This window comes from Marinobacter halotolerans (assembly GCF_008795985.1).
GTDB lineage: Bacteria > Pseudomonadota > Gammaproteobacteria > Pseudomonadales > Oleiphilaceae > Marinobacter > Marinobacter halotolerans.
Genome location: NZ_VMHP01000002.1, coordinates 1 through 115,343 on the forward strand (window position 1 = coordinate 1; position 115,343 = coordinate 115,343).

At 55.7% G+C, this 115,343-nt stretch carries 104 protein-coding genes, 1 tRNA gene, 1 rRNA gene, 1 other RNA gene and 1 pseudogene (1 of these 108 running past the window's edge); 90 read left to right on the forward strand and 18 right to left on the reverse strand.

The features are described 5' to 3' along the window. From rrf to FPL19_RS10355, 13 genes are all read left to right on the forward strand, one after another. Nucleotides 1-105 (forward strand): 5S ribosomal RNA (gene rrf / locus FPL19_RS10295); the annotation flags it as partial. 128 nt (nt 106-233) lie between these two features. Further along, nucleotides 234-1,784 carry a 2-isopropylmalate synthase gene (locus FPL19_RS10300; RefSeq protein ID WP_150912487.1) on the forward strand — a complete coding sequence of 517 codons (1,551 nt, stop codon included), beginning with the start codon at nt 234-236 and terminating at the stop codon, nt 1,782-1,784. Nucleotides 1,785-1,819: 35 nt separating this feature from the next. Continuing rightward, the gene (locus tag FPL19_RS10305) at nt 1,820-2,599 is read left to right on the forward strand and encodes a hypothetical protein (RefSeq protein WP_150912488.1); all 780 of its coding nucleotides are present in this window, start codon (nt 1,820-1,822) and stop codon (nt 2,597-2,599) included. Nucleotides 2,600-2,605: 6 nt separating this feature from the next. Further along, nucleotides 2,606-3,094: a ribosomal protein S18-alanine N-acetyltransferase gene (rimI, locus tag FPL19_RS10310; RefSeq protein ID WP_225314392.1), complete on the forward strand. Its 489-nt coding sequence runs from the start codon at nt 2,606-2,608 to the stop codon at nt 3,092-3,094. A gap of 85 nt (nt 3,095-3,179) precedes the next feature. Next, the gene (prfC, locus tag FPL19_RS10315) at nt 3,180-4,760 is read left to right on the forward strand and encodes a peptide chain release factor 3 (protein WP_150912490.1); all 1,581 of its coding nucleotides are present in this window, start codon (nt 3,180-3,182) and stop codon (nt 4,758-4,760) included. A gap of 16 nt (nt 4,761-4,776) precedes the next feature. After that, entirely contained in the window at nt 4,777-5,565 is a 789-nt protein-coding gene (locus tag FPL19_RS10320) for a TatD family hydrolase (RefSeq protein ID WP_150912491.1), read from the forward strand. 226 nt (nt 5,566-5,791) lie between these two features. After that, the gene (rplM, locus tag FPL19_RS10325; protein WP_150912492.1) at nt 5,792-6,220 is read left to right on the forward strand and encodes a 50S ribosomal protein L13; all 429 of its coding nucleotides are present in this window, start codon (nt 5,792-5,794) and stop codon (nt 6,218-6,220) included. 12 nt (nt 6,221-6,232) lie between these two features. Beyond that, entirely contained in the window at nt 6,233-6,625 is a 393-nt protein-coding gene (gene rpsI / locus FPL19_RS10330; protein ID WP_150912493.1) for a 30S ribosomal protein S9, read from the forward strand. Nucleotides 6,626-6,860: 235 nt separating this feature from the next. Beyond that, the gene (gene petA, locus FPL19_RS10335) at nt 6,861-7,457 is read left to right on the forward strand and encodes a ubiquinol-cytochrome c reductase iron-sulfur subunit (protein WP_150912494.1); all 597 of its coding nucleotides are present in this window, start codon (nt 6,861-6,863) and stop codon (nt 7,455-7,457) included. Continuing rightward, nucleotides 7,457-8,689, forward strand: coding sequence for a cytochrome b (locus FPL19_RS10340; RefSeq protein ID WP_150912495.1), 1,233 nt, complete (start codon nt 7,457-7,459; stop codon nt 8,687-8,689). The genes petA and FPL19_RS10340 overlap by 1 nt, the downstream gene beginning before the upstream one ends. Beyond that, a complete protein-coding gene (locus FPL19_RS10345) occupies nt 8,689-9,444 on the forward strand; it encodes a cytochrome c1 (protein ID WP_150912496.1) in 756 nt (251 codons plus the stop codon). The genes FPL19_RS10340 and FPL19_RS10345 overlap by 1 nt, the downstream gene beginning before the upstream one ends. Before the next feature lie 109 nt (nt 9,445-9,553). After that, on the forward strand, nt 9,554-10,183 hold the full coding sequence (locus FPL19_RS10350) for a glutathione S-transferase N-terminal domain-containing protein (RefSeq protein ID WP_150912497.1): 630 nt from the start codon (nt 9,554-9,556) through the stop codon (nt 10,181-10,183). Between the two features lie 54 nt (nt 10,184-10,237). Then, nucleotides 10,238-10,657, forward strand: coding sequence for a ClpXP protease specificity-enhancing factor (locus FPL19_RS10355; protein WP_191965301.1), 420 nt, complete (start codon nt 10,238-10,240; stop codon nt 10,655-10,657). A 69-nt stretch (nt 10,658-10,726) separates the two neighbouring features. Here FPL19_RS10355 and FPL19_RS10360 read toward each other — a convergent pair whose 3' ends face one another. The 3 genes from FPL19_RS10360 to FPL19_RS10370 are packed head-to-tail and all read right to left on the reverse strand — an operon-like array spanning nt 10,727 to nt 13,600. Beyond that, a complete protein-coding gene (locus FPL19_RS10360) occupies nt 10,727-11,317 on the reverse strand; it encodes an SIS domain-containing protein (RefSeq protein WP_150912499.1) in 591 nt (196 codons plus the stop codon). A 2-nt stretch (nt 11,318-11,319) separates the two neighbouring features. Beyond that, nucleotides 11,320-11,694 carry a YraN family protein gene (locus tag FPL19_RS10365; RefSeq protein WP_150912500.1) on the reverse strand — a complete coding sequence of 125 codons (375 nt, stop codon included), beginning with the start codon at nt 11,692-11,694 and terminating at the stop codon, nt 11,320-11,322. 19 nt (nt 11,695-11,713) lie between these two features. Continuing rightward, the gene (locus FPL19_RS10370) at nt 11,714-13,600 is read right to left on the reverse strand and encodes a penicillin-binding protein activator (RefSeq protein ID WP_150912501.1); all 1,887 of its coding nucleotides are present in this window, start codon (nt 13,598-13,600) and stop codon (nt 11,714-11,716) included. A gap of 145 nt (nt 13,601-13,745) precedes the next feature. On the opposite strand from FPL19_RS10370, the gene rsmI reads away from it, so the two are divergent. From rsmI to lpxC, 18 genes are all read left to right on the forward strand, one after another. Continuing rightward, nucleotides 13,746-14,612, forward strand: a complete 867-nt coding sequence (rsmI, locus tag FPL19_RS10375) for a 16S rRNA (cytidine(1402)-2'-O)-methyltransferase (RefSeq protein ID WP_150912502.1) — start codon at nt 13,746-13,748, stop codon at nt 14,610-14,612. A 62-nt stretch (nt 14,613-14,674) separates the two neighbouring features. Beyond that, nucleotides 14,675-15,037: RNase P RNA component class A (gene rnpB, locus FPL19_RS10380), an RNA gene on the forward strand. Nucleotides 15,038-15,340: 303 nt separating this feature from the next. Beyond that, on the forward strand, nt 15,341-15,793 hold the full coding sequence (gene mraZ / locus FPL19_RS10385; RefSeq protein WP_150912503.1) for a division/cell wall cluster transcriptional repressor MraZ: 453 nt from the start codon (nt 15,341-15,343) through the stop codon (nt 15,791-15,793). Continuing rightward, the gene (rsmH, locus tag FPL19_RS10390) at nt 15,790-16,773 is read left to right on the forward strand and encodes a 16S rRNA (cytosine(1402)-N(4))-methyltransferase RsmH (protein WP_150912504.1); all 984 of its coding nucleotides are present in this window, start codon (nt 15,790-15,792) and stop codon (nt 16,771-16,773) included. Before mraZ ends, rsmH begins: the two co-directional genes overlap by 4 nt. 2 nt (nt 16,774-16,775) lie before the next feature. Further along, nucleotides 16,776-17,183, forward strand: a complete 408-nt coding sequence (gene ftsL, locus FPL19_RS10395; protein ID WP_150912505.1) for a cell division protein FtsL — start codon at nt 16,776-16,778, stop codon at nt 17,181-17,183. Nucleotides 17,184-17,212: 29 nt separating this feature from the next. After that, nucleotides 17,213-18,949, forward strand: coding sequence for a peptidoglycan D,D-transpeptidase FtsI family protein (locus FPL19_RS10400; RefSeq protein ID WP_150912506.1), 1,737 nt, complete (start codon nt 17,213-17,215; stop codon nt 18,947-18,949). A 4-nt stretch (nt 18,950-18,953) separates the two neighbouring features. Continuing rightward, nucleotides 18,954-20,438 carry a UDP-N-acetylmuramoyl-L-alanyl-D-glutamate--2,6-diaminopimelate ligase gene (locus FPL19_RS10405; RefSeq protein WP_150912507.1) on the forward strand — a complete coding sequence of 495 codons (1,485 nt, stop codon included), beginning with the start codon at nt 18,954-18,956 and terminating at the stop codon, nt 20,436-20,438. After that, nucleotides 20,435-21,826, forward strand: a complete 1,392-nt coding sequence (locus tag FPL19_RS10410) for a UDP-N-acetylmuramoyl-tripeptide--D-alanyl-D-alanine ligase (RefSeq protein ID WP_150912508.1) — start codon at nt 20,435-20,437, stop codon at nt 21,824-21,826. Before FPL19_RS10405 ends, FPL19_RS10410 begins: the two co-directional genes overlap by 4 nt. Further along, nucleotides 21,811-22,896, forward strand: coding sequence for a phospho-N-acetylmuramoyl-pentapeptide-transferase (mraY, locus tag FPL19_RS10415; RefSeq protein WP_150912509.1), 1,086 nt, complete (start codon nt 21,811-21,813; stop codon nt 22,894-22,896). Before FPL19_RS10410 ends, mraY begins: the two co-directional genes overlap by 16 nt. A 14-nt stretch (nt 22,897-22,910) precedes the next feature. Next, nucleotides 22,911-24,254 carry a UDP-N-acetylmuramoyl-L-alanine--D-glutamate ligase gene (murD, locus tag FPL19_RS10420; RefSeq protein WP_150912510.1) on the forward strand — a complete coding sequence of 448 codons (1,344 nt, stop codon included), beginning with the start codon at nt 22,911-22,913 and terminating at the stop codon, nt 24,252-24,254. Then, nucleotides 24,254-25,456, forward strand: coding sequence for a putative lipid II flippase FtsW (gene ftsW / locus FPL19_RS10425; protein ID WP_150912511.1), 1,203 nt, complete (start codon nt 24,254-24,256; stop codon nt 25,454-25,456). The genes murD and ftsW overlap by 1 nt, the downstream gene beginning before the upstream one ends. Further along, a complete protein-coding gene (murG, locus tag FPL19_RS10430) occupies nt 25,449-26,534 on the forward strand; it encodes an undecaprenyldiphospho-muramoylpentapeptide beta-N-acetylglucosaminyltransferase (RefSeq protein ID WP_150912512.1) in 1,086 nt (361 codons plus the stop codon). Before ftsW ends, murG begins: the two co-directional genes overlap by 8 nt. Further along, complete coding sequence (murC, locus tag FPL19_RS10435) at nt 26,527-27,972, forward strand: UDP-N-acetylmuramate--L-alanine ligase (RefSeq protein ID WP_150912513.1); 1,446 nt, start codon at nt 26,527-26,529, stop codon at nt 27,970-27,972. The genes murG and murC overlap by 8 nt, the downstream gene beginning before the upstream one ends. Beyond that, complete coding sequence (locus FPL19_RS10440) at nt 27,965-28,957, forward strand: D-alanine--D-alanine ligase (RefSeq protein WP_150912514.1); 993 nt, start codon at nt 27,965-27,967, stop codon at nt 28,955-28,957. The genes murC and FPL19_RS10440 overlap by 8 nt, the downstream gene beginning before the upstream one ends. Further along, nucleotides 28,950-29,792, forward strand: coding sequence for a cell division protein FtsQ/DivIB (locus tag FPL19_RS10445; protein WP_150912515.1), 843 nt, complete (start codon nt 28,950-28,952; stop codon nt 29,790-29,792). Before FPL19_RS10440 ends, FPL19_RS10445 begins: the two co-directional genes overlap by 8 nt. 36 nt (nt 29,793-29,828) lie before the next feature. Beyond that, nucleotides 29,829-31,064 (forward strand): cell division protein FtsA, encoded by a 1,236-nt coding sequence (ftsA, locus tag FPL19_RS10450; RefSeq protein WP_150912516.1) that lies wholly within the window; start codon nt 29,829-29,831, stop codon nt 31,062-31,064. 96 nt (nt 31,065-31,160) lie between these two features. Then, nucleotides 31,161-32,318 (forward strand): cell division protein FtsZ, encoded by a 1,158-nt coding sequence (ftsZ, locus tag FPL19_RS10455; RefSeq protein WP_150912517.1) that lies wholly within the window; start codon nt 31,161-31,163, stop codon nt 32,316-32,318. 195 nt (nt 32,319-32,513) lie between these two features. After that, nucleotides 32,514-33,428: a UDP-3-O-acyl-N-acetylglucosamine deacetylase gene (gene lpxC, locus FPL19_RS10460; protein WP_150912518.1), complete on the forward strand. Its 915-nt coding sequence runs from the start codon at nt 32,514-32,516 to the stop codon at nt 33,426-33,428. A gap of 11 nt (nt 33,429-33,439) precedes the next feature. Here the strand turns inward: lpxC and FPL19_RS10465 are convergent, their stop codons facing one another. Continuing rightward, nucleotides 33,440-33,886, reverse strand: coding sequence for a DUF721 domain-containing protein (locus tag FPL19_RS10465; protein WP_150912519.1), 447 nt, complete (start codon nt 33,884-33,886; stop codon nt 33,440-33,442). Nucleotides 33,887-34,152: 266 nt separating this feature from the next. Between FPL19_RS10465 and FPL19_RS10470 the strand changes: the two genes are divergently transcribed. From FPL19_RS10470 to ribA, 6 genes are all read left to right on the forward strand, one after another. Then, nucleotides 34,153-35,088 carry a M23 family metallopeptidase gene (locus tag FPL19_RS10470; RefSeq protein ID WP_404802817.1) on the forward strand — a complete coding sequence of 312 codons (936 nt, stop codon included), beginning with the start codon at nt 34,153-34,155 and terminating at the stop codon, nt 35,086-35,088. A gap of 158 nt (nt 35,089-35,246) precedes the next feature. Continuing rightward, nucleotides 35,247-37,997 carry a preprotein translocase subunit SecA gene (secA, locus tag FPL19_RS10475; RefSeq protein ID WP_150912521.1) on the forward strand — a complete coding sequence of 917 codons (2,751 nt, stop codon included), beginning with the start codon at nt 35,247-35,249 and terminating at the stop codon, nt 37,995-37,997. A gap of 121 nt (nt 37,998-38,118) precedes the next feature. Further along, nucleotides 38,119-39,336 carry a bifunctional glutamate N-acetyltransferase/amino-acid acetyltransferase ArgJ gene (gene argJ / locus FPL19_RS10480; protein ID WP_150912522.1) on the forward strand — a complete coding sequence of 406 codons (1,218 nt, stop codon included), beginning with the start codon at nt 38,119-38,121 and terminating at the stop codon, nt 39,334-39,336. Nucleotides 39,337-39,338: 2 nt separating this feature from the next. After that, the gene (locus FPL19_RS10485) at nt 39,339-40,325 is read left to right on the forward strand and encodes a Nudix family hydrolase (RefSeq protein ID WP_150912523.1); all 987 of its coding nucleotides are present in this window, start codon (nt 39,339-39,341) and stop codon (nt 40,323-40,325) included. A gap of 23 nt (nt 40,326-40,348) precedes the next feature. Next, complete coding sequence (gene moaC / locus FPL19_RS10490; RefSeq protein WP_150912524.1) at nt 40,349-40,846, forward strand: cyclic pyranopterin monophosphate synthase MoaC; 498 nt, start codon at nt 40,349-40,351, stop codon at nt 40,844-40,846. 137 nt (nt 40,847-40,983) lie between these two features. Beyond that, on the forward strand, nt 40,984-41,598 hold the full coding sequence (ribA, locus tag FPL19_RS10495) for a GTP cyclohydrolase II (protein ID WP_150914153.1): 615 nt from the start codon (nt 40,984-40,986) through the stop codon (nt 41,596-41,598). Nucleotides 41,599-41,603: 5 nt separating this feature from the next. Here ribA and dxs read toward each other — a convergent pair whose 3' ends face one another. The 4 genes from dxs to FPL19_RS10515 form a co-directional block, all read right to left on the reverse strand. Next, nucleotides 41,604-43,538, reverse strand: coding sequence for a 1-deoxy-D-xylulose-5-phosphate synthase (dxs, locus tag FPL19_RS10500; RefSeq protein WP_150912525.1), 1,935 nt, complete (start codon nt 43,536-43,538; stop codon nt 41,604-41,606). A gap of 126 nt (nt 43,539-43,664) precedes the next feature. Next, complete coding sequence (locus tag FPL19_RS10505) at nt 43,665-44,552, reverse strand: polyprenyl synthetase family protein (protein ID WP_150912526.1); 888 nt, start codon at nt 44,550-44,552, stop codon at nt 43,665-43,667. Then, nucleotides 44,552-44,806 carry an exodeoxyribonuclease VII small subunit gene (locus FPL19_RS10510; protein ID WP_150912527.1) on the reverse strand — a complete coding sequence of 85 codons (255 nt, stop codon included), beginning with the start codon at nt 44,804-44,806 and terminating at the stop codon, nt 44,552-44,554. Before FPL19_RS10510 ends, FPL19_RS10505 begins: the two co-directional genes overlap by 1 nt. Nucleotides 44,807-44,853: 47 nt before the next feature. After that, on the reverse strand, nt 44,854-45,639 hold the full coding sequence (locus FPL19_RS10515; protein ID WP_150912528.1) for an NRDE family protein: 786 nt from the start codon (nt 45,637-45,639) through the stop codon (nt 44,854-44,856). Nucleotides 45,640-45,758: 119 nt separating this feature from the next. Between FPL19_RS10515 and FPL19_RS10520 the strand changes: the two genes are divergently transcribed. The 25 genes and pseudogenes from FPL19_RS10520 (at nt 45,759) to FPL19_RS10645 (ending at nt 76,874) form a co-directional block, all read left to right on the forward strand. Further along, on the forward strand, nt 45,759-46,553 hold the full coding sequence (locus tag FPL19_RS10520) for a sulfite exporter TauE/SafE family protein (protein WP_150912529.1): 795 nt from the start codon (nt 45,759-45,761) through the stop codon (nt 46,551-46,553). Between the two features lie 34 nt (nt 46,554-46,587). After that, nucleotides 46,588-47,376, forward strand: a complete 789-nt coding sequence (gene lgt, locus FPL19_RS10525) for a prolipoprotein diacylglyceryl transferase (protein ID WP_150912530.1) — start codon at nt 46,588-46,590, stop codon at nt 47,374-47,376. Then, nucleotides 47,373-47,927 (forward strand): annotated as a pseudogene (gene thyA / locus FPL19_RS10530) (thymidylate synthase); the annotation flags it as partial. The gene lgt and the pseudogene thyA (FPL19_RS10530), both read left to right, overlap by 4 nt. Nucleotides 47,928-48,059: 132 nt before the next feature. Further along, a complete protein-coding gene (locus FPL19_RS10535) occupies nt 48,060-49,277 on the forward strand; it encodes a tyrosine-type recombinase/integrase (RefSeq protein WP_150912531.1) in 1,218 nt (405 codons plus the stop codon). Further along, nucleotides 49,277-51,703, forward strand: coding sequence for a tyrosine-type recombinase/integrase (locus FPL19_RS10540; protein WP_150912532.1), 2,427 nt, complete (start codon nt 49,277-49,279; stop codon nt 51,701-51,703). Before FPL19_RS10535 ends, FPL19_RS10540 begins: the two co-directional genes overlap by 1 nt. Next, nucleotides 51,700-53,772 (forward strand): site-specific integrase, encoded by a 2,073-nt coding sequence (locus FPL19_RS10545; RefSeq protein WP_150912533.1) that lies wholly within the window; start codon nt 51,700-51,702, stop codon nt 53,770-53,772. Before FPL19_RS10540 ends, FPL19_RS10545 begins: the two co-directional genes overlap by 4 nt. Then, on the forward strand, nt 53,769-54,257 hold the full coding sequence (locus FPL19_RS10550) for a hypothetical protein (RefSeq protein ID WP_150912534.1): 489 nt from the start codon (nt 53,769-53,771) through the stop codon (nt 54,255-54,257). The genes FPL19_RS10545 and FPL19_RS10550 overlap by 4 nt, the downstream gene beginning before the upstream one ends. Continuing rightward, complete coding sequence (locus tag FPL19_RS10555) at nt 54,257-55,108, forward strand: thymidylate synthase (protein ID WP_150912535.1); 852 nt, start codon at nt 54,257-54,259, stop codon at nt 55,106-55,108. The genes FPL19_RS10550 and FPL19_RS10555 overlap by 1 nt, the downstream gene beginning before the upstream one ends. Nucleotides 55,109-55,206: 98 nt before the next feature. Further along, a complete protein-coding gene (locus FPL19_RS10560; RefSeq protein ID WP_150912536.1) occupies nt 55,207-55,680 on the forward strand; it encodes a VPA1267 family protein in 474 nt (157 codons plus the stop codon). Beyond that, nucleotides 55,665-57,884 carry an AAA family ATPase gene (locus FPL19_RS10565; protein ID WP_150912537.1) on the forward strand — a complete coding sequence of 740 codons (2,220 nt, stop codon included), beginning with the start codon at nt 55,665-55,667 and terminating at the stop codon, nt 57,882-57,884. Before FPL19_RS10560 ends, FPL19_RS10565 begins: the two co-directional genes overlap by 16 nt. A 379-nt stretch (nt 57,885-58,263) precedes the next feature. Then, nucleotides 58,264-59,688, forward strand: coding sequence for a competence protein CoiA family protein (locus FPL19_RS10570; protein ID WP_449806434.1), 1,425 nt, complete (start codon nt 58,264-58,266; stop codon nt 59,686-59,688). 341 nt (nt 59,689-60,029) lie between these two features. Beyond that, nucleotides 60,030-60,572 (forward strand): DNA-binding protein, encoded by a 543-nt coding sequence (locus FPL19_RS10575; protein WP_150912539.1) that lies wholly within the window; start codon nt 60,030-60,032, stop codon nt 60,570-60,572. A gap of 386 nt (nt 60,573-60,958) precedes the next feature. Next, the gene (locus FPL19_RS10580; RefSeq protein WP_150912540.1) at nt 60,959-61,300 is read left to right on the forward strand and encodes a hypothetical protein; all 342 of its coding nucleotides are present in this window, start codon (nt 60,959-60,961) and stop codon (nt 61,298-61,300) included. 117 nt (nt 61,301-61,417) lie between these two features. Next, a complete protein-coding gene (locus FPL19_RS10585; protein WP_150912541.1) occupies nt 61,418-62,308 on the forward strand; it encodes a S1 family peptidase in 891 nt (296 codons plus the stop codon). A gap of 94 nt (nt 62,309-62,402) precedes the next feature. Further along, the gene (locus FPL19_RS10590) at nt 62,403-63,656 is read left to right on the forward strand and encodes a hypothetical protein (protein ID WP_150912542.1); all 1,254 of its coding nucleotides are present in this window, start codon (nt 62,403-62,405) and stop codon (nt 63,654-63,656) included. Between the two features lie 38 nt (nt 63,657-63,694). After that, complete coding sequence (locus FPL19_RS10595; protein ID WP_150912543.1) at nt 63,695-64,138, forward strand: GIY-YIG nuclease family protein; 444 nt, start codon at nt 63,695-63,697, stop codon at nt 64,136-64,138. Between the two features lie 124 nt (nt 64,139-64,262). Next, a complete protein-coding gene (locus tag FPL19_RS10600) occupies nt 64,263-64,676 on the forward strand; it encodes a hypothetical protein (RefSeq protein ID WP_150912544.1) in 414 nt (137 codons plus the stop codon). Nucleotides 64,677-65,115: 439 nt separating this feature from the next. Then, nucleotides 65,116-65,586 carry a hypothetical protein gene (locus FPL19_RS10605; protein WP_191965267.1) on the forward strand — a complete coding sequence of 157 codons (471 nt, stop codon included), beginning with the start codon at nt 65,116-65,118 and terminating at the stop codon, nt 65,584-65,586. Between the two features lie 1,665 nt (nt 65,587-67,251). After that, on the forward strand, nt 67,252-67,704 hold the full coding sequence (locus FPL19_RS10615; protein ID WP_150912547.1) for an NIF family HAD-type phosphatase: 453 nt from the start codon (nt 67,252-67,254) through the stop codon (nt 67,702-67,704). Next, a complete protein-coding gene (locus tag FPL19_RS10620; protein ID WP_150912548.1) occupies nt 67,704-68,360 on the forward strand; it encodes a metallophosphatase domain-containing protein in 657 nt (218 codons plus the stop codon). Before FPL19_RS10615 ends, FPL19_RS10620 begins: the two co-directional genes overlap by 1 nt. Nucleotides 68,361-68,403: 43 nt before the next feature. Next, entirely contained in the window at nt 68,404-70,251 is a 1,848-nt protein-coding gene (locus FPL19_RS10625; RefSeq protein ID WP_150912549.1) for an ATP-binding protein, read from the forward strand. Nucleotides 70,252-70,896: 645 nt separating this feature from the next. Further along, nucleotides 70,897-72,789: a DNA methyltransferase gene (locus FPL19_RS10630; RefSeq protein WP_150912550.1), complete on the forward strand. Its 1,893-nt coding sequence runs from the start codon at nt 70,897-70,899 to the stop codon at nt 72,787-72,789. Continuing rightward, nucleotides 72,786-75,425: a DEAD/DEAH box helicase family protein gene (locus tag FPL19_RS10635; protein WP_150912551.1), complete on the forward strand. Its 2,640-nt coding sequence runs from the start codon at nt 72,786-72,788 to the stop codon at nt 75,423-75,425. Before FPL19_RS10630 ends, FPL19_RS10635 begins: the two co-directional genes overlap by 4 nt. A gap of 364 nt (nt 75,426-75,789) precedes the next feature. After that, nucleotides 75,790-76,134: a thymidylate synthase gene (thyA, locus tag FPL19_RS10640; protein WP_404802819.1), complete on the forward strand. Its 345-nt coding sequence runs from the start codon at nt 75,790-75,792 to the stop codon at nt 76,132-76,134. 248 nt (nt 76,135-76,382) lie between these two features. Then, nucleotides 76,383-76,874 carry a dihydrofolate reductase gene (locus FPL19_RS10645; protein ID WP_404802831.1) on the forward strand — a complete coding sequence of 164 codons (492 nt, stop codon included), beginning with the start codon at nt 76,383-76,385 and terminating at the stop codon, nt 76,872-76,874. On the opposite strand, the gene FPL19_RS10650 is transcribed toward FPL19_RS10645, so the two are convergent. Then, entirely contained in the window at nt 76,875-78,395 is a 1,521-nt protein-coding gene (locus FPL19_RS10650; protein WP_150912553.1) for a DEAD/DEAH box helicase, read from the reverse strand. A gap of 197 nt (nt 78,396-78,592) precedes the next feature. On the opposite strand from FPL19_RS10650, the gene FPL19_RS10655 reads away from it, so the two are divergent. Further along, nucleotides 78,593-79,381 (forward strand): acyl-CoA thioesterase, encoded by a 789-nt coding sequence (locus tag FPL19_RS10655; protein WP_150912554.1) that lies wholly within the window; start codon nt 78,593-78,595, stop codon nt 79,379-79,381. Here FPL19_RS10655 and FPL19_RS10660 read toward each other — a convergent pair whose 3' ends face one another. Together FPL19_RS10660 and FPL19_RS10665 are read right to left on the reverse strand one after the other, a co-directional pair. Beyond that, nucleotides 79,382-80,281, reverse strand: a complete 900-nt coding sequence (locus FPL19_RS10660; protein ID WP_150912555.1) for a haloalkane dehalogenase — start codon at nt 80,279-80,281, stop codon at nt 79,382-79,384. It abuts the gene before it with no gap. 123 nt (nt 80,282-80,404) lie between these two features. Beyond that, nucleotides 80,405-80,749 (reverse strand): hypothetical protein, encoded by a 345-nt coding sequence (locus tag FPL19_RS10665; RefSeq protein ID WP_150912556.1) that lies wholly within the window; start codon nt 80,747-80,749, stop codon nt 80,405-80,407. A gap of 126 nt (nt 80,750-80,875) precedes the next feature. On the opposite strand from FPL19_RS10665, the gene FPL19_RS10670 reads away from it, so the two are divergent. The 4 genes from FPL19_RS10670 to FPL19_RS10685 all read left to right on the forward strand — a co-directional run bounded on the left by FPL19_RS10670 (nt 80,876) and on the right by FPL19_RS10685 (nt 84,647). Beyond that, nucleotides 80,876-81,991 (forward strand): AI-2E family transporter, encoded by a 1,116-nt coding sequence (locus tag FPL19_RS10670; RefSeq protein WP_150912557.1) that lies wholly within the window; start codon nt 80,876-80,878, stop codon nt 81,989-81,991. A 77-nt stretch (nt 81,992-82,068) separates the two neighbouring features. Continuing rightward, complete coding sequence (locus FPL19_RS10675; RefSeq protein WP_150912558.1) at nt 82,069-82,476, forward strand: peptidoglycan-binding domain-containing protein; 408 nt, start codon at nt 82,069-82,071, stop codon at nt 82,474-82,476. A gap of 276 nt (nt 82,477-82,752) precedes the next feature. Further along, a complete protein-coding gene (locus FPL19_RS10680) occupies nt 82,753-84,009 on the forward strand; it encodes an HDOD domain-containing protein (protein ID WP_150912559.1) in 1,257 nt (418 codons plus the stop codon). A 56-nt stretch (nt 84,010-84,065) separates the two neighbouring features. After that, on the forward strand, nt 84,066-84,647 hold the full coding sequence (locus FPL19_RS10685; RefSeq protein ID WP_150914155.1) for an LON peptidase substrate-binding domain-containing protein: 582 nt from the start codon (nt 84,066-84,068) through the stop codon (nt 84,645-84,647). 4 nt (nt 84,648-84,651) lie between these two features. On the opposite strand, the gene FPL19_RS10690 is transcribed toward FPL19_RS10685, so the two are convergent. The 3 genes from FPL19_RS10690 to FPL19_RS10700 are packed head-to-tail and all read right to left on the reverse strand — an operon-like array spanning nt 84,652 to nt 88,126. After that, the gene (locus FPL19_RS10690) at nt 84,652-86,100 is read right to left on the reverse strand and encodes a bifunctional DedA family/phosphatase PAP2 family protein (RefSeq protein ID WP_150912560.1); all 1,449 of its coding nucleotides are present in this window, start codon (nt 86,098-86,100) and stop codon (nt 84,652-84,654) included. Continuing rightward, nucleotides 86,097-87,110, reverse strand: coding sequence for a GGDEF domain-containing protein (locus tag FPL19_RS10695; RefSeq protein WP_150912561.1), 1,014 nt, complete (start codon nt 87,108-87,110; stop codon nt 86,097-86,099). The genes FPL19_RS10690 and FPL19_RS10695 overlap by 4 nt, the downstream gene beginning before the upstream one ends. Continuing rightward, nucleotides 87,107-88,126 carry a GGDEF domain-containing protein gene (locus FPL19_RS10700; protein ID WP_150912562.1) on the reverse strand — a complete coding sequence of 340 codons (1,020 nt, stop codon included), beginning with the start codon at nt 88,124-88,126 and terminating at the stop codon, nt 87,107-87,109. The genes FPL19_RS10695 and FPL19_RS10700 overlap by 4 nt, the downstream gene beginning before the upstream one ends. Before the next feature lie 180 nt (nt 88,127-88,306). Between FPL19_RS10700 and FPL19_RS10705 the strand changes: the two genes are divergently transcribed. The 11 genes from FPL19_RS10705 (at nt 88,307) to lipB (ending at nt 98,206) form a co-directional block, all read left to right on the forward strand. Beyond that, nucleotides 88,307-89,563, forward strand: a complete 1,257-nt coding sequence (locus FPL19_RS10705; protein WP_150912563.1) for a glutamate-5-semialdehyde dehydrogenase — start codon at nt 88,307-88,309, stop codon at nt 89,561-89,563. A gap of 6 nt (nt 89,564-89,569) precedes the next feature. Further along, nucleotides 89,570-90,202 carry a nicotinate-nucleotide adenylyltransferase gene (gene nadD / locus FPL19_RS10710; RefSeq protein WP_150912564.1) on the forward strand — a complete coding sequence of 211 codons (633 nt, stop codon included), beginning with the start codon at nt 89,570-89,572 and terminating at the stop codon, nt 90,200-90,202. An 85-nt stretch (nt 90,203-90,287) separates the two neighbouring features. After that, on the forward strand, nt 90,288-90,638 hold the full coding sequence (rsfS, locus tag FPL19_RS10715) for a ribosome silencing factor (RefSeq protein ID WP_150912565.1): 351 nt from the start codon (nt 90,288-90,290) through the stop codon (nt 90,636-90,638). Nucleotides 90,639-90,640: 2 nt separating this feature from the next. Next, the gene (gene rlmH / locus FPL19_RS10720; RefSeq protein WP_150912566.1) at nt 90,641-91,111 is read left to right on the forward strand and encodes a 23S rRNA (pseudouridine(1915)-N(3))-methyltransferase RlmH; all 471 of its coding nucleotides are present in this window, start codon (nt 90,641-90,643) and stop codon (nt 91,109-91,111) included. Between the two features lie 9 nt (nt 91,112-91,120). After that, nucleotides 91,121-93,010 carry a penicillin-binding protein 2 gene (gene mrdA, locus FPL19_RS10725; RefSeq protein ID WP_150912567.1) on the forward strand — a complete coding sequence of 630 codons (1,890 nt, stop codon included), beginning with the start codon at nt 91,121-91,123 and terminating at the stop codon, nt 93,008-93,010. After that, nucleotides 93,010-94,155: a rod shape-determining protein RodA gene (gene rodA / locus FPL19_RS10730; protein ID WP_150912568.1), complete on the forward strand. Its 1,146-nt coding sequence runs from the start codon at nt 93,010-93,012 to the stop codon at nt 94,153-94,155. The genes mrdA and rodA overlap by 1 nt, the downstream gene beginning before the upstream one ends. Before the next feature lie 25 nt (nt 94,156-94,180). Then, nucleotides 94,181-95,191, forward strand: coding sequence for a lytic murein transglycosylase B (gene mltB / locus FPL19_RS10735; RefSeq protein WP_225314394.1), 1,011 nt, complete (start codon nt 94,181-94,183; stop codon nt 95,189-95,191). A gap of 27 nt (nt 95,192-95,218) precedes the next feature. Then, on the forward strand, nt 95,219-96,049 hold the full coding sequence (locus FPL19_RS10740) for a septal ring lytic transglycosylase RlpA family protein (RefSeq protein WP_150912570.1): 831 nt from the start codon (nt 95,219-95,221) through the stop codon (nt 96,047-96,049). Between the two features lie 43 nt (nt 96,050-96,092). After that, on the forward strand, nt 96,093-97,259 hold the full coding sequence (locus FPL19_RS10745; protein WP_150912571.1) for a D-alanyl-D-alanine carboxypeptidase family protein: 1,167 nt from the start codon (nt 96,093-96,095) through the stop codon (nt 97,257-97,259). Between the two features lie 31 nt (nt 97,260-97,290). Further along, nucleotides 97,291-97,560: an HP0495 family protein gene (locus FPL19_RS10750; protein ID WP_150912572.1), complete on the forward strand. Its 270-nt coding sequence runs from the start codon at nt 97,291-97,293 to the stop codon at nt 97,558-97,560. A 4-nt stretch (nt 97,561-97,564) separates the two neighbouring features. After that, a complete protein-coding gene (lipB, locus tag FPL19_RS10755; protein WP_150912573.1) occupies nt 97,565-98,206 on the forward strand; it encodes a lipoyl(octanoyl) transferase LipB in 642 nt (213 codons plus the stop codon). Nucleotides 98,207-98,213: 7 nt separating this feature from the next. Here lipB and FPL19_RS10760 read toward each other — a convergent pair whose 3' ends face one another. After that, on the reverse strand, nt 98,214-98,921 hold the full coding sequence (locus tag FPL19_RS10760) for a hypothetical protein (protein WP_225314395.1): 708 nt from the start codon (nt 98,919-98,921) through the stop codon (nt 98,214-98,216). Nucleotides 98,922-99,212: 291 nt separating this feature from the next. On the opposite strand from FPL19_RS10760, the gene FPL19_RS10765 reads away from it, so the two are divergent. Further along, entirely contained in the window at nt 99,213-100,655 is a 1,443-nt protein-coding gene (locus FPL19_RS10765; RefSeq protein ID WP_150912574.1) for an ABC1 kinase family protein, read from the forward strand. Here the strand turns inward: FPL19_RS10765 and FPL19_RS10770 are convergent. Continuing rightward, nucleotides 100,598-101,038, reverse strand: a complete 441-nt coding sequence (locus tag FPL19_RS10770; RefSeq protein ID WP_150912575.1) for a YqaA family protein — start codon at nt 101,036-101,038, stop codon at nt 100,598-100,600. The two genes, FPL19_RS10765 and FPL19_RS10770, sit on opposite strands and share 58 nt — an antisense overlap. Before the next feature lie 92 nt (nt 101,039-101,130). On the opposite strand from FPL19_RS10770, the gene FPL19_RS10775 reads away from it, so the two are divergent. Together FPL19_RS10775 and FPL19_RS10780 are read left to right on the forward strand one after the other, a co-directional pair. Beyond that, nucleotides 101,131-103,257 carry a methyl-accepting chemotaxis protein gene (locus FPL19_RS10775; RefSeq protein WP_150912576.1) on the forward strand — a complete coding sequence of 709 codons (2,127 nt, stop codon included), beginning with the start codon at nt 101,131-101,133 and terminating at the stop codon, nt 103,255-103,257. Between the two features lie 127 nt (nt 103,258-103,384). Continuing rightward, nucleotides 103,385-103,627, forward strand: coding sequence for a GrxA family glutaredoxin (locus tag FPL19_RS10780; RefSeq protein ID WP_150912577.1), 243 nt, complete (start codon nt 103,385-103,387; stop codon nt 103,625-103,627). Nucleotides 103,628-103,705: 78 nt separating this feature from the next. On the opposite strand, the gene FPL19_RS10785 is transcribed toward FPL19_RS10780, so the two are convergent. Continuing rightward, a complete protein-coding gene (locus FPL19_RS10785) occupies nt 103,706-104,968 on the reverse strand; it encodes a 6-phosphofructokinase (RefSeq protein ID WP_150912578.1) in 1,263 nt (420 codons plus the stop codon). 167 nt (nt 104,969-105,135) lie between these two features. Here FPL19_RS10785 and mpl point away from each other — a divergent pair, with 167 nt between their 5' ends. The 4 genes from mpl to FPL19_RS10805 all read left to right on the forward strand — a co-directional run bounded on the left by mpl (nt 105,136) and on the right by FPL19_RS10805 (nt 110,518). Then, the gene (mpl, locus tag FPL19_RS10790) at nt 105,136-106,533 is read left to right on the forward strand and encodes a UDP-N-acetylmuramate:L-alanyl-gamma-D-glutamyl-meso-diaminopimelate ligase (protein WP_150912579.1); all 1,398 of its coding nucleotides are present in this window, start codon (nt 105,136-105,138) and stop codon (nt 106,531-106,533) included. Between the two features lie 30 nt (nt 106,534-106,563). Then, nucleotides 106,564-107,226, forward strand: a complete 663-nt coding sequence (locus FPL19_RS10795) for a flavin prenyltransferase UbiX (protein WP_150912580.1) — start codon at nt 106,564-106,566, stop codon at nt 107,224-107,226. Nucleotides 107,227-107,352: 126 nt separating this feature from the next. Then, nucleotides 107,353-108,498 carry an acyl-CoA dehydrogenase family protein gene (locus tag FPL19_RS10800; RefSeq protein WP_150912581.1) on the forward strand — a complete coding sequence of 382 codons (1,146 nt, stop codon included), beginning with the start codon at nt 107,353-107,355 and terminating at the stop codon, nt 108,496-108,498. Between the two features lie 142 nt (nt 108,499-108,640). Beyond that, nucleotides 108,641-110,518 (forward strand): hypothetical protein, encoded by a 1,878-nt coding sequence (locus tag FPL19_RS10805; protein WP_150912582.1) that lies wholly within the window; start codon nt 108,641-108,643, stop codon nt 110,516-110,518. A gap of 128 nt (nt 110,519-110,646) precedes the next feature. Here the strand turns inward: FPL19_RS10805 and FPL19_RS10810 are convergent. Then, nucleotides 110,647-110,733: transfer RNA gene (locus tag FPL19_RS10810), tRNA-Leu, on the reverse strand. Nucleotides 110,734-111,036: 303 nt separating this feature from the next. Between FPL19_RS10810 and rnr the strand changes: the two genes are divergently transcribed. From rnr to FPL19_RS10835, 5 genes are all read left to right on the forward strand, one after another. Further along, on the forward strand, nt 111,037-113,583 hold the full coding sequence (rnr, locus tag FPL19_RS10815; RefSeq protein ID WP_150912583.1) for a ribonuclease R: 2,547 nt from the start codon (nt 111,037-111,039) through the stop codon (nt 113,581-113,583). Nucleotides 113,584-113,586: 3 nt separating this feature from the next. Continuing rightward, nucleotides 113,587-114,324 (forward strand): 23S rRNA (guanosine(2251)-2'-O)-methyltransferase RlmB, encoded by a 738-nt coding sequence (gene rlmB, locus FPL19_RS10820; protein WP_150912584.1) that lies wholly within the window; start codon nt 113,587-113,589, stop codon nt 114,322-114,324. Nucleotides 114,325-114,525: 201 nt separating this feature from the next. Continuing rightward, nucleotides 114,526-114,942, forward strand: a complete 417-nt coding sequence (rpsF, locus tag FPL19_RS10825) for a 30S ribosomal protein S6 (protein ID WP_150912585.1) — start codon at nt 114,526-114,528, stop codon at nt 114,940-114,942. 27 nt (nt 114,943-114,969) lie between these two features. After that, nucleotides 114,970-115,200: a 30S ribosomal protein S18 gene (rpsR, locus tag FPL19_RS10830; protein WP_007154918.1), complete on the forward strand. Its 231-nt coding sequence runs from the start codon at nt 114,970-114,972 to the stop codon at nt 115,198-115,200. Nucleotides 115,201-115,226: 26 nt separating this feature from the next. Then, nucleotides 115,227-115,343, forward strand: partial view of a YybS family protein gene (locus FPL19_RS10835; protein WP_150912586.1) — the beginning only. The gene runs 750 nt beyond the window's last position; the window shows 117 of its 867 coding nt (coding positions 1-117); the start codon lies at nt 115,227-115,229; its stop codon lies beyond the right edge, outside the window.

Here is a 115,343-nt window from a genome sequence, read left to right on the forward strand (position 1 = left end):
TAGCGGTCTGGAACCACCTGATCCCATCCCGAACTCAGCCGTGAAACAGACCAGCGCCGATGGTAGTGTGGCTTCTGCCCATGTGAGAGTAGGTCATCGTCAGGCTCCTAATACCAAAAACCCCAGTTCGGATACGGACTGGGGTTTTTTATTGCCTGGGGAAAATCCACTGGCCTGACGGGTGAATGTTATACTCTGGATCAAAAGCCCGATAAAACCCTGCGGAGCGTCTCATGACTGCAAGTGACCATCTCATCATTTTCGACACCACACTCCGTGACGGTGAACAGAGCCCCGGTGCAACCATGACAAAGGGCGAAAAGCTGCGCATCGCCCGGGTACTGGAAAAGCTTCGGGTGGATGTTATCGAGGCCGGTTTCGCGATCGCCAGCCAGGGTGATTTTGAGGCCGTAAAGTCCATTGCCGAGAGCATTAAAGAATCCACTGTCTGCAGTCTCGCCCGCGCGCTGGATAAGGACATCGACCGCGCGGCGGAAGCGGTGCGGCCAGCGGCAAGATCCCGTATTCATACCTTTATTGCCACCTCGCCGATTCATATGAAGCACAAGCTTCAGATGCAGCCTGATGAGGTAGTCGAGCAGGCGGTTCGCGCCATTAAACGGGCTCGAAGCCATGTCGATGACGTTGAGTTCTCCTGTGAAGATGCCGGCCGTTCGGAGCTGGATTTTCTGTGTCGTGTTATTGAGGCTGCAATTGACGCAGGTGCCACCACTATTAATATCCCGGACACCGTAGGCTATGCCATTCCGGAGCAGTTTGGTGAGACCATAAAGCAGCTTCTTAATCGCATTCCCAACGCCGACAAAGCCATATTCTCGGTACACTGCCATAATGACCTAGGTCTCGCTGTTGCCAATTCCCTGGCTGCCGTGAGTAGTGGCGCGCGTCAGGTGGAGTGCACCATTAACGGCCTCGGTGAGCGGGCAGGTAACGCGTCGCTGGAAGAAATCGTCATGGCGGTTCGTACCCGCCAGGACCTCTTCACTATCGATACCCGTATCGATACCCAACACATCGTGCCTGCCTCCCGTTTAGTGTCGACCATTACCGGATTTCCGGTGCAGCCTAACAAAGCGATTGTGGGCGCAAATGCATTTGCTCACGAATCCGGTATCCATCAGGATGGTGTGCTTAAGCATCGTGAGACCTACGAAATCATGCGGGCCCAGGATGTGGGCTGGCATACCAACAGTCTGGTGCTGGGCAAACATTCTGGCCGCAATGCGTTCCGATCCAGGTTGCTCGAGTTGGGCATCCAGTTCGACACCGAGACCGAGCTCAATGAAGCTTTTACACGATTCAAGGCAATGGCGGACTTGAAGCATGAAATCTTCGATGAAGACTTACAGGCCATCGCCAGTGATACCCGCCAGAAGGAAGAAGAAGGGCGGTTTGGTCTGGTTTGCATGCAGGTATGTTCTGAAACAGGGGTTGTGCCTCGGGCGTCGCTGACCCTGACCGTGGATGGCAGCGAACACAAGGTGGAGGCGGAAGGAAGCGGCCCGGTTGATGCCACGTTCAAGGCGATCGAGTCGCTGGTAGACTCCGGATGCAACCTGCAGCTCTATTCAGTGAACAATATAACGAGCGGTACCGATGCACAGGGTGAGGTTACCGTTCGTCTCGAGCGTGGCGGGCGGATTGTAAACGGCATCGGCGCCGATACCGATATTATTATTGCCTCCGCCAAAGCGTATATCGAGGCTCTGAACCTGATCACTCGCGGAGCTGAGCGCCGGCATCCTCAAGGGGCTGACGTTTGATCGATAGCATGACATCCCTGAAGGCGGACGCTTGAATGATGGATTCTGAAGCACACAGGCAGTTTTATCTGGCAGCCGCGGGCATCCGGATGTGGTACGCCAAGCGTCCGCTACCCGGTGCGGCGCCCAGTGCCGACTACCAGTTTACCGCTGATGAAACCTCAGAACCTGACGCCGTTTACAGTGAGCCGGAGGCCGTGGCAACTCCTGTTGTGAGGGCGAAGCCAGCAAAGGCGGCGCAGCCGACGCCAGTCCGTTCCCGATCAGTGGACCTTCAATCGCTGATGACCCCGCAGTCCGGGTCCTCCGCCGAGCTCCGGGTAGAGGGAGGCACAAGCGCACTCGAAAGCGAGGAGGTCACCGCTCCCATAGCCTCGGAGGCGCGGCCGACCATTCATGCTAACCTGGCTCTTTGGGTCACGGCCGATTATGTTCTTATCAGCCAATGGTCGGATGAAGCGAGCGAGCGTTTGCAGGACACCCTGGCAAGAAATCTGCTCAGCGCGTTGGGGCAGTCAGATGTTGGTGAGCGCTCGGTGCTGCGCTGGCCGGTTTTCCGTAATCCCAGTATTCCGGGGAATTCCCCGGAAAATTTTCAGCAGGTTTTGTCCCGCTGCCTCTCGTCCTGTCAGGAGCGGTCCATCATTTTGCTCGGTGCGCTGAGCGGTGAGCAGCAGGAGCAGCGGGAACATTGTCTTCAGGCGGCACTGCCGCAGGTTGGAGTGGATTTTCCCTGTTCGCTGGCCGAGATTGCCGCCACTCCCGCACACAAGCGGGATTTGTGGAATGCTCTTAAATCCCGTTATACCTTGTGATCGATTGTGTCTGCTTCTTATCACGCCATTGAATCCCTCAGACGGTCCGTTCGTCCCCTCCATGAAAGTGATTTGCCGGTGGTGCTTGAGATTGAGCGCACCGGCTACTCCTATCCCTGGTCGGAGACGGTGTTCCGGGATTGCTTTCAGCCTAACTACAGACTCTGGGGGGTTGAGGACGCCGAGGGCCTGATTGGCTATGCGGTTGTAGCCTATATGGTCGATGAGGCTCATTTGCTGAACATCTGCATCTCTTCACGGCATCGTCGATCGGGGCTGGCGCGTTTCCTTTTGCGTTTTCTGGCCCGTGAAGCGCTCAAGGACGGGATGGCCCGGGTGCTTCTTGAGGTTAGAGTCAGCAACCTGTCCGCGGCTAACCTCTACCTGTCGGAGGGGTTTGAGCAGATCGGCCGCCGCCCGGGCTATTACCCGTCCTCGTCCGGGCGCGAAGATGCCCATGTGCTGTCGTTATCTTTGCCGGGTTCAGAGATGTGACCCTCTACCGGTTCGCGTCATTGCGCTAATATCCTTATAATGACGACCGTTTTTTCAGCCTCCTCCAGTCGGATTTTTGCTACCTATGACAAGCCTGTCCAGCGAAGTCGATAACCGTCGAACATTTGCCATCATTTCCCACCCGGATGCCGGTAAGACCACCATTACGGAAAAAGTCCTGCTGTTTGGTCAGGCCATCCAGAAAGCGGGCACCGTTAAAGGCAAAAAGTCCGGTCAGCATGCCAAGTCCGACTGGATGGAAATGGAAAAAGAGAGGGGCATCTCGGTTACTACCTCGGTGATGCAGTTCCCCTATAGCGGGCGGCTGGTCAACCTGCTGGACACCCCTGGTCACGAAGACTTCTCTGAGGACACCTATCGCACCCTGACGGCCGTGGACTCCTGCCTGATGGTTATCGACAGTGCCAAGGGTGTCGAGGAGCGGACCATCAAGCTGATGGAGGTTACCCGATTACGGGATACCCCGATTATCACCTTCATGAACAAGCTTGACCGCGACACCCGGGACCCGGTGGAGCTTATGGACGAGGTCGAGGATGTTCTGAAAATTGCCTGCGCGCCGGTTACCTGGCCTATCGGCAACGGCAAGAATTTCAAGGGCGTCTATCACCTGTTACGGGATGAGATCATTCTGTACCAATCGGGGCAGGGCCACATGATTCAGGAAGAGCGCATCATCAAGGGCCTGGACAATCCGGAGCTTGAAGAGGTGATCGGCGCATGGGCATCGGAGCTCCGGGACGAGATCGAGCTGGTGAAGGGTGCCTCCCATGATTTTGATTACGACGCCTTCCGTGCTGGCGAGCTGACGCCCGTGTTTTTCGGTACGGCATTGGGCAATTTTGGTGTCGACCATATGCTGGACGGGCTGGTGGAATGGGCACCGACACCCCAGCCCCGCGAGACGGACACCCGTCTTGTCGAGCCGGCAGAGGATATGTTCTCCGGATTCGTCTTCAAGATTCAGGCAAATATGGACCCCCAGCACCGGGATCGCGTGGCGTTTATGCGTATTGTGTCGGGAAAATACTACCAGGGCATGAAAGCACGTCATGTCCGTATCGGCAAGGACGTGCGGTTTTCGGACGCGCTGACGTTCATGGCCGGAGACCGGGAGCAGGCCGGTGAGGCCTTTGCCGGCGACATTATTGGCTTGCACAACCATGGCACCATCCAGCTGGGCGATACCTTCACCGCCGGCGAGGACATGAAGTTCACCGGCATCCCCAATTTCGCCCCCGAACTCTTCCGTCGGATACGCCTGAAAGACCCGCTGAAAGCCAAACAGCTTCAGAAAGGCCTGATACAGCTTGCGGAAGAGGGTGCTGTTCAGGTCTTCCGACCGCTGGCCAATAACGACCTGATCGTCGGTGCTGTGGGTGTGCTTCAGTTTGACGTGGTCGTCAGCAGGCTGAAGAGCGAGTACAAAGTGGATGCCATGTACGAGCCGATCAACGTTGCCACGGCGCGTTGGGTAACCAGCGATGACGAACGCAAACTGGACGAATTCGAGCGCAAGGCCAATGATAATCTGGCGTTGGATGGCAGTGACCGACTGGCGTATATCGCGCCAACCATGGTAAACCTGCAGTTGGCGCAGGAACGGTACCCGGATATCCGATTCCATAAAACCCGAGAGCAATAATTGCCCGGAGAACGGCATGCGGCTGATTGATGCACATTGCCACTTTGACTTTCCCTTTTTCGATCAACGGCGAAGGTCTGTTCTGGAGGAGGCGCGGACGCTGGGATTATCCCATCTGGTGATTCCAGGTGTCCGCCGCCCCGACTGGGCGCGCGTCAGTCGTGTCGCCTCGGAATACGACGGTGTCTATTACTGTCTGGGGATCCATCCCTGGTTTGTTGATGAGCACGTGACGGATGACCTTCACGCGCTGGAGCAGTGCTTCAGGAATCGGCCAGACCGTCTTGTCGCTCTGGGTGAATGCGGCCTTGACCGCTGTCATGGCACCCTTGCCCAGCAGTATCCCTGGTTTGAGGCGCAGATAGACATTGCGGCCCGATTCCACGTGCCGCTGGTGATTCACTCGGTCAGAACCCATGATGAGGTGATCGAGGTGCTCAAGCGCAAACAGTTTGGCGGCAGGGTTCTGGTGCATGGTTTTTCCGGCAGTTATCAGCAGGCCTGCAAACTGGTGGATCTGGGTTGTTTTATCGGCGTTGGCGGCATAGTGACGATGGATCGGGCAAAAAAGAGCCTTGATACCATGGCCAGGCTGCCGGTGGACTCGCTGGTTCTGGAAACGGATGCGCCGGATATGGCGCCCCAGGGCGTTGCGGCGGGCGAAAACTCACCGATCTATCTGCCCCGCATACTGGCTGCGCTTGCCGAGCTTCGGGGTACTGACACTGAAGATCTCGGCCGGGCTCTGCTTTGCAATGTGCAGCGTCTGTATGGCTGGGATGAAATCGGTCCGTCGGAACGATAGAGGCGAGCCATCCGGAATAGGTGAATCTCGAAACACCGCTGTGCGGGGTTGGTTTTCCCATATTGTTCGGATATACTTCGCGCCCTGGCTTTTCAAGGCGATGTCATCATCTCAGCCCCGAATGATGTCACTGCCGCACATATACAGGTAAAAGATCTCCTCCGGATGCAACGCATTGCCGGTGGTGGTTTTTAACGTTTCTTATATAGCGTTCAAGGCGGAATCAATGAAGACTCTGAGTGCGAAACCAGAAACAGTAACACGTGACTGGTACGTTGTAGACGCAGCCGGCAAGACGCTGGGTCGTCTGTCAACCGAAATCGCCCGTCGTCTGCGGGGCAAGCATAAAGCTGAGTATACCCCTCACGTCGACACTGGCGATTACATTGTAGTTATCAATGCCAGCCAGGTACGGGTTACCGGCAAGAAAGCATCTGCGAAGATGTATTACAGCCATACCGGTTTTCCGGGTGGAATCAAGTCCATCAACTTCGAGAAGCTGATCGACAAGGCTCCTGAGCAAATCATTCAGAAGTCTGTCAAAGGCATGCTTCCCAATGGCCCGCTCGGTCGTGCCATGTTCAAGAAGCTGAAAATTTATGCCGGCGCTGAGCATCCTCATGCAGCCCAGCAGCCCAAAGAACTCGACATTTAACGGAAGGCGGATATGTCTGTAGCACAAAATTACGGTACTGGTCGCCGCAAAACATCCACGGCTCGGGTTTTTATCAAGCCGGGAAGCGGTAACATCTCAATCAACGGTCGTTCTCTTGACCAGTTTTTCGGTCGGGACACCTTGCGCATGATCGTTCGTCAGCCCCTGGTGGTTGCCGATTCAACTGATCGGTTCGACATCAATATCACCGTTAAAGGCGGTGGTAGCAGCGGCCAGGCCGGCGCAATCCGCCACGGCCTGACCCGCGCGCTGATGGATTACGATGAGACTCTGCGTCCTGCCCTGCGTAAAGAGGGTTATGTGACTCGTGACGCTCGTAAGGTTGAGCGTAAGAAAGTTGGTCTTCGCAAGGCGCGTAAGCGTCCGCAGTTCTCCAAGCGTTAAAATCGTTGGGGAAGGATCAAAACCCGGCTTTATGCCGGGTTTTTTGTTGTCTGGACGATGAATGGCCCCGCGGATTTTCGATGGCCTGCCGGGCTGCCTTGAGCCTTTCTGACTTGTAAGGGCGTGGTAATTTCATTACCATTTGAGCGCTTATAATTTTGGGTTGTGAAGTCCTTTTCGATGTGCAGTTTTTGAGAAAACAAAGCTGTATGTCGCCTGATGGGAGAAAACCATAATGAATAATGGCGACGTTAGCCAGGGCAGACGCCGGTTTCTGATCGGTGCCACGTCCGTGGTGGGTGGTGTCGGCGTCGTCGGTGCGGCCGTTCCTTTCGTAGCATCCTGGAATCCCAGTGCAAAAGCGGAAGCAGCCGGTGCACCGGTCACCGTCAATGTCAGCAAGATTGAAATGGGTCAGCAGATTACCGTCGAATGGCGGGGCAAGCCCGTATGGCTTATCCGCCGTAACGAGAGAATGTTGGAGAGCATCGAAAAGCTCAACGACGTTGTGCGTGACCCCAACTCCACCGAGCCCCAGCAGCCCCCCTATATCGATAATATTTATCGCTCTCTGGAACCGGAACTGGCAGTTCTGGTCGGTTTGTGTACCCACCTTGGGTGTGTACCTTCCTATCGGCCGGAAGTAGCCCCGGCTGACCTGGGCGAAGATTGGCTTGGCGGTCTGTTCTGTCCGTGTCACGGTTCCAAGTACGATATGGCCGGCCGCGTTTATTCGGCGCAGCCAGCACCGCTGAACCTGGAGGTGCCACCTTATCGTCATGACGATGAGTCAAACATCACGGTGGGTCTTGATCCCGAGGGGGCAGCGTAATGAACAAGCTACTTAACTGGGTCGACGAGCGGCTACCGGTCGTTGATGCCTGGAATAAGCACGTCGGAAAGTACTACGCGCCGAAAAACTTCAACGTTTGGTATTTTTTTGGCTCTCTGGCCATGCTGGTGCTGGTCAATCAGCTTATCACCGGTATCTGGCTGACCATGAGTTACAACCCCAGCGCGGAGGGCGCCTTTGCTTCCGTTGAGTACATCATGCGGGATGTGCAGTGGGGCTGGCTTCTGCGTTATCTGCATTCCACCGGCGCCTCGGCTTTTTTTGTGGTGGTCTATCTCCACATGTTCCGTGCGCTGATGTACGGCTCCTATCAGAAGCCCAGGGAGTTGATCTGGATCTTCGGCATGCTCATCTATCTTGTGCTGATGGCTGAAGCCTTCATGGGCTATCTTCTGCCCTGGGGCCAGATGTCCTACTGGGGTGCCCAGGTTATTGTGAACCTGTTTGGTGCTATTCCGGTGATCGGTGACGATCTTTCCCTGTGGATTCGTGGTGATTATCTGATCTCGGGTATCACTTTGAACCGCTTCTTTGCGCTACACGTGGTCGCCTTGCCGATTGTTCTGCTAGGCCTGGTGGTTCTTCACATTCTGGCTCTGCATGAAGTTGGTTCCAACAACCCAGACGGTATCGATATCAAGAAGAACAAGGACGAGAACGGTATTCCGAAAGACGGCATCCCTTTCCATCCTTACTACACTGTGCATGACCTGATGGGCGTGGGCGTGTTCTTCTTTATCTTCTTTGTTGTGGTGTTTTTCTTCCCGGAGATGGGCGGTCTGTTCCTTGAGAAACCGAACTTCCAGCCGGCCAACCCCTTGCAGACGCCGGAACACATCGCTCCTGTCTGGTATTTCACGCCTTTCTACGCAATGCTGCGGGCGGTGACCGTTGACTTCATTGGTCTGCCTGCCAAGTTCTGGGGTGTGATGGTAATGGGTGGTGCGATTGCCATTCTGTTTGTCGTGCCCTGGCTCGACCGATCACCGGTCCGTTCCATGCGCTACAAAGGAATGCTGAGTCGCAGTGCCCTGGCGATCTTTGTGTTGAGCTTCATCATTCTTGGTTACCTCGGCCTTGTGCCGGCGACAGCTGGACGCACCACGGTTGCCCAGATCCTGACGGTATTCTATTTCCTCTTCTTTCTTCTCATGCCGTTCTACACGCGGATGGAGAAAACAAAGCCAGTACCAGAAAGGGTGACAGGATAATGAAAAAGCTGATTATTGGTCTTTTCATCTCGGTCCTGCCAGCCCTGACGCTGGCAGCTGGAGGCGCGGTGCCGCTGGACACCATGGAACCTGACCATTCCAACGATGCGTCTCTTCAGCGTGGTGCTGCGCTGTTCACCAACTACTGCATGGGCTGTCATTCCATGGAGTATGCACGCTACAAACGGGTCGCCGAAGATCTCGATATTCCTCAGGAGCTATACGAGGAGAACCTGATCTTTACCGGCGCCAAGATCGGCGAGCTGATGAAGAACTCCATGAAGTCGGAGATGGCGGCGGACTGGTTTGGTGCGGCGCCACCCGATCTCACGCTCGAGTCCCGGGTTCGGGGCGAGGACTGGATCTACTCCTATCTTCGTGGTTTCTACAAGGATGATTCCCGGCCGCTGGGCGTCAACAACGTGGTCTTTGAAAACGTTGGTATGCCCCATGTAATGGCTGATCTGCAGGGATTGTGTGCGGTAGAGCCAAAGATTGGGGTTGATCCCAGTGTTGACCCGCTTAGCGGCGACGTTCGCAATGGCGAGATCTGCACCGAATGGGCTTCAGAGGGAAGCATGTCGCCGAAGGAATTCAACGCCGCGATGTATGACCTCACAAACTTTCTGTCCTATATGGGCGATCCGGTGAAGCTTGAGCGTCACAGGCTTGGCATGTTCGTGCTGATTTTTGTGGCCATCTTCTTCGTCTTCGCCTACCTGCTCAATCGCGAGTACTGGAAGGACGTACACTAAGTTTTCAGGTATACTGCAAGACCCTGAGTTCCAGCGGGCAAGTCTATAGCCCGCTGGATTTTTGCGTTTTTCAGGATCAATTCGGTAAGTCAAATCGTGAGGTAGTTCTATGGGCGTTGTGACCAAGCGGTCATCAATGACGTTTTTCTCGGACCCGGCCAGTCATTACAGCCACAGAGTCCGTATTGTGCTGGCAGAAAAAGGCGTTACCGTTGATGTTGTCAATGTTGATCCCGACAATCCTCCCGGTGAGCTAGCCGATCTGAACCCTTACAACGCGCTGCCGACGCTGGTTGATCGTGATCTGGTTCTTTACGAGCCGAACATCATGATGGAGTACCTGGACGAGCGTTTTCCTCATCCGCCGCTTCTGCCGGTCTACCCGGTTGCCAGGGCAAACAGTCGCCTGATGATCCATCGTATCCAGAAGGACTGGTGTGGGTTGGTGGACCAGATTCTGGCTCAGCCAAATGCCAAGGCATCTGAAGCAGCCCGGAAAGAACTCAGGGAGAGTCTTCTTGCAACGGCGCCGTTGTTCGGTGAGATGCCGTATTTCCTTTCCGAGGAATTCACCATCGTTGACTGCTGTATTGCTCCCATTCTTTGGCGCTTGCCCGCGATGGGCATTGAGCTGAACGACAAGCAGGGTAAACCTCTGCTGAAATACATGGAGAGTATGTTTGCGCGTGAAGGGTTCAAGGCCAGCCTGTCTGATCTTGAAGAAGACATTCGCAACTGAAACAGAGCCTGAAAGCGGTTCAGGAGAAAGGCATTGCCTGATAGCAAGATTACCATGACATCAAGCCGTCCTTACCTTGTCCGGGCCTTCAATGAGTGGGTGCTGGACAACGACTGCACCCCCTACATAGTGGTGGACGCTGGAGTCCAGGGCGTGCAGGTGCCTACCGAGCATGTCGCGAACGGTCAGATTGTTCTCAACATCAGTCCGGGCGCGGTGCGGGGGCTGGTCATCGGAAATGGTTCACTGGAGTTCAGCGCTCGTTTTGGCGGCGTCCCCATGCAGGTCTTCATTCCCTTGCAGGCGGTGATGGCAATCTATGCCAAAGAAAACGGCGAAGGCATGGTATTTGGCAGTGAGCCTGGCTCGCCCGATCCGGATGGTGACGGCAAGAAAGAGAAAGACTCCGGGAAGAAAGACGGTAATGGCGGTGATCGGCCGTCTGGCAGGCCCACACTGAAGGTCGTGAAGTAGCCAAGTACAACCTTGAAAGTTTGTCGTCCAAAATCAAAAAAGCCAGCTATCGGATAGTTGGCTTTTTTATTAGCTGCCAAAAATTTTGTCGTCGATCAGGGAACACAGGGCGTTGATAATCAGCAGCAGTATCGGGCTTGCGGCAGACGGCGACAGGTTGTCCAGGGCAATCTCATGATCTTCCGGATGCAGCAACGAGGTGATGTCCGTTTTTTCCTTGGCGCTGAGCACGACCACCGTCATTTCACGGTCATGGGCGACCTGGATGGCCTGTATCAAGTTGGCTTTGTGCCCGTCGTCGACGATGACCAACAGCAGATCCGAAGGCTTCCCGATGGCTCTTACCTGACGTGAAAACGTATCGTTGAAACGATTGTCCCGGCAGATGGCGGAATAGGTTGTGGCATCGGCGCCGAGGTTGATAGCGGGTAAAGCCGGTCTGTCGTGATCGTAACGATTGAGAAGCGCCGTGCAGAAATACTGGGCCAGAATGTTGGCATTGCCGTTGGCGCAGGTGAGGATTTTTCCATCCGTCAGCAGGGTATTCACCAACGCGTCTGCGGCCTTGTCGATGCTTGTGGTGGTCGAGCTGGCCGCCTGGGCGATGTGCTCCATGTGGGTGGCGAAGCACTGGCTGATCTGTTGTTCGGAGTTGCTCATAGTCAGGCCTGGATAGCGTTTTTAATCCATTGTATCCGATATCGCTTTTTCTCACCCGGGGCAATGGCGACGACATCAATGCGTGCATCGGCTTCCCAGAGACGGTGCCGGTGCAGGTAGAATTTGACGGCGTTGAGCAGTCGTTTTTGCTTCGCCGGGGTTATGGATTCCGCGGCACCTGCAAGACTCCCCGAGCCACGGTACCTGACCTCGAAAAACACCAGAGTGTCATCATCGCGTCCGATCAGGTCTATTTCTCCGCCCCGGTTGTAAACGTTTCTTTCCAGAACCTGAACGCCGCGTTGAGCAAGGTACCGGGCCGCGACGCCTTCTGCCTGGTCACCGGTTGCCTTGCGGCTGGTTGTCTCGCCATCCATGGCTGAGCCTCCTGTATCTTCAGTTCACTCTCAAACCGCTCTCTAGCACCGACTCGAGGCTGACTGGTTCCTTTGAGGCTTCCTCAAGTTCTGGCTCCTGTGTCAGCAGAACGGGAACGCCATTTTCAAACCTGGCCCAGAGTTGTTCCCGATGAATGCTGCCGTCGGGCGCCATGGTCAGTACGCCGGTCTGGCCGTTTACGAAGGCATTGTCCATGTAGCGGAGCAGTGGCAGTTGATTGGCCAGTGTCCAGGCGTCGGCGCCCATCGCAAAAAGTCGGCCGATCTGGCCGGTGACTTCCGGCATGGCATTTTGTGTGGTTTTCCGGAAAGGGTTGGTGTTTGCAAGCATCCATGGCGTGTCGGTGAAGGTGACGTCGTTCAGGTCGTGATCCCGGGAGGGGTCCGGGCTACCCTCGTAGATCATGGACGAAGAATATACCGGCAGATCTCCACCGAAATAGAAGGCAAATAGTGGTTTGAACTGTCGCGCGATGGTTGGTTCGGCAATCATCACGATGCCATCGGCGTCCTGGCGGCGCCTGGGTTCAAACTCCACGTCCATGCCGATGGTGCGCTCAACGGCGATTGCTCTTTCTCTGGATACGGTGATGCCCAGAAGATCAGCGGTGACGGCTCTGAGGTTGTCTTCGCGAAAATAGCGCTCGATATTCAGCGCAATTCCGTCCTTTTCGTTCAGTCGCTCGAGAAGTGCCTGCTCCAGGCGGTCTCCCCAGTTACCCATGGGAATCAGGGCCAGTATCTGGGTCAGATCCTGTTTGATCATGCGGTCGGCAATCTGGCGTGCTTCATCCTCTGCGGACAGTCCGAACTGATACAGACCGGAGGGCGCTTCGATACCTTCGGGAAGATAGTTGAGGCCAAGAACCGGTACCGGCAGGGTGTTCATTTCCGCCAGCGTGGTCAGTGCCTCTTTCTCCAGGGGGCCGACTATCAGGTCATAGTCTTCAGTGACCAGCTCTTTATAGAGCTCCTCAAACGGGCGGTTGTGGGTGTTTACCACGCGGACGCTGACTTTGGATTGGTCGTTGCCGCTGTCTTCGAAATAGGCGGCAAAAAAACCGTCGCGGATGGCGGCGCCGGCGCTGGCCAGCGGGCCTCCCAGCGGCAGCGCCATGGCGATCTTCTCTGGACGGCTCTCTGCCAGGCTCGCGATTAGCCGGAGTTCCTCGGGCAGGGTGGTGGCCGCGGGATGGCCCGGCCAGTTGTCCTGCCAGCGCCGGATGGCGCGTCCCTGCTGTTCAATGGTTAATTCGCTGTCCCGGAGAATGCTGGCCAGTTCAAACCAGCCCTGGGATTCATAGCCGATGGCCTGGCCGGTTTCACTGGCCAGTGTGCTGTCGGGCGTTTCCTTCAGGTTGCTCCAGATGCGGTTGTGCAGCGCCTGGTTGTCCGCGCTTGTGTCGGACTCTGCGAGAAGAATCAGTGTGATGGCGGCTCTGGACGGCCGTTTAGCCAGCTGGTAGGTGTCGGCCTGAAGGTTGGCGGCACGGCTGAGTTGTTCTCTGTCATAGTTCAGAAAATAGTCCGGAGCGACATCGGAAGCGATCTGGCGGGCCCAGGCTGAATCTTCAAGCGTCACTGCGGTTTCCATCGCCAGCAGGCGCTGCGTTTTCAGGTTGGTTTCATTGAGCCCGGTCAGCTGGTTGCTCTGTAGTATGGTCCGGGCGTCTTCCGGCTGTTTGCGGGCCAGGAACTGGTCGGCCTCTCGTAGCAGATAGGCGTGGGCAAGATTCCGGTCTGATTCGCTGTCAGCGGCGTCGAGCGCCTCGCTGGCGGTCGGTGCGTTGAAGGAATTCAGATTGACGCTGGCACAGCCGGACAGCAAAAGGACAAAAGCCAGAAAAGCGGCTGGAAATCGGGAGTAAAGATTGGATGTGGTCATGGATGGCTCGCAAAAACTCCGTGAAATACGCTTGTTGTGCCGCAAGATCGGCTGCATCATGCCAAAAGACACCGAGCAAGTTTATCAGTTCCCAACCCATTTCACATGACGGCAGTGTCATGAGCCTGTCGATCAAGAGGCTTTTGTGAGTTCCGAAATTCAAATTTCCGAGTCCAGCGGTACCCTCTATATCGTCGCAACACCCATTGGCAATCTGGATGACCTTTCGTCCCGGGCTATCGCCGTGCTCTCGCGTGTGTCCCTGGTGGCGGCGGAGGATACCCGCCATAGCGGCCGCATGCTTCAGGCTCTCGGAGTCGACACGCGGATGCTGGCGCTGCACGATCACAATGAGCGTGACCGGACGGGGCAGGTGATGCAGCGTCTTGAGGAAGGGCAGGACGTTGCCTTGATATCCGATGCCGGCACGCCACTGATATCGGACCCCGGGTTCATCCTGGTGCGGGAAGCGCGGGCGAAGGGTATCAGGGTGTCTCCGGTTCCGGGGCCTTGTGCCATCGTGGCGGCCTTGTGCGCCGCAGGGCTGCCGACTGACCGATTTGCCTTTGAAGGCTTCCTGCCCTCAAAAAAAGGGGCGCGGGTGGCGGTGCTTGAAAAACTTGCCAGTGAAACCGCAACGCTGGTGTTCTATGAATCGCCCCACCGTATTCTCGAGGCAACCGCCGACATCGCGGAGGTTATGGGCGCGAATCGTGAACTGGTCATTGCCCGGGAGCTGACAAAAACCTTTGAGACCTTCTATTCCGGTGGCGCTGCGGAGATTCTCGAAACTCTGAAGGCGGATCCCCATGGCAGCCGAGGGGAATTCGTCGTCATGATTCGCGGAGCAGAAAAAGACGCGGGCGACGCCGGAATGGAGGAGGTCGACCGCCTCCTGAAACTGCTGTTAACCGAGTTGCCGGTTAAAAAGGCGGCAAAACTGGTCGCCGAGATGACGGGCCGGGCCAAGAACGAGCTTTATCAGCGGGCACTTTCGTTCAAGGAAGATTGATTCCGGGTATGGGGTGGGCGGTTTTTCTTGCCTGAGCCCGCGCCCTGGCGTATTGTCTCGCCCGAGCTCGCCAGACAGTCGCCGCCGGTTTTAACCGGGGGAGGAAAGTCCGGGCTCCACAGGGCAAGGTGCCAGGTAACGCCTGGGCGGCGCGAGCCGACGGAAAGTGCAGCAGAAAGCAAACCGCCTAAGTGCCCGTGATTCGTTCACGGACACCGGTAAGGGTGAAACGGTGCGGTAAGAGCGCACCGCGTGACTGGCAACAGTTCACGGCGATGGTAAACCCCACCTGGAGCAAGACCAAATAGGAATCCTATGGCGTGGCCCGCGCTGGATTCGGGTAGGTCGCTTGAGGTCTGTGGCAACGCAGACCCTAGATGAATGACTGTCCACGACAGAACCCGGCTTATCGGCGAGCTCATTTTTTTACTTCCTTATGTTCCTCTCGGCATTCCCAACATTGCCGTTTTATAACTAAATAATCTTACTCCTCACTTGTCATATTCAATCTTATCTGCAGGTAGTTGATTTTTGGGTTATTCTTGGCCCAAACCATTGTTGTTCCCCGAAAGCTCTCCCGTAACTCATTGTCAATAAAGAAACTTTTGCCAGTGCCTTGCTGCTTTTGCTGCTTGCATTGTCAATTGCGTGTTCCTATAGTGTGCATTAGTGGGAAAAAGTGGTTTCTAGTGGTTTTTTGTGGTTTCTGAACCCCGGAATGAGAGCAGATGAGCAATTTTCTCGGCAGTCATGCCATCAATATGGATGCGAAGGGTCGCCTGGCGATCCCCGCCAAGGTGCGCGAAGAGCTCGCGCACGTTTGTGGCGGGCGCATTGTATTGACAGCCAATGCCGATGAAGAGCGTTGCCTGCTGGTGTATCCGGAGCCTCAGTGGGAGGCGTTGAGGCCACAGATTGAAGCGCTTCCCAACATGAACAAGGCCGCCCGGCGCCTGCAGCGTCTGATGCTGGGCCACGCCACGCCGCTTGAACTGGATTCCGCCGGCCGCGTTCTGGTACCGCCAACCTTGCGCAGCTACGCCCGCCTCGAGAAAAAGCTGATGCTGATCGGGCAGGGCAAAAAGATGGAGCTCTGGAGCGAAGAGCGCTGGTTCCAGTGGCTGGATGAAGCCGATGGCGACGAAGAAATGCCGCCGGAAATGGAGGCTCTGTCCCTATGACCGCCGAGCGCAGAGAGGATCCGGCGGAGCAGTACCGCCACCGCTCTGTTCTGCTCGACTCCGCCGTCGACTTTCTGGTCACCGACCCGGGCGGTCGTTACGTGGATGGCACTTTCGGCCGGGGTGGGCACAGCCGGCTTATCCTCGAGCGGCTCGGGGAAACGGGTGCGTTACTTGGGATCGATAAAGATCCGCGGGCAATCGAGTCTGCCAAACGCCTGTCTGAAGAAGACGGGCGTTTTGGTGTTTTTCACGGGTCATTTGCTGGGCTTGATCAGGCCATTGACCAGCAGGGTTGGTCCGCGGTGCAGGGAATACTGCTGGACCTGGGGGTTTCCTCGCCCCAGCTGGACGATGCCGAGCGCGGCTTCAGCTTTATGCGGAACGGTCCACTGGACATGCGAATGAACCCTGAGCAACCGCCGAGTGCGGCTCAGTGGTTGGCCGAGGCGGACGAACAGGACATCGCCAACGTTATTTTTCGATATGGAGAGGAGCGTTTCTCTCGCCGTATAGCCCGGCAAGTAGTGGAGCGCCGGAAAGACAAGCCGCTGGAAACAACCCATGAGCTGGCTGAGCTGGTGGCGGCTGCGGTGCCGAAAAAAGAAAAACACAAACATCCCGCAACGAGAACCTTCCAGGCAATCCGGATCTTTATCAACCGTGAGCTGGAAGACCTTGAGGCGGGGCTTGAAGTGGCCGTTGACCGACTTTTGCCGGGCGGACGTCTGGTGGTGATCAGTTTTCATTCGCTGGAAGATCGCCTGGTCAAGCGGTTCATGAGGGATCTGGCCCGCGGTCCGCGACTGCCCAAAGGTGTGCCGGTGACCGCCGAGCAGGAAGAGTCCGGGTTCCGGCTGGTGGGCAAGGCGATGAAAGCCGATGCCCGGGAAGTTGATGACAATGTACGCGCTCGAAGCGCCGTTATGCGGGTACTCGAGCGCGTCGATAAACAGAACACAAGTCAGGGGAGCGCGTAAGCATGGGCGCTGTAGCAATAGAGCAGAAAACCAGGACTGTCCGCATGAACCGGCAACGGGTGCGGAATGGGCTTTCCACGGCGTTACGACTGTCGCGTCAGGTGTTTGTCGCGTTGCAGCAGCGCCAGGCGGTGATTTCGGCGGTGCTGGTGGCGTTGCTTATGGTCTCGGCCCTGGGGGTGGTTGTCAGTGCCTATGAGAACCGGGCGCTGTTCAATACGCTCTCGCAATTGCAGGGCGAGCGCGACAGCTACCGCCGCGAATGGAGCCAGTTGTTGCTGGAGCAGAGCGCGTTAAGTGCTCATGGACGGGTAGAGCGCCTGGCGTCTGAGAAGTTTGGCATGTCGGTGCCAGGTAAGCAGGACATCGTGCTGGTGCCGGTTTCGGCGCCACTTGTCGGTTCCCGATAGCAATAATAACCAGCAGGAAGGTGAGTTCAGTGTCCGAGCAAGGGAAAGTCACAACAGGACAAAGACTGGTCGCGGGGTTGAAGGCCTGGCGATACGGTACGGTTGTGGGTGTTTTTCTGCTGGTTGTGGCGACTCTGGCCTGGCGGTTGGTTGATCTGCATGTGGTTGACCAGGAGTTTCTGAGTCAGCAGGGGGATGTCCGGACTATTCGGGTTGAGTCGATTGATGCGCATCGGGGCATGGTTACTGACCGATATGGCGAGCCGCTGGCCGTCAGCACGCCGGTTCAAACGATCTGGGCAAATCCGTCAGAGATCCAGATTGATGATCCAAGACTTGCCGTAGTGGCCCGGCAACTGGGAATGTCCGAGGGCGACCTGCGCGGGCGTATTCGTGACTATTCCGGCCGCGAGTTCATGTTCCTGCGCCGTAAGGTTCAGCCGCAATTAGCACAACAGGTGATGGAAGTCGGCATGCCGGGTATTTACAGCCGCCAGGAATACCGTCGTTATTATCCGGCTGGAGAGGTTACCTCCCACGTTGTGGGCTTCACCGACATTGATGAAAGTGGTCAGGAAGGTATCGAGCTCGCCTACAACGACTGGCTGAGCGGCGAGCGCGGCAAGAAGCGGGTGCTGAAAGACAATCTGGGGCGGGTCATCAAGGACCTGACGCTGATCCGGGATGCCAGTCCCGGCAAGAACCTGACCCTGAGCATCGATCTGCGTCTGCAATACCTGGCCTACCGGGAACTCAAGGCCGTGGTCACCGCTCACAATGCCAGAGGTGGAACACTTGTGATGTTGGACGTGGACACCGGTGAGGTTCTGGCGATGGTGAACCAGGGGGCATACAACCCGAATGACCGCAGCCAGCTAACGGCCAATCGCCTGCGTAACAAGGCGATTACCGACCTTTTCGAGCCCGGCTCCACAATGAAGCCGATTTCCATGGCCGCGGCTCTGGAATCCGGCCGCTACAAAGCGTCGGACACCATTGATACAGCCCCGGGCTACCGTCGGTTTGGCCGGTTTACCATTCGTGACCACCGGAACTACGGCGCGATCTCGCTGACCGATGTGATTGTCAAATCAAGCAATGTGGGCATCAGCAAGATAGCCAATGATCTGGGCGGGGATGTCATCCGCAATATGTACGCGCGTCTGGGCATCGGCCAGCCTACGGGTATCGGCTTTCCCGGCGAGGCGGTGGGCGTTTTGCCTGCTCCGCCAAAGTGGCGCCCCGTGGAAGAGGCCACGCTGTCATACGGTTACGGTATGAGTCTGAACGCACTGCAGCTGGCCCAGGCCTACATGGTGCTGGCCAACGGCGGTACCCGCTACCCGTTGAGCCTGCTTGAGCTGACTGAAAAGCCGGTGGGTCAACGTGTTATTTCGGAGAAGGTCGCCTATGAGGTGCGCCAGATGCTTCGCAAGGTCGTGGCAAGCGGAACGGGCACTCGGGCGCAGCCAGGTTTCTATTCGGCCGGTGGTAAAACCGGAACCGTGCACCTGGTGGGCAAGAGTGGGTACGAGGACAGTCAGTACAAGGCAATTTTTGCAGGAATGGCGCCAATTGATGATCCGAGAATCGTCACGGTAGTGGCCGTTGATGCACCCCAGTCCGGTGAGTATTACGGCGGCGAAGTGGCCGCTCCGGTATTTGCCAGGGTCATGGGCGGTGCGCTCAGGCTGCTGAACGTCAAGCCGGAACTGGAGCTGGGGCAGGCGCGAAAGCCTGAATCTGCTGCCGGTGAGCGGGGTTAGGGTTATGTGCATTACATCGCTCAGTACGTTACTTCAGGGGATTGCCGTTGTGCCGTCCGTGTTTGACGTGACCATTCACGGCCTGAAGACAGACAGTCGGAATGTGGCAGCAGGCGACGCGTTTGTTGCCCTGTCCGGTTCGAGAACGCCAGCGGACCATTATGTCGGCGATGCCATTGAAGCGGGCGCTGCGGTGATTCTGCTGGAATCTCCGCAGGCCGGTGAATGCTATGAAAATGGCGGCGTACTGGTGGTTCCGGTCGAGAATCTGAAAGCCAGGCTGGGCAAAATCGCGGATCGTTTTTATGAACATCCCTCCCAGCGGCTGAGACTGATCGGCGTGACCGGCACCAACGGCAAGACCTCCGTGTCCCACTTTATCGCCCGGCTGCTGCAGGAAACCGGCACTCCCTGCGGTGTTATCGGCACCCTGGGCTATGGTCTGCCTGATGCCATGCACGAGGCGTCTCACACAACGCCGGATGTTGTGAAGATCAATGGCGAGCTGGCGAGAATGATCGCTCAGGGTGGCCGAGCCGTGGCTATGGAAGTGTCCTCCCATGCCCTCGATCAGGGTCGTTTGGACGGGCTGACCATGACCGGCGCCGTGTTTACCAACCTGACCCGGGATCATCTGGATTACCACGGTTCCATGGAAGCTTACGGTGCGGCCAAGGCGCGTCTGTTCCAGCGTGAAGAGCTTCATTTTGCTGTGATTAATTTCGACGACCCCTTCGGCCGACAGCTATACGAACAGCTGGAAGGCAAGTGCGACAGGGTCAGATACAGCCTCCATGAGGCGCAGACCGAACTCTGGCTGACCGGTATTCAGCAGACCAACGGCGGATTTACTGCGTCCGTTGACGGTATCTGGGGAGCCTTCGAGGTGTCTGCTTCGATTCTTGGCAGCTTCAATGTCAGTAATCTGCTGGCGTCTATGGCTGCGGTTCTCAGCCTGGGTGTTCCGGTTGAGCGGGTTCAATCGGCGGTTGAGCGCCTGGTGCCGCCGCCTGGCCGGTTGGAATCTTTCGCAGGCGCAAATGGCGTCCAGGTGGTTGTGGATTACGCCCATACGGCAGATGCACTGAATAACGCTCTGGCGGCCCTCAGGCCTCACGTGACGGGCCGGCTGATCTGTGTGTTCGGTTGCGGGGGCGACCGGGATACCGGCAAGCGGCCGGAAATGGCCCGGGAAGCGGAGCAGGGTGCCGATCTGGTATTCGTCACTGACGACAATCCCCGCAGCGAGGACCCGACCGACATTACCGATCAGATCGTTGCCGGTTTCCGGGCACCGGACAAGGCCATCGTTGTTCATGATCGCGCTCAGGCGATCCAGCAGGCCATTGCCGCCGCAGAGCCGGGCGACATTGTTCTGATTGCAGGCAAGGGCCATGAAGCCTGGCAGGAAGTTGCGGGCCAGCGGATCCCGTTCAGCGACGCCGGCCAGGTTCGCCACGCGCTTTCACTGAACGGAGGTGTTGCATGATGCCGGCCCTTACCCTGAACCAGGCTTTGACCTGGGTTGGCGGCCGTCCGTCCGGCGATTGGCAGGGCGACGTCAGTTTCACAAACGTGTCCACGGATACGCGGAAGATCGCCCGTGGGGATCTGTTTGTGGCCCTGCGCGGAGAGAATTTCGACGGCCATGGGTTTATTGATACAGCCCGCCAGGCCGGCGCAGTGGCAGCGGTTGTTGATCGTCCGGATGAAAGCGTGGCGCTGCCGCAGCTTGTAGTGGATGACACCGTCAATGCGCTTGCCGCGCTTGCCGGCGGAATTCGGAACCTCAGCAACGCGCGGTTTGTGGCCGTCACCGGAAGCAGCGGCAAAACCACGGTGCGGGAGATGGTTGCTGCCATTCTGGGCCAGATGGGCAACACCCTGGCTACCGAAGGCAACCTGAACAACCACATTGGTGTGCCTCTGACACTTTTCCGTTTGGCGCCCGAGCACAAGTATGCCGCCATAGAGCTTGGTGCCAGTGGTATTGGGGAAATAGCCCATTCCGTTAAGGTCGTTCGGCCTGATGTCGCGATACTGACCAACGCCGGCCAGGCACATCTGGAAGGGTTTGGCAGTTACGACAACATAGTTCTTGCCAAGGGCGAGATTATCGACGGGCTTTCCGACAATGGCGTCGCCGTGCTTAACCTGGACGATCCGGCCTTTGACCAGTGGAAGCAGCGGGCCGGTCAGCGCCGGGTCAGATCCGTCAGTGGTCGGGGCCGGCGGGACGCCGATTTTCGGCCGGCGGATGTCCAGTTCGACGGCCCGGAGATGAGCTTCACCGCTCAGGGGCCGAACGGATGGCAGTGTGATATCCGGCTGGCGTTGCAGGGCGAGCACAACATTTCGAATGCCTTGATGGCGATTTCTGCGGCCCAGGCGGTCGGCGCCAGTGATGATGCCATTCAGCGCGGATTGGCCGGCTTAAAGGCGTTCAAGGGTCGCCTGCAAACCCTGAAGCTGTCGCCCCGGTGGACGGTCATCGATGACAGTTACAACGCGAATCCGGCGTCCATGAAGGCGGCGATCGAGGTTCTGGCATCTCACCCGGGTTACCGCACGGCGGTGCTGGGCGCCATGGCTGAGCTGGGCGCTGACGCGGAATCGATGCATCGGGACGTGGGACGTTTTGCCCGGGCCCGCGGAGTTGACCGGTTACTGGTTGTGGGCAGCGGATGTGAAGGCTATGTGAAGGGGTTTGGCGCAGCGACAGAAGTGTGTTCCAGCCACGATGATGCCGTGCGTCGTCTGTTCGAGAGAAGCGATGACTCGCAGACGGTATTGGTCAAGGGTTCTCGCAGTTCTGCCATGGATATCGTGGTAGAGGGAATAAAACAAAAGGTGGGTGATACATGCTGCTCTGGCTGACAGAGGTTCTTTCACAGTATTTCTCGGCGCTGACGGTGTTTCAGTACCTGACCCTGAGGGGCATTTTCGGGGTGCTGACGGCGCTTCTGATTTCGCTGCTGATCGGTCCGTTCATGATTCGCAAACTGAGCCAGTACCAGATCGGCCAGGCGGTCCGGGACGATGGCCCGCAGACTCACCTGAGCAAGGCCGGCACGCCAACGATGGGTGGCGCGTTGATTCTTGTGGCGGTGGGTGTCGCCACACTGCTCTGGGCGGACCTGACCAATCGGTACGTCTGGGTCACGCTGTTGGTTACGCTGCTGTTCGGTGCGATTGGCTGGGTGGATGACTATCGCAAGGTGGTGGAGCGTAATCCCCGCGGCCTGCCGGCCCGTTGGAAATATTTCTGGCAGTCAGTGATTGGTGCTACAGCGGCCGTTGCGCTTTTCTGGAGTTCCGCTCTGCCGCAGGAGACATCCCTTTATGTGCCGTTTTTCAAAAACGTATCCCTGACCCTGGGGCCGGTGATCTTTGTGCTGCTGAGCTATTTCGTGATCGTAGGCAGTAGTAATGCCGTTAACCTCACAGACGGTCTGGATGGCCTGGCCATCATGCCAACGGTGATGGTGGCTGCGGCACTCGGGATCTTTGCCTATGTCTCCGGCCATGCCCAATTTGCCGACTATCTGCTGATTCCCCACCTGCCAGGCACCGGTGAGTTGATTGTGTTTTGTGGAGCGCTGGTTGGTGCCGGGCTCGGCTTTCTGTGGTTCAACACTTATCCGGCCCAGGTATTCATGGGGGATGTGGGAGCATTGGCGCTGGGTGCGGCTCTTGGCATCGTCGCGGTAATTGTGAGGCAGGAAATTGTACTTTTTATCATGGGCGGCGTGTTTGTGATGGAAACCATTTCCGTGATCCTGCAGGTGGCCTCGTTCCGCCTGACCGGGCGTCGGATTTTCCGGATGGCACCGCTGCATCATCATTTTGAATTGAAGGGCTGGCCAGAACCCCGCGTCATTGTGCGGTTCTGGGTAGTCACCGTTGTACTTGTGCTGGTTGGTCTTGCCAGCCTGAAGTTGAGATAGGGAATACCGTCAAGATGGGCATGATCGCTTCAGATCGCAGAACGCTGGTTGTGGGACTCGGTAAAACCGGGCTCTCCTGCGTTCGCTATCTGTGTGAAAAAGGCCGTGAGTTGTCGGTTGTGGACAGTCGCGCAGAGCCGCCCGGGCTGGAGGAGCTGCGTAGCCAGTTTCCGGACGTACCCGTGCATCTTGGCCCATTCGATCCGGATCTTTTTGCCGGCTTCAATGAGCTGGTTGTCAGCCCTGGCATCAGCCTGGAAGAGCCTGCCATTGTCCGGGCGGCAGACAGCGGAGCGATGATTCGTGGCGATATCGACCTGTTTGCGGAAGCGGCCGATGCTCCGATCGTCGCCATTACCGGCTCCAATGGTAAAACCACTGTGACGACCCTGGTGGGAGAAATGGCCAGAGCCACTGGGGTAAACGTCGCCGTTGGAGGCAATATCGGCACGCCAGCGCTGGATCTTCTCGGACGCGGCGCCGAGCTCTATGTACTGGAGCTGTCGAGCTTCCAGCTTGAAACCACGCACGAGCTGAATGCTCTCGCGGCCACCATACTGAATGTGTCGGACGATCATATGGATCGTTACGCCAACAAGATGGACTATTTTCAGGCCAAGCAACGCATCTTCAATGGCTGCCGCAACGCCATCGTGAATCTTGATGATGCCCTGAGCACTCCCATGGCAAGGGATACGCTGCGGTTCCTGTGTTTCGGCTTCCACCGGGTTAACCCGGAAACCTTCAGTACCCGAGATGATGACGAAGGCACCTGGATCACCTTCGGTTTTGACAACCTGCTGCTGGCGGAAGAGCTGGGGCTGCTGGGGCGCCATAACATCAGCAACGTGATGGCCGCACTGGCGCTTGGCCACGCCGCCGGCCTGCCTATGGATGTGATGCTGGACACCGCCCGCCAGTTCCGGGGCCTGCCCCACAGGTGTGAGTGGGTCCGCAACATCGACGGTGTCGACTATATCAATGATTCCAAGGGTACCAATGTCGGGGCGACTGCAGCGGCCATCCAGAGCCTGGTGCCAGTTGAAGGAAAGATCGTTCTTATCGCCGGCGGCGACGGCAAAGGCGCCGATTTTTCAATGCTGGCGGAGCCAGTCAGTGAAAACTGCCGGGCCGTGGTCCTGATTGGAACCGATGCGCAGCGAATTGCCGCTGCTCTGGGTGATGCAGTGACCATTCACTTTGAAAATTCTCTCGTGGATGCGGTCCGTAAGGCTGCCTCCCTGGCACAGGCCGGTGATCGGGTGTTGCTGTCACCCGCCTGTGCCAGCTTTGACATGTTCCGCGACTATACCGATCGCGGCGACCAGTTCCGTCAGATTGTTAAGGAGGGGCTGTGATGCAGGCTGACATGACCCTCAATCAGCGGAACGGCCTTTTCAGCGACCTGCGGCCGCTACCTCTGCTGATCATCAGTTCTGCGGCGCTGTTAGTGCTGGGCATTGTGATGATCTCGTCGGCGTCCATGGATATGGCGTCCGAGACCGTGGGCAATGGCTATTACTATGTGATCCGGCAGCTTGTTTTTGCGGGGCTGGGTTGTGTGATTGCGCTGCTTGCGGTGAATGTGCCGATAGCGTGGTGGGAGCGCAGCGGTTGGCTTCTGCTGGCGATTGGCCTGCTGTCCCTGCTGCTGGTGCTGACACCGCTGGGACGCACTGTGAACGGCTCAACCCGCTGGATTCCATTTGGCCTTTTCAACGTTCAGGTGTCGGAGCTGGCCAAGCTCTGCCTGATTGCCTATCTCGCCGGTTACGTTGTGCGCCGGAGACAGGAACTGTTGACCACCTGGTCCGGTTTTCTCAAACCTATCGGTGTATTGGGGCTTGCCTCGGTGTTGCTGGTGATCGAGCCTGATTTTGGTGCCACTGTTGTACTGGTCGCTGCGGCGGCGGGCATGATTTTTCTCAGTGGTGTTCCATTGCGCCGCTTTATGCCACTGATCGGCGTGTTGGTGGTTCTTGGTGCAGCGTTGATTGTTGCCCAGCCGTACCGGCTCAAGCGCGTTGTCAGCTACCTCGACCCCTGGAAAGACCAGTTCGATTCCGGTTACCAGCTAACCCAGTCACTGATTGCCTTCGGCCAGGGTGACTGGGCGGGCACCGGGCTTGGCAATTCGGTACAGAAGCTCTTCTACCTGCCCGAAGCTCATACTGATTTTATTTTCGCCATCATTGCCGAAGAATTCGGACTGCTTGGCTCCTTGCTGGTACTGGGACTGTTTACGGTTCTGGTGATGTCAGGCTTTGCCATTGCCCGCCGTGCCGAGAAGGCAGGTATGCCGTTTGCGGCTTGCTTTTCATACGGCATTACGCTGCTGATCGGTTTGCAGGCCAGCATCAATATGTCCGTGAGCACCGGGCTGCTGCCCACCAAAGGCCTGACGCTCCCGCTGGTTAGCTACGGCGGATCCAGTCTGATGATTACGGCTATCTGCATCGGTGTCCTCGCCCGCGTGGATATGGAGCGGGCTGACCTGGAAAAGAGTGGTAAAGATTCGAAAGCCGCCGGAAAGAGCCGCGGAGGTGCCGCCTATGAGTGATTCACGGCGGTTCCTGATGATGGCCGGTGGCACCGGAGGTCACGTGTTTCCCGCGTTGGCAACAGCGCGGATGCTGCAGAGCAAGGGCCATGAAGTGTTCTGGCTGGGCTCGGCGGGCGGCATGGAAGAACGGCTGATTGCCGATACTGATATTCCTCTGTCCGTGATCCAGATTTCCGGGTTGCGCGGCAAGGGTAGACTCGCGCTTGTGACCGCGCCTTTCCGGCTGATGCGGGCCCTGGCCCAGGCGTTTGCCCAGTTGCGCCGGATTCGCCCCCAGTGCGTGGTTGGCATGGGCGGGTTCGTGACCGGGCCGGGCGGGGTTGCCGCCTGGCTGACCAGAACACCGCTGGTCATCCACGAACAGAATGCCATTGCAGGAATGACCAACCGTCTGTTGGTGCGGTTTGCCCACACGGTTCTGGAAGCCTTTCCCGGCAGTTTTGGCCCGGACGTGGTCACCCGTTGCACCGGCAATCCCGTGCGTCGTGATCTGGCTGAACTGCCTTTGCCGCAGGATCGGCTGGCCGGTCGCGCCGGCGCCATGCGGTTGCTGGTGGTGGGCGGCAGTCTGGGTGCCCAGAGTTTCAATCAGACCCTGCCTGAGGCACTGGCATTGATACCCGCCGACCAGAGGCCGACCGTCCGTCACCAGTGTGGCGAAAAGCATCTGGATGCGGCCCAGGCGGCCTACAGGGAACAAAATGTGGACGCCAGCGTCCAGCCGTTTATCAAGGATATGGCTGAAGCCTATGAATGGGCGGATGTGGTGCTTTGCCGTGCCGGCGCTCTGACCGTGTCCGAGCTCTGTGTGGCCGGCGTCGGGGCTCTTCTGGTGCCGTTTCCCCATGCCGTTGACGATCACCAGACCCGCAATGCCCAGCAGATGGTCAAAGCCGGGGGCGCTATTTTGATCCCCCAGCCGAAACTGGCGGCGGATACGCTGGCGCAGACCCTGTCCGAACTGGCGCAGGACCGGAATCGAATTCTTGAAATGGCGACAGCGGCAAAATCGCTGGCTCGCCCGGACGCGACGGAGAGAGTTGTGAATTATTGTCTGGAGGCCGCCAATGGCTGAGCCAACGAATCCACCGCTGGTATACCAGGTGCCCGAGATGCGCCGTATCAGGAATATTCACTTTGTTGGCATCGGCGGTGCGGGCATGAGTGGTATTGCCGAGGTGCTGAAGAACCAGGGCTACGACGTATCAGGCTCGGATATTCGCGAAAGTCTGGTCACCGACCGCCTGACAGCGATGGGTGTGAAGGTGTTTATCGGCCATCGTGAATCCAATAGCGAGACCGCAGATGTTGTGGTTGTGTCTTCAGCGGTGAATGCTGATAACCCGGAAGTGTCTTCTGCCCGCAGCCGGCGTGTACCGATTGTGCCAAGGGCGGAAATGCTGGCGGAGATCATGAGGTACCGTCACGGAATTGCCGTGGCCGGAACCCATGGTAAGACCACGACCACCAGCCTGATTGCGTCGATATTGGGCGAGGCCGGCCTTGATCCCACCTTTGTGATCGGGGGCAAGCTCAACAGTGCGGGTACCAATGCCCAGCTTGGCGGTTCCCGTTACCTGGTGGCAGAGGCGGACGAAAGTGACGCGTCCTTCCTGCATCTGACACCCGTGATATCCGTGGTTACCAACATCGAGGCCGACCACATGGATACCTACGGTGGCGACGTGGGCCGTCTGAAGCAGACCTTTGTGGATTTCCTCCACAACCTGCCGTTTTACGGCGTGGCGGTGATGTGTGTGGATGACGATTATGTTCAGGAAATCATTCCCCGCATTTCCCGCGCCATTATTACCTACGGCATCGATAACCCGGAGGCGGACTACCGCGCCGAAGATATCCAGTCCGACGGCCTGCGTACCCGCTTTGTGGTGCGTCGCCCGGGCGGGCGCAGCGATCTGAGCGTCGAGCTGAAAATGCCCGGCCGTCACAACGTCCTCAACGCCCTTGCGGCGATTGCAGTCGCCACCGATGAAGGGGTTGATGACGCGGCTATCTGTAGTGGTCTTGCCGGCTTCGCTGGCGTTGGCCGCCGATTCCAGGTGTACGGCGATTACCAGACCCGTAAGGGCACCGTTACCCTGGTTGATGACTATGGCCACCACCCCACGGAAGTGGAAGCGGTGATCCGCGCCGCACGAGAGGCCTGGCCCGGTCGTCGGCTGGCCATGCTGTACCAGCCCCATCGCTATTCAAGAACCCGGGATCTATACGAGGACTTTGTCCGGGTTCTGTCGGAAGTGGATGTGCTTCTTCTGATGGAGGTGTATTCGGCGGGTGAACCAGCAGTCCCGGGCGCTGACAGCCGCGCCCTGTGTCGCAGCATCCGTCAGCGGGGCAATGTGGAGCCCATTTATGTCGAAGACGACGCTGAAATCGAGCACTTGCTGGGCAACGCCCTGCAGGACGGCGACCTGCTGATTACCCAGGGCGCCGGTGATATTGGCGGTGTCGCAACACGGCTTGGCGCAGCGGGGGTGATTGCTGATGAGTGATACCCGGCGTATGGAGGTACCGACCTATCAGGCAGACCCGGCCATGGTGAAAGCCTTTGGCCGTGTTGCGGTGTTTATGGGCGGCGACTCGGCAGAGCGCGAAGTATCCCTGAAAAGCGGTCAGGCGGTCCTTGCTGCGCTGCTGTCCGCCGGCGTTGATGCATTCGCCGTTGACGTCCGGGGCTGCCTGCTCAGAACCGTCGACAACCCGGACTTTGATCGGGTGTTCATCGCCCTGCACGGCCGTGGTGGAGAAGACGGAACCCTTCAGGCGATTCTGTCCCAGGCAGGCATTCCGTTTACCGGCAGCGAAATGATGGCTTCGGCCCTGGCCATGGACAAGCTGCGGACCAAGTACGTTCTGGAAGGATGCAATCTGCCGACGCCCCGCTTCAGTGCCATGGGGTCTGAGGCTGATGCGGACCGGATTCTCCTGACCCTGCGGCCGCCGCTGGGCGTGAAACCTTCGCATGAAGGCTCAAGCATCGGTATCCGCAAGGTGACAAACCGTGACGAGCTGGTGTCCGCCTATCGTGAGGCCGCCCTGCTTGATCCCCTGGTACTGGTTGAAGAATGGGTGGAAGGCCCCGAATTCACCGTCAGCGTGCTGCAGAACGAGGCCCTGCCGGCGATCGGGCTGAGCACCGACCATGTGTTTTACGACTACGAAGCCAAATATCTGACTGACGACACGCGCTACCAGATTCCTTGCGGGCTGGACCCCGATGCCGAGCTGCGCCTTCAGAATCTGGCGCTTCAGGCTTTTCGGGTGCTGGGGTGCCGGACCTGGGGCCGTGCCGACATCATGCAGGATGCTGCCGGTGACTTCTGGCTGCTGGAGATCAACACCGTGCCGGGCATGACCGATCACAGCCTGGTGCCAATGGCTGCGAAGGCGGCGGGCATCAGCTTCGAGGAGTTGGTGGTTCGCATTCTGGAAGACACGTTGGACCCCACGGGTGGTCAGGAGGCTGCGCATGTTTGACCAGATCCTGATTCGCAGCCGCCCGGTACCCTCGGATCCGCCCCGGCGCCGTGGCGCCACTTCCCGGGAACCGGAGCAGAAGAATCGTTTCCGGTTACTGGGGGCCATTCTGGCGGCCGTACCCTGGAGCCAGGTGGTGATTGGCGCCGGCATTGTGCTTCTTGCGGCATTGGTGCCCTGGGGCACGGGTCAGGTATTGAATGCCATGGACCGTCAGGTGATGGCCATTGATATTACCGGCGACCTGGTAGGGGAAAGCCGGGTCGAACTGGAACGAAGTGCCGGCCAATGGGTCGGGCGCAGCTTTTTTGCCACCGACCTGTCGGATGTGAAAGCAAAACTTGAGCAGCGCCCCTGGGTTGAATCAGCGGCCGTGAGGCGTGTCTGGCCCGACCGCTTTGCCATCGAGATCCGGGAAAAGAAACCCTTGGCCTACTGGAGTGACGGCCGGCTGGTCAGCCGCAGCGGCGAGGTGTTTGCCCCTGGTAACCCCGAAGTGGCGGGGAAACTCCCCGTCCTGTCCGGCCCTGATGAGCGGGTCATGGACGTGATTCGCATGGCCCAGAGCATGTCGGACACCCTGACCGAAAACGGCGTGGGATTCGCCGGTCTGAGCCTGGAGCAGCGCGGCGCCTGGACCCTGACCCTCGCCAACGGAATTGAAGTGGTGTTGGGCAAGGACCAGGTGGAAAAACGATTTGAAAGATTTGTGACGGTTTATCAAGAGCGCCTGGTGTCGCGGGCAAATGAAGTCAAACGTGTGGACGCCCGCTATAGCAACGGTGTGGCGGTCAAGTGGAAACCGGATGCCCAGGCGTCCGGGAAAAACACATAGCAACGATAAATTCAGACCTACGGTTTGGTGGAACGCATGTCATCGGTTGAAACGGAAAACATGATTGTCGGCCTCGATATCGGAACCTCGAAAGTGGTTGCGATTGTCGGCAAGCGCAAAATGGACGGGTCCATTGAGGTGGTGGGCATTGGCTCTCACCCATCCCGCGGGCTCAAGCGTGGCGTGGTGGTCAATATTGAAACCACGGTCCAGGCGATACAGCGGGCCGTGGAAGAAGCCGAACTGATGGCGGGGTGCCGCATTCATTCGGTCTACGCGGGTATTGCCGGTAGCCACATCAAAAGCCTGAATTCCCACGGCATTGTGGCAATCCGGGACCGGGAGGTCACCCAGGCCGATATCGACCGGGTGATTGATGCTGCCCAGGCGGTGGCCATTCCGGCTGACCAGAAAATCCTTCATATCCTGCCGCAGGAATTTGTGATCGACAGCCAGGAGGGAATCAAAGAGCCCATGGGGATGTCCGGTGTTCGCCTCGAGGCGAAAGTCCACCTGGTGACCTGCGCCGTCAACGCGGCTCAGAACATCGAGAAGTGCGTGAAGCGCTGTGGACTGGAAGTCGACGACATCATCCTGGAGCAGCTGGCTTCAAGCCACGCCATCCTGACGGAAGACGAAAAAGAGCTGGGTGTGTGCGTGGTGGATATCGGTGGTGGCACTACCGACATTGCGGTATTCACCGGTGGTGCCATCCGTCATACCTCGGTGATCCCGATCGCCGGCGACCAGGTGACCAATGATATCGCCATGGCCCTGCGGACGCCGACCCAGAACGCTGAAGAAATCAAGATCAAGTACGCCTGCGCCCTGACACAGCTCGCGGGTGCGGACGAAACCATCAAGGTGCCCAGTGTGGGCGACCGGGCGCCGCGGGATCTGTCCCGTCAGGCCCTGGCCGAGGTGGTTGAGCCGCGCTACGAAGAACTGTTCACTCTGGTGCAGTCGGAATTGCGCCGCTCGGGATTTGAGGATCTTATCCCGGCCGGCATCGTGATTACGGGCGGCTCCTCCACCATGGAAGGTGTGGTGGAGCTGGCCGAGGAGATCTTCCACATGCCGGTAAGGCTGGCCTGTCCGCAGGCGGTTTCCGGCATGACGGAAGTGGTCAACAACCCTATCTACGCCACGGGCGTGGGGTTGCTGATTCATGGCTTCCGCCAGATGGATCTTGGCCGGGCGCCGGCAATGAAAGGCGAGGATGCGCCGTCATTGTTTGAACGCATGAAGAGCTGGTTTACCGGTCATTTCTGACGGTTTGCCAAAAAAAGAAAAACGAAGGTTCTCGAATTTAAAATCTCGAAAATCGGTTTCAAAGAAAACCGATAAACCGCACGAAGGAGTAGGGGAATGTTTGAACTCGTCGATAATGTCCAGCAAAGCGCTGTCATTAAAGTAGTGGGTGTTGGCGGTGGTGGCGGCAATGCCGTTCGTCACATGCTAAACAGTGATATCGAAGGCGTTGATTTTATCTGCGCCAATACAGACGCCCAGGCCCTGACGGACCTGGACGCCCGGCAGATCATCCAGCTCGGCGGCAACATCACCAAGGGGCTTGGTGCCGGTGCCAATCCGGAAGTGGGCCGCCAGTCGGCACTGGAAGACCGTGACCGCATTGCCGAAGCGCTCAAAGGTGCCGATATGGTGTTCATCACCGCTGGCATGGGTGGCGGTACCGGCACCGGTGCAGCGCCGGTGGTTGCCGAAGTGGCCCGGGAAATGGGCATTCTGACGGTTGCCGTTGTCACCAAGCCGTTCATGTTTGAAGGCGGCAAGCGCATGAGTGTGGCGGAAGCAGGTCTGCGGGAACTGGAAGAAACCGTGGATTCGCTGATCACTATCCCGAACGAGAAACTGCTCGCAGTGATGGGCAAGAAAACCAGTCTGCTGGACGCGTTCGGTTCCGCCAACGATGTGCTGTTGGGCGCGGTTCAGGGTATTGCCGACCTGATCACCCGTAACGGCATGATCAACGTCGACTTTGCTGACGTGAAAACCGTCATGTCCGAGATGGGTAACGCGATGATGGGTACGGCTCGTGCGACTGGCGAGAATCGTGCACGCGAAGCCGCCGAAGCTGCCGTTCGTAGCCCGCTGCTGGAAGACATCAACCTGCAGGGTGCCAAGGGCATTCTGGTCAACATTACGGCCGGGATGGACCTCAACCTGGGCGAGTTTTCCGAGGTTGGTGACATTGTGCGTGAATTCGCGTCCGACTCGGCAACGGTTGTTGTGGGCACGGTGATTGATCCGGAAATGACCGACGAGCTGAAGGTGACGGTTGTCGCGACCGGCCTCGGTGGTGACCGCGAGAAGCCGACCAAGGTGGTGGACAATTCCCGCACCCTGGATGGCACCACGGACTACAACCAGCTGGATCGTCCGGCCGTCCTTCGCCGTCGGGCTGTTTCCCACGGCAACGTGGCGATTGATCACAGCAAGGACCAGGAGGAGCAGGGCGTCGACTATCTCGACATTCCCGCATTCCTCCGTCGTCAGGCCGACTGATAAAGTGTTGCAATCGTAAATCAGAGTGAATCCAGTTCGCTCATATAACGTATGCAAGCTACTGTTGGTGGTTGAGTGCCAGAGCCGGGTGTTTTGTTAACATTGGTTAAATGGTATTCAATTTGGCTTTCTGATATTCTCCGGGCAGATTTTTGCCCAGACTATATCGTACTTTTGTGACGGAAATATTTACCGATGATCAGACAACGGACACTCAAAAACACCATCCGCGCTACTGGTGTCGGGCTTCACTCGGGAGAGAAGGTTTACCTGACCCTGAAGCCGGCACCGGTAGAGACCGGGATCGTTTTTCGCCGCACTGACCTTGACCCAGTTGTCGAGATTCAGGCGCGGGCGGAAAACGTTGGTGAGACCATGCTCTCGACGACGCTTTTGAAAGACGGTGTCCGGGTGGCGACAGTGGAGCATCTGTTGTCGGCAATGGCTGGTCTCGGGATCGATAACTGTTTCGTCGAGCTGAGCGCCGCGGAAGTGCCCATTATGGACGGCTCTGCCGGACCATTCGTGTTTCTTCTGCAGTCAGCGGGCATCGCTGAGCAGGATGCGGCCAAGAAGTTCATCCGTATCAAGCGTGAAGTAACAGTCGAAGAAGATGGCAAAATGGCCACACTGCTGCCCTTTGAAGGCTTCAAAGTCAGTTTTGGCATCGACTTTGATCACCCGGTGTTCAAGGGTCGTGCCCAGACGGCAACAGTGGATTTTTCCAGTACATCTTTTGTGAAAGAGGTCAGCCGGGCCCGCACCTTTGGTTTCATGCGTGATATCGAGCAGTTGCGCGCCATGAATCTGGCGCTGGGTGGCAGTGTTGATAATGCCATCGTCGTGGACGACTATAAGATCCTCAACGAGGACGGTCTTCGTTACGACGACGAATTCGTCAAACACAAGGTGCTGGACGCCATTGGCGATCTGTACCAGTTGGGCAATAGTCTGATCGGCGAATTCCGTGGCATCAAATCCGGTCACGACCTGAACAACAAGTTGCTGCGTAAGCTCAGGGCTGAAGAGGATGCGTGGGAAGTGGTTACCTTTGACGACGAGGCCACGGCTCCAATTTCCTATATGAAACCTGTGCTGGCGGCGGGCTGAAGCCGGATGCTTTAGTCCCTGACGTGGCTAGCGAGTTTTTCGAGAACCTCGCGTAATTGTTGGTCCTTCGTGTGCCCGGCTTCCTCTTTGAGGAGCCGGGCATTCTCGTTACTGAGCGGGGTAATCTTGCGGGCTGGCCGCTCCCTGTAACGCGACGGAAGCACCTTCACCTTCAGCTTCCAGACAAAACGGAAAAGCTCGTTCTCCCTTACGGCTGCCATGATGTCGTGCTGGCGAAAGCGGATCTGGCTTGCCTTTGCCGCCGAGTCGGTGGCAATGACAAGTTCGCCCTCGCGGCAGCTTACAAACCGGCTTCCCTTGGCCAGGGCAGGCGGCAGGGCAGCGATAACCTGTTGTTCTGCGTCGGCATGCTGCCCCGCCTTTGCCATCAGCTCTCGAAGCTTCGAGGCGCGGCTATAACTCTCAGGCGTTAGTTGAAGGTCACCCTTTTTCTTCATGTCAATCGGTAAATCTCGACGGCGACGGTAACGATTGGTTACACTTCGGCACGGTTAAACAGCGTTGCCTGTATTACACTCGTTTTACATTGTCCGGTGTGTGTATGTCTACGGGCAACCTCTACTTCTCTACGGACGTAGTCGTTGCAATGGATTGCACGCGCGTTTTCGGACACGGTCACTGCTGTATATGCAGGTCCGGTCAGATAACTCGGGGCGCAACACTACAGGATAAGGTTGCGTTCCCTATGGCACCAGATGACTCTATGAATATTATTCTTGTTGGCAAGCGTCACGGGAAGTCTCGTGCAGTGCCCATCAATCTGCCGGTGGCCCTGGGTGTTGTGCTGCTTATTGTTTCGTTGCTGGCTGTCGCCGGCTGGTCAGGCTATCGGGTAGCCCTGAGTGAAGCCAGTGCAAAGCAGCCCAACAACACCGAACTTGTGTCCCAGTGGCAGGCCCGACTGGATGAACAGAAGGCCGAGCTGGCGCAGGTGCGCCAGAGTGTCCGTCAGCAGGTTGACGCACTGACGCTTCGCCTGGGTGAGATGCAGGGCCGGCTGCTGAGGCTGGATGCCCTGGGTCAACGTTTCGTCGAATCCGGCGTTGTAGCCAGTGATGAATTTGACTTCAGTCAGCCGGCAGCGGTCGGTGGTCCTGAAGAAAGCCTGAGCGGTGAGTCTTACACAGCGCCAGAGCTGACAGACATAATTGACGGACTTTCCCGGCGAATCGAGGATCGGGAACACCAGCTGCGTATGCTGGACATCGTCTCTTCCCAGAAAAAGCTGGAAGATCAACTCTACGTTGAAGGCCGCCCGATCACCTGGGGTTGGCTGTCATCCAAGTACGGCTACCGCTCTGATCCTTTCACTGGAAAACGCGCCTGGCACAGTGGCGTTGATCTCGCCGGCCGGGAGGGCAGCGACATTATTTCTGTGGCGGCGGGCGTGGTCACCTACGCCGGTGAGCGCTATGGCTATGGCAACCTGGTGGAAGTGGATCACGGTGATGGTCTGAGAACCCGCTATGCCCACTGCAAGACCCTGAAGGTCAAAGTGGGGCAGGTCGTCAAGAAGGGCCAGGTGCTTGCGTTGATGGGTAGTACCGGTCGCTCCACCGGCCCTCACGTACATTTCGAAGTTCTTCAGAACGGCAAGTCCGAAAACCCCGTAACCTATATTCGTCGCGCCAGCCGATGATTTGTGTGCCACTGCCTTTCGAGGCAGTGGCAACCCGCCGCACTGACCTGTTTCAAGGCTTTGAGTCAAGTAGGGCTTCTGTGAGGCCCATCTTTTGTACTCCTGTGAAATAAGGTTAGAATGCCGCTTCCTCCGATTAATCAAAGAAGCAGTGGTCTATGTTCACGAAGCTTGCAACTAAGATGTTTGGCAGTAAGAACGCCAGAGAAATCAAGCGTATGCGCAAGACGGTCTCGCGCATCAACGAACTTGAAGAGCAATATGGCAACCTGTCAGACACCGAGCTGCAAGGCAAGACCGCCGAGTTTCGCCGCCGATACGAGGAAGGCGAGACCCTGGACCAGCTGCTTCCGGAAGCTTTTGCCACCGCCAGAGAGGGCAGCCGACGGGTCATGGGTATGCGCCACTATGACGTCCAGATGGTCGGCGGTATTACCCTCCACGAGGGCCACATCGCCGAGATGAAAACCGGTGAGGGTAAAACCCTGGTGGCAACCCTGGCGGTTTACCTCAATGCGCTGACCGGTAAAGGCGTTCACCTGGTAACGGTGAACGATTACCTGGCTCGCCGTGACGCGGAGTGGATGGGCAAGCTTTACCGTTTTCTGGGCCTGCAGGTGGGTGTGGTTGCCTCCGGCCAGCCCCATGATGAAAAGCGCGCCGCCTACCAGGCCGATATCATCTACGGCACCAACAATGAGTTCGGCTTTGACTACCTGCGCGATAACATGGCCTTCAGCACCGAAGACAAGGTGCAGCGCAGCCTGCACTTCGCCATCGTTGACGAAGTGGACTCCATCCTGATTGACGAGGCGCGTACGCCACTGATTATTTCCGGCGCCGCCGAGGACAGTTCCAAGCTGTACCGGGCCATCAATGAGCTGGTCCCCAAGCTGAAGAAAGGTGAAGTCAGCGAGGAAAATGAGGGCGAGCCGGACGGTGATTTCACCATTGATGAAAAGTCCCGTCAGGCCGAGCTGACCGAGGCCGGTCACGAGCATGTTGAGGAGCTGCTGCGCAGCATGGAGCTGCTGCGCGAGGATGAGAGCCTGTATTCAGCGGCGAACCTCAGCCTTCTGCACCACGTACACTCTGCCCTGCGCGCCCATCACCTGTTCCAGAAGGATGTTGACTACATCGTCCAGGGCGACCAGGTGGTGATTGTTGATGAACATACCGGCCGTACCATGCCGGGCCGCCGCTGGAGCGAGGGCCTGCATCAGGCGATCGAGGCAAAAGAAGGTGTGCGTATCCAGGCCGAGAGCCAGACTCTGGCGTCCACCACCTTCCAGAACTATTTCCGTCTTTATGACAAGCTCGCTGGCATGACCGGCACCGCCGACACGGAAGCCTTCGAGTTCCGCCAGATCTACGGTCTGGACGTTGTGGTGATTCCGCCCAACAAGCCGATCCAGCGGGTCGATTACAACGACCTGATCTATCTGACGCAGGAAGAGAAATTCCACGCCATTATTGACGAGATCAAGGATGTCATTGCGGAAGGCCGCCCGATTCTGGTGGGTACCGCATCCATCGAGGCCTCCGAGCTACTGTCGATGCTGCTGAAAAAGGCCCGCATTGAGCACAAGATTCTCAACGCCAAGCAGCACGAAAGCGAAGCCCACATCATTGCCCAGGCCGGTCGTCCCGGCGCCGTTACCATCGCCACCAACATGGCGGGCCGTGGTACCGATATTGTGCTCGGTGGCAACTGGGAATTCGAAGTGGCGGAAATGGACAATCCGTCCGAGGAAGAGATTGCTCGAATCAAGGCCGAATGGACCGAGCGTCACAATCAGGTGCTGGAGGCCGGTGGTCTGCACATCATCGGTACCGAGCGTCATGAATCCCGGCGAATCGATAACCAGCTGCGTGGCCGTGCCGGTCGTCAGGGCGACCCCGGTTCATCACGGTTCTTCCTGTCACTGGAAGACAACCTGATGCGGATCTTCGCACCGGATCGGGTCAAGAGCCTGATGCAGGCGATGGGTATGAAGAAGGGCGAGGCCATTGAGCACCGGATGGTGACCAATGCCATTGAGAAGTCCCAGCGCAAGGTGGAGGGCCGCAACTTTGACATGCGGAAGACCCTGCTCGAGTACGACGATGTGGCCAATGACCAGCGCTCGGTGATTTACGATCAGCGCAATGAAGTGATGGCCTCCGAAGACATTTCGGACATGGTAAAAACTATCCGGGAGGATGTGGTTGATCAACTGGTCTCGGAATTCATTCCGCCCCAGAGTATGGCCGAACAGTGGGATGTTCCGGGTCTGGAGAATCAGCTTCAGTCGGAACTGGCCATCGATCTGCCCATCCAGCAGTGGCTGGAAGAAGATTCCAAACTCTACGAGGAAAGCCTGCGTCAGCGTATTCTTGACGCCGTAGTGGCGGACTATGAGGCCAAGGAAGAGCTCGCTGGCTCCGAACCCATGCGCAAGTTCGAGAAGCAGGTCTTCCTTCAGGTGCTGGATACCCTGTGGAAAGAACATCTGTCCAACATGGACCATCTTCGCCGCGGCATTCACCTGCGGGGATACGCTCAGAAGAACCCCAAGCAGGAATACAAGCGCGAGGCGTTCAACCTGTTTGAAACCATGCTCGACACCATGAAGCGGGACGTGATCCGGGTAATCTCCCGGGTCAGAGTCCAGAGCCGGGAAGAGATGGAAGAGGTAGAGCGGCGCCGTAAGGAAGAGCTTGAGCGAGAGCTGGCCCAGGCCAAGCTGCGGCACGATGAAACCAGTGCCACGGCAGCAGCGAGTGGTGAAGGTGACCAGGGCGCTTCAGGGCAGCCCCAGGGCACGCCGGATACGTTTGTGCGGGAAGGCCGCAAGGTGGGTCGAAACGAGCCCTGTCCCTGCGGGTCCGGCAAGAAGTACAAGCAGTGTCACGGCAAGGTCAGCTGACCTGAGGCGAATGCCCCGAGAGTGACACAGCGCATCAATGGCCCGCATCTGATCCAGATCAGGATGCGGGTTTTTCATTTATAAAGATTTATCACGACGTTGATTAACAAGGAGCGCGAGCATGGCTGTGGGCCTCGGAACTCTACCCCGGTTTTTTCCGGTCAAGGGAGTAAAAACAGGTGTTGCCAGCGCAGGCATCAAAAAGCCCGGTAGAAAGGATCTGGTGATCTTTGAGCTGGCCGCCGGAAGCCGTGTTGCGGGCATTTTTACCAAAAACCAGTTCTGCGCCGCCCCCGTGCACATTGCACGTCGCCACCTGAAGGCCGGCGAGCCACGCTATCTGCTAATCAACACTGGTAATGCCAATGCAGGCACCGGTGCTCGCGGCATGACTGACGCCATGGCCTGTTGTACGGCGCTGGCAGAAAACACCGGCATGGCTACGGAAGCCATACTGCCATTCTCCACAGGTGTTATCGGCGAACCACTGCCCGCCGGGAAAATCATTGATGCCCTGCCGGAGCTTCTGGCCAATGTGGGAGAAGACCAGTGGGACGCAGCGGCGTCGGGAATCATGACTACCGACACGCGCCCCAAGGGATCCTCGCGCCAGGTGCAACTGGGTGATCATCAGGTCACCATTTCCGGCATCAGCAAAGGCGCCGGCATGATCCGTCCCAATATGGCCACCATGCTGGGCTTTATTGCCACCGACGCAGCACTGGCGCCGGAGCTGCTGTCGCAATGGTCTTCGGAGCTGGGGGAGCAGTCCTTCAATCGCATTACCATTGATGGCGATACCTCGACCAACGACTCTTGCATGCTGATGGCGACAGGGCAGTATGGCGGCCCGGAAATCACCGCTGAAAGCCCGTTTGCTGACAAGCTGAAAACCGCGTTGAAAGAGGTCTATCTTGAGCTGGCCCATGCCATTGTTCGGGATGGTGAGGGCGCCACCAAGTTTGTCACCATAGAAGTCAGCCGTGCTGCGTCCGTTCAGGAAGCGCTGGATGTGGCCTATACCGTGGCCCATTCACCCCTGGTGAAGACGGCGCTTTTTGCGTCGGATCCCAACTGGGGCCGTATTCTGGCAGCCGTGGGCCGCGCGGGGGTTGCCGATCTGGATCTGCAGGCGCTGGAAATATACCTCGGCGACGTCTGTCTGGTTCGCCAGGGCGGGCGCGCAGACGATTATAGTGAAGAGCGGGGCAAGGCCATCATGAGCCAGGAGGAGATAACCATCCACATCGACCTCAAGCGCGGTGAAGTGTCTGAGCGTGTCTGGACCTGCGATTTCTCCCACGACTACGTCACCATTAACGCGGAATACCGTACCTAACCATGTCGGATGCTGGGGCCGCTGTGCCGGTTATCCATGTGGCCGTTGGCGTGATTCGTCGGCACGGGCGGGTGTTGATTGCCCGCCGCCCGGACCATGTTCACCAGGGCGGTCTGCTTGAGTTTCCCGGCGGTAAGGTGGAGCCGGACGAAACGGTTCAGCAGGCGCTGGTGCGGGAGATTCATGAAGAGACCGGCCTGACGATTGCGCCGGCCGATCTGACATCGCTGATTGGTATTCGCCATGACTATGGTGATAAATGTGTGTTTCTCGATGTCTGGGAAGCGACCGACTCCGAGGGCGAACCCGAAGGCAAAGAGGGGCAGGCGGTGGAATGGCGCGATCCGATGGAGTTGGCGGACGAGAACTTTCCGGCAGCAAACCGGCCCATTATCCGCGCCCTGCGACTCCCCCGCTGTTATGCCATCACCGGCGACGGCTCGGGGTCCGCGGATTACCTGCAAAAGCTGAAACACGCGATTCCGGCCAGTGGCCAGCAATTGTGCCTGCTGCGTGCTCCCGAGCTGGAGCAGGCACGGTATCGGGAACTGGTCACGCAGGCGCTCAGAGCGGCCGAGTGGAATCGGGGCGTTCAATGGATGCTCCATGGCAGCCCGGCGCTTCTTGACGCTTTTCCGGAGGCGGCGGGCGTTCACCTGCCCTGGCGGGAAGCCCGGCTGCATTCAAGCCGTCCAATCGATCGCGGCTACCTGCTGGCGGTTTCCTGTCACAACGCCGGGGAAATACAACATGCGGTCGCAATCGGGGCGGACTTTGTGACACTGGGGCCGGTGAAGCCCACGGCTTCGCATCCCGGGACAGTACCCATGGCGCCTGAAGAATTTCGCGACCTGGTCGCCGGTGCACCGGTTGTGGTTTATGGTCTGGGCGGGCTCGATAAATCCGACCTGAACGAAATGACAGCCTGCGGTGCCCAGGGCATTGCGGGCATCAGCTATTGGTGGCCCGGCCCGGTGGCCGGTCAATAACTTCTGAAAGACGGCAACGGCCTATGAGCAAAAATAGCGATAACAGCAAATTGACGCACCTGGACGAGAAAGGCGAGGCGCGTATGGTGGATGTGGGCGCCAAGTCCATGACCGAGCGCGAGGCGCGGGCCGAGGGTGTGATCAGAATGGCACCGCAGACTCTGTCAATGATCATCGAGGGCGAGCACCCCAAGGGTGATGTGCTGGCAGTTGCCCGGATTGCAGGCATTATGGCTGCGAAGAAAACCCATGACCTGATACCGCTGTGTCACTCGCTCAATCTTTCGTCGGTCAAGGTGGAACTAACGCCTGGCGAAGATGGCCGCTCCGTGACAATTGTTTCACGATGTAAGCTGTCCGGGCAGACCGGTGTCGAGATGGAAGCATTGACAGCCGTCAGCGTGGCGGCCCTGACTCTCTACGACATGTGCAAGGCGGTTGACCGGGGCATGATCATTGACGGTGTCCGGCTGCTCGAGAAGAAGGGTGGACGCAGCGGGCACTGGTCTGCTTCTGATTGACCATCGTAATCCTCTCCATAACTTATTGCGGGTTATATAACCCCACTCAACAGGAGAGGCCGATGCAGAGACTACGCCAGGAAGATGGCTCCGTGATAGAATGCGCGGCCCGTTTGACCGAACCACGAGGAAACACTGTGGCTGTTCGTTACGTCCAGACCTGTCGATTACCGACACCCTTTGGCGTGTTTGATATGCACGGCTTTGAAGAGCCCGATACCGGCAAAGAGCACATTGCCCTGACTCTGGGCGATCTGGACAGCCCCGAGCCAATGCTGGCCCGGACTCACTCCGAGTGCCTGACCGGCGATGCGCTTTATAGCATGCGGTGTGACTGCGGCTACCAGCTCGAAGAAGCCCTGAGAAGCATTGCCAGGGAAGGTCGGGGTATTCTGATGTATCTGCGTCAGGAAGGCCGCGGCATTGGCCTGCTGAACAAGATCCGCGCCTACAATCTGCAGGATCAGGGGGCGGATACGGTCGAGGCCAATGAACGTCTGGGATTTGCCGCCGATCTAAGGGATTACAGCATGTGCCGGGATATGCTGGGGCACCTGAATATTCGCAGCCTGAAACTGATGACCAACAACCCCCGCAAAGTGGACGCCCTGACGGCGCTCGGCATCGAGATCTCAGAAAGAGTGCCGCTGCACGTGGGTCGCAATCCGCACAACGAACACTATCTCAACACCAAACAGGCCAAGCTTGGCCACTGGTTCGAGACTCATCAGGACGACGATCCGGCGGTCTGAGCGGGTTACTTGACCGCCGCCAGCAGGTCTGTCCGGCGGGTGAGATCCCACCGGCTCTTGATCGACTGGTGAATGCCTTCCGCATCCAGGCCTACCTCGGACAACAGCTGACCGTGTTTGCCATGGTCGACAAAGGTGTCCGGAAGGCCCAACTGCAATACCGGCTGAAGTAGATTCTGCCTGTTCAGGAATTCGGTGACCGCACTGCCGGCGCCGCCGGCGATTGCGTTCTCTTCCAGTGTGACCAGCAGATCGTGTTCCTCTGCCAGGGCAAGCACCAGTTCCTCGTCCAGAGGTTTGACGAAACGCATGTCAGCCACGGTAGCGCCGAGCGCCTCCGCCACTTCAAGTGCGGGGGTGAGCAGGGTACCGAAATTCAGTATGGCAATGCCTGAGCCTTCTCTTACCCGGCGGCCCTTGCCAATGGGCAAGGCGGCCAGTTCCGCTTCGATTTCGGCTCCCGGCCCGGTTCCACGGGGATAGCGAACGGATGCCGGTCCCTCATACAGCATGCCGGTGTGTAGCAACTGCCGGGTTTCGTTTTCGTCAGAGGGTGTCATCACCACCAAATTGGGGACGCAGCGCAGATAGCTGATATCGAAGGCGCCGGCGTGGGTGGGTCCGTCCTCGCCTACCAACCCTGCCCGGTCGATGGCAAACAGGACATCCAGGTTCTGGATGGCCACATCGTGGATCAACTGGTCGTAGGCCCGTTGCAGAAACGTTGAGTAAATCGCGACAACCGGCTTGGCGCCGTCGCAGGCCAGCCCGGCGGCCAGAGTCACTGAATGCTGTTCGGCAATGGCCACATCGAAGTAGCGTTCCGGAAAGCGTTGGGAGAACGCCAGCAGGTCCGAACCTTCACACATGGCAGGGGTGATGCCTACCACCCGCTCGTCTGCTTCGGCAGCGTCACAGAGCCACTGGCCGAAGACGTTGGCGTACTTGGGCTTCGATGGTTTCGGCTTGACCGGCTCAGGTTTTGACGGCGGCACCGGCTCAATCTTGTTGATGGCGTGATAGCCGATCGGGTCGGCTTCTGCCGGGGCAAAGCCTTTGCCCTTGGTGGTGACCACATGCAGGAACTGGGGGCCGTCGAGTTCGCGGATGTTCTCCAGGGTTTCCAGCAGCAACGGCAGGTCGTGGCCGTCAATGGGGCCGATATAGTTGAAGCCCAGTTCCTCGAACAGCGTGCCGGGGGAGATCATGCCCTTGAAGTGTTCTTCGGTTTTCTTCGCCAGTGCCATCAGGTTCGGTGTGCCCTGCAGTACCCGCTTGCTGCTGTCGCGCACCTGGTTATAGGTGCGGCTGGCCAGCAGCTTGGCAAAGTAATTGTTCAGCCCGCCCACGTTACGGGAAATCGACATGTCGTTGTCGTTCAGGATCACCAGCATGTCGGCGTGCAGGTGTCCGGCATGGTTCAGGGCTTCAAAGGCCATGCCAGCGGTCATGGCGCCATCGCCGATGACGGCAATGCTCTTGCGGCCGGCCTTCTGCAGGCGTGACGCGACTGCCATACCCAGTGCGGCACTGATGGATGTGCTGGAATGGCCCACGCCGAAGGTGTCGTACTCGCTCTCGGACCGTTTGGGAAAGCCTGCCAGTCCATCCTTGCGGCGAACGCTGCCCATCCGGTTGCGCCGCCCGGTCAGAATCTTGTGGGGATAGGCTTGATGGCCGACATCCCAGACCAGCCGGTCTTCCGGTGTGTTGAACACGTAGTGCAGCGCGACCGTCAGCTCCAGGACGCCGAGTCCGGCGCCAAAATGCCCCCCGGTCTGTCCCACGGACCAGAGCAGAAACGCGCGCAACTCCCGGGCCAGCTGGGTCAGCTGTTCCGCAGGCAGCTCACGAAGCTGGGCCGGAGTGTCAATCCGGTCCAGCAGCGGCGTGTTGGGCCGTTGGGACGGGATTTCCTTGAAGGTATAGGGCTCGTGCATCTAATTGGGTCTTTGTCGGCTATTTCAGAATATTCTGTTCATTATACGGGATGGTCGCACCGGATTTCATTTTAGCGACCTTAAATCATCCGTCATCCTCAGTGTGCATGCGTGCCCGGCGGGGTATCAATGGGTGCGGGCGACTACGTAATCTGCCATGGCTCTGAGGGTATCGGCCTCACTTCCAAAAGCGTGGAGGCTGGACAGTGCAGTTGCAAGTAACTCGGCCAGATAGTGCCGCGCCGCGTCCACGCCCATTAGTGACGGGTAGGTGGGTTTGCCCCTGGCCTGGTCGGATCCCTGGGGTTTGCCAATAACCGTGGTATCACCCTCAATGTCCAGCAGGTCGTCCTGCACCTGAAAAGCCAGGCCCAGGGTGCGGGCATAGTCCGTAAGGGCGGCGATCTGTTCGGGTTCCGCATCGCGAGCGGTCAATGCACCGATTCTTACGGCTGCAACAATCAGTGCGCCGGTTTTGTGCCGGTGCATGGATTCCAACTGCTCGATGGAAGGCCGCTTGCCCACGGATTCCAGATCAATCGCCTGGCCGCCGACCATTCCCAGATGCCCGCTGGCTCTGGCGAGCTCCTGCACCATCGCAAGACGGGTGGGGGCATCCAGTGCCGGCGCATCCGCCAACCAGTCGAAAGCCAGCGATTGCAGCGCGTCCCCCGCCAGGATGGCGGTGGCCTCGTCAAAGGCGATATGAGTCGTGGCCCGGCCCCGGCGCAGTTCGTCGTCGTCCATGGCGGGGAGGTCATCGTGAATCAGCGAATACGCGTGGATCAGCTCGACAGCACAAGCCGGCAGTAACGCAGCGTCAGTGCTCTGCCCGACAGCCATGGCCGAGGCCATGCACAGGGCCGGGCGCACACGTTTGCCGCCACCGATTACGCTGTATCTCATGGCATCCAGAAGCCTTGCAGAACCCGACTCGGGGGCCATCAGACGATCGGCCAGGGTGGAGTCGACCTCGCGGCGGCACTGTTCAAGAAAGCCGGTAATCGGAACCATCAGGCAGAATCGTCAGGCGAAAAGGGCCTGGTCTCCATGGTTCCGTCGCTGTTCTGAACCAGCTGTTCGACCCTCTGTTCGGCCGTTTTGAGGGCCTGCTGGCATTCCCTGGTCAGCTTCACGCCTCGCTCAAACGCGGTGAGCGACTGTTCCAGCGACAGTTCGCCCCGTTCCAGGTCGTTGACCAGCTTTTCAAGTTCATCCAGTGACTTCTCGAAGTCGGTGATGGACGCAGTGCTTTTTTCAGCGGCCATGCGGGGCCTCCGGTTGTTCGCGGATTTGCGCGGATTATATCAAAGCTTCAGGTGGCGCGCTGCCAGCGGAACTGCCTGTCTTCCAATTTTTGCGCGTTGGGGCCATAGCTTTGTTCGGTGACTACTATCTCGCCCCGATGGCTGATGCTGACAATGGTTGTGGCGCGGGTGCCATAATCCTCGCCCCGGATGAAGGGAGAGGACAGAAAGCGCTCGGTCTCAATACCAACGCCGGTGTCGGGTAGCTGCGGATCGGGTGCGGGAGTGGTGTCCTGAAGTTGACGGATCAGGGCGTCATGCAGCTGGTCTGTCCGCTCCGCCGGCGTGTCCCGCAGCAGGTCACTCACGGCAGTGCGCAGTCTGAGCAGTTTCGGCCAGGGTGTCTGCAGAAGATGATTGCTGAGCCCGAAGATGCCCCGGTGAATCTGGCGCCCGGGATGAGTGTCGCGGTTGCTGAAGTACCATCCTCTTCGGGGATCAACCTGGACCAGATTGAACCCGGAGTACCGGTTGCCTTCGGGCAGCAGGAGGCCGGTCAGAACATCTGCGTCGTGTTTCTGGGCCAGCAGCGGGAGTTCTCCCCGGGACCTTGCCCCGGTGGCAGCACCCGGTTCACGGACGTTGGTCACGGCGGATACCATGCCCGCCCGATTGACGGCCAGCCAGGTGCCCCCGGAGAGCAGATCCCGCCCGGCCAGTACCTCGTCTTCCGCCAGGTCGCTTTGCCACCATTCCATCGGCGCTGTGGGCCGCTGGAAAAACTCATCGCGGTTAGCGGCAACAACCAGCGGAAAGTGTCGGTGCTGGCCTATGGAAAATACGATCAGGCACATGGCTATCAGGTTTCCTGTTCCGGGGACGGTGAGTGGCGCTGCGCCAACAGGCAAGTGAACAAAAGGTCGACGGTGTGTATCATACCAGCCTCTGTTTTCCGGTGCGTATGGCCTGAACGATGACGCTACTACTCCTGATTGCCCTTTACCTCGTTCTGGGCGCCGTTGCCGGTACCCTGGCAGGCCTGTTTGGCATCGGCGGTGGTCTGGTGATTGTGCCGGTTCTGATTTTCAGTTTCGACCTGATGGATTTCAGCGCGGATATTGCGGCGCATCTGGCGGTTGGTACGTCATTGGCGACGATTGTGTTCACGTCTATCAGTTCGATCCGGTCCCACCATCAGCACAAGGCCGTAAACTGGGAGATTGTCCGGGCCATGGCCGTGGGGATTGTGCTCGGCGCTATGCTGGGTGCCGTGACTGCCTCAATGCTTTCCGGTGCCTCGCTGCAGCTGATTATCGGCATTTTCGTGATTCTCATGGCCGTTAAGATGTTTCTGGATGTCAACCCGAAACCCGGGCGCGACGTCCCCGGCCGGCCTGGGTTGGGCGCGGCCGGTGCAGGCATTGGCTGGGCTTCGGCTTTGTTTGGCATTGGTGGCGGCACGCTGACCGTGCCGTTCCTGAGCTGGTGCAATGTGCGGATGCAGGCCGCGGTTGGCACCTCCGCCGCCTGCGGGTTTCCCATCGCGTTTGCCGGTGCGCTGGCTAATATGGCGACCGGATGGAATCATCCTGAACTGCCGTCGCTGAGCGCGGGATTTGTCTACCTGCCAGCGTTCGCGGGCATTGTGCTTGCTAGCGTCCTGTTTGCCAGCGTTGGCGCCAACCTGGCTCACCGGCTGGATGCCCGTGTGCTTAAAAAGATATTTGCCGTGTTCCTCATTCTGGTGGGAATCCGGTTTCTGATCTGACCTACGATTTCAATACTTGAGCCTGGAGTTACCGATGTTGCAGCACCCGCAGATTGACCCGGTCGCCATCTCCCTGGGGCCACTGAAAATCCACTGGTACGGGCTGACCTATCTGGTGGGTTTTGCGGTGGGCTGGTGGCTGGGCCGACTCCGCGCCCGCAAACCGGGCTCACCAATCACGCCCGCCCAGATGGACGATCTGCTGTTTTACCTGGCGCTGGGTGTCATTCTTGGCGGACGTTTCGGCTACGTTGTTTTCTACAATTTCGACGCGTTCCTGGCAGACCCGCTCTGGCTTTTTCGGGTGTGGGAAGGTGGCATGGCATTCCACGGCGGCCTGTTGGGCGTGATCTTTGCCATGTGGTGGTATGGGCGTAAAATCGACCGCGGCTTCTGGCAACTTGCCGACTTCGTCGCACCGCTTGTGCCGATTGGCCTGGGCGCGGGCCGGATTGGCAACTTCATCAACGGCGAACTCTGGGGCAAGCCGACGGATGTGGCCTGGGGAATGGTGTTCCGCACCGCACCGGATTCGCTGGCGCGCCACCCCTCTCAGCTGTACCAGTTTGCGCTGGAAGGCGTTGTGCTGTTCGTGATTCTCTGGTGGTTCTCGTCAAAACCGCGGCCACGAATGGCGGTGTCTGGCCTGTTCCTGCTGGCGTACGGTATCTTCCGTTTTCTGGTGGAATTCGTTCGTCAACCGGATCCTCAGCTGGGTTACCTTGCCTTCGACTGGCTGACCATGGGACAGGTACTATCCTTCCCAATGATTCTCGCGGGCGCTGCCCTGATGTTCATCGCTTATCGGAGAAACGCGGAATGAAGGCCTATCTGGATCTGATGCAGGACGTAGTCGACAACGGCTTCAACAAAGGCGACCGCACGGGCGTGGGCACGCGGTCTGTTTTCGGCCGCCAGCTAAGATTCAACCTGCAGGAAGGCTTCCCGCTGGTCACCACCAAGAAAGTCCACCTGCGCAGCATCATCTACGAACTGCTCTGGTTCCTGCGCGGCTCCACCGACAACAACTGGCTGAAAGATCGCAAGGTGTCCATCTGGAACGAGTGGGCCCTGGAAAACGGCGACCTCGGCCCGATCTACGGTAAGCAGTGGCGCAGTTGGCAATGCCCTGACGGCAGTGTGGTGGACCAGATCAGTGAAGTGATCGAACAGATCCGCACCAAGCCCAATTCCCGCCGCCTGATCGTCTCCGCCTGGAACCCGGCCGAACTGCCGGACGAATCCATCGGTCCCCAGGACAACGTCCGCGCAGGCCGCATGGCCCTGGCCCCGTGCCACTGCCTGTTCCAGTTTTACGTTGCTGACGGCAAGCTCTCCTGTCAGCTCTACCAGCGCAGTGCGGACCTGTTCCTTTTATCGGAAACCGAGAAAAATGCACAGTACGTGATGGCTGCGTAAAATTTAGTTAATTTAATCTATTTTATTTGCGACAGTTGAATTTTGCACAATGCGTTTCTATAGTGTCTCTTATAAAGGAGATACTTCGTGGAAATACGTGTTGTTGAAAAAGCACTTTTAACTGGAAGCCAAATCGACAATTTGGAAATTGGAGCGCGAGAAGTCTCCGGTGCTCTGGTTTTTGATGATGAAGGGAGGGTTGTTCAGTACGCCTCGGAGTGGTTGACCACTCTCACAGACCTACAAGCCATTGCCTACACCTCAGCTGAAACATACGCACGAAACATTTCGTATTTCATTGAGTTTCTGAGCCGCAGACCTGAGAACGTCGGTTTGACTGCTGATGAGATGCTTCTGCGGGTTAATTTAACTGTCCTTGAAGACTGGATCATCAGCCAGCAAGAAGTCGCGAGTGTTGATCGATCAACAATCAGAAACCGAGAGGGCTGCCTTCGTTCTTTTTATGACTTTTTTAGCAAGAACGAATATAGAGATCCCATTCTCGAAGAAAGCCCATTTCCTGCTAAGTTCTTAAGCGCTAAACCCCACTTGAAACAAGTCGTCAGTGCAAGCCTAAGTGATCTTGTGGCTCTCATGAACGAGTCGCGATACGAGCGAGAACGTCTTCTCCTACAGTTTATGTATGACTCTGGCGTCAGAATAAGTGAAGTCCAGCGAATCACTTACCGTGACATTCAAGAGGCCATCAAATTTAGTAACTCGGAGTTTGTGTCTTCGAAAAAAATTGAAGCGCCGGTCCATCCCGGCTACGCGCCTATTCTCATACGAGGTTCAAAAGGGCGGGGCAATTCGATCAAGGAGCGATTCACAATCATCACGGCGCCGACACTGAAACGAGTTGCGTCGTATCATGCTTCACCACTTTACAGGCGCTATCAAGCGAAATTCCAAGACCGAAATGATTGTCCTGCCTTCCTGAATTCTGAAGGCAGTGCATACAACGAGAGTTCACTAAGCAAGATGATTGAGCGGCGTTCGAAGTCAGCGCTCAAAAAGAAACTTATTTCTAAAAAGGTTCACGCGCACCTTTTTAGACACGGATCAGCGTACCTCATGCTGCAAGACCCTAATTTGGGGAGCGATTTTCTTGAACGCCTAGTTAATGTCCAAAAAACTCTCGGCCACGCGTTCATATCGACTTCCGAGCGCTACACAAGTATTCCTCTTGATATCTATGACTCAATTGCAGACTCAAGCTCCGGGGGGATGAGGTCGAAAATTGAAAAGATGGCCGAGGTCGTTGAGAGAACCAAGCTCCGGATAAAGTTAGGAGACAAAAAATAATGCCAAGGCAAAAAAGGAAGCGCGCTGATTATCTGGAAAAGGTTCGGCAATGGCTCAACGAAGCCTCTCGAAATCGCGAGATGCTCTACAGCGTGAAACTGACTGACAAATACACGGATGCGCCAATTGTCAGTGTAGAGAAGTTTCTGAAATTGCTTGGGTTGCCGGGCAGCGGTCGAAATATTCTTCGGAGCGACTGCAAGGATGAATTAGAGAAAATTACTGAGTTGATGCGGTTGGAAGGACTTTTAGTCTCGGGCATCTCAGCGAACGATTTGAACCTGATTAACGGTTTAAAACTTCTGCTACAACGACTTGAAGCTGATCCGGCATTGCTTAAAAGGATTCAGGTTTTCGGAAACTCAATTCAAGTCAAGCGACTCGTCCATGCGTTTCCGGAGTGTGAACTTAGCACCTCAATCGCGTCCGGCAGGTCGAAGGATGCGAGTGCTTACTTCAAGGATGTCTTTTCGGTTCGAGTCATGGAGCTTTTTAAAGACGAGGGTATCTACGACTCTACTGATTACATCCCTGTTGTCGAGCGAGAAAGGGGTGAGCCTACCGAAACCTCAGTGGAGAAGTTCAAAAAGGCCAGAGATAGTTCGAAGGTATCATCTGTCGCCGAATTCGAAGCGCTCTGCAAAGAGCCTTTCGACGTTGGCTATTATTTGTGTGCATTGGGAGCTCGAACCGTATCTGAAGCTTCCTCGATCAACAACTTTAGCGCCACATATCAAACCCTTAAGCGATTTTTTTGTGCGCAAGGTTTGCTTGGGGTTGAGCCAGTCAATGAAATACTCAATGAGTATGTTTCGCTTAAGTTTCGAACCTACCTCGAAGATTACGTAGCAACAGGGCAACTCTCGCCCAGTTGGGCAACGACAATGTTGTCATGTTTGCAGATATCTTTAGATCGGTTTTCTGAGCTCCAGGATGCGAGAGACTTCAGTTATATCAAAGCAGCTGGATTCGATACGCGAGGGAGAACGACTGATAGTTATAAACCGTACCCGAAAACACATCGTGACATTGTCGCAGGGGTTCTTAACACGGAGATCCAACGGGTCTGGGATCGTCATACAACGCCTTATGTGAAGACTACAGCTGGCCGCACTTTCGTAAAAGAAACTGCAACCGGCGCAAAAATCAACGGTGACCTGTGTACTGAGCAAAACTTGCATTGGTATTTTGATCAACGACTGGGGTCGCAGCGGATCACGTTTAAGGACCTATCAAGTCTCAGGGGTTCCTCTCCGGATACACTATTCTATAGAGCGGTCAACAATTACCGGAATCGTAACCCGGAATCCCATGCTTCCCTGGAAGACCTCTATGAAGCTTGGGGTGTTCCGAGAGATGTCTATCGCGAAGAGTTGTTCCCCTTTTATATGCGGCTTCTGCAAGTGACGGGAATGAATCCGATGTCCGCGCTGGATCTCGATGTAGATGCATTTGAGCCTCAGCATTCCGCAACTTTAAAGCCTTGCATTCGCTACTGGAAAGCCAGGAGTACGGGAGCAAAAGATCTACACCTTGATATTTTCAACTCCGAAATCACTTGGCTCTCCAAATCACAAGCTGCGGAGGTTGCTGACATCGTTAACAAGGTAATTGCGCTTACTGAAAACCTGCGCTCTCGGCTACCGGCTAATCACGAATTCAAGAACCTACTATTTATCGCAGCCGGAAAGCCGCCAAAAGGATATGGGCAGGTAAAGCGCCTCTATGAAAGCGGCTACGAGAAGATCAGAGAACACTTTGAACGCAGGTATGGTGATGATTTGATCGATGTCGAGACCGGTGAAGTTATCACCTTGGTGGGTACACGCTTTAGGTCTTCCATCGTCAGCGAAATGATTGAAGCTGGAGTATCCATACGAGAAATTCAGCTTATGTTAGGGCATGGCTCCATTACCACGACGCTCACCTACCTAGATCGAATGGATTTCAACAAACAAGCGCGAGTGCAGATTCAAGAGAAGCTCCAAACCATCTATGACAATGCTTGGGTGCCGAAAGAGCCACAGAGTGTTCCAAGCGCAGAAAAGTACCGCGGTGAAATTATTTTCAAAACACCCCTTGGTGGATGCGCGAATATTTTCAACCCACCTGACTTCATCAAGAATTCAAAGAGCTATGACGGCGGTGCCTGCTCGAATTTCAATAAGTGCCTTAGCTGCCCGAACGTGATTATCACTCGCGCTCACCTACCCGATCTTTTTGCACTCCGTAGGGATTATCAGACGGCGTGGCAGCATGGAAAGGTTGCTACTACTCCCTATGGCACTGTGATTCGAGAAAATATCGATATTCTTGAGTCAATTCTCGGTGACGAGTCTGAGTTTGCCAAAAGTGAACTTGAAGAGGCAGAGCTACTCGCTCGATACATTGATTCAGCTGTGAAGATTGACGGGGTTGCAGTATGAAGGTGCAGGCAGTTTGGGACAGCATCAAGAGCTACAAACAATTATCGACAGCGCTTATCGCATTGCATTTGGAGGATCAGCTAGACAAGCGTAAAGCTGATGCGGCAGCGGTGAGCGCCATTCGCGAAATTATGAACTTGGAGGTTTCAAGTGCGTCCCGATTTGAAGACCAAACTTGGTATTTCCCAGAAGCCAGGGAAAAAGCAGCGAAGACCCTGGCATCAACACGATTCACGGTTGCTTTTGACAACTATCAATGCATCCCTAAGCCGATAATCTTTCAAGTTAAGCTAACAGTGCTCATGGCGATGTTACTCCCTCGATCTGAGATTGCCGGAGGTGATCGGAAGCACAGGCCAATGGCCGTGCAGACTGTCGTACCGCTGTTCAGGTCTTGGCTTTCCTATATGAATCATGTGTTTTCACGGATGAATCATGAGTTTTCTAGCGATGTTGTGGGCGATAACTTTCAGTCACTCGAAGCTGTGAAAAGGTCTCATTTTGTTGAGTTCTCTGAGGGATTCAAAACATCCACCAAGACGGCTCGGGTAATTGAGAGAGTGTTCGCTATTTTCCAATCAAAGCGAGTTCATGAGCTGCTGTTTGCTGAGCACTGTTCATTCCCAAAATTGCGTCAGACGAAAGCCGTTGTAACAGAAGCGGTAAAGGACGGTCGCGAGAAAGTTTTGTCTGACCTGGTTTGTGAAAAAGCGTCCGCAATCTCCGGATACATCATTGCTGATTTTCTCAAAAAACTGGATGTCGAGGTTACTGATCAAAAGTCGACAGATCTAATGCGCAATTTCCCATTTGAGTTAGGTTCGGTGAAGCTCCTAGACGTTGATTGGGCCACGATCGACACCTACGCTGCGCTAAGACTGTTCAAGAAAAAGTATCCGTTTGACGTCGCACTGCAACACATCGATCCGTCGAATTTGCTCACTAACAACCATAAGGCGCATTCCTATGAAACTGCCCTAAGAGAGCATTTTGCTGACCGTAGCGCGAATATTGATACGCTTAGTGAGCTTAATCAGTACCTAAATCTGGTACACAAAGCGGCGACTTATATGGTCGGTCAGTACACTGGCATGCGACCGTCGGAGCTTATTGAAGTGCGCTTGGATACGCCCCTGCAAGACTCCTTTGGCGTTCCGTGCATCGTCTCATCAGTTCGAAAGCACCAGGGTTCCGAGCGAGCACTCTTTGACGATAAATGGGTTTGCATTCCAGCGATGGTTGATGCATTGAATGCAGCTCGAATTGTTTCACGCACAAGAGCAAACCCCTTCCTCTTCTCGAAAGCGGAGACCGTAGCTTTCGGTCAAGAGCCCTCCCATCTTTCGCAAAAGGGCATTAAGCACATCCTTCACGAGTATTTTAAACAGATTGTTCCCGAGGAGTATGAATCTGAATCTTTGTACCCCTATGTACTGCGACACACACTTGCCTATCAGCTGTTCAGAGCGGATTTGGGGCTGCCATTCATCAGTCACCAGCTGAAACATTTTGGGAATCTGGTAGGAGCGTTCAGCGTTGCGTCGAATAAAGGATTTTCTGAGGTGACGCTTGGCTATGGCGACATCGGAGAAAAAATCAGCAGTTCAACTGATAAGCGGAAAAGTCTCCGACACAAAGCCGAAATTGATGCGGTCAAGGCGAGCTATGACCCGGATGCAGCATACGCTGGGACAAATGCGGATGAGCACTCAGAGAGGATGATTAAGATCTTTCAAGGTTATCAAGCTGCGGGCTATTCGAAAGAGGAGATTTTCGAAGCAATGGCTGAGCAGGGAATGGCGATAACGAACGTCGGGACCGGGATGTGCTACGGGGGCAAAGCCGAGGATTTCGATGAGAGCTTGCCCTGTATCGGTGGCCTCAGATGCAATCCCGTGCGCTGCAAAAACGCGGTCGTAACCGAGGCCCATATTCCCAAATGGCGGGAAGTTTATACCGAGAATTTGAAGGTCGTTGATCAAGGAGAGGACGGCCCGAATTATGAGCAAGCGCTGGAAGGTGTGAACGAAGCGCGAATGGTTTTAGGGTCACTAGGGGCGCTGAAATGACCGAGCAAGCATTCGATGAAAAGAACGAGCAAGACTTCGATGATGTCACTGAGCGCATCAATGAGGCGCTCCTGAAAATTGCTTCTGACGCCAATATCAGCGCTACGAAGACCAAATTGGCTAGTCTTGCGGGCGTTCACAGAAATACGATTAGAAACCGAGGTTGGCCAGAAGAGAGGCTTCAGGAAATTAAAAGGCAGAGAAAAACTGAAGCAGAACAAAAGAAAAACGCTGATGCTAGCCAGCCCAAACCGGTGGAGGTGCTCACCGACAAGCTTCAGAAAGCACAGTTAGAGATCATGTATTGGTTCAAAAAACACAATGAAGTCATGAAGCTGTATGAAGGCGCCAATGAAAGCGTGAAGTACCTCGCCAAATCCAGGGATAAGTACAAGCGCGAAGTCGAAGCCTTGAAGCAAGACTTAGGTGAGTTGAGAGCTGAATATGAGCGATTACGTGACTTACTAAATACGGTGAAAGACTAATGAGACAGTACCTAGATTTATGCCAACGAATCATTGATGAAGGTGTATGGGTTGAGAATGAGCGCACCGGCAAGCGCTGCCTAACAGTCATAAACGCGGATATGGAATATAACGTCGGTGGCAACCAGTTCCCATTGATTACGACTCGAAAGAGCTTCTGGAAGGGGGCCATCGCCGAGCTACTTGGTTATCTGAGAGGTTATGATAATGCTGCTCAGTTTCGAGCTATTGGCTGTAATACATGGAACGCTAACGCTAACCAAAACGAAGCTTGGTTGAAGAATCCGGCCCGCAAAGGCGAGGATGATATGGGCCGCGTCTACGGTGTCCAGGGGCGGAGTTGGATGACTCCAGAAGGCAAAACCATAGATCAGCTTCGGAAAGTCGTGGATGACTTATCCAGTGGCATTGATGATCGGGGGGAGATCGTTACGTTCTACAACCCGGGCGAATTCCATCTCGGTTGCTTGCGCCCGTGTATGCACACTCACAACTTCTCTCTGCTCGGAGACACTTTGTACCTGACGAGCTCCCAGCGGTCGTGCGATGTGCCCCTGGGGCTGAACTTCAATCAGGTACAAGTGTTCTGTCTTCTGGCGCTAATTGCCCAAATTACCGGACACAAACCTGGCAAGGCATTTCACAAGATCGTGAATGCGCATATCTATGAAGATCAGCTGGAGCTTATGCGCGATGTGCAGCTAAAGCGTGAACCTTACCCATCGCCACAATTCAACATCAACCCAGACATTAAGACGCTCGAAGACATCGAAACGTGGGTGACAGTGGATGATTTTGAAGTAACCGGTTACCAGCACCATGACCCAATCAAATACCCGTTCTCCGTCTGAGCCCCTTTTGGAGGCCCTCTGAGCGTGTTTTAGGCAGAGGTGGTACTTGGTGAAAGGTTTTATGTTTTTAAATGCTTGGGTGTCGTCTGTGAGGTTACATGAGTAAGGAAAAGGGGCAGGAATACCTCGATAGGTTTAACGCATGGTCTGCGTCCATGACGGATGACGATTTTCGCCAAATCGTTTATGGCCCAAAAGGCATCCTCAATCGGCAACAGATCAAAAAGCTAGCAGGGCTGAGCGATCAAGCCGTAAAGAAGAACGCGAAAGTCGTTGAGGCGCTGAGGTTGTTGGAAGATCGACTAAGAGAGCGCGGTGTTCTGCCTCCATTAACCGATGCGGGCGAGAAAGCGAAGTCTGAGCCCAAGCTGTACGACAAAACATCCAAACGATCATCGTCAGACAGTCAGCGGGTGGCAAAGCTGGAGTCCACAAATCACGATCTCCAGGTGCGAATTGAAAAGCTTGAAAAAGAGAATGAGGCGCTTCGCTCAAAGCTTGCCTCGAGTAAGGAAACAGTCGAAGCGGTCAATGATAGCCTTACGGTGTTTACTCAATGCCCGATGAACTGATTCCTTGCGAAGAAACGATACGCGTGACTGCTGTGCCTTTCCGTCGCAGCTTTTCAACTGTAATTCGTGGTGTTCCTGTTCGTGACGACCACTTACTCAAGTCCGCTACTTACTTCGTCTCGGTTATTGCCCCCAGCGCTTATTTACCAGTCGATCCGACTCCGGGGCAGCTCTGGAGAGTGCGCGGCCACAAAACGGTTAATGTGCTTGATCATGGGGCTTATGAAACGAACGAGCATGCATATAAAAACCCTGATGCCTTCGATTTTCAGATGCCGGAAACCGGGGAGAGCTTCATCACCTTTATCAGTAAAGATAAAACCTTTGCCGGTATAGGAGAGTCCAAAGCTCGTCAGCTCTGGAACCGGTTTGGAGCTGACATTCATCGGATACTGGCTGATGGCAGCGGAACAGACTTGAGAGGATTACAGGAAATATTATCGGAGCAGTCCATCAAAGCGCTCTTTGCAGGCTATGACAAGTATAAAAATCTGCGTCATACCGTTTGGATGAGCCAGGCGAAGATCCCTCATGCTGTGCAGCAGCGAATTCTGAAGCATCATCAGCTGGGAACTGTTGATGCAATCAGAAAGAACCCTTTTGAGTTGGTCCACTTTGGACTTAGCTTCAAAGAAGTAGATAAGATCCTCAATGCTATTCACGGCCACGCCTGGGAGCACAAGCGCTACCCAGAGGAACGAATTCAAGCCGCAGTAGTGCAGGCACTCAAAGATTGCATGTCAGACGGCAGCACTTGGCTCAAGGTCAATCAGGTAAGGAACCGGGTTTTCAATTACTTGAAAAATGAGGCCCTTGGCGAGAAAGGTATTCAGTGGCTCAAGAATGCGCCCGGTGTTGCTCTTTACCATGACGCGGATGATCGTCTTCATCCCACCGCTACTGCAATACAAGAGCTTGCTGTTGCGAAGCGCATCAATCATCTCTCGGCCATACGAACACCTCTATCAGAGGCCAATGAAGCTATCGTGGATGATGTCTTAAGGCAACTACCTTACGAGCTTGCGGAGAAGCAAAAGCTGGCCATTATGACCAGCCTTTCGGAGGGAGTGAGTTGCATCACCGGCGGGGCTGGAACCGGCAAAACTACGGTGCTTTCCACTTTTCTAAAAGCCGCAGAGCAAATGGGCTATGGAATAAATGCGGTCGCCTTGTCAGGGCGCGCTGCTATGAGGCTGCATGAGTCTATCGGGTATCTTACGATGACCATTGCTCGCTTCTTGAGGGAGGAGCCAGTGGCATGCCCGGAAGGCTCCAAGGCCCTGTTGGTTATTGATGAAGCATCTATGATAGATCTCCCGACGATGTTCCGCATCATTAATCACGTAGACCCCGCGGTTAAGATCGTCCTCACTGGGGACCCTAGCCAGCTGCCACCGATTGGTGTCGGAAAGGTTTTGCATGACCTGGTGCTATCCGATCGCGTTCAAAACACCACGTTAGATATCGTAAAGCGCCAGAAGGGAAGCACCGGAATACCGCAGTACTCTAAGCTAGTCAATGCAGGTGAAGTCCCGGCCTCCCTTAGTGCCGGGAGTATTCATTTTCACGAAGTTGCAGACACTGACTTAGCGCTCAAAAAAGCGATTGACCTTTATCTGATCAAGCCTGCTGAGTCTCGAATTATTGCGCCAACACGCAAGCTCGTCGGGGAGGCGAATGAGCTTATTCAGGACAATGTAAATGGCGACTCTCCTCTGATGAACTTTAACTTGGAGGGAGAAGATTATTTCCTGAAGTTGAGGCTCCACGACCAGATTCTTTTCACTCAAAACCACCCCAACTCGGGCGTTCAGAATGGATCCCTTGGTAAGCTAATTAGTGTTGATCAGGACGAAGACATCGTTGGGGTTGTTAAGCTTGATACCGGCGCTACAGTCGACATTGCGGGGGATTTGCTGGACGCTATAGAGCTTGGTTACGCCATGACATTGCATAAAGCCCAGGGTAGTCAGTTCTCCCGAGTAATCGTGTTGTTGAAAGAGGTGAAGATTCTGGATCGAAGCTGGCTCTACACTGCATTAACGCGGGCAGAGACAGAGGTCCACATTATTGGCACCTCGGAACTCTTTAAAAAGGTTACGGAGGCTCCCCCAAAGGCATTCAGACGCAAAACAATGTTGACTAGGTTAATCGATCACTTGCCTGAACTAAAACCAAACGGCGGTTCCATCTTGTACAGCTGATCAACCGTGGCGATCATATTGCTTCTTCGCGAGCTTGCTCGCGGCCAGCATCTAGACCAATCTCTCTGTAGGTCAAGTCGTCGAGTATCAGTGACAGTAACCGTTTGGCAAACCCATCTTGAGCCCGATACAGGAGCCTTCAGTGTAGTGTCCACTTGTTCTCTAGTGGGCACTATCTATGGACAACGTAAGAGTTCGCCGCCCTTACTGAAAACGTCGCCGGCATGGCTCGGAATTCCAGGCGCGGTTGGGAGCTGAGTGCCAAAATCCTCGGGCGCCCACAATCTCCTTAGCACGTGGCAGCTCTGAGAATTCTCAATCATGAGTTAAGATCACTACTAGTAGAAGCGATCAGTGTTGGGAAAAGGTAGTCGGCGTAATGTCACATGATGAGGGCATCCTTACTGGGTTGGACCGGGTTACAGACGAGCCGCGGTTCATCTCCGAGGTTGTCTCGGGCAGGGCCTGTAAATGCCGTTGTCCGGAGTGCGGTTCTGATCTGGTGGCCAAGAAAGGCCCGAAGATGGCACACCACTTCGCCCACGCTGTTCTTCCACCGGACATTCGTCGCTGCCAAGAATCAGCTCTTCATTTGAGCGCCAAGTTCATAGCGGCCCACGTTATTCGTCATCTGTATATTCCAGAGCGGAACATTCATGTTGCCTCGACCTCTCAAGAGATTGGCATCACCGGTCGATTCCAGCGCAGGCATTTAATGCACACTTTGGGAGCAAGAAATGTTGAACGATTGTCTGGTGCCGTCGAGCCGCTTGTGCCTGAGATATCTCCCTTTCGACCCGATGCTCGGGTCAACACAGCGTTCGGTACCTTCTTCATTGAGATAAAGGTCACTCACGCGGTTCCTCCTGAGAAACAGCAGGCGATGAAGGACCAGAATCTGGCGGTTCTTGAGGTAGATCTTTCAACTACACCTCGACGCGGAATCAGTGAGGAAGCAATTCGTGAATTGGTTACCTTCAACGCTCCGCGGCACTGGTTGTCTTTTGGATGTGATAGTGAGGTGGCACGACTTCAATGGGAACTGGATGAGTCGGTGTGCAAGAGAGAGGCGGCGGAGCACGAGGCACTGATGGAACGGCTCCGTGCAGGCTTGGAAGCGCCCTTACCCGAATTTCTTCGGATTCATCACTATCGCGCTAAGCCCGAGGGTGACAGGTCGGTCATGCTAAAGAATATGCCGGTCACGAATGTTCGCCAGCAAAATGGTTTCACGATGGCCGACCTTCCGGTGGCGAGAAATGTCCTGGTAACTACTGTTAGCGATGACACCTCGATAAACCGTTTGTTTGCCTGGCACGGGTCTATAAAAAAACACCCGCTGACCGTGCTATCTATCAGTGATAGCACGGGCATATACACAGCTTCCCCGAGCGTTCTAAAACGGTTATTCGAGTATCGAGGTAATCTAGACTCGCGAGTATCTCGGAATAGACACGAAGGAATCATTCACCGGTTGCGCACGAACTGGGGAGGTCCATTGCCCGAAACAATCTGGGTTGATGCTTTCAAAGCTTGGCCGGATGGACCGCATGTGCCGTACTTAGAGAATGTGAGTCTCTCCAGGATAAGGCAGAAAAAAGGGTTCACCTTTGCTGATATTCATGAGCTCCAAGATGTGATGGTCGTGTTCGACGATGACCAGCTGTCGATTAATTATCTGTTTGCCCGTCACGCCAAGGTCAAAGGCGGTCCTCTGACGGTTCTCGCGCTTGCCAAGTCTGCGACGATCTTCACCAACGCACGTATTGTTTTGAATAAGCTCCGCCAATATAGTTCCCATTGAAACTGTCATCTAGACGACACTACCTTCGGCTTGGCAGATAATGAATTTCAGTCTTGCCTGCGTAACCGTTCGATGATTTCACCTTGAGCCTGTCGTTGTTGTTGGATCCATGGATTTACCAGTTTGGTACTGTAAAAATCCCTGTTTTAGTTGCACCGATGATTAGAGTTTTCCGCTCGTTAGTGTTTCGCCAGGTATTCCCATGGGTCAGGGTCAGATTACCGGTCGCATACCGACAACCCACTGATTGGGTGCGAATCACTCTCCCGCCTTTTCGTGATGACATATTCCCAATAGCGCACTAAGTTACCCTCTAACTCATCGACAACGGGGTAGGATCAATGCGTAAAGCGAAGTTCAGTAAAGAAGCCATCATTGCAGCTGGTAAAACGCTCCAGTCGCAAGGTAGTGATGTAAGCCCAAACGCAATCAAGCTTGAGCTGGGAGGTGGAAATCCTACCCGGATCAAGAAAGTCTGGGATGAGTATGTTGGTACCGCTGAATCTTCTGACTCGGGGAAATCGAAACTAGAGAGCCGAATTAACCCTGATAATGACCTGGCGTTCCAAATCGACATTCCTGTAAGGCGCGCAGCGTTTGAAGTCGAAACAGTCTTTGAGTCATTACTCCACGATTTGACAGATAAGATACCGGAAAAACTTGATGACTTAGTGGACGTTGAGACGAGCAAGCTGTCGTTCAAGGTCGGTGAACTCAAGAGCAAGCTAAAGTTTGCGAATGAAGACCTTGCTCAAGTGAAGCGATATCGTGCAGAAGAGCAGCGGTTGTTAATGGAAAAAACGAAAGAGAACGCAGAGCTGAAGGACGCAGTCGACCACTTAACAAGGCAGCTCAAAACGCTTCAGGAAAAGCAGTTAGGCTGACCTACAAACTTACTTGTCGAGCTAACCAAATTCGTGACAGTAACCCAGTCCGTCCAGCTGCACTAGCTTCAAGATGGGGTCATCGGACGACTACTTTTCAAGGCTCTGAGAACTGGAAAATCGGTCGTCGCGACGATGAATTAGGTGAGGAGTGTCGGTTCAGCGATTTTTCTTTTAAAACATATAGATAAGTTTTCACCTGATTGCCGCGATAGTAGCTTTAAAGACCAATTTTGTCTCGCGGCCTCGAGCGAAGGACAATAGGAAGTCGTTGACCTGAACGGGTTTTCTGCCAAGCTTTGGGCACCTTCGAATTCAAATGCGAACCGGCGCAAAAGCGTTAATGATGACTCATATTCAAGTGCTATACCTAAATGGATCGACTAATGCCGAACGGCTACCCCCAAGAAGTGACTCGGCGTCTTTTCCTTAGCGGCGCGTTGGTTTTTCTGGCAGTGCTGCCCCCGGTTTTTGCTCTGCTTGGCACGTTGAAGCCGGAAGCGGAGACTCTAGCGTCGTGGTTTCAGAGAAGCGGGTCTTTATCGGTAATATTGGCGGTATTCGCTGAGCTTTCGCTGTTTAAGCTACAAAAATATCCCGGTGTCACCGGTTTAATCGATGCTAAAGACGGTTGGTCATTGTCATATCGAGTTATCGCTTATGCTGCCGGCTTCGTGGGTATCGCTGGTACAGTGATTTGGGGGTATGGTGATATTTTCATTTCATAGGTATAACAACGCCATCAAGCATAGCCGCCCGCAAGGCCGGCGGCTGGACCTCAAAACCTGGCGGTTTTATCGGCCGCTTATTGCTGGCGTTATGATTTTCAGGGAGGAGTAAATTGAATGGGATATTCTAGAAGAAAAGCGAAGAAAAGATATGCAGCTCGATATATGGCTAGGTTAACGTCGCAGGCGTCAAAGTTAGAAACGGTTGAAAGAGAAATAGCAAAGATTGGTGTAGCCCCTGAAGGGAAATATGTTGCAGCGAGCGGTGATGGTGACAGGGCAGATCTTGGAAGCGCAGTGGTTCCTATTTTCAAACAAGTCGATGATGGAAGCCTCCAAATTATTGGTACTGGTTTCTTCATATGTAAAAATGGAATTTTTGTAACAGCTGCCCATGTTCTAAATGAGGCTATTGACGACAATGGCAATCAAAAGTGTGCGATAGTAATTTTTCAGTTCACTGAGAATAATTCATATCAGATTCGAAATTTGATGCGCGGTGTCATCAAAGACAACTCTGATGTTGGAGTTGGTGTGTGTAGAGAAATGAAGCACAACAAAACAGGTGAGTTACTTACTAATGCTGTTCTACCAATCAGCAAAATTGAGCCTAAGGTAAATGACCATGTTTTTACATACGCCTATCCGAATACTGTTCACCTAAAGGGGGAGAAGGAAAATATATTTATAAATCCAAGGTTTTATGAGGGAAAAGTCAGTGAATGTTTTCCGGATGGAAGAGATTCAGTATTTCTACCATCTCGGTGCTATCAGACAAGTATTGCAATCCATGGCGGCGCTAGTGGAGGCCCTGTATTCAATGAAAAGGGGCATGTCGTTGGTATCAACAGTACGGGCTTTAATGATTGTCATGATATTTCTTTTATATCCTCAATTGGAGACATATTTGACTTAAGCATTCCGGGAATAAAGAGAAACCCGGGTGCTGATGAGGAGGCAGTAACCATAAGAAGGTTGCAGCAGCTTGGTCATGTTATAGAGAAATAGATCATAACGGGTTTTTGCATTTGATGCCTGTAAGCGCCGGCCTACGGCCTCCACTCACAGGCGCAACTTTCAAAGGCGTTAGCGAGGAGAAAAGATGATACACACTCTCCCTTGGGAAAGACGGCTTGATGATCTTGCTCACATTCTGGAGAGTTGTGGTTCCTCCTATTTTGATCCAGATAGATTTAGAAGGAATACTAATCAATTTTTGCAAACGTCAAGAACGATTACTTTTATTATACAGAAAAAAAAATCAGAAATTCCTGATTTTGAAAACTGGTATTCAGTAAATGTAGTCGAGCCTTGGCGTGATGATGAGCTTATGAAGTGGGCGAAGGATGCCAGAAATAAAGTAGAAAAACAAGGCGACCTAGATATAAACAGTGAGTTAAAAGTAACTCTTTTTTTCTCATATCTGTCGGAAGAAGACGTTTCCATAGATTGCGGCATCGATGAGCTGCTTAATGCAGGTGTCAAAAAGCTGATTCGTTTTGCCCAAAAGAGTCTTCCTAGTGCTATAAGTGACGCTGCCGCAGTTAAGATAGAGCGAAAATGGGTTACAGAAAAAATCGAAAGCTACGAACTTTTGTATGCGCTAGGATATGTCTATTCGAGAGTTTATGACTGTTGCTATAAATTAGCAAAACATCTTGGCCGGTCTTTTCCTGAGAAGTTGTTGAGTCCTTCAGACGTTTCGAGTTTGCATCAAGATTCTCGAAAAGTGCAAATGGTCAAAATGTCGGACTTAAAAACATATTCAATATCTTATTATCCAAGGAAAATTAGAAGAAACGAGGTTCCTGATAAAATAAAGGATATTTTTAAAGGCCAACGGCTGGTCGCTCCACATGATTTCGACTCGCTGGTTGAGTATTACAAGTCAATGGCTATACTGACTTTCAATCATTGGAAATACCACCAATCGATGACATTTTTGATAGCAGAAGATTGGTCTGTTCAAGATATGATTTCTCCGGTTTATGAGGATCAAGTTGATAAGTACTTTTTCTGGAGACTCATTGAAGAGAAGGTTAGATCCCAAAATACTTACTGCGTCTTAACGATTTCGGAGGCTTGGCTTAGGCAAATAGTAAATAATCAACATCTACCGATCAGGAAAATGCCGATTAAAGGAGAGTTTCTTCAATTAATGGCTTTCGATAGAGAAAACCATAGAGCGTCCTTACATTGGCCGATAGAGCGTGCAACTCCTGATTCAGAGCCTACTCTAGGCCCAGAGAGAATAGACGATATGGATCATGCGCCTCCATATATATTGATACCTGCCATGAGGGGGATGGACATTGAACCAAGTTTTTCGCCGAAGCCTAGATCCAGGCGTCGCTAACAAATGCGCCGCTTACGGCTGGCGTTAACGAGTTTTAGATGATCGGAACCTTAAAAGATCTAGAAGATAAAGTTGCCGAATACTGTGCAAATTATCGGCACCCTGACCTAGAAGGCTTCACACTAGGCCCGCTATACGATTTGTTTCCTGATCAAGCGGGCGGCGCGCTAAATGCAGGGCGCAAATGGAATGAGACTTGGCCAAGCAATGGCCGGGCCGGAGTCTATGCATTTCTCGATGCTGCTGGCGCATTGGTCTATATAGGAAAGTCATCAATGAAGAGCTCGGTTAGTGCGAGATTGAACGCATACACAAGCTACGGTCCCCAGAAAAGCTGCAAACTCAAGCACGATGGTTGGACTGTTCAGCCTCGATATGTGTTCATAATCGGTGTTCCTCGAACAACGTCATTTGAGGCTGCGGCTCTGGAGGAGTTCTTGATCCGCGAAATTCCAACCTCTGATAACGTAAACGGAGTTTGAGAGCTTCGTAAACAAGTCCGTCATCCGGACACCAAAAGCGTATCGCTTTGGGTACCCTCCGCTGCGCTACGGCGTCGGTTACCATCATCGTTAGGAGGCAACTAAGCCATGGAGTTTGCTGTTAATGGATAAGTTCAATACATTGGTCGGTCACCTATTTGGCAAAATCTACGACGAATTCCCGGTCCCTCTTCGAATTAGCCCTGAGCAGTTTCTCAAAGAGACAATCAAAGAAGACGATTTCGAGGGCTCTTTCAATTTTATGGAGTACTTTGAAAGTACAGTGAAATGGCTGGAAACAGCCGGATATATCTGGGTTACCCAAGATCTTTCTGATGATGGGTGTGCAGAGTTCGATGTAGTTCTGAGTGAGAAGGGGTTAGAAACCTTGCGCAGAGTGCCTAAATCGCTGGAGGGTACGGCGTCCATCGGTGAGCGACTTTCGAGCCTTGGTCGTTCCAAGGCTTCAGATGCTGTTAGTACTCTCGTTTCCCTCGCAATCACTAGCGCGGTCAATGGTAGCGGTATTGCCTCTTAATCAGTCATTCCTGTTCGCTACTGGCCTTGCGGCCGTCCGCCGGACGCCCCACTCGGGCGCCGCTTAATATTGGTGTTATAGGGATTAAGGAGTCGTCGTGATCGAATGGGTTTTGGTACTCACGATGCACATCGTTGCAGAGAAGGGTGGCTCTATGCCCGACGTTCAAATGCAAACTGTTGACGGGTTCACTTCATCGGCAGCATGCGAGAACGCGGGCCAGAGAATTGGTAAGGCGTTAATCAAACAGGTCGGGAAACACCGAGATCAGCAAAACATTGATCGGCGTGGTGGGATCGGTTTTCCTTCAGTTTACACTGAGTGCCTCAAAGTCACTAAATAGCCACTATAACCGGGCCATTAAGGTTGTTCCGGGCCGATGGCCTTCCACCGGGCGCCCACGTTGGAAGCCGCTTATTATAGGCGTTACAGGTGAAGAATGGAGATGACACCCGAAGAAGCAGAGAAACAGCTACGGAGAATTCGAGGCCAGCATATAGAAGGACGATGGTCTCAGTTATACCACTTATCGAAAGAATCTGGTGACTCCGCGATACGCTACCTTTTCACAACTAATGCGGGCGGCGCAGTCGCGGTACTTGCATATCTTGGTTCGGCGGCACAGAACGGAGGTGAGCCCTGGCCCGCAAAGATCGCTTTAGTCTGCTTTTTCACAGGGCTCTTATTCATAGGTTTTTATCGCATTCACATAGTTCATCACCAGGAGGGGCTATTTGAGAATTACAAAAAGCTTGTCAGTTCATACTATGAGGAAGATATCGATTGGGGCCAATTGCTTAAAGCCGACGAAGAAAAGGTTGGTAATTCAAAGGCCCCGTATGTGTTTGGTTACCTATCATTTTTCAGTTTTATTTGCGGGTGCATCGCTGGCGCAGTTGGAATTTTTTAGCCCAGCATATAATAAGTGGTTGTAGTTCGTTCCGGCCTGACGGCCTCTACTGGACGCTCTTGTAGGACGTCGCTGAACACCGGCGTTATGTGGTCATTACTCAGGTCTTGTTAAATTTTATTAATGGTGTCAGTCGGCACAGTTACCAGCACAAAACTCTCCGTTTAGAAAATCTGCTATGGTCAAAAATTATCCAGATTTGCGGGGGGTGCCAAAATGGAAATAGGCAAGATCTACAACGTAGTCTTTTTAACTGGTCGCTATGAAATCGAGTATGAAAACCGTGTTAAATGCATCAAAGAGACGCCGAAGTCATATCGTGTTGAGAGATCTGACGGCAGTACAAGGCTGGTAAGGCAGGACTTGATTCGGAACTTAGAAGAAGTGCCTGGCCACACATAATCTGACCATTCACGGCGACGCCCGCTGCATTGCGGTTTTGCCTCCATGCCGCAGGCGCGCATGGTGGCTTGCGTTAATTGTCAAAATCCGAGGTTCTTATGTCTGTTGTTTGGAGAAAAGAGTACACGGTAAAAACACCCGATCATCGTAATTTCAAAGTGTTTGTCTCGGAGACCGATGATGGGGCGATCTACGGTAGTTGTTTATGGTATGAAGGTGACCGTGCACTGAGAGCTCCTGGCGAAAAGAGTGAGGGATTAAGGTTTGATTTGAAGACATTCCACGCATCCTCAGAGGCTGTGGTATACGAAAAAGTAATGTCATGGGTTGTTGAGAAGTTCGGGTCCGATGTTGAGGTTACACCTGCTAATTAACTAGTCGGTCGACCCGACATCAAAAGCGTACTGCTTTTGGTTCCCCCTGCTGGCGCTCCGGCGCCGGCTACCTTTGCGTTACATGAGGTTGAGTTTGCGGGCATATGTGAACAACACGCTGGTTCACTGGACCGATGGAGGACAAACGGATTCCGGTGCTCTTGCGGCACTGACCTCTATCTGAAAAATACGCCAGTTTGGAATGCTAGGAGTAACCGGTCGGCATAGGCCAGACAGCCTTGGATTTCGCCGGCTGATTCGACACCAGCAGCTTGATTCTAGGAAATCTCTCAATCGTTTTGGCGTGATATCCACTTACACTGGACGCATAAAAGCATTCCAGATTGGTAATCCCGCCCATCTCCAAATAGCTCGGTTCAAGCAGGGTTTACTGGACGGTTTGCGTTTATCGGGACACCCAATGGTTTCAATTTATTGAGATCGCACTAAAGTAGTTGCTATCCACCACTCATCAAGAAGCTGAGAGCATAATGAGCAAAGACCTACTTGGGTTCGGGGACAATGACATCAGCGAGCTTGATAGCAAGAAGCACCAGGAGTTATGCCTTCGAAACCCCGGCAATGATCCGGAAGTTACTTTAGAGCAGTGGACGCTTGCACACCTGACTCGTAATGGGCTACCGATCGGATCAGTGGTGTATGGAGTCGTGACGGAATGTCTCACCGACGACTATTCTGTCGGAGACATCGTATGTAGTCCTGGCTTATTGGACACCCCGGAGCATCCTGGACGGCGAATATACGTGACACAGAGACTTCGGTACGAGTGCAAGGGCGCGGGCAATGAAATCACAATCCCAGAAGGCGAATTGAGTGAGAGGTTGCCGGATCCAAACTCCGAATTGGGCGATATCGGGGCTGGTGAGCTATGAAACCTCTGCTATGCCTTGACTTAGAGGGTACATTGATCAGCAATGCCATCTCCCAAATTCCTCGGCCCGGCTTGTACAATTTTCTGACCGAAGTGGCTGTCCTGTGTGACTTGGTTTTGTACACCAGCGTGAGCGAGGATCGTGCTCAAGCCATACAGAGAATGCTTGTTTGCGAGGAAGTGGCGCCTACTTGGTTTGCAAACCTGGACATAATCCGACCAGCCGGGACGCTGAAACCAAAATCAGCTTGTGGTCGCGAGGATGCTTTTCTCCTTGATGACCAGGAAGGTGTCATCGCACCAGGTGAGCATAATTGGTGGATACGGATCAATGAGTACCTGCCACCGTATTACGAGGATGATCGAGCACTCCATCGGGTGCTGGGAGAAATTGAAATACGAATTCGCCTATCCGAGCCGAGCGTCAGAGTCGATCTGGGAGACCTGTGATGCGGCTTGTCTGCATATCTGACACTCACAGCTTGCAAGATGCCATGCCTCCGATTCCCGAAGGCGATGTTTTGATTCACGCGGGCGATTGCACGGGATCGGGATCTTTACCTCAGACTGATGCGTTTACCAAATGGATGGGGGCGCAGCCTCACGCTCGCAAGATCCTAATTGCCGGCAATCATGACTTTTGCTTCGACAAAAATTTGCGCGATCCCGCTTGGTCAGCCTGGTCACGAAACATGTGTGAACAGAATGGAATCACTTACCTTTGTGGAGAGTCAGTATCAGTCGAGGGTATAAAGTTTTTTGGATTTCCTTGGCAGCCGATTTACCGACACATGGCATTCAATGCCTCAGAAGATGAGCTTGAAGAGAGGTTGAAGTTGGTGCCGGCTGATACACATGTTCTCATAAGTCATGGTCCTGCACTGCGTATCTTCGATTACATCCCTGATGAGCGAATGCACGTCGGTAGTCACGCTTTGGCACAGAGGATCGATCAACTAACGCACCTCAAGGCGCATATCTGTGGGCACATCCATGAGTCTTATGGTTTTGCGGTGCGCGAATCAGATGGCGTAAAGTTTGCGAACGCAAGCACCTGCAATGCGCGATACAAGCCTGTCAATCCGCCTATAATTATCGATCTGTGACTCAGCGATTAGGGTCGCATTTGGTTTCGAGTGAGGGAATGCAATGAAGCTTAAGGAAGTCCGCATCAGAAATTTTCGTGGCTACAAGGATGAGATTTCGATCACCTTCGATGACTTAACCACCTTGGTCGGAAGGAACGATGCCGGCAAGTCCACCATCCTGGACGCACTAGACATATTTCTTAACGACGGGGCGCCGGATAAAGATGATGCTTGCAAATTCGGCAATCCAAAAGATCTAACGATCACATGCATTTTCTCTGACTTGCCTGAGTCCGTAGTACTCGATCAGACAGCCACGACTTCTTTTGAGGCAGAATATCTGACTAACCAGCAAGGAATGCTGGAAATACAAAAGACCTTCAATGGTGAACTCGAAAAGCCAAAGCTGAGCTTTTTATATGCAAATGCATATCACCCAACAGACATGCACGTGGCTACTCTGACATCTCTCAACAATACTGATCTGAAGCAGCTGGCGCAGGAGCTCCGTGCTGATACAAGCAATGTTGACAAAAAGGTGAATGCGCAACTCCGTGAAGCTCTGCGAGGTTCGGTGCAAGAGCTGGTCCTTGCCCCTGTCTCGGTATCACTGATGGAAGGAAACGGGAGTAACATATGGAAAGGCATTCAGGCGGCTCTCCCTGCATTCGCCCTCTTCAAATCTGACAGATCAAGCACAGATCAGGACCCAGAAGCTCAGGACCCGTTGAAATCGGCCATTAAGGAGGCTCTAAAGTCAAAAGAGGCAGAACTCAATTTGATAACGGAGCATATTCAACAGGAGGTCAAGAAAATTGCGGATCTTACCCTAGCAAAGCTCAGGGAAATGGACCCTACTCTGGCTTCCACATTAACGCCATCGTTCACGAAGCCTAATTGGAGCAGTCTCTTTAAGGCCAGTATCACGGGCGACAACAATATCCCCATAAATAAGCGTGGTAGCGGAGTTCGGCGACTCATTCTGTTGAACTTCTTCCGGGCCAAGGCACAGAAGGCAATTGCAGAGCAAAGCAAGTCTAGTGTGATCATGGCGATTGAAGAACCTGAGACAAGTCAGCATCCTCGCAACCAAAGGCTGCTCGTATCCGCTCTTACGGAGCTGGCAAGTACTGACCAAGTCATCATGACAACGCATACTCCAATGCTTGCCAGGGTTGTTCCCGCTGACTCCCTACGTTTTGTGACAGAGAGCGAGAATGGCGATAAAGACATCGCCGTTGGCGGGACGGAAGAAACAAACGCTCTAATCGCATCAAGTCTTGGAGTACTTCCGGACCACACCGTGAAAGTGTTTATCGGAGTCGAAGGAAAGACAGATATTCCTTTCTTGAAAAACATCTCTCGTGCGTTAATTGAGGCTGGGGAAGATGTACCTGACCTGGAGCGCTTAGAGGTCGAGGGGGAGGTTATTTTTACGCCATTCGGCGGTTCCGGTCTTGCACTTTGGTGCAACCGCCTGGCAAACCTGAATAGGCCTGAGTTTCACCTGTATGACAGAGATACGCAGCCCCCAGAGCTTCCGAAGTATCAGCGGTACATCGATGAAGTAAATGCTCGCCCAAATTGCTTTGCTACCTCAACAAATAAACTGGAAATAGAAAACTATCTACACGTCGACGCAATAAACGAGGCGATTGCTGATACTGGCATTGACCTCCGGATTGGGCAGCAACCGGAAGACTTCCACGACGTCCCAAACCTTGTGAAGAATGAGTTGAATGCCGTGGCGCCTCAGGGAAATAGGTGGGGCGAGAGTCGCGTTAAAGAGTTTCTGTGTAGTGCTGGGGCGGCGCGCATGACTAAAGCACGTCTGGATGTAGTTGACCCGAATGGCGACATCTTGGCCTGGATGGCGAAAATCAATGAATTCTTGGCTCAAGCGCAATAATGCTACTACACGGCACTGCTCCCACTCTGATAGCAATTCCACTTCACTTCGTTGCCGCAGGTGAACTTGGTCGTTATGCGCAAAGTGATTTCATTTTGAGTATGACGGAGCGGATTCCACATCAATTTTTCAAGAAGAACCAAAGCGCCACACTTTTCTGTCGAAATCCTCGCGCATGGCATTTTTTTAATGGGCCCGAAATTTGGGAAAGATGTTTTAAAACATTAGGTTGAATATTTTTTGGGTGATGCGTTTGCTCATTTAATCAACCAACAAAAAGAAAGAACCAAAAACCACACTTTTCCTATCGATGAACCAAGTGTTTCTCTCAAAGCCTTGCCACGAGCGGGCTAGCGATTAAATGGAAAAATTTTCCGGGGTTATGTCCGGAGCGGTCTTGCTGGAAATCATGCTAGGTAAATTAACAAATGCCAGCGGTGCACTGGACCTGCTCGCAGATGAGAAAATATGGATGGTCCATCTACAGAGGCGCCACTTGATGGTCGAGCATTCGGTTTAACAATGACCCCATTGGCTCCGCCCTCTTTTGCGCGCGTTGAGTATCCGTAATAAGCTGAGCCGTTTGAGCCGGATGCTTATCAGCGGTTTTTTACAGCCAAGTTTCAACAAGCAGGAAGATAAAAATTGCAAAACCTATTTAAAGATCTTGAAAGCCTTTTGCAGCAGGAACAGTCCTTCATTTCTGATGGTGCAATCCTCAAGAATGCGGTGGTTGAGGCGGCTTTGAACTTGGACTCTCGGCTACTGGAACTTCTGATGCAATCCGACACGATCAAATCGCATTTCTTTACGGAGGTGTCAGGTGTAGTTGTGTTCGACAAGGTGAAATTTCAGGACTTCGTCTCCAATAAAGCGTTCCTGCCAGACAGTTATACCGCCTTCAAGAATCGAATTGGCTTAATGAGTAGCGATAACGACTATTTGAGCCAGTCACGCGACGTGGTGCTCGCTTGGCCATACAAGGATTGCGTGCTGGAAGGTGGCATGACGAAAGAGGATTCGGGCCGCAACGAAGTGTTCTGGAACACGACACTGGCCCCGGACGACATCACGCGGCTGTTTGAACCCAAGGTGCTGACCGGCTGGGAACGTTGGGATGCCGAGGCTGTTGCGGAGGGCAAGGCCAAGCCCGTAGAGAAAGTGTCAGAGGATGACAATCTGCTGATCAAGGGTAACAACTTGTTGGCGCTGCATTCGCTGAAAGTGCGCTATGCGGGCAAGGTAAAGCTCATCTATATTGACCCGCCCTATAACACTGGCAATGACGGATTTCGGTATAATGATCGGTTCAACCATTCGGCTTGGCTGACCTTTATGCGGAACAGGCTTGAGGTAGCGAAGGATTTGCTGAGCCGGGATGGAGCGATCTTCGTCAACCTGGATGATGGCGAAGCGCATTATTGCAAGGTGCTGATGGATGAGGTTTTCGGGCGCGATAACTTTGTGGCCAATGTTGTTTGGCAGAAGAAGTATTCACCTGCGAATGATGCGACTTGGTTCAGCGATGATCACGATCACATTCTATGTTTTGCAAAGGACAAGGAGATTTGGAGGCCTCGTTTATTTGCACGGAGTGAAAAGCAACTTGCAGCGTATAAAAACCCGGATAACGATGAACGGGGTTTGTGGAAGACTGGCGATTACCTATCAAACAAAAGTAAAGAAGAACGCCCTAATAGTTGGTTTCCAATCACTCATCCAAAAACTGGCGAGGAAATTTGGCCACCAAAAACGACAGTTTGGCGTTTCAACAAAGAGCAACATGAACGAAATGTCGCAGAAAATAGGATATGGTGGGGCGTCAAGGGTGATAATGGCTCGCCCGCAGTCAAGCGCTTCCTTAAAGACATCAAAAGCGGCGTGACGCCCCAGACGATTTGGAAATACGAGGATGCGGGACATACTCAGGAAGCGAAGCGCGAAGCCAACGCGCTCAATGCCGGTTCGCCCTTTTCAACACCGAAACCCGAACGTTTGCTTCAACGCATTGTTCATGTTGCGTCGGATGAAGGCGACTACGTTCTCGACTTCTTTTCTGGCTCAGGCACGACGCCTGCGGTAGCCCATAAAATGAAGCGGCGTTGGTTGGCGATTGAGCAAATGGATTATATTCTCGACTTGCCAAATTCGCGTCTGCGGAGAGTCATAGAAGGCGAGCAGGGCGGCATTTCCAAATCCGTCGATTGGCAAGGAGGCGGATCGTTTGTTTATGCAGAACTCGCGGCCTCTAACTCGACTTTTGCAGACCGCGTTGAAGCAGCTCAAGATACAGCCGCGCTACAAATCCTCCGAGAGGACATCCAAAATACCGGCTTTCTGCGTTATGACGTAGATCTGAGCGCCTTTGACACCAAAGACTTTTCCGCCCTGTCCCTGGAAGATGCCAAGCGAGTTTTGATGGACTGCCTTGATGCCAACCATTTGTATGTCAACCTCGGTTCACTAGAGGATGCAGATTTCGACATTTCAGATGAAGATGCCGCTGCTACACGCTCTCTCTATGGGATTAAGTCGTGAGCCAAACTCTTAACGACAAGCTGAACGGCGCGGTTGAACTGGGGTTGCTTAGTAAGGTTATCCCTGACTTTATTACCAGCAATTTGGCTTCCAAGATTGAATTACGACCCTATCAGATTACAGCTTTTGAGCGTTTTCTGTACTATATTGAGGACTTTCCGCAGCGTCCGACCAACCCACACCTACTGTTCCATATGGCTACCGGCAGTGGAAAGACTGTGCTGATGGCCGCGCTCATACTTGATTTGTACCGGCGTGGCTATCGTAACTTCCTGTTTTTTGTAAACTCTTCTCAAATCATTGAGAAGACCAAGGAAAATTTCCTCAATCCCGCATCTGCCAAACACCTATTCCGATCGCAGGTGCGTATCGAAGAAAAGCCGGTAGAGATCAGATCGGTCGAGACATTTGATGCGGCTAACACCGAAGCCATAAATATCCATTTCACCACTATCCAAGGGCTTCATACTCGTATGATGGCTCCAAAAGAAAACGCTATCACAATTGAGGACTTCCGTGATTACAAGGTTGTGATGATCTCGGATGAAGCACACCACTTGAATGCCGAAACGAAGAAAACGTTGACCAAAGGCGAAGCCGAGGATAAGGCAAGCTGGGAAGGCACAGTGTCGGAGATTTTTGCGCAGCACCCCGAGAATATGTTGCTTGAATTTACAGCGACTGTAGACCTTACGCACCCGGCAATTCGGGCGAAGTATCATGACAAGATTTTGTATGATTACTCTCTGAAGCAGTTTCGTGAGGATGGATACTCCAAGGACATTGAATTACGGCAAGCTGATTTGCCACCAAAAGAGAGAATGATGCAGGCAATGGTACTGAGTCAGTACCGTCGCAAGGTGGCCGAGGCGCACGGATTGCATTGCAAACCGGTGATCTTGATGAAATCCAAGACTATTAAGGAGAGTGCCGATAATGAGTCGGCCTTTGCTGAAATGGTTAGCGGATTGTCCAGTGAGGCGCTTGAAGCGATCAGGTCAGCATCTGAAGATGATGAGACCCTCTCCCGCGCCTTCACTTATATCATGGATGAGCGGGGCTTAAGTGGTGCTGATTTTGCCCGTGAGCTACGTGGCGATTTCGCTCTAGAGAAAGTGGTCAACGTAAACAATCCAAAAGATCTAGAAAACAGACAAATAGAGCTGAACGCGCTTGAGGATCGGGAAAACGAAATACGCGTAATCTTTGCCGTGGATAAGCTCAATGAAGGATGGGACGTGTTGAACCTTTTCGACATTGTTCGCCTCTATGACACCCGGGATGGCAAAGCCAATAAGGTAGGTAAAACAACCATGGCAGAGGCTCAGCTAATTGGGCGCGGGGCGCGTTACTTTCCTTTCATCGCCCCCGACCAGGTTGATGCCCCGACAGAAAAGCGTAAGTACGACAATGCGTTGGACAACCCCCTACGTATTTTGGAAGAGCTGCATTATCACTGTTCCCACAACCCTAAATACATCCAAGACATCCGCAATGCACTGCGTGAAACCGGTATGTTGGACGACACCGCCAGAACTGTGCAATTGCGGCTTAAGGACAACTTCAAGCAGTCAACTCTCTATTTGTCAGGGCACGTCTGGGCGAATGAACGGATTAAAAACCCGCGCGATGATGTGGATGGCTTAGACGCATACAAGATCAAGGGCAACTACACATATCCAAGCCTGATGACAGGCCGCGTTACAGAGGCTTCAGCTTTTGGTACGAGTCAGTTGACGTTGAAACCGAATGGTAAAGAGCCCATTTCGCGCGAGTTCAAGCTGGTAGATTTTGGTAGGGCGATTCTTGGTTTCGCGATGGATACCGATGACCTTTTCCATTTCGCTAATCTAAGGACCTACTTTCCTAAACTCGCCAGTGCATCGGAATTTGCAACTTCTGATGACTACCTGGGCGGTGTGACAGTGACTGTAAGGGGGCTGCCTGAGGACCTCGAAGGACTGACGGCGCGACAGAAGCTGGAAATCGTGCAGTATGTGCTTAAACAGATCAAAAATGAGGTGAAAAGTGAAAGTGTAGAGTACGTCGGTACCAAGGAGTTCAAGCCTCATAAGATCAGCGAATGTTTTACCGACAATACGTTAAAGTTACGTTTGGAGGGTGAGACGGGTCTGAGTTGGGTCAAAGGCGAAAGCAATGTACCAGGATTGGACCAGATCGATCTGCAAACCAAGGATTGGTTCGCTTACGATGACAGCTACGGCACTGACCAGGAAAAGCACTTTATCAAATTTCTGAATGATCATGCTGATCGTTTGCGTGAGTTGTACTCCGATTTCCATCTGTTGCGGAATGAAAGGGCGGTTAGGCTTTTTGCGTTTGAGAGCGGTCAGGCATTTGAGCCTGATTTTGTACTGTTCCTCCGAAGGATTGAGTCTGGAACCGAAGAAATTATGCAGCTTTTCATTGAGCCAAAAGGTGCTCACCTGATAGATCAGGATAGGTGGAAAGAGAACTTCCTCAAGCAACTGGAGAAGGATGCGAAGATGCATCTTTTGTTTCAAGGCAAGGACTACAAAGTTTTCGGATTGCCCTTTTTCAATGATGCGGCCCCTGTAATCAATGATTTTCGGGAATGCTTTGGCTCAAACGTGGGCACTGATAGCAAAGTATAATCAGTAGTGTAGCGTTTACCCAGTTCATACTGACGTTAAAGCATCACCGAATTAGCAGCGCCTGTTGGTAAGGTCCCGGTCCGCCGAGCGCCGTATCCTTGGTTACCCTTTTGATGGGTTGCAGTCATCGGCTGCAACCCCTGCCAGGCCGGCGAGGGCCGGGGTATGGGGCTGGCCCCATTGGAGTTAAGATGAGTCACAGTAGTGTAGATTCATTTTGCACAGCTCATTTTTGGGGTTTTTTGTGCGAATATCGAGTTCAATGTTTCGTAAAATACTGATAAACAGAGCTTAATTCAGAGTTTGTGGCGTTTTTCAAAAGGGGTGTAGCTTGTGCAACTTTCTAAGTGCACAGAGGGTAAAGGTGGGTTTTCCCCACCCACCCAGGCGGATTGTGCAAAAATCTGGTCGTATAATCCTCTTGGGAGTACCGTTCAATATTGCGTCCTACGCCCTGCTTACCCACATGATCGCCCAGCAGTGCGATTTGGATGTCGGGGAATTCGTGCATACCTTCGGTGACTGTCATCTCTATCAGAACCATTTGACGGACGAGATTGTCTTCGAACAACTCAAACGCGAACCGCGGGCGCTGCCTGAACTGGTCATCAAGCGTAAGCCTGCGAGTATTTTTGAGTATGAACTCGAGGATTTCGAGTTTGAGGGTTATGACCCTTATCCTGGGATTAAGGCGCCTATTGCTATATAGCTTTAGGGAACCTCGGGCTTGGGTTCCGGTCCTGTTGGTTTGGGGGCGTGCAGGGCTGTGGGAAGGGCTTTCCGAAAACCGCTGCGCACACGGACGTGCTTGTAGCGTTTTTTGAAAGCACCGACCCGCCCTTTTGCAAGCCCCCAAAGCCAGAGAGCTTAAAGACTAAACCCCCCAAGCCCGAGAGCTAAAAGAGCATAACTCCCAAGCAAGAGGTCAACAGAGTGAGAAAAGCCCTCATAGTAGCCATGTCTCAAAACCGGGTCATAGGCCGCGACAACAAGCTGCCCTGGTACCTGCCGGGGGATCTGAAGTATTTCAAGCAGGCAACCATGGGAAAGCCCATCATTATGGGTCGGAAGACCTGGGATTCGATTGGTCGTCCATTGCCGGGGCGAATGAACGTGGTGATTTCTCGGAATCCTGAGTGGGAAGCGCCCGCAGGCACTGTTGCGGCCGAGTCACTGGAAGCTGCATTGGTGAAGGCCGAAGCTCAGGCTGAAATCGAAGACGGGGAAGAGGTTATGATTATTGGCGGTGGGCAGATTTATGCCGAAGCACTGCCAATGGTGGATAGGATGTACGTTACCCTGGTCCACGCAGAGGTAGAAGGGGATGCATTCTTTCCGGAGCTAAGCTGGGAAGAGTGGGAAGAAATCGGACGGGAGGATTTCTCCGCGTCCGATAACAACCCCTATGACTACAGCTTTGTAGTCTATCAGCGGCCCAAGGCCGGCTGATCAGTCCTTGCGGGGCGGGCGTTTGCCGGCGGGCTTGCCGCCGCCTTTGCCACCCTTGCCTGGCGGTTTGCCCTTGAAGCCGCCCGGGCCGCCGGGGCCTTTCGGGCCCTTCTTGAAGTTGCCCTTGCGGTGAGCGCCGCCCGGGCGTCCACCCTTGTTGTCCCGACGTGGGGCTGAGGCAGAGACCTCAGGCAGGGCTTCCGGCTGTTCCAGGGGCAGCGTGCCGGGCTGGATGGCTTCCATCCAGCAGGCCAGAGCGCCGGCCACCATCGCGATATCCATCTCGTTGCGCTCGGCGATCTCGTCCAGCAGGCCCATGGCCTTGGCCAGCTTGCCGTCCTCGGCAAACGCCAGAAGCTGGGTCTCGAACTGCTGCTCACGCATCTTCTTCAGCTCAACCGGTGACGGCAGCTGATAGGATTCCATCGGCGAATTGGTGGCACGCTCCAGCGTGCGCAGCCAGCTGCGCTCACGCGGGGTGACCAGCAGAATCGCCTTGCCGTTGCGGCCGGCACGGCCGGTGCGGCCTACACGGTGAATATAGGCTTCGGTGTCGTAGGGAACGTCGTAGTTGATCACGTGGGTGATCCGCGAAACGTCCAGACCTCGTGCGGCTACGTCTGTCGCAACGATGATGTCTTTCTTGCCGCTCTTCAGGTCTTCAACGGTCATTTCCCGCTGGCGCTGGTTCAGGTCGCCGTTCAGTGGCGCTACTGCATGCCCACGGGCCGAGAGCTTTTCAGCCAGCAGGGTGGTTTCCGCCTTGGTGCGCACAAAGATGATGGCGCCATCAATCGGTTCCACTTCTAGAATCCGGGTCAGGGCGTCCAGCTTGCGCTCAGCGTAGACCGGCAGCACGAACTGGGAGATTCGCTCGACCGTGCGGGTTTCGCTTTCGATTTTTACTTCTACCGCGTCTTTCAGGTAGGTCTGGGCAACTTTCTTGATTTGCGCCGGCATGGTGGCGGAAAACAGGGCCCGCTGGCAGTCCGGTGGTGTTTTCGACAGAATCGCTTCAACGTCGTCGATAAAGCCCATGCGGAGCATTTCATCGGCTTCGTCCAGCACCAGCGCCTTCAGGCTGCCAAGCTTGAGTGTGCCCTTACGCAGGTGGTCCAGCATGCGTCCCGGTGTGCCTACGATGACCTGGGCGCCGCGTTTCAGGCCCTTGATCTGGGGGTGAAAATCCTGGCCACCGTAGATCGGCAGTACGTGGAAGTTACGAAACTTGCTGGCATAGGTGGTAAAGGCTTCAGCCACCTGGATGGCCAACTCTCGAGTGGGGGCCAGTACCAGAATCTGCGGCTCCATAAGAGAAGCGTCGATACGGCTGAGCAGGGGCAATGCAAAAGCGCCGGTTTTACCGGTACCGGTCTGCGCTACGCCCAGAAGATTTTTGCCAGCCAGTAGCGCAGGAATGGTTTGCGCCTGGATGGGTGAAGGTTTTTCATAGCCGACGGCTGCAACGGCTTCAAGCACCGCCGCATCGAGGCCGAGTTCGGCAAAAGTCAGATCAGACATTCATTTTCTCGGAATTCAGAGGGTAGGGCATTGCCTGGCAATGCGATTTGTGCGCCGGAGTATACCTGTTTTGCTGGTGCTTTTATATCCAAATCGCCAAAGACGGTGTAGGTAGATGTCTCCGGAGCAGTTGCGCCGGTTTGCAAGTTTGGGCAAGCTCAGCCCTGATTCGAATAGGATGCTAATGAGGCAGGCGAATGACCTTTGATGAATTGTTGAGTGAAAGTGCCGTCGAAAGCAGCGTTACCGTTCCGGCAAGCTGGAGCCAGGGCCGGGCGACTTTCGGTGGTTTGACTGCCGCGCTGGTTTTCAATCGCATGGCAAGTGTGGTGGCCGAGGGGCGGCCCATGCGTTCGATGCAGGTGTCCTTCGTTGGACCTGTCAAACCGGATGCCCCGGTGGTTGTGAGTGCCGAGATACTGCGTGAAGGCAAGGCGGTCAGCCAGGCGAGCGGCCGCATTGATCAGGGCGGCCAGCCGCAGCTGGTTGCCCTGGCCAGTTTTGGCGGCGGTCGGGACTCCGTGGTACAGGTTGAGCCACTGCAAGCACCCGAAGCACCGGCCCCGAAAGACTGCAAGCCGTTGCCCTATATCAAGGACGTAACACCGGAGTTTACCCGCCATATTGAGATGCGCTGGGCCTTTGGTCACATGCCGTTCAGCGGGCAGGGCGGGCGTGAAATGGGTGGCTGGATGCAGTTCCGTGAGCCACCGGAGAAGCTGACGGATGCCCATATTGTTGCGCTGATTGATGCCTGGCCACCGGCGCTGTTGCCGCACCTTAAGACGCCGGCGCCGGCCAGTTCGTTGAGCTGGGCGCTGGATATCATGCATCCGCGGCCGGATATCAGGCCCGGTGACTGGTTGCTTTATCGCGCGACGATTGACCAGGCGGGGGCGGGCTATGGCCATACCCAGGCCGGTATCTGGAGCAGCCGGGGCGAGCTGGTGGCAACCAGCCGCCAGACCGTCACGGTGTTCGGTTAGTCAGGCGGCAAGCTCGGATTTGCAGGCGTCGATGATGATGCGGGCAAAGTCTTCCGGGGAATCTTCCTGAAGAAAATGGCCGCCCTGCAGGGTAATGTGGGGCTGGCCATGGGCGCCAGGTATACGCCGTTGCATGTGGCGGTCACCGCCCCGGGTGATGGGGTCGCCACTGCTGAAACAGGTGATAAACGGTTTTTTCCACTTTTCCAGGACACGCCAGGCAGCCTTGTTGGCAGGGCTGGCTGGATGATCTTCCGTTACCGGAACCAGTTTTGGAAATGCCCGTGCGCCAGCCTTGTATTCTGATGTGGGGAACGGCGCCTCATAAGCGGCAAGCTCAGCCTTGCTGAGAGTGCGTTCGGTACCGAGCTGGACAATACGCCCGATGGGCAGCCAGGGGCTGTGGGTGGCGAAGGCTTTCCAGAGGGTGAATACAGCAGGGATTGAGCTTTCCCCGGTGGGCAGCATGCCGTTGCCAACGATAATGCGCCGAAATAGATCTGGATGCTCGGCCGCCAGACGCAGGCCCAGCAGCGAACCCCAGTTCTGACAGACCAGGGTGATGTTTTTCAGTTTCAGTGTTCTGAGCCATTGGGACAGCCAGGCAATGTGGCGGTCATAGCTGTAGTCGCGGATCTCTCCCGGCTTGTCGGATTTGCCAAATCCAATCAGGTCCGGTGCCAGCACTCGATGGCCGGCGGCAGAAACCATGGGGATCATATGGCGGTAGAGATAGGACCAGGACGGCTCACCGTGCAGCATGACGACAGGATCGGCGCTGATAGGGCCTTCGTCCACGTAATGCATTCTCAGGCCCGGTTCGGCTTCAAGATAGTTCGGCGTGAATGGGTAGTCCGGTAAGCCTGCAAAACGGCTGTCGTCGGTTCTCAGGATACGCATGCCATCGACTGTCCTAACTGATAGGTTGCGTGATCAACGGCTCCGTTGATCTTCACTTATCAGCATAAAGCAGTTTGAAAACCGGTGTGTTAGGTTTAAGTAACAGTCCGTTGACCAATTGAATCAGTGGTCGGGATCGATGACGGGGCGGCGGTTGGAACGTTTGTCTTCCCAGTCCAGAGACTCCGGATCGTACCAGCCGATGTCGTGCAGCACCTTGTCCCGAGTGGCCGGCGACAGAGTTGGCCAGAGCTCCTGAAAGTCCTCCAGGCCACGGTCGCGCTGCCTTGCCTGTTTCGCCTGCAGGCGGCGAATAATCTGGGGAACATGCAGCGCTTCCCCCAACTGACCGGGAATCAGCACCTCCTGACCCATCACCTTGCGACGGTGGGTGCGGGCAGCGAGCACTCGGTGAAGTGCCGTTGCGGCGTCAAGCGCAGTTTCAACGGTAAACTCTTCGTTATCCAATCTTCAGACCTGTTTAACGAATGACCAACAACCAACAACTATACCCTGAAAGCCGCTGCACTGGCCATGATGCCATGCTAGTCTTCGGGATCGATTTCATTTCATTCAGGGCCGCGGAAACGCTCTATGTACGAAAAACTTGAGACACGGACTTTTCTGGCGATGCTGGTAGGGGTTTCGCTGGCATTCATTCTGTTAATGAAGCCGTTTTTCGGCCCGATTTTCTGGGCGATGGCCATTGCGCTGATATTTCACCCCGTGCGGGAAAAACTGGTGACAAGGCTGGGTGACCGCCCGAATCTTATTGCTTTGCTGACTCTGTTGCTTTGCCTGGTAATTGTGATTATCCCGGTCCTGGCGCTGGTTACATCGCTGGTGGCTGAAGGCGTCTCACTCTATCAAAAGATTCAGGATGGCCAGCTCAGACCCGGCGAGTACATCGATCAGGTGGTTGCTTCTTTCCCGGCTATTGAGTCCTTTTTTGCCGAGTTCGGCATTAATTTCTCAGATATAAGGGATCGAGCTGTCAGTGTCTTCGTGGGCGGAAGCCAGCTGCTGGCGAAACAGGCGATCGGTTTTGGTCAGAACACCTTTCAGTTCTTCATCGGTCTGGCCCTGATGGTTTACCTGGCCTTTTTCCTTTTACGGGATGGTAGCAAGCTGGTGGATCTGATGATCAAAGCACTACCACTTGGCGATGAGCGTGAACGTCTTCTGTTTGCAAAGTTCGCGGAAGTGACCCGCGCTACGGTAAAGGGCAACCTTCTGATTGCGATTATTCAGGGCGCCCTGGGCGGCTTCATTTTCTGGGCTCTGAATATACAGGGAGCTTTGCTCTGGGGGGTTGTCATGGCCATTGTGTCATTACTCCCTGCCATCGGGGCCGCGCTGGTCTGGGTGCCCGCAGCGATTTATCTGGCCGCCGCCGGTGATATCATTTCAGCGGTGATTCTCACAGCCTTCGGCACGGTTGTTATTGGGCTCTCAGACAACCTGCTTCGTCCCATTCTGGTCGGACGGGACACCAAATTGCCTGACTACATAGTGCTGTTATCGACCCTGGGCGGTCTCGCCATGTTCGGTATCAACGGGTTCGTCATGGGGCCACTGGTCGCGGCGCTGTTCATGTCTTTCTGGGGTATCTTCATCCGGGAGTTCAGCGAGGAGAACCGCAATACGGACACGAAACTGCCGGGTTCTGCTACAGAATCACAACAATCCGGCCCCGCGGACCAGAGCTGAGGTGTGCTAGGATTTGGACATAAAGGCCGGCAACAGGCCAGTTTACAAAAACAATTCAGATCAGATTGGAGTGAATTATGAATAGCTTTTCACATCTTCGAGGGTACCTGACCGCAGCTATTGTTGCCGGGTCCCTCGTGCTGGCTCCGGCGGCTATGGCTGATGAAACGGTTGCTCTGAAAAATGCCCTTTACGGAGCTGGTTACAGCATCACCAACGTAACCCCGCAGATGGATGAGGCGACACGTCAGGCCCTGATCAAGTTCCAGAAAGACAATGGTCTGGCGGCGTCCGGTGTTGTGAACGAAGCCACCAAAGAGGCTCTGGGCATGGTGCCGGTTCAGGTGGCGGCAGCGAGCCAGGCGAGCAGTCCGGCAGGCACCAGCCAGGCAGCGAAGTCTGAGCCTGCGTCCGCCCCAGAATCGGAAAAGGCAACGGAAGAGACCGAAGAAGAGGAAGATGACGGCGGCTGGTCGTTCTTCTGATGCGCTAAATTGACTGTCCATTCCCTCGAAAACGGGGATGGACGGTTGCAAACTGTCTGTGCCGGCTTTCGGCCTTCCCGCCCCGATTTTCTCTCCTCTGCTGATTTCTTCGTAATAACTTACGGCGTTCTCTACAATCCGATTGTCATCGCTGATATGGCACCCTTCCTTGAGCACAGAGAATGTCCTAATTAGCTCCATACGGATGGTTGTTTCAGATTTCCGTGCTTACAATGTGTTACAGACTATGGGAATCGGTGGATCGGGGAGAAATCTATGGCTGGCGAGGAAAGCCTGTCTTTGCGTCGTTTGAGAGAATTCCAACCGCTCGACCGGCTGACGGATGATCAGCTTGTGCTATTGGCAAACAGGGCAGAGCGTCGGCGCCATGGCCCCGGCCAGAGGATTATTGAACGTGGCGTCCGTGATGGTATGGATTTTTTTCTGGTGTCGGGCCAGGTTGAGCTTGAATCAACCGATGGCCGCAAATACCGGATCGACGCGGAATCGGAGAAGGCCATCAATCCGATTGCCCGGTTGCAGCCCCGGATGTACACAGTAACGGCGGTCAAGCCCTCGGAATTTCTGGTGATCAGGCAGGATATGCTGACTCAGCTGCTGCGCTCGGCTCCGGTTCAGCAGGTAGAAATGGATTCTGGTGTGTCCTCCGGCGAAGACGAGAGCGAGGAGCATTATCTGTTGATGGAGTTCTATGCGGAACTCCGCTCTAATCAGCTCACTCTGCCCAGTGTGCCGGACGTAGCCTGGAAGGTTCGGCGCCTGGTGGATCGTGAGGACACGGCGGCTGACCAGGTAGCCAACGCGGTTTCCGCCGATCCGGCGATGGCTGCAAAACTGGTCCGGGCCTGCAACAGCCCGTTGTACCGGGGCTTTTCGGATGTACGCAATGTCAGGGAAGCGGTCATCCGCCTGGGTATGCGCACCACGCGGCAACTGGTGACGGTATTTTCGATGCGGGAAGTGTTCCGTTCCCAGCGACCGTCACTGCAGAAAGAGATGGATCGCCTTTGGCGCCATTCCCGGGAGGTCGCAGCGTTGTGCTGGGTTCTGGCCGATAATGCCACCTCCGTGGACCCGGAAGAGGCGTTGCTGGCAGGGCTGCTGCATGACATTGGCGTGGTTCCGATTCTGGTTCAGGCGGAGCACCACGTGAACCTGTTTGCCGATGAGGCCAATCTGGATCATGCCATAAAAGAGTTGCGGGGCGATGTAGGAACGGCCGTGCTTGAAAACTGGGCGTTTCCACCGGCTTTTCAGGATGCCGTAAGACACGCCGAGGACTGGGACTACGAAAGCCGGGAATCTGCGCCCCAGCTGGTGGACATTGTGATTGTTGCTCAGCTGCACTCGATGATTGGTGCCAGTCAGAATTCGGACTTGCCGCCTTTCGACCAGGTGCCTGCCTATCGCAGGCTGGGCGAGCTTGAACTTAACGCGTCACGGAGTCTTCAGCTTCTGACGGAGGCACGGGCACGGGTGGACGAGGTGCACCGTTTACTGTCAATTCGCTGAAGATATGGCATGGTAGCCAGTCTTTCGGAGTGTCATATCTGGTGACAAGTACCATCATGAATGTACCGCTTTTTCCGCTGAACTCTGTGGTGTTGCCCGGCGGCAGGATACCCCTGCAGCTTTTCGAGCCCCGCTATCTCGACATGCTGACCCAATGCCTGAAAGAGGATCGGGGCTTCGTGGTTGTCCTGCTACGTGACGGTGCGGAAACCGGCAAGGTAGCCGCGTTCTATGACATTGGCACCTACGTGCGCATCATCGACTTCAAGCAACTGGACAACGGCCTGTTGGGCATAACCGTTGAGGGCCAGAGCAAGGTTTCCGTGGTGCGGTCCTGGCAGCAGGAGGACGGTCTGAATGTCGGCGACGTGGAATGTCTGCTGGCGGAGGATCTGCTGACGGTGCCGACGCGCTATGCCGAGCTGCCATCGGTGCTCCGGGCTCTGTTCCGCCACCCGGTTATTCGCGATTTAGGCATGGAAGTGGATTACGAGGATGCCCGGGATGTGGGCTGGCGGCTGACCGAGTTGCTGCCTCTGGATAAACAGGAAAAGCAGCGCCTGGTAGAGCTTCAGAATCCGCTGGAACGGCTGGACCGCCTGAATGACCTGCTTGAGGCACTGGAAGAAAACAACTGAAGGGTCAGGTCAATGCGTACCGGGCCATGGCGGACGGCCATTGTTGGAACACATAGCCAGCAGCGAAGATCACCCATGCAAGAACCGCCGCGACCAGTGAGCTGTCGATGGTCAGAGGCGCGTTATCAAACCGGCTGAAGCTGGTCCTGACCAGCCCTGAAATGGCCAGCCCAAGCAAAACACCTCCTGCAATATCGGTCATCCAGTGCACCCCCAGGTAAACCCGGCTGAGTGCCACCATCACAATCGGCAGACTGAACGCCAGATAGGTTTGCCAGCGGGCGCCAGGGCGGCTTTCACGCGCAATGAAACTGGCCAGTAGAGCGCAAAATACCGTTATGCCGGTGGCATGACCGCTTGGAAAGGCGCCAGAGGCTAGTGGATCGGCGACCAGCTCGGGTCGGTCGATGCCGCTGACATCCTTCAGAAGCCATACCAGCAGCACGGCCAGCGCCGTTGCACCCGTTACATGTAGGCCGGCGGCATAGAAACCCCGGAACACCAGAACCAGCACCGCCAGAACGGCCGCTGAAATCAGCACTGTCGGGTTGCCAATCAGGGTGATGGCAACGAAAACACCGTCAAGAACTGGATGTCGGAGTTGAATCAGCCAATCGGCGGCCAGCTGGTTATAGGATGCAAAAAGCTCGGTGGACACGGTTAACTGGGCCAGCAGGGCAAAGAGTGCCAGGGATCCAAGGCCCAGCATCAGCGAGGGTAGGGGGAACTCTCCGGCGTAATCAGGTCTTTGGCTGGAATAGAGGCGCCAGAAATGGTGCGTTGCCCGATAGTTTTCCATGCGGTCGGCAATCCAGTCGTAAATACGGCTGTCCCGTCCCAGTCCCAGCTGAAACCGGAAAAGCACCAGGTAGATTGCCGCCAGAATGGCCAGGCTGATTGCCAGCACAGGGTAGAAGTGCGGTGGTGGTTCCAGTGCAGCCGCCATGGCGCTGCCCACCAGATAACCCGGCAGGATGTAGACCGGTGCCCAGCCCACTGCGGATGCCAGGTTAAACGAAAGAAAACGGCGCCAGGGCATCCGGAATGCGCCGGCGATAAGAGGAATGACCGGGCGCACCGGCCCTACAAACCGGCCGATAATGACGCTTTTCCCCCCGTGAGCCCGGAAAAAGCGCTCGCCCTTGGTGATGAAACCGGGGTAGTACTTCAGGGGCCAGAGGGTGTTCAGTCGCCCATGGAACAGTCGGCCAAGGGCAAAGCTGAGGCAGTCGCCGGCGATGGCGCCGGACCCAGCCCACATCAGTGCCTGCATCAGCGGCATGGCGGTCTGTCCTGCGAACGCCGCAATGGCAAATAGCAGTGCGACGCCGGGTACCACGATGCCCGCCAAAGCCAGGGATTCGGTAAACGCGGTAATGAACAGGGCAAAGGCGAGCCAATGTGGGTGCAGGGAAAGCCAGTCGGTCAACGCCTGGAAACCATCGGCGCTCATGATTCGACTGCGTCTCCTTTACTGTGCTCTCCCTTGCTGTACCAGGCAGAGTCCGCGCCCCTTTTCTGAGCCTCGTGCAGGGCCGCCCGAACCCGTCGGTGCAGGTCCTGTGTGCGTCTGTCTTCGCTGGCGCGAGTGGTGCAGCCCATGCTGACGGTTACCTTGCCGACAATGGGCCAGCGCTCCTCGGCAATCGTACGCCGGATGCGCTCGGCAATGACACGGACCCCCTCTTCCGGGGTAAATGGCAGAATCAGATAGAACTGGCCGTTCTCAAGCGTGTAAAGAGTATCGCCGGCCCGGATAACGCCAAACAGGTGTTGCGTCAGCACCCTGAGCAGTTGCTGCATTCCGTCCTTGCCATGGAGATCTTCCACTTCATCGGCGTAATCAACCGCGAGAGTGATCACCGATAGACAGTGATCCATGACGATGGCGCGGCTGATTTCCTTCTGCAGGGTCTCGTCAAGAAACCGGGCATTGTGCGCGCCGGTAACCGGGTCGGTAATGGCAAGATCTTCCGCTGACTGGGCCATGTGGTCGTAATGCCAGGTATACAGGGCGGCAACGATGATCAGGGCAAGCACGCCAGCGCTGACGGTGGTGGCCTGCAACGGGCTGGCGGTTGCCAACAGGAATCCGGCCAGGGCGATCAATACTATGAGTGAAAGAATCAGGCCCTGTCGCAATGGCAGTATCAGCAGATTGAACACGATCATCGGCATCACCCAGTGGCTGATACCCGGGGGCGAAAGGCCGAACATGGCGGCCACCAGGCAACTGTTCAGGGCAGCGAGAATAAACAGGTGACCCCTGGCGGACAGCTGATGGCGACGGGAAACAGCGGTATAACCGGCACCTCCCAGTGTCAGCAGGGTCATGCCGGCGGCCAGAAAGAACAGGTCATAGAAGCCATAGCGCAGGTTCTGGATTGCCAGGCTGGCAATGAACAGCGAGGCCAGCGTATAGCCGGCAAGATGGGTGAAGGTTCTGAGGCGTGTTTCCGTCAACTTGACTTGCCTCCTGTGGGCTGGCCGGTATTGGCGTTTCTGGTCTGGTTCCAGGCACTGTAGGCCTGGGATCGGTCCCCGCCCTGCTGCTGGGCCCGGCGTAGCGCATTGGCGACCGAGCTCTGCAGGCTGTCGGCGTTGTCGCCGATATTGAGCCCGGCGATTCCGGCGCTCACCGTCAGACCCAGTTCGTGGGAGTTGAGCAGGGATTTCAGGCCACGGCGGATGGTCTCTGCCAGGGTGGCGGCATCCGCCGTCGCAATCCCCGGCAGAATAATCAGAAACTGCAGATCTGCCACCCGGTAATAGGTATCGAAGTCCCTCAGCTGAGAGTGCAGGTAGCGCCCGATACGTGGCAGAATAGAGCGAATGTCGGCGTCCGGGTCAGAGTCGCTCAGGTGGGTGTCCAGGCCAATCATGATAACGGACATATCGGTGCCTTCCCGTTCACTGCGCTGGATCTCTTTATGGAGGTCCGCCGTCAGGTATTCGCGGCTGGCGGCCTGTGTCAGCTCATCGGTCCGGCGCAGGGGGGCCAACTGGCGGGACTTATACTCCCGCAGGAACACCAGCAGGCAGGACAGCACCGTGGCCATCAGAAAGGCACTGATCATCTGGTGTCTTTCCGGCATTCCGGCCAGCCCGGAAATGGCCAACATGGCCATGACGATGCAGGCCAGGGTTAGTGCAGCGGCCCATGGGAGCGGAAAGAGCGCAAAGGCGACCAGCGGTACCGCGTAGAGCCAGTGGACAAGGCTCCAGGGCCCGAGCGAGAGGCTGCATAGGAGCGCAATGACCAGCGCGCCAAAGGCGGCTCGATGGGCCAGACGCCAGGAGGCTTCGGCACGGTTTGAGTGAAAGGCACTGCTGGTGAACACCACGGCGGCGGCGATCAGGGCGGTGACGCTGGTCAAGTGCCCACCCTGGAATGAGGCGAGAAGTGCGATGGCAATCAGTAAAGCGAATCCTGTCCGCGACAGGCGGCTAAGCAGGAAATTTTCAGCCATCTGGGCCATGGTATCCGTCCTCTCCCGAGCGTCCGTGTTTGACAGCATAATGCAGGTGCACGTTATACGCATGCCCTTTAACAAGTGCCAGGCCGGTATAATAATCGTTTGAAGGGCATACTTGAAACGGCAAAGAGGTCGTCACGCGTCGATTGACACAACTGACTGGATAAAAAAGAAGGTAGGTAAATGGATATTGCAGCTTATATGGCTGATGTGGGCCAGCAGGCCCGGCAGGCGGCAACCCAGGTTGCCCGCTCCACCACGGCAGTGCGCAATCGCGCCCTGCTGGCCACCGCTGTGGCCCTGGAAGGTGCCCGTGGTGAACTGGCGGAGGCTAACGCGATTGATCTCGAGCGCGGGCGGGCCAACGGCCTCGATCCGGCCATGCTGGACCGCCTGGAGCTGACTCCGGCGCGCATTGACAGCATGATTGAGGGGCTGCGCCAGGTGGCGTCTCTGCCGGACCCGATTGGCGAGATTACGGACATGACTTACCGGCCCTCGGGTATCCAGGTCGGCCGTATGCGGGTGCCGCTGGGTGTCATCGGGATTATCTACGAATCCCGTCCCAATGTGACGGTGGAAGCGGCGAGCCTGTGTCTCAAATCCGGCAACGCCACGATTCTGCGTGGTGGGTCGGAAGCCATCGAATCCAATCAGGCTATTGCCGCCTGTCTGGCCAGCGGGCTTGCCGAGGCTGGTCTGCCGGAGAGCGCGGTACAGGTTATTAAAACCACCGACCGGGCCGCCGTTGGTGAGCTGATTACCATGCCCCGCTTCGTGGACGTGATTGTACCCCGTGGTGGCAAAGGGCTGATCGAACGTATCAGCCGGGATGCCCGGGTGCCGGTGATCAAACATCTCGATGGTGTCTGTCATGTCTACATTGACAGCCACGCCGACCCGGAAAAGGCCCTGAATATCGCCTTGAATTCCAAGACCCAGCGCTACGGCACCTGTAACACCATGGAAACCCTGCTGGTGGATGCCGAAGTCGCAGATGACATGCTGCCGTTGCTGGCTGAGGCGTTTCAGCAAAAAGCGGTGGAACTGCGAGGCTGTGAGCGTACGCAGGCGATTCTCCCGGACGTGATCGCGGCAACAGAGGAAGACTGGCACGCAGAGTACCTGGCGCCGGTGTTGGCGGTAAAAGTCGTGGACGGGCTTGATGGCGCCATCGGCCACATCAACCGATTCAGCTCCCAGCATACCGACAGCATCGTGACCGAAAACTATACCCGCGCCCGGCGGTTTTTGACCGAAGTGGATTCCTCCTCGGTGATGGTCAATGCGTCAACCCGTTTCGCGGACGGCTTCGAGTATGGTCTGGGCGCCGAAATCGGCATTTCCACCGACAAGATCCACGCCCGTGGTCCCGTCGGCCTGGAGGGTCTCACGTCCCAGAAATACGTGGTGTTCGGTGACGGCCATGTGCGGTCCTGACACCCTATGAAAGTGATCTACGGCGGCACGTTTGATCCGGTCCATCATGGCCACCTGCGTCTTGCGGTGGAACTGCGGGAGTATCTGGGCACTAGCGAACTTGCACTAGTGCCATGCCATATACCGCCCCATCGGGCGACACCCGGCGCCACCAGCGATCACCGTCTGGAACTTCTGCAGATGGCAGTGGACGGAGAAGCGGGGCTGGTGGTGGATGAGCGGGAGCTGGGGCGCGAGGGCGCCTCCTACACCGCGGATACCCTGCGACAGATCCGTCATGAAATCGGCCCCGACGAACCACTTGCAATGGTGGTGGGTACGGATTCTTTTGCGGGGTTTGACCGCTGGCGAGAGTGGCAGGCCATTCCGCAGCTGGCTCATATTATTGTGGTGGTGCGCCCCGGTGCGGATATTCCCCGGGGTAGTGCCCCTGCCCAACTGATGGCGGCGCGCCGTGCCGATTCGGTGGAACAGCTTCATAATGAACCCTGCGGTCGGGTGCTGGTGCTGGAGCCGCCGCTGATGGATATTTCCGCCACGTCCATCCGGGAGAAAATCGCCGATGGCCTGTCGCCGCGTTATCTCCTGCCGGACTCCGTGTGGCGCAGAATATGCCAACTTGGGCTCTATGGCGCGTGACGTAGCGGGAACTTTTAGTGATACAATCCGGTCAGAGATCGATCGAAACGGCCAACCGGGCCGACTCCTATTCAACAGGGTGGTTATGCAGGCAGAGCAACTTAGAGAACTGGTAGTGAATGCGCTTGAGAACATCAAGGCGCAGGACGTAAGCGTGATAGACGTGAGAGACCGTACCAGCGTGACCGACTACATGGTGCTGGCGTCGGGAACCTCCAACCGCCACGTAAAGTCACTGGCAGACTCGGTTGTCTCGGAGGCGAAAGAGCAGGGCGTGCGGGCCGGCAACGTCGAGGGTTCCGGGGTCAGCGACTGGATTCTGGTGGACCTTGGGGATGTGGTCGTCCACGTCATGATGCCTGCAACCCGCGAGTTCTATGACCTTGAACGCCTGTGGCGTGATGCACCGAACCTGGGTGTGGCAGGAAGCGAATAGCCATGCGCCTGAAACTGATCTGTGTTGGGCAGAAGATGCCCGATTGGGTCAGCCAGGGTTTCAGTGATTACACCCGCCGTATGCCGCCCGAACTGGCAATTGAGTTGACTGAAATTCCCATGGCCCATCGCGGCAAAAATCCGGACATCCCGCGGCTGATGAAGCGAGAAGGCGAAGCCATTCTCAACGCGACTGGTCCGAAAGACCGGGTCGTTGCCCTGGAGGTCGGTGGGCGAAGCTGGTCCACGGAAAAGCTGGCGGGCCAGCTTGAGAACTGGCAGCAGAACGGTCAGGATGTCAGCTTCCTGATCGGCGGCCCTGACGGGCTGGACCAGGCGTGCCGTAACCGGGCTGATCAGCTCTGGTCCCTGTCGGATCTCACGCTGCCGCATCCGCTGGTTCGAATTATTCTTGCTGAACAACTTTATCGCGCCTGGACGGTTACCATTAACCATCCATACCACCGGGCCTAGGAAACCGTCATGCCCTGGGGAGAATTCAAAGATACCGCAGCCGAGAGACGCCTGTTCCAGCGCCGTGCGATGGTCATGGTGGTGCTGGTGCTCATCATGCTGGGTATTCTTGTTGGCCGTATGTATCAACTGCAGGTGGTCGAGAAGGAAATCTACACCACCCTGTCTGATAAAAACCGCGTTCAGGTCCAATCTGTTGCTCCTACCAGGGGGCTGATCTACGACCGCAACGGCGTGCTCCTTGCCGAGAACCGGCCGGTGTTCAGTGTGACACTGGTGCCCGAACGGGTAGACCAGATGGATCAGACGCTGGCCAGGCTGCAGCAGCTGATCAGCGTGCCTGAAGAAGACCTGGAGCGTTTCCGACGCCGGCTGGATGAGCGTCGCCGGCCTTTCCAGGCCTTGCCCCTGCGCTACGACTTGAACGAAGCCGAAATTGCCCGGCTGGCGGTGAACCGCCATAAGCTGCCGGGGGTCGAGGTGGCCGCAGAGCTCGTCCGGTATTACCCCCACGGTGTTCTGACAGCCCATGCCCTGGGTTACGTGGGGCGTATCAACCAGCAGGAGTTGCAGCGTATTGACCCCGTCAACTACGCCGGCACCAACTACATTGGCAAATCCGGCGTCGAGCGTTTCTACGAGGAGCTTCTGCATGGCGGGGTCGGCTACGAGCACGTGGAAACCAACGCCCGGGGCCGCACACTGAGGGTGCTGGAACGGGAAAGCCCTGTGCCGGGGGAAGATATCAGGCTGCATCTGGATCTGCGCCTGCAGCGCCTTGCCCACGAGTTGCTGGACGGGCGCCGCGGGGCGATTATCGCGATTGAGCCCTCAACGGGCGGGCTATTGGCCCTTGCCAGCGTACCGGGCTTTGATTCCAACCAGTTCGTCACCGGTATTGGCGTGGATGCCTACCGCGAACTGAGTGAGAGCCCCGACAAACCCCTGTTCAACCGGGCCCTGCGGGGGCAGTATCCGCCTGGCTCAACCCTCAAACCTATGCTCGCGGTCGCCGGGCTCGACAGTGGTGCAACCACCCGTGATAAAACCATCTGGGACCCAGGAGTTTTCCAGCTCAAATCGGGTGGCCGGCCCTGGCGGGACTGGAAACGCGGTGGCCATGGCTGGGTAGACCTGAAAGACGCGGTGGCCCAGTCCTGCGATATCTATTTCTATGAGATGGCGGTGGACATGGGCGTGGACACCATACACAAGTACCTGTCTCAGTTCGGCTTCGGAGAAGACGCCACGTTGGATGTGTCAGGCGCTCTTAATGGACTGCTGCCCTCCAGTGACTGGAAAAGGGCGGTACACGGTGAGATATGGTATCCGGGGGATACCGTTAACCTCGGTATCGGTCAGGGCTATATGCTGGCGACACCGCTACAGCTGGCCACCGCTACCTCGGTGCTTGCCAATCGTGGTTCCTGGGCCGAGCCGAGGCTTCTCAAGGAGATTCTGGGGGACCGGACGGTCGAAAGCGCCCTGCCGGATGAAACCCATCAGTCGATCAGTCTCAAAAATCCAGCTACCTGGGAATTCGTTGTCGATTCCATGGCCGAAGTGATGCATGGCCCCAAGGGTACGGCCAGAAGTGCGGGCCGCGGCGCCCCCTATCGGATGGCTGGCAAGACCGGTACCGCTCAGGTATTCAGTCTTGGAGAGGACGAGGAATATGACGAAGAGGAAATCCGCATGCGGCTGAGGGATCATGCCCTGTTCGTCGGTTTTGCGCCGGTCGAGGACCCTCAGATCGCCGTGGCGGTTATTGTGGAAAACGGTGGCAGCGGCAGTGGCACCGCGGCTCCCGTGGCCCGTTCGATTTTCGACGCCTGGATCCTTGAGTATTCCAAGACCGACAGCCCGGTGGTTGCCGGTGGCACAGGAGCTGAGGGCTGATGGCGGCTAGCGAACTCTTCGATCAGTCACAGAACCATTCCCTGTCCGGTCGTGCCCGGGGGTTCTGGTCATTTGTACACGTCGATCCGATCCTGTTGCTGCTGCTGGCCATACTGGTGATTGCCGGGCTGTTTATTCTCTATAGCGGGGCAGACCAGAACCTGGCCGTGGTGAAGGCCCAGGGGATTCGCATGGGCGTTGCCCTGGTGGTGATGCTGGTGTTTGCCCAGCTTGACCCGGCGGTGTACCGGCGCTGGGCGCCCTGGCTTTACCTGGCGGGAATGGTCGCACTGCTTGGTGTGTTGTTGTTTGGTTCCAAGGCAGGCGGGGCGCAGCGATGGCTTGATCTGCCCGGTCTTCCGCGGTTCCAGCCGTCCGAATTGATGAAGCTGATTGTGCCGATTACCACAGCCTGGTATCTGTCTGGCCAGTTTCTTCCGCCACGGCTCCGTTACGTGGGGGTGTCTCTGGTGCTGGTGCTCATGCCCATGGCTCTTATTGTGGTGCAGCCGGATCTTGGCACCTCGCTGTTGGTCGGTGCCGCCGGCATTTTTGCCATATTTTTTGCTGGCATGAGCTGGAAGCTCATCAGCGCGTTCTTTGTGCTGGCGTCGGTGTCGGCCCCAATGATGTGGTTTTTCGTGATGCGGGAGTACCAGAAGCAGCGGGTGCTCACGCTTCTGGATCCCCAGAGCGATCCACTGGGCGCCGGGTGGAATATTATTCAGTCGAAAACCGCCATCGGCTCCGGCGGAATGGATGGCAAGGGCTGGCTGCAGGGCACCCAGTCACACCTGGAGTTTCTGCCGGAAAGCCACACTGATTTCATTGTCGCGGTTTTGGCAGAAGAATTCGGATTTATCGGTATGATCTGCCTGCTCGGGCTCTATTTGCTGATTATTCTCCGGTGTTTCTATATTGCCGCGATGGCGCAGGACTCTTTCAGTCGTTTGCTGGCCGGCGCATTGACCATGACCTTCTTCGTCTACATCTTTGTCAACATTGGCATGGTCAGTGGTCTGCTGCCAATTGTTGGCGTGCCCCTGCCGCTGGTGAGCTATGGCGGTACGTCAAGCGTAACGCTTATGGCCGCGTTCGGGGTTTTGATGTCTATTCACACTCACCGGCGCATGATCAGCGCCTGAGCCGCAGGGTATGCAAGGAGTCACCGTGCCAAGTATTTCACCGGTTCTGATTCTGCTGGTTGGCGGAATGTTGATGTCAGCGGGTTCCGTGGCGAACCAGTATGAACGGACGCCAGAGGGGCAGGCATTTATAAGTACCATGGTTGAGGATTTCGGATTCGAGGCGGGTCGGGTAGAAAGTCTCCTTGGGGATGCAAAGCGGCAGGACTCAATACTGGAGTCGATCAGCCGACCGGCGGAGAAATCCCTGGAATGGCACAGCTACCGGGATATCTTTATCCGGCCGGATCGTATTGCGCAGGGGCGCGAGTTCATGACGACTTACTCCGCTGAGCTGACCAGAGCCCGGCAGGAGTTTGGTGTTCCCCCGGAAATCATTGCGGCTATTATCGGCGTGGAAACCTGGTATGGCCGGTACCGGGGCAATTATCGGGTGCTAGACGCGCTGGCGACGCTGGCCTTTGACTACCCGCCCCGCAGCCGATTTTTCCGCAGTGAGCTGGAGCAGTTTCTGTTGATGACTCGCGAGCAGGGACTCGACCCCATGGCGCTGAAAGGGTCCTACGCCGGGGCCATGGGTTACGGACAATTCATATCAAGCAGTTATCGCCATTATGCGGTGGATTTTGACGGTGACGGCGTGGCCGATATTCTGGAGAATCCGGTTGATGCCATTGGCAGCGTCGCCAATTATTTCGAAAAGCACAGATGGCAGCCCGGGGAACCGGTGGCTCATCGTCTGGAGGAGGATTTGCCCGCAGGTTCACCGCTGCTGACGAAGGGGCTGAAACCGAATTTGCAGGTGGCAGACTATCGGCAGGCAGGATTGTCGGTACCGGCGTCCGTTGATGACCGTCTGCCGGCCCGGGCGATTCGGTTGAAAGGGGAAAATGAACATGAAGTTTGGCTCACATACCGCAACTTTTACGTTATAACCCGCTACAATCACAGTCACTTGTATGCGATGGCCGTTTACCAGCTTGCAGAAGCTCTCAAGCCGGGCCGTGATCGTAGTGAAAAGCAGCCGGATGGATAATCAGTCTTGAAAAACGCCGTTTCCTTAATGATTGTGATCACAGCTTTGGTGCTGTCCGGATGTGGCACTTCCCCCACTGATTCCTCGTCTCGTTATTCTATTGCTCAGGATCGGGCCCCGAAGGGCAACTTCGATGTGTCCGGCCTCGAAGATGCTAAACCCCGATACGAAACGCCACGTAAAGCTGGCAACAAGTCGCCCTACACAGTCTGGGGCAAGTCCTATCAGGTGATTGATTCCAACGGGGGCTACGTTCAAAGGGGTGTGGCAAGCTGGTACGGTGAAAAATTCCACGGCCACAAGACCTCCAACGGGGAAACATTCAACATGTACGCCATGTCGGCGGCCCACAAGAGCCTCCGGATTCCCAGTTATGCGCGGGTAACTAACCTGGATAACGGGCGCTCTGTTGTTGTCCGGGTTAACGACCGGGGACCCTTTCATGGAGACCGTCTGATTGACCTCTCCTATGCGGCGGCCAAAAAGCTGGGTTATCTGGGGACGGGAACGGCCAGGGTAGAGGTGGCCGCCATTACGGTCAGACCGGATGGCTCCATGACCCTGGCTGGCCAACCCTTTGGTGACAATACCGCTTCGGAGCCCACTGTTGGGGGGGGCGAGGCGTTGTTTGTCCAGGTCGGGTCGTTTAGTCAGCGTGACTCGGCGCAAACGTTGCTCGATCGCGTGCGTCAGTTCGTGGGCAGTCCCCTGCGCCTGAAAGAAGTTGTAACCACTGAAGGTCGCTTTCACCGTGTACAGGTTGGACCTTTCAGTGACGAAAGTGAGGCCCTTGCGGCCCAGTCCCAACTGGAAAATCGGGGATTTGAACAGTCGATTCTGCTGACCGACAGCCATTGACGCTGTCATTCAATCAATTCATCACAAAAAACTGAACGGACCCATGGCATTCACTAGATTCTTTCGCGTAATCCTTACTTCACTGCTGCTGGTGCTGCTGCCAATGGCGCAGACCGTTGCCCAATCGGTGTTGATACCTTCACCACCGCAGATTGCCGCCAGCTCATACATTTTGATGGACCCGCTTTCGGGGCGGGTGATCATGGACGAGAACAGCGACGAGCGCCTGCCACCGGCCAGCCTGACCAAAATGATGACGGCCTATATCGTCGAGCGGGAGCTGGATGAGGGGCGCATCAACATGTCGGATATGGTACCTATCAGCGTGAATGCCTGGCGCACTGAAGGGTCACGGACCTTTGTCAGGGAAGGCACCCAGGTGTCGGTGGAAGATCTGTTGAGGGGTGTGATTATCCAGTCCGGAAACGATGCCTCGGTGGCACTGGCAGAGTTCGTTGCCGGTAGCGAGAGCGCTTTTGTGGATATCATGAACCAGCAGGCCCGCCTGCTCGGTATGCAAGATACCAACTTTGTAAACGCGACTGGCTTGCCCGCTCCGGAGCATTACTCCACGGCCCATGATCTGGCCCTGCTGGCCAAAGCCATCATTAATGATTACCCGGAAAACTATCCGATCTATGCGGAGAAGCACTTCACCTTTAATGACATCCGTCAGCCGAATCGGAACAGCCTGCTCTGGCGCGACGATACTGTGGATGGCCTGAAAACTGGTCACACCGAAGAGGCGGGATACTGTCTGGTGGCCTCGGCCAAGCGTAATGATACCCGCTTTATTGCGGTAGTAATGGGGGCCGACAGCACAGCCGCCAGAGCCCAGGAAGTTCAGAAGATGCTGAACTACGGTTTCCGTTACTACGAGACAGAGCGCCTGTTCAGCGAAGGACAGGAATTGATGCAGGCCAGGGTATGGGGTGGCAACAGTGATCAGGTGTCTGTTGGCATACTGGATGATGTGTACGTCACCATCCCCCGTGGCGCCCGTGATTCACTTGAATCCGTGATTGAACTCGATAATGTGATTCAGGCCCCGGTATCGGTGGGCGACGAGCTGGGTCAGGTGAAGGTCACTCACGACGGCAAGACGGTGGTCGACCAGCCGGTCATGGCGCTGAGCGATGTACCGGAAGGCGGCTTCTTCAAGCGCATCTGGGACGCCATCAAGCTCTTTTTCATCCAGCTGTTTGAGTAACGGTGCCCTGGCACCGTGGGAGTGAGATCCAATGAGTGATCCGAAAGCACCAAAAATTGAGTTCCCCTGTGATTACCTGATCAAGGTAATCGGCGATTCGGCCCCGGACTTCGTGGAATTCGTGGTCTCGGTAGTCGAGTACCATGCCCCCGGGGTGTCGGACAACGAGGTCACCGTCAAGGATAGCAGTGGGGGGCGTTTCGCCTCTGTAAACCTGACCATCTGGGCCACCGGCGAGCCTCAGCTCAAGGCCCTGTTTGACGACCTCAAGGCCAGCGGCCGCGTCCACATGGTGCTGTGACTGAATGGCCGACCTGATTGTGCGGACGCTTGGTCAGCAGGCTTATCCAGAAACCTGGGAGGCCATGAAGGCCTTCACCTCTAACCGTGGTCCGGAAACCACCGATGAACTCTGGTTCCTGGAACACTCCCGGGTTTATACCCAGGGTCAGGCGGGCAAGGCGGAACACATTCTGGCGCCGGGGGATATCCCGGTCATTCAGGTTGATCGTGGCGGGCAGGTGACCTATCACGGCCCGGGCCAGCTGGTGGTCTACCTCATGCTGGATCTGACTCGCCGTAAACTCGGTATTCGTGCCCTGGTGGATGCCATTGAGCAGTCCATCGTGCAATGCCTGGACGACTTCGGCATAACTGCTGCGCCAAGGCCCGACGCGCCGGGTGTGTATGTGGGCGATGCCAAGATTGCGTCCCTGGGTCTGCGGGTCAGACGCGGGTGTTCATTCCACGGCCTGGCGCTGAATGTGGATATGGATCTGGAACCTTTCGCTCGAATCAATCCCTGCGGCTACGCCGGCATGCCAATGTGCCAGATGCGGGACTTCTCCGCCGGCACCGATATTCAGAGCGTGAGTGAAAAACTGATTCAGGCGCTGATTGGTCAGCTGGGCACAGGAGCTGTGTCGCGGCTCAACGGCTGGGATTGACAGCGCCTTAGCGGGATACGAGGTTCCGGCCCCGGGTCTTGGCATCATAGAGTGCTTCGTCGGCCCGCTGTAACAACCAGTCAATGGACTCCGCCCCAACAGAAAACGGCCGGTTGTTTCTCAGGTATCTTTCGTACTCTGCGTCCATCTGGGCGTGGGCTTCCCGACGATTGGCCAGCCCGGTCAATGCATCATGCTTGGCTGCGTATTCGAACTCGGATGCCAGTTTAATCAGACCAAGCTTGCTGCGCCTGCGGCTCTGGTCCAGCGCGTAGCAGGTGGTCATTACGAAGGCCAGTACCGCGAGCATGGTGACCTTGAAGCCTGTGGTGTAGGGTAAATCCAGTGCCGATGAACCCAGTGGGCTGAACAGCCCGGCGGCGCCGAAAAGCCCGGCCGAGCAAGCCAGCACCCCGACTCGGGTCTCGCTGATGTAGAAGATGATGGCCGGATAGGCAAAGAGCCACAGAATGGCCGCGCCGTCTTCAACGGAATTGACAGCCAGATAGGTAAACAACACTGTAATAAGGGTAATGAAGCCACGTCGTTGCAGGGTGTTATGGCGGCTGATCAGATAGACAAGGCCGTTCAGCGCCAGTAACGCGGCGAAGATCGCCAGAATGTAGGCGGACGCCGCCTCGCCCTTTTGCAGCGAGCGCCAGCCGAAAAACAGCAGTAGTGGAACGGCGGCACAGGTCAGCCATCCAATGAGCATGGAAACAGGAATCTCTCCCTTCAGGGCGTGGAGCGTAGAAGTAGAGAAAGAAGATTCTGGCGTTATTTTTGTCATGCCAAACATGCTAGCGCCCCTCGGGACCGGTCACTGTGTAAAAAAGTAAACTGTTATGGGTGAACAGAAGTAAATCCCCACAGTGCCGAATGCATTGGCCCTGAGGCCGTTGGAGGTATGACGTCACGGTTAGGTCCCTGGCACCATTGATCCGTATAATGAGCAGGCAGGCCCAGGCCCGACATTCGTAACCCGAAAGCCCCGAACAGGATACAGATGGCATCAAAGCGCAAAGGTATTTCCGTCTCACGTATTAAAACCGGCAGTTTCGAGCGTCGTCTTTCCCTCACCAAGGCAGGATTGTTCGCCGGAACGCGTATGGCGTCGCACATGGCCACCAACTGGTTCCGGGGCGAAGAGCAACGGGAAGCGCGACACAGCGCCATGTTGTCCAGCCAGGCCCAGTTTCTGGTGGATGAGCTGGGCCAGCTGAAGGGCAGTGTGGTTAAGATCGGGCAGGTGATGGCGCTTTACGGCGAGCATTTTCTTCCGGAGGAGGTCACGGAAGCGCTGCATACGCTGGAGGACCAGACAACCGCCCTGGAGTGGTCGTCTATTGAACGGGTACTAAAAGCGGAGCTTGGCAAAGATAGACTGGCGGAACTGGACGTGGACCCGGAGCCCATCGGCGCGGCCTCCCTTGGGCAGGTGCACAGAGCCAGGCGTAAGTCGGACGGGCTTGAGCTGGTGCTTAAAGTCCAGTACCCGGGGGTCGACGAGGCTGTAGACAGCGATCTCAATTCCGTCGCCCACCTGTTGAAGATCGCCCGCCTGGTGTCATTCGGGCCGGAGTTCAGGGATTGGCTGGAAGAAGTCCGGGACATGATGCACCGGGAAGTGGACTATCGCCTGGAAGCACGAACCACCGAGAAATTCCGGTTGATGCTGGAGCAGGATCCCCGTTTCGTGGTGCCAAGGGTTCTTCCCGAATACTGCACCGCCCATGTGATTGCTTCAACGTTCGAGCATGGCTATTCCATCAGCTCACCGGAGGTGCGCCAGCTGTCGCTGGAGCGCAGAAGCGAGATTGGTAAAGCCGCCCTCGAGCTGTTTTTCCGGGAGCTTTTTGTCTGGGGAGAAATCCAGACCGACCCGAACTTTGGCAACTATCGCATTCGCATTGCCGGTGAGGAAGACGCCGATACCCGGCACGACCAGATCGTGTTGCTGGATTTCGGAGCGGTTCAGTCCTATTCGCACACATTCCTGGACCCGGTCATCCAGATGATCCGGGCCTCCTATGAACGTGACCTGAAGGGTGTGGTGGACGGCGGTATCAAGCTGCGCTTTATGAACGAGGACTGGCCACAGGACGTGCTTGACAAGTTCGGGTCGGTTTGTATGTCGGTGCTTGAGCCCCTTGCGGGCAATCGGGACGAGTGGCCGGATTACGCCGTCAACGACAAGGGTGAATACCGCTGGAAGCAGAGTGATCTGCCCTCCCGGGTGGCGCGTCAGGCGGCGCGATCGGCCATCAGCCGCTACTTCAAGGTGCCGCCCAAGGAGTTTGTGTTTCTCAACCGCAAGCTTATTGGTGTCTATACCTTTATCGCGGTTTTGAATGCTGAATTTAACGGCGAGTCATTGCTGAGAACCTACCTCTATGGCGATCCTGGCACACCGGATGCCTCCAGTATCAGCCAGATCACCAAGCCATAACGCAGACCCTTGCCGATAGCTACCAACACCACAAAATTGAGCCAGGGCACGCGCATGATGCCGCCTACCAGCGTCAACGCGTCGCCCCCAATCGGCAACCATCCCAGAAGCAGTGACCACTGACCGTAACGATTGAACCGGTTGCGGGCCTTTTCGAGCTGAAGTTCGGAGACGGGAAACCAGCGTTTATGCTTAAAGCGATCCACCTGCCGGCCGATAACTCCATTAACAACGGAACCCAGGGTATTGCCCGCTGTAGCCGACAACCAGATCCACCACAGCGAGTATCCCTGAGTGACCATGCCGCCTACCAGTATTTCGGAATAGGCTGGCAGCAGGGTAGCCGCCGCCAGAGCGGTAAAAAACAGAGTAAGATACGCCAAAGTTTCACCTTGCTGGTCGCGGTCAATTCTTAATGGCCGTTCTGCTCAAGTGGAGCTGATACCCAATCCGACGGATACAGGCTGTAAGAGTAATGAAAAACCGCACACTGCGCTTCAAGCTATACGCCCTCGTGGTTACGCTTTTGCTGGTTATGGGGATCAGCATTGTTGTGACCGCTCAGTTATCACTGGGCAGTATGGAACAGCGTATTACCTCCGAGACCCGGGAAACCGTCAGGGAACTGGCCACCGACCGGCTTTCGGCAACCGCGGGAAAATACGGCGAACTGGTCAGCGGCATGTTTGCAACAGCGTACCGGACACCGGAAGTGGTGCGCAATGTGATCACCCGGAACATCGAGGCTTCCAGCTCCGGGCGTATCAGCCGCTCCGCCCTTCAGGAAACCGTTGGTGCTGTTCTGGAAGAGCAGGAAAGCCTGAGCTCTATCTACGCCCAGTTTGAACCTGACGCCTATGACGAACAGGACCGCTACTTTACCGGCGGTGTGGAAGAACACAGTAGCGACGAAGGCACCCTGGAGATTTACTACTACCGCACGCCGGAGGGCGAGGTAAAGTTCAGCCGCACGGAGGACCCGGCCACCAAGTATCTGGATGAGCGCAATGAGTTCGGCATTCGCGAGGCGGAGTGGTATCTGTGCTCCCGGGACACCAAACAACCCTGCATCATGGAACCCTACAACTATGAGATCGAGGAAGGCTACACCGAACTGATGACCAGTCTGGTGATGCCTATCCTCAAGGGTAACGAGTTCGCCGGTGTGGTGGGCGTGGATATCAATCTTTCTACCCTCCAGGAAACCATAGAGAGCGTCAGCCGTGAGCTATACAGCGGCCAGTCCCGCGTGACCCTGCTTAGCAAAAAAGGACTGATTGCCGCTTCCAGCCACTACAGCGAGTTCCTGGGCCGGCCGCTGGCGGAGGCGCTGCCCGAAAAGGCAGGCGCCTATACCACGCTGCACCAGAGTGAGCAGGGCTACGATGATGGCGAAACCCTGGCCGTGTCCTATCCCATCGACATTGAGCTTCCGGGTACCGAGTGGTCCCTGTTGATCGAGCTACCTCGGGAGACCGCCCTTGCGGATGTGGCTGAAATCACCGGCCTGCTGTCTGCCGAGGTTAACGCCACTGCCCGAAATCAGGCGCTGGTGGGTGTTCTGGTATCGGTGATTGCCATCGGTATTCTGATTCTGCTGGTGCGTTCGGTGACCCGTCCGCTCAATGAGATCCGGGATCGCATGAAAAGTCTGGCCAGCGCCGAGGGCGACCTTACCCGTGAGCTGAAAATCGATACCCATGCCGAGCTGATTGAGCTGGCAGGCGGATTCAACCAATTCCTGGGGCGCCTGCGGACCATGATCAACGACCTCAAGGACGTCAATGCCAAGGTGAGCCAGCAGGCGGCGGATGTGAATACCATTGCACGGGAAACCAACGATCAGACGGAAAGCCAGCATGACGATATCGAGAGCGTGGTGACGGCAATGAACGAAATGTCAGCCGCCGCCGGTGAGGTGGCGGGTTTTGCTGGCGAGGCCGCTGAGAATGCCCAGAAGGCCCAGGACGGCATTCGCTTTACCAAGGATACGCTGACGTCGGCGGTCAATGGGGTCAGTGCGCTGGCCAGTGATATGGACGAGGCCAGCACGGCGATCGGCCATGTGGCTACTCGCAGTGAAGACATCAACCGGATTATCGAGGTGATCAGGGGCATCGCCGAGCAGACCAATCTGCTGGCGCTGAATGCCGCCATCGAGGCTGCGCGAGCCGGGGAACAGGGCCGCGGTTTTGCGGTTGTGGCCGACGAAGTCCGGACCCTGGCCTCCCGTACCCGGGAATCCACCGATGAGATCAGCCAGATGATTGATGGCCTGCAGGGCGATGTCGGTGGCGCTGTCACGGTCATTAAGGGCGGCGTCGACCGGGCCACCCAGGCGGTGGACGGAACCCGGGAAGCGGACCATTCCCTGGCCACGGTGGTGGAGCGTATCGGCTCCATTGTCGAGCATGTGACTCAGGTGGCGACCGCCGCAGAGGAGCAGAGCTCGGTAAGTGAGGAAATTAACCGGAACCTGACCCGCATCAATGACGCGGCTAACGATCTCCGGTCTCTGGCTCAGAGGGTGAGTGGCAGCGGGCGGACCCTTGATGAGCAGGTAAAAGTGCTGGATTCGGAGCTTAGCCGACTGAAAACCTGAGGCATCGATGATTGCTATCGGTGCCATTCAACTCATTAATTTCATTTTTCAACCTACCTGCGGTGATAATGCCGGTCTTGTTAAGGGCTGTCAGACGCCGTTGAATTTCCGGACTAGGAGTTGAAGAATGGAACAGGTGACTATCTTTGGTCGTGCATCCTGTGGTTTTTGCACCCGCGCCAGGCAGCTCTGCGAGATCAAGGATCTGCCTTACCGCTATGTGGATATCGAAATAGAGGGCATCAGCAAAGACGATCTGTCACAGTCCATTGGTCGGCCGGTTTACACGGTGCCGCAGATTTTCATCGGCGATCGTCATGTGGGCGGTTTTGATCATTTCTTCGAGTATCTGCAGACTTCTGCGAACTGAGGGACGCCGGTAGCACGCTCAGGCACAAAAAAGGCGCCACGGGAATCACCGGTGGCGCCTTTTCTGGTTTTCGGGCGGTCAGAACTGGAAGTCGGCTTTCAGTTTCTTTTCCACCAGCCGGTTCTTGAGTTTGGCAACCTTGGGAATGCCATTCTCGAAAGGGGGGAAGCTCTCGCCGTAGATCAGTGGCTCGAGATAATCCCGGCAATCCTGGGTAATGGCGTAGCCATCGTCCGAGATGAAATGGATCGGCATTTTCTTTTCCTGGTTGGCCACCTCACTCAGCGGCGCCTCGCCAATGTGCCAGCGGTAGGGGCGTGACTGTTCGCGAACAATGGTGGGCATCAGTGCCTGCTTGCCAGCGATGGCCATTTCAACGGCCGCCCGGCCCACCGAGTAGGCCTGCTCTACGTCAGTAGCGGACGCAATATGACGGGCACTGCGCTGAAGGTAGTCCGCCACGGCCCAGTGGAACTTGTGACCCAGTGCCTGGCGCACCATGTTGGCCAGCGCCGGTGCCACACCGCCCAACTGGGTGTGGCCGAACGCGTCCTTTGCGCCGGCATCGGCCAGGAAGCGGCCATCTTCGTATTGAGCCCCTTCCGAGGCCACCACCACGCAGTAGCCATATTCCTTCACACAGAAATCCACGCGCTCCAGGAACCGGTCGCGCTCGAAAGGGACCTCCGGGAACAGGATGACGTGCGGCGGTTCGCCCTCGCCCTTGCCAGCCAGGCCACCAGAGGCGGCAATCCACCCGGCGTGACGGCCCATCACCTCAAGGATGAACACCTTGGTGGAGGTGTCGCACATGGAGCGGATATCGAGGCTGGCCTCGAGGGTGGAGGTTGCGATGTATTTCGCAACCGAGCCAAAGCCCGGGCAGCAATCGGTGAAGGGCAGGTCGTTGTCGACGGTTTTGGGTACGCCGATGCAGGTGATGGGGTAGCCCATCTTCTCTGCGAGCTGGGATACCTTGAACGCTGTGTCCTGGGAGTCACCGCCGCCGTTGTAGAAGAAGTAACCGATGTCGTGGGCGCGGAATACTTCGATCAGCCGCTCGTATTCGCGGCGGTTCTCCGAGAAGTTCTTCAGTTTGTGGCGGCAGGAGCCGAATGCACCGCCGGGCGTATGCATCAGGTCCTGAATGTCTTCGTCACTTTCAAGGCTGGTGTCGATGAGCTCTTCCTTCAACGCACCAATAATGCCGTTCCTTCCCGCGTAAACTTTGCCGATCTGTTCCGGATGTTTGCGCGCGGTCTGGATCACGCCACAGGCGCTGGCATTAATTACGGCGGTCACGCCGCCTGACTGGGCATAGAATGCGTTTCGAATGGCCATTTCGGGGTCGGGCTCCTGCAGTTGCATCAAATGCCGCAAATGATACGTCAAACATCTTTTTTTTTCATGAGCCAAACGTCATAACTCAGCGCTTGACGACCTTAGCGCGATACGTGAGGCTTTGCAGGTTTCTAACAACGGAATCAGGGCAAGAGGCCAATACCGCAATGCACATTCATATTCTCGGGATCTGCGGCACTTTTATGGGCAGCCTGGCTGTTCTGGCGCGAGAGCTGGGCCACCAGGTGACTGGGTCGGACCAGGGTGTCTATCCGCCCATGAGTACCCAGCTTGAAGCCCAGGGTATCGGTCTGATGGAAGGTTATAGCGCGGAACATCTCAAGCCCCAACCCGACCTGGTTCTGATTGGCAACGCCATGTCACGGGGTAATCCGGAAGTCGAAGCGGTGCTCAACCGCAATATCGATTACATGTCCGGCCCGGAATGGCTGTCACGGGAAGTGCTTCGCCATCGCTGGGTACTGGCGGTCGCCGGCACCCATGGCAAGACCACCACCACCGCCATGCTGCTTTATATCCTTGAGCAGGCGGGCCTGGAAGCGGGCTACCTGATCGGTGGCGTGCCCAATGATTTTCCGGTCTCCGCGCGGCTGGGCAACAGCGACTTTTTTGTGATCGAGGCCGATGAATATGACAGTGCCTTTTTTGACAAGCGATCCAAGTTCGTCCACTACCGCCCCCACACCCTTATCCTGAACAATCTGGAATTTGACCACGCTGATATCTTCGAGAATGTCGAAGCCATAGAACGCCAGTTCCACCATCTGGTGCGAACGGTTCCCTCCAACGGGCTGATCGTGCGCCCCGCGCTCGACCTTCACCTGGACAAAGCCCTGGAACTAGGTTGCTGGACCAATACCCAGGAGACCTCCGTCGACAGTGAGGTTGCCTATATGAGCGACTGGCGGGCGGAGCTGCTGAAAGAGGATGGCAGCGAATTCATGGTGGTTCATCGTGAGCAGCCAGTGGCAGCGGTGAGATGGGACCAGACCGGGCTTCACAGTGTACGTAACGGGTTGGCGGCGATTGCGGCGGCCCGTCACGTGGGAGTGACGCCGGACCATGCCATTTCCGCCTTATGCCGTTTCTCGGGAGTGAAACGGCGAATGGAACTGCTGGCGGATATCGGTGGCATCCGTGTCTATGACGACTTTGCCCACCACCCCACGGCCATTGCCTCCACACTGGAGGGGCTGCGGAACAAAGTAGGTAATGAAACCATTGTTGCCCTGATCGAGCCACGGTCCAATACCATGCAGCAGGGGGTTCATCAGCATACCCTGCTGCCCAGTGCCGGAGCGGCGGATCGGGTTGTGTGGGCCAATCTCAATCAGTTGGACTGGCTGCCGGACCTTTTGAATGCTGGCGAGTCTGAAGAGTCGCAGCGCCACGCTGCTCACTCCGTGGAGTCGACAATCGAGGCGTTGATCGATCGTGTTGCCGGGCAGGCGGTGTCGCCTTGTCATATAGTGATTATGAGCAACGGCGGTTTTGGTGGCATTCATCACAAGCTGATTGCGGAACTGGAACGTAGATCTGCCTGACCATTCACGTTCAACCAGGGATCAGAATCCATGAACAAGGCCTCCCAGCAAGAACCGGGAACGAAACGACCGGTCGTCAATCTGGCGTTCACCGGCGCGTCCGGCGCGCAGTACGGGCTGCGGCTATTGCATTGCCTGGTGGCCGCCGGTTGTCAGGTGCATGTGATGATCAGCAAGGCGGCGCAGATCGTGATGGCGACAGAAACCGACCTGAAACTGCCGGGCAACACCGCAGCGATGCAGGAGGCCTTTTCCGCCTACGCCGGTGCACAGGCGGGGCAGGTGCTGGTGTTCGGGCGGGAAGACTGGTTCTCGCCGCCTGCCTCGGGCTCCGGGGAAAAAGCACCGCTGGTGATCTGCCCCTGCAGTACCGGCACCCTGTCGGCATTAGCCACCGGCGCCAGTAACAACCTGATTGAGCGGGCTGGTGATGTCGCTCTGAAGGAGCGCCGCAAGCTGATTCTGGTGCCGAGGGAAGCGCCTTACTCGGAGGTTCATCTCGAGAACATGCTGCGCCTGACCCGTATGGGCGCGGTGATCATGCCGGCCAGCCCCGGTTTCTATCACCAGCCGCAGTCGATTGCCGATCTGGTGGACTTCATTGTCGCCCGCCTGCTGGACCATCTGGATCTGCCCCAGGACTTGATGCCCCGTTGGGGCGAAGAGAGGATCGCTGCCAAAAAGCCGGACTGACCCGCTTCCTGGCCGGTCACGCGATGTTTTTGGTCAGCCCGATTGACGCTTTTCATCATTGAGCGTCGCGGCACCCCCGAGCAAAACTGTTGAGACGACAACAACACAGTTTTGCTGAGGTTCCCCATGATTCCACGCACCCTCTTTGACGCCGACCTTGAAGGCTTTCGCGATTCGGTCCGCAAATTCCTCCAACAGGAGGCGGCCCCTTATCACGATCAGTGGGAAAAGGACGGCCAGGTCAGTCGCGAGCTCTGGACCAAGGCCGGCGAGCTGGGTTTCCTGTGCCCGACCATGCCGGAGGAGTATGGCGGCGTGGGTGCGGATTTCCGCTACAGCGCGGTGATCATGGAAGAGGTGTCCCGGGCCGGGCTGTCTGGTATTGGCTGGACCCTGCATTCGGACATCGTGGCGCCTTATATCCTGAACTACGGATCCGACGCACAGAAAGCGTATTACCTGCCAAAACTGGCGACCGGCGAAATGATCGGTGCAATAGCCATGACAGAGCCGGGCGCTGGCTCCGACCTGCAGGGCATCAAGACCACGGCGGTCAAGGATGCTTCCGGCGAGCACTATCTGCTTAATGGCAGCAAGACTTTTATTACCAATGGCCAGATGGCGGATCTTGTCATCGTTGTTGCCAAAACCGATCCGAAAGAGGGCGCCAAGGGCACCAGCCTGTTCATGGTGGAAAGCGCCTGGGAAGGATTCGAGAAAGGCCAGAACCTGAACAAGGTGGGCATGAAAGCCCAGGACACCTCCGAACTCTTCTTTCAGGACGTCAAAGTGCCGGCCGACAAGCTCCTGGGCGCGATGGAAGGGCAGGGCTTCTTCCAGCTTATGCAGGAACTGCCGGCCGAGCGACTACAGGTTGGATTGACAGCAGTGGCCGCCTCCGAAGCTGCCTGGCAGTGGACGCTGGATTACGTCAAGGAGCGCAACGCCTTCGGCAAGCCGGTGATCAAGTTCCAGAATACCCGTTTCAAACTGGCAGAACTCAAAGCGGAAATCACGGCGGCTCGGGTGTTCTGTGACCGTTGCCTGGAACTGCATCTGGAGAAGAAGCTGGATATTCCCACGGCGGCCATGCTTAAGCAGCTCACGACTGATTTGCAGTGCAAGGTAATGGATGAGTGTGTGCAGTTGCACGGCGGTTACGGCTATATGTGGGAGTATCCGATCGCCCGTGCCTGGGCCGACGCCAGGGTTCAGCGAATCTACGCCGGCACTAATGAAATCATGAAGGAGATCGTCGCTCGGTCTTTCTGAGTGACCCGTGAAGCGCCGTTCCCGCTCGGGGCGGCGCTCTATCGTTACCAAAGTTTACAAATTGCCAAACCTATCAAGGTTCAAATCAGCAACATCCCATACAGTAGCGGCACAACCTCTAACAAGGACAATGGTTGCCGCGATGAAACGCCTGCTCCCCCTCACGATCATTCTGTTATCGCTGTTTCTCACTGCCTGTGACGAACAATCCGACTCCTATCCGGCGGATGGCAGGGATTTCGATGCCGAGGCCTATATTGCGGGCTCACCCTACACCGGCAAAGTCATTGACGGGTACCTCAGAAATGCCCGGGTCTGGCTGGATATGGACGGCGATGGGCAGTATACCCCCGGCCCGTTGACCCTGGAGAGCCAATCTGGAGCGGAGCTGGTGGTGCCCAGTGGGGAACCCACCGCCATGACCGGGGAAGACGGCGAGTTCTCACTGGATGTCTCCGAGCTGGAACAGGACCCGCTGGTGGCGCCCGATCTGGATCCGCGGGATTACCCGCTCTTCGCCCTGGCCCTGCCCGGCCAAACCGAGGAACAGACCGCTTCCGGTCTCCAGATGCTTGATCAGGGTTTCATGCTCAGTGCGCCTCCCGGGGTTCGCAATGTCACGCCGTTGACGACCCTTGCCCGGCAACGCCGAATCAACGGTATCGGTGAATTTCTGGTTGGCACCAGTGATCTGGCCATTGCCCTGGGTAACATAAATCTGGTCAGCGATTACGTGCGCTCGGGTAATGTCCGGGCGCATACCTATGCCCGGGCCTTTGCCCGTTTTCTGGCCTCCCAGTTGCCCCAGGATTATGAAGATGTTTTGCGCAATGGCGATGGCCGAGAACGGTTCCTGAGCTCGGAAGCCGTCAGATTGATGGGTATTTCATTTGCACGCAACGCGCTGTCGATTGTCCGGATCGTTGATGAGGCCGCCGCTGGCGGGGATTACGCCGCGGTCAACGTTGACAGCCTGAATCTGCCACAGATCGAGCTGGAGCTGGACGACTCCAGCGTCGTCACCAGCCAGACCGTTTTTGCCCGCGCCGGCGGCGGCTTGCCCAGTTCGTTCTCGGCCCTGGACCCGCTTGCGGAAATCTCGATGAACTACTCGGAAAGTGGCCGCCTGACCTCGGTTCTGGCGAACGGCTGTATGTCGCCTTCGTTGCGGGAAATGGTGCGGGTGATCAACGCCGACGGTAAAATTGCCGACACAGGCACCCAGTGGGTGCCCAACCTGTCGCTGAAGCAGGAGGAAGGCGGCACTTTCTATGATGAAGCGGGTATTGATGAGCGCCTGACATTCGACTGGAAAAACAGCACTGCCGCATTTGAAACCACCACCACCTGTCACGAAGGTCTTGCAGCGTCCTCGGAGCTGGGTGGCCCGGCCGCCATTGCATATGAATGGACCCTGAACGGGGATGGGAAGGTGGCGTCCCTGACAGCCACTAGTGCTGGCAGGACCGAAGTGATGACGCCAACCTACGATTTCAGCTCGAGCTTCTTTTTTGGCTATACCCGGACGGTCAACGGTGTTGATGAGGAAGTTATTCAGCTTTCATCGGCGCAGTCCTGTGAAGGCGACATCGTCAGCGTTGATGCGGACAAACCCCAGGTAGTGTCCGCCTTCCAGCCGTATACGGTTTCAGGCTCGCTGCCAATACCCGGCGGTTTCACCGGACTGCGTCTGGAGCTGGACAAGCGGAACGGGCTGAACCGGCCGCTGCGGTTTGGATTTCTGAACGAAGAACTACGCACCACCGAGGGGGTCAGCAACACCGGCGGTTTTGAGTGGCGGTTCTATTACCCTGGTGTGGGAACCGAAGACTTCGTCAATGATCAGCCCAACCTGATCCAGACCGCCTACCTTACCCGTTACGACGGCGCCAGGGATTGCGGCCGTGCGTTCGGCTCTGTACCGGTTTCCGCTTACGCACGGGTGGTCTATTCTTACCAGTCACTTTCCCGGTATCTGGCAGGGCAGGTCAACGGGCAGGTCAACGGGCAGGCTGATTAGGCCGGGAAAACACGCGTAGCCTGGGCGACAGCAGTGAAGGCCGGCCACGTTTCCGTCTCGGGAAAAGCTGGAAAACGCTGAGAGTTCTGCAAATCTGGAAATTTGTCGCCATTCCTTGAGGGAAGGAATGGTGCCGAGGAGAGGACTTGAACCTCCACGGGGTTGCCCCCACTAGCACCTGAAGCTAGCGTGTCTACCAATTTCACCACCTCGGCAGGTGATTTACAGTTTGTCCGCTGGGTTTCAACTCTATTCGACATCTGAAGAAGCTTCAGATCGTTGATTTTCCGGACATTCTGCTGCGGTCACGGTGTTGCCGATGACCGATGGCGCGTACTTTAATCATTCGCAAAAAAACTGTCAAATGTTTTTTCGTCGCGAATCAGCCTTTGTCACACCCTTATTTTGCCCGCTTGTTGGCCACTGGCGGGCCGGCGGCGTTATACTCTCGCGACACTCAACATCAACGATACACTAAAGTCACCGGCTACTGTGGAGTAGCTGGCACAAGGACACGAATGGTTTCCCGAAAAAAATCTGATCAAGACCCTTATGCCCAGCGTGAGGCAAGCAAATACGACAACCCGATCCACAGTCGTGAATACATCCTTGCCCATCTGAAAGAGCGGGGAGCGCCGGCCACGCACGAAACTCTCTGTGACGAATTTGGTCTGGACTCAGAAGAGAGCATTGAAGCACTCAGGCGCCGCCTGATTGCCATGTGCCGCGATGGGCAGATGATCTGTAATCGTCGCGGGGCCTATCTTCCGATTGAAGAGGCGGACCTGGTCACTGGCCGGGTGATTGGCCATAAAGACGGCTTCGGCTTCCTGGTGCCGGACGACGGTGGCTCTGACCTTTTTCTGACCGCTCGCCAGATGCGCCTGGTTTTTCACGGTGACCGTGTTGCCGCCCGGGTGGATCGTGTGGACGACCGGGGGCGCCGCGAAGGCGTCATTGTTGAGGTGCTGGAATATCGCACAACCCAGACGGTCGGCCGTCTTTTCCACGAAAGCGGCATCTATTTTGTCGTTCCTGAAAATGCCCGCATCAACCACGAGGTGCTGATTCCGGCCGAGCACGTTAATGAAGCGCGGCACGGCCAGTATGTTGTGGTGGACATAGTGCGTCAGCCCTCGGTTCGCACCCAGCCCCTGGGCAAGGTGGTGGAAGTTCTGGGCGAGCACATGGCGCCGGGCATGGAAATCGATGTGGCCATCCGCTCTTACGATATTCCCCACAGCTGGCCGCCGGCTGTCGGCGAGCAGACGGCAGAGATCCCTGATGAAGTCACCGAGCAGGACAAGCAGAATCGCGTGGATCTGCGGCAGCTTAATTTTGTCACCATTGACGATGAATCCGCCCGGGATTTCGACGACGCCATCTACTGCGAATCGCGCCCCAAAGGCGGTTACCGGTTGATGGTAGCGATTGCCGATGTGTCCCATTACGTTCGCCCGAATTCGCCGCTGGATGAAGAAGCCATCAACCGCGGCAACTCGGTGTACTTCCCGGATCACGTGGTTCCCATGTTGCCCGAGAAGCTCTCGAACGGGCTCTGCTCGTTGAATCCGGGCGTTGACCGGCTGTGTATGGTCGCGGACATGACGCTCAGCGCCGCCGGCAATATCAGTGGCTATAAGTTCTACCAGGCGGTGATACACAGCCATGCCCGCCTGACCTATAACAAGGTCAGCGACATGCTGGAGCGGCCGGATTCGGAACCGGGATATCGGTTGTCGGAGCAGTACGCCGACGTGTTGCCCGATCTTCATAACCTCTACGGGCTTTACAAGCTGCTTCGCAAGGCCCGCACCGAGCGTGGTGCCATCGATTTTGAAACCACCGAGACCAAGGTGGTGTTCGATGCCAATCGCAAGATTGAAGAAATTGTTCCGGTTACCCGCAACGATGCCCACAAGATTGTAGAAGAGTGCATGTTGTGCGCCAACGTCGCGACCGCGCGCTTTCTGAGAAAGCACAAGGTTCCTTCCCTTTACCGGGTGCATGACGGGCCTTCGGAAGAGCGGCTGAGTGCGGTGCGCCTGTTCCTCGGTGAACTGGGTCTGCAGCTTGGCGGTGGTGACAAGCCAACCTCGGCCGATTATCAGGAACTGTTGTCCAGCATTTCGGACCGCAGTGATGCCAATGTCATCCAGACGGTCATGTTGCGCTCGCTCAGCCAGGCGGTATACAGCCCGGATGAGGGCGGTCACTTTGGTCTGGGATTCAACAGCTATGCCCACTTTACTTCGCCGATCCGTCGATACCCGGACCTGATCGTCCATCGGGGCATCAAGTCGGTGATTCACGCCGAACAGCGCTCCAAGGATGTTGAGGTTCCGCCCAAGCGGGATCCGGAACTGGCGGAGTATCCGTACGACCATGCTCGCATGCAGCAGCTTGGCGAGCACTGCTCGATGACCGAGCGCCGGGCCGACGACGCCACCCGTGATGTGATGGCGTGGCTCAAGTGCGAGTACCTTCGTGATCAGGTCGGTGAAGAGTATCAGGGCGTCATCGCCTCGGTGGTGCCTTTCGGGTTCTTTGTGGAATTGTCCGGCGTCTATATTGAAGGGCTGGTTCACGTATCCACCCTAGCCGGTGATTTCTTCCATCACGATGCGGCCAAGCATCGCCTGATCGGCGAGCGCACGGCCCAGAGCTTCCGTCTGGGTGACGAGGTGCGGGTCAAGGTGGTTCGTGTCGGGATGGAAGACCGCAAGATCGACCTGGAGCTGACCAGCGAGCCCCAACACCGTCAGGCGGACCGCGATGCGCTGAACGTTGAAAAGCGTGCGCCGAAAGACAAAGACAAAGGGCGGGGCAAGTCGCGGAGCAGGAAGCCCGCTGGTGGTGCCAAGAGGGGCGATAAGCCTGCCCGGTCACGCGCGCCCAAGCCGGAAATGCCCGCAAGCAGTGATGGCAAGATGTCCGCCAGGGACAAGCTGGTGGCCGAAGCCGCTGACCTTGCGCTGAACAGCAAAGATAAAAAGGGCAAAGGGAAAAGCGCGGGCGGCGATCAGAAGCGCAAGCCCCGAAAATCCGGAAAATCAGGGAAATAACCGGTGTCTGACGAGTTTATTTTTGGCTGGCACGCGGTCGAGGCGGTGCTGAAGCAGGAGCCCGCTCGCCTGCAGCAGGTCTGGATCCAGACAGGGCGTCAAGACCGGCGGGTTCAGAGCGTTACCGAAACGCTCGATAGCCTGGGGGTAGCCTGGCAGGTGGTGCACCGTAAAGAGCTGGATCAGCGGGTGTCCGGTGTTCATCAGGGTGTGGTTGCGCAGGTGTCTGAAAGCCGGGAATGGTCGGAAGATGACCTGCTGGAATCTCTGGCCACTCAGGATAAACCCCCTTTCCTGCTGATTCTGGACGGGGTGACCGACCCACACAATCTCGGTGCCTGTCTGCGGACCGCCGATGCGGTGGGCGTTCAGGCGGTGATTGTACCGAAGGACAAGTCAGCGTCGCTTTCGCCCACGGTCCGGAAAGTGGCCTGCGGTGCGGCGGAAACGGTGCCCCTGGTGAGAGTCACCAATCTTGCCCGTTTCATGCGGGTGCTTCGTGATGACGGCGTCTGGCTGATCGGAACCGCCGGTGAAGCCCAGAGCACGCTCTATCAGGCTGACTTCAAAGGCCCTGTTGCGCTGGTAATGGGGGCTGAAGGCAAGGGAATGCGGCGTCTGACCCGTGAGCATTGCGACATGCTGATCAATATTCCCATGCTGGGGCAGGTCGACAGTCTCAACGTGTCGGTGGCAACCGGCGTGTGTCTTTATGAAGCGCTTCGCCAACGGCTTGCATAGTAGGCTCCACCCCCCTAGAATACGGCACCCCTTTTTTTAGGGGCGTTGTCGTTTTGTCTTTTATCCAGTCAATCCGGCGCAGGCTTTTACCAAAAGCAAAAGAAACCGGCAGCTGTGTCTGCCACCTCCTTGCTTCTTGCTGAATACACGCCTTCTGGCGACGGATTCTGTAAGGGGCTGCATAAACCGTAGGGAGAACTCATGCGTCACTACGAAATCGTATTTATGGTACACCCGGATCAGAGCGAGCAAGTGCCCGCGATGATCGAGCGTTATACCAACGTCATCACTGAAGATGGCGGACAGGTACATCGCCTGGAAGATTGGGGCCGTCGTCACCTGGCTTACCCGATCAACAAGATTCACAAGGCTCATTACGTGCTGATGAACGTTGAATGTTCACAGACCGCAATGGACGAGATGACTCACAACTTCCGCTTCAACGATGCCATCATCCGCGACATGATCCTGCGCCGCGACGGTGCCGATACCGATATGTCGCCCATGAAAGCATCCGAGTCCCGTGAAGACCGTCGTGGCGGTGGTGATGATCGCCCGCGTCGTTCCGCCGAATCTGACGACAACCGTCAGTCGGAATCCCAGGACGAAGAAGAGTAAACATTACCGGAGTTGAGGAGTTAAGTTATGGCTCGTTTTTTCAGACGTCGTAAATTCTGCCGCTTCACGGCAGAAGGTGTGAAAGAGATCGATTACAAAGATCTGGACACACTGAAAGGTTACATTACTGAAACCGGCAAAATCGTGCCCAGCCGTATTACAGGCACCAAAGCACGTTATCAGCGTCAGCTGGCTACCGCTATCAAGCGTGCCCGCTACCTGGCACTGCTGCCGTATTCGGACAGCCACGATAACTAAGTAACAGAATTACGGGACTCGGGACCATGCGTGCACTGGCACAATTTGTAATGCGCGGTCCCCTGCAGGCAGGCGGGGTGGCGGTCGTGACGACCGCAATACCGCTGTTGTTCTGGGTTGGTGCGGCAGTCGTGGGCCTGGTT

Coding starts and splice junctions, on each gene's coding strand:
- FPL19_RS10320 (WP_150912491.1), top strand. CDS start 4,777: ATGCGGCTGATTGATGCACATTGCCACTTTGACTTTCCCTTTTTCGAT.
- rpsI (WP_150912493.1), top strand. CDS start 6,233: ATGTCTGTAGCACAAAATTACGGTACTGGTCGCCGCAAAACATCCACG.
- FPL19_RS10660 (WP_150912555.1), bottom strand. CDS start 80,281: ATGCGTATCCTGAGAACCGACGACAGCCGTTTTGCAGGCTTACCGGAC.
- FPL19_RS10655 (WP_150912554.1), top strand. CDS start 78,593: ATGACCTTTGATGAATTGTTGAGTGAAAGTGCCGTCGAAAGCAGCGTT.
- FPL19_RS10520 (WP_150912529.1), top strand. CDS start 45,759: ATGACGCTACTACTCCTGATTGCCCTTTACCTCGTTCTGGGCGCCGTT.
- FPL19_RS10740 (WP_150912570.1), top strand. CDS start 95,219: ATGATTGTGATCACAGCTTTGGTGCTGTCCGGATGTGGCACTTCCCCC.
- rplM (WP_150912492.1), top strand. CDS start 5,792: ATGAAGACTCTGAGTGCGAAACCAGAAACAGTAACACGTGACTGGTAC.
- secA (WP_150912521.1), top strand. CDS start 35,247: ATGTTCACGAAGCTTGCAACTAAGATGTTTGGCAGTAAGAACGCCAGA.
- FPL19_RS10775 (WP_150912576.1), top strand. CDS start 101,131: ATGAAAAACCGCACACTGCGCTTCAAGCTATACGCCCTCGTGGTTACG.
- FPL19_RS10780 (WP_150912577.1), top strand. CDS start 103,385: ATGGAACAGGTGACTATCTTTGGTCGTGCATCCTGTGGTTTTTGCACC.
- FPL19_RS10620 (WP_150912548.1), top strand. CDS start 67,704: ATGCGGCTTGTCTGCATATCTGACACTCACAGCTTGCAAGATGCCATG.
- FPL19_RS10340 (WP_150912495.1), top strand. CDS start 7,457: ATGAACAAGCTACTTAACTGGGTCGACGAGCGGCTACCGGTCGTTGAT.
- FPL19_RS10555 (WP_150912535.1), top strand. CDS start 54,257: ATGAGACAGTACCTAGATTTATGCCAACGAATCATTGATGAAGGTGTA.
- moaC (WP_150912524.1), top strand. CDS start 40,349: ATGAGCAAAAATAGCGATAACAGCAAATTGACGCACCTGGACGAGAAA.
- FPL19_RS10410 (WP_150912508.1), top strand. CDS start 20,435: ATGATGCCGGCCCTTACCCTGAACCAGGCTTTGACCTGGGTTGGCGGC.
- ftsA (WP_150912516.1), top strand. CDS start 29,829: ATGTCATCGGTTGAAACGGAAAACATGATTGTCGGCCTCGATATCGGA.
- FPL19_RS10545 (WP_150912533.1), top strand. CDS start 51,700: ATGAAGGTGCAGGCAGTTTGGGACAGCATCAAGAGCTACAAACAATTA.
- murD (WP_150912510.1), top strand. CDS start 22,911: ATGGGCATGATCGCTTCAGATCGCAGAACGCTGGTTGTGGGACTCGGT.
- rnr (WP_150912583.1), top strand. CDS start 111,037: ATGGTTTCCCGAAAAAAATCTGATCAAGACCCTTATGCCCAGCGTGAG.
- FPL19_RS10440 (WP_150912514.1), top strand. CDS start 27,965: ATGAGTGATACCCGGCGTATGGAGGTACCGACCTATCAGGCAGACCCG.
- argJ (WP_150912522.1), top strand. CDS start 38,119: ATGGCTGTGGGCCTCGGAACTCTACCCCGGTTTTTTCCGGTCAAGGGA.
- FPL19_RS10685 (WP_150914155.1), top strand. CDS start 84,066: ATGAATGTACCGCTTTTTCCGCTGAACTCTGTGGTGTTGCCCGGCGGC.
- FPL19_RS10360 (WP_150912499.1), bottom strand. CDS start 11,317: ATGAGCAACTCCGAACAACAGATCAGCCAGTGCTTCGCCACCCACATG.
- FPL19_RS10485 (WP_150912523.1), top strand. CDS start 39,339: ATGTCGGATGCTGGGGCCGCTGTGCCGGTTATCCATGTGGCCGTTGGC.
- FPL19_RS10565 (WP_150912537.1), top strand. CDS start 55,665: ATGCCCGATGAACTGATTCCTTGCGAAGAAACGATACGCGTGACTGCT.
- mrdA (WP_150912567.1), top strand. CDS start 91,121: ATGCCCTGGGGAGAATTCAAAGATACCGCAGCCGAGAGACGCCTGTTC.
- FPL19_RS10580 (WP_150912540.1), top strand. CDS start 60,959: ATGCCGAACGGCTACCCCCAAGAAGTGACTCGGCGTCTTTTCCTTAGC.
- FPL19_RS10505 (WP_150912526.1), bottom strand. CDS start 44,552: ATGGTTCCGATTACCGGCTTTCTTGAACAGTGCCGCCGCGAGGTCGAC.
- dxs (WP_150912525.1), bottom strand. CDS start 43,538: ATGCACGAGCCCTATACCTTCAAGGAAATCCCGTCCCAACGGCCCAAC.
- FPL19_RS10800 (WP_150912581.1), top strand. CDS start 107,353: ATGATTCCACGCACCCTCTTTGACGCCGACCTTGAAGGCTTTCGCGAT.
- FPL19_RS10515 (WP_150912528.1), bottom strand. CDS start 45,639: ATGTGCCTGATCGTATTTTCCATAGGCCAGCACCGACACTTTCCGCTG.
- FPL19_RS10465 (WP_150912519.1), bottom strand. CDS start 33,886: ATGAAGAAAAAGGGTGACCTTCAACTAACGCCTGAGAGTTATAGCCGC.
- FPL19_RS10365 (WP_150912500.1), bottom strand. CDS start 11,694: ATGGATGGCGAGACAACCAGCCGCAAGGCAACCGGTGACCAGGCAGAA.
- FPL19_RS10345 (WP_150912496.1), top strand. CDS start 8,689: ATGAAAAAGCTGATTATTGGTCTTTTCATCTCGGTCCTGCCAGCCCTG.
- lipB (WP_150912573.1), top strand. CDS start 97,565: ATGGCCGACCTGATTGTGCGGACGCTTGGTCAGCAGGCTTATCCAGAA.
- FPL19_RS10760 (WP_225314395.1), bottom strand. CDS start 98,921: ATGCTCATTGGATGGCTGACCTGTGCCGCCGTTCCACTACTGCTGTTT.
- FPL19_RS10795 (WP_150912580.1), top strand. CDS start 106,564: ATGAACAAGGCCTCCCAGCAAGAACCGGGAACGAAACGACCGGTCGTC.
- FPL19_RS10675 (WP_150912558.1), top strand. CDS start 82,069: ATGAATAGCTTTTCACATCTTCGAGGGTACCTGACCGCAGCTATTGTT.
- FPL19_RS10645 (WP_404802831.1), top strand. CDS start 76,383: ATGTCTCAAAACCGGGTCATAGGCCGCGACAACAAGCTGCCCTGGTAC.
- mpl (WP_150912579.1), top strand. CDS start 105,136: ATGCACATTCATATTCTCGGGATCTGCGGCACTTTTATGGGCAGCCTG.
- FPL19_RS10370 (WP_150912501.1), bottom strand. CDS start 13,600: ATGACCACATCCAATCTTTACTCCCGATTTCCAGCCGCTTTTCTGGCT.
- FPL19_RS10705 (WP_150912563.1), top strand. CDS start 88,307: ATGGATATTGCAGCTTATATGGCTGATGTGGGCCAGCAGGCCCGGCAG.
- rsfS (WP_150912565.1), top strand. CDS start 90,288: ATGCAGGCAGAGCAACTTAGAGAACTGGTAGTGAATGCGCTTGAGAAC.
- rlmH (WP_150912566.1), top strand. CDS start 90,641: ATGCGCCTGAAACTGATCTGTGTTGGGCAGAAGATGCCCGATTGGGTC.
- FPL19_RS10595 (WP_150912543.1), top strand. CDS start 63,695: ATGATCGGAACCTTAAAAGATCTAGAAGATAAAGTTGCCGAATACTGT.
- FPL19_RS10590 (WP_150912542.1), top strand. CDS start 62,403: ATGATACACACTCTCCCTTGGGAAAGACGGCTTGATGATCTTGCTCAC.
- FPL19_RS10585 (WP_150912541.1), top strand. CDS start 61,418: ATGGGATATTCTAGAAGAAAAGCGAAGAAAAGATATGCAGCTCGATAT.
- FPL19_RS10605 (WP_191965267.1), top strand. CDS start 65,116: ATGGAGATGACACCCGAAGAAGCAGAGAAACAGCTACGGAGAATTCGA.
- FPL19_RS10745 (WP_150912571.1), top strand. CDS start 96,093: ATGGCATTCACTAGATTCTTTCGCGTAATCCTTACTTCACTGCTGCTG.
- nadD (WP_150912564.1), top strand. CDS start 89,570: ATGAAAGTGATCTACGGCGGCACGTTTGATCCGGTCCATCATGGCCAC.
- FPL19_RS10540 (WP_150912532.1), top strand. CDS start 49,277: ATGCCAAGGCAAAAAAGGAAGCGCGCTGATTATCTGGAAAAGGTTCGG.
- FPL19_RS10445 (WP_150912515.1), top strand. CDS start 28,950: ATGTTTGACCAGATCCTGATTCGCAGCCGCCCGGTACCCTCGGATCCG.
- FPL19_RS10650 (WP_150912553.1), bottom strand. CDS start 78,395: ATGTCTGATCTGACTTTTGCCGAACTCGGCCTCGATGCGGCGGTGCTT.
- FPL19_RS10750 (WP_150912572.1), top strand. CDS start 97,291: ATGAGTGATCCGAAAGCACCAAAAATTGAGTTCCCCTGTGATTACCTG.
- FPL19_RS10560 (WP_150912536.1), top strand. CDS start 55,207: ATGAGTAAGGAAAAGGGGCAGGAATACCTCGATAGGTTTAACGCATGG.
- FPL19_RS10510 (WP_150912527.1), bottom strand. CDS start 44,806: ATGGCCGCTGAAAAAAGCACTGCGTCCATCACCGACTTCGAGAAGTCA.
- mraZ (WP_150912503.1), top strand. CDS start 15,341: ATGAGCAATTTTCTCGGCAGTCATGCCATCAATATGGATGCGAAGGGT.
- FPL19_RS10405 (WP_150912507.1), top strand. CDS start 18,954: ATGTGCATTACATCGCTCAGTACGTTACTTCAGGGGATTGCCGTTGTG.
- mraY (WP_150912509.1), top strand. CDS start 21,811: ATGCTGCTCTGGCTGACAGAGGTTCTTTCACAGTATTTCTCGGCGCTG.
- rsmH (WP_150912504.1), top strand. CDS start 15,790: ATGACCGCCGAGCGCAGAGAGGATCCGGCGGAGCAGTACCGCCACCGC.
- FPL19_RS10805 (WP_150912582.1), top strand. CDS start 108,641: ATGAAACGCCTGCTCCCCCTCACGATCATTCTGTTATCGCTGTTTCTC.
- rpsF (WP_150912585.1), top strand. CDS start 114,526: ATGCGTCACTACGAAATCGTATTTATGGTACACCCGGATCAGAGCGAG.
- FPL19_RS10625 (WP_150912549.1), top strand. CDS start 68,404: ATGAAGCTTAAGGAAGTCCGCATCAGAAATTTTCGTGGCTACAAGGAT.
- FPL19_RS10300 (WP_150912487.1), top strand. CDS start 234: ATGACTGCAAGTGACCATCTCATCATTTTCGACACCACACTCCGTGAC.
- rodA (WP_150912568.1), top strand. CDS start 93,010: ATGGCGGCTAGCGAACTCTTCGATCAGTCACAGAACCATTCCCTGTCC.
- petA (WP_150912494.1), top strand. CDS start 6,861: ATGAATAATGGCGACGTTAGCCAGGGCAGACGCCGGTTTCTGATCGGT.
- FPL19_RS10350 (WP_150912497.1), top strand. CDS start 9,554: ATGGGCGTTGTGACCAAGCGGTCATCAATGACGTTTTTCTCGGACCCG.
- FPL19_RS10570 (WP_449806434.1), top strand. CDS start 58,264: ATGTCACATGATGAGGGCATCCTTACTGGGTTGGACCGGGTTACAGAC.
- murG (WP_150912512.1), top strand. CDS start 25,449: ATGAGTGATTCACGGCGGTTCCTGATGATGGCCGGTGGCACCGGAGGT.
- ftsW (WP_150912511.1), top strand. CDS start 24,254: ATGCAGGCTGACATGACCCTCAATCAGCGGAACGGCCTTTTCAGCGAC.
- prfC (WP_150912490.1), top strand. CDS start 3,180: ATGACAAGCCTGTCCAGCGAAGTCGATAACCGTCGAACATTTGCCATC.
- FPL19_RS10355 (WP_191965301.1), top strand. CDS start 10,238: ATGACATCAAGCCGTCCTTACCTTGTCCGGGCCTTCAATGAGTGGGTG.
- FPL19_RS10680 (WP_150912559.1), top strand. CDS start 82,753: ATGGCTGGCGAGGAAAGCCTGTCTTTGCGTCGTTTGAGAGAATTCCAA.
- FPL19_RS10765 (WP_150912574.1), top strand. CDS start 99,213: ATGGCATCAAAGCGCAAAGGTATTTCCGTCTCACGTATTAAAACCGGC.
- FPL19_RS10575 (WP_150912539.1), top strand. CDS start 60,030: ATGCGTAAAGCGAAGTTCAGTAAAGAAGCCATCATTGCAGCTGGTAAA.
- FPL19_RS10690 (WP_150912560.1), bottom strand. CDS start 86,100: ATGAGCGCCGATGGTTTCCAGGCGTTGACCGACTGGCTTTCCCTGCAC.
- FPL19_RS10700 (WP_150912562.1), bottom strand. CDS start 88,126: ATGGCCCAGATGGCTGAAAATTTCCTGCTTAGCCGCCTGTCGCGGACA.
- FPL19_RS10550 (WP_150912534.1), top strand. CDS start 53,769: ATGACCGAGCAAGCATTCGATGAAAAGAACGAGCAAGACTTCGATGAT.
- FPL19_RS10600 (WP_150912544.1), top strand. CDS start 64,263: ATGGATAAGTTCAATACATTGGTCGGTCACCTATTTGGCAAAATCTAC.
- FPL19_RS10615 (WP_150912547.1), top strand. CDS start 67,252: ATGAAACCTCTGCTATGCCTTGACTTAGAGGGTACATTGATCAGCAAT.
- murC (WP_150912513.1), top strand. CDS start 26,527: ATGGCTGAGCCAACGAATCCACCGCTGGTATACCAGGTGCCCGAGATG.
- FPL19_RS10305 (WP_150912488.1), top strand. CDS start 1,820: ATGATGGATTCTGAAGCACACAGGCAGTTTTATCTGGCAGCCGCGGGC.
- lpxC (WP_150912518.1), top strand. CDS start 32,514: ATGATCAGACAACGGACACTCAAAAACACCATCCGCGCTACTGGTGTC.
- FPL19_RS10470 (WP_404802817.1), top strand. CDS start 34,153: ATGAATATTATTCTTGTTGGCAAGCGTCACGGGAAGTCTCGTGCAGTG.
- FPL19_RS10670 (WP_150912557.1), top strand. CDS start 80,876: ATGTACGAAAAACTTGAGACACGGACTTTTCTGGCGATGCTGGTAGGG.
- FPL19_RS10785 (WP_150912578.1), bottom strand. CDS start 104,968: ATGGCCATTCGAAACGCATTCTATGCCCAGTCAGGCGGCGTGACCGCC.
- ftsZ (WP_150912517.1), top strand. CDS start 31,161: ATGTTTGAACTCGTCGATAATGTCCAGCAAAGCGCTGTCATTAAAGTA.
- rpsR (WP_007154918.1), top strand. CDS start 114,970: ATGGCTCGTTTTTTCAGACGTCGTAAATTCTGCCGCTTCACGGCAGAA.
- lgt (WP_150912530.1), top strand. CDS start 46,588: ATGTTGCAGCACCCGCAGATTGACCCGGTCGCCATCTCCCTGGGGCCA.
- ftsL (WP_150912505.1), top strand. CDS start 16,776: ATGGGCGCTGTAGCAATAGAGCAGAAAACCAGGACTGTCCGCATGAAC.